82 protein-coding genes, 2 tRNA genes, 1 other RNA gene and 1 riboswitch (1 of these 86 only partly in view) are annotated in these 102,512 nt (G+C 51.5%); of the genes, 38 read left to right on the forward strand and 47 right to left on the reverse strand.

The window, feature by feature from the left end; translation table 11 throughout:
• From ACO0K9_RS17860 to ACO0K9_RS17880, 5 genes are all read right to left on the reverse strand, one after another.
• Positions 1-133, reverse strand: partial view of an ABC transporter ATP-binding protein gene (locus tag ACO0K9_RS17860; protein ID WP_422987362.1) — the 5' portion only. Its footprint begins 581 nt before the window's first position; only the first 133 of its 714 coding nucleotides appear in the window; the start codon lies at positions 131-133; its stop codon lies off the left edge, out of view.
• On the reverse strand, positions 130-1,215 hold the full coding sequence (locus ACO0K9_RS17865) for a branched-chain amino acid ABC transporter permease (RefSeq protein WP_422987364.1): 1,086 nt from the start codon (positions 1,213-1,215) through the stop codon (positions 130-132). The genes ACO0K9_RS17860 and ACO0K9_RS17865 overlap by 4 nt, the downstream gene beginning before the upstream one ends.
• A gap of 21 nt (positions 1,216-1,236) precedes the next feature.
• Positions 1,237-2,103, reverse strand: coding sequence for a branched-chain amino acid ABC transporter permease (locus ACO0K9_RS17870; RefSeq protein WP_422987366.1), 867 nt, complete (start codon positions 2,101-2,103; stop codon positions 1,237-1,239).
• 136 nt (positions 2,104-2,239) lie between these two features.
• Positions 2,240-3,517, reverse strand: a complete 1,278-nt coding sequence (locus ACO0K9_RS17875; RefSeq protein WP_422987368.1) for an ABC transporter substrate-binding protein — start codon at positions 3,515-3,517, stop codon at positions 2,240-2,242.
• 124 nt (positions 3,518-3,641) lie between these two features.
• On the reverse strand, positions 3,642-4,613 hold the full coding sequence (locus ACO0K9_RS17880; protein WP_422987512.1) for a TRAP transporter substrate-binding protein: 972 nt from the start codon (positions 4,611-4,613) through the stop codon (positions 3,642-3,644).
• Positions 4,614-5,107: 494 nt separating this feature from the next.
• Here ACO0K9_RS17880 and ACO0K9_RS17885 point away from each other — a divergent pair, with 494 nt between their 5' ends.
• A complete protein-coding gene (locus ACO0K9_RS17885) occupies positions 5,108-8,749 on the forward strand; it encodes a hydantoinase B/oxoprolinase family protein (protein ID WP_422987370.1) in 3,642 nt (1,213 codons plus the stop codon).
• Between the two features lie 445 nt (positions 8,750-9,194).
• Positions 9,195-10,265 (forward strand): porin, encoded by a 1,071-nt coding sequence (locus ACO0K9_RS17890; protein WP_422987372.1) that lies wholly within the window; start codon positions 9,195-9,197, stop codon positions 10,263-10,265.
• A 111-nt stretch (positions 10,266-10,376) separates the two neighbouring features.
• On the opposite strand, the gene pyrF is transcribed toward ACO0K9_RS17890, so the two are convergent.
• Positions 10,377-11,195 carry an orotidine-5'-phosphate decarboxylase gene (gene pyrF / locus ACO0K9_RS17895; protein WP_422987374.1) on the reverse strand — a complete coding sequence of 273 codons (819 nt, stop codon included), beginning with the start codon at positions 11,193-11,195 and terminating at the stop codon, positions 10,377-10,379.
• Between the two features lie 49 nt (positions 11,196-11,244).
• Positions 11,245-11,403 (reverse strand): hypothetical protein, encoded by a 159-nt coding sequence (locus ACO0K9_RS17900; protein ID WP_422987376.1) that lies wholly within the window; start codon positions 11,401-11,403, stop codon positions 11,245-11,247.
• Here ACO0K9_RS17900 and ACO0K9_RS17905 point away from each other — a divergent pair.
• From ACO0K9_RS17905 to ACO0K9_RS17920, 4 genes are all read left to right on the forward strand, one after another.
• A complete protein-coding gene (locus tag ACO0K9_RS17905) occupies positions 11,402-11,857 on the forward strand; it encodes a MarR family winged helix-turn-helix transcriptional regulator (RefSeq protein WP_422987378.1) in 456 nt (151 codons plus the stop codon). The two genes, ACO0K9_RS17900 and ACO0K9_RS17905, sit on opposite strands and share 2 nt — an antisense overlap.
• A 206-nt stretch (positions 11,858-12,063) precedes the next feature.
• Positions 12,064-12,483, forward strand: coding sequence for an organic hydroperoxide resistance protein (locus tag ACO0K9_RS17910; protein ID WP_422987380.1), 420 nt, complete (start codon positions 12,064-12,066; stop codon positions 12,481-12,483).
• A 296-nt stretch (positions 12,484-12,779) separates the two neighbouring features.
• Positions 12,780-13,172: a hypothetical protein gene (locus ACO0K9_RS17915; protein ID WP_422987382.1), complete on the forward strand. Its 393-nt coding sequence runs from the start codon at positions 12,780-12,782 to the stop codon at positions 13,170-13,172.
• Positions 13,169-13,360 carry a helix-turn-helix transcriptional regulator gene (locus ACO0K9_RS17920; RefSeq protein WP_422987384.1) on the forward strand — a complete coding sequence of 64 codons (192 nt, stop codon included), beginning with the start codon at positions 13,169-13,171 and terminating at the stop codon, positions 13,358-13,360. The genes ACO0K9_RS17915 and ACO0K9_RS17920 overlap by 4 nt, the downstream gene beginning before the upstream one ends.
• Before the next feature lie 228 nt (positions 13,361-13,588).
• On the opposite strand, the gene ACO0K9_RS17925 is transcribed toward ACO0K9_RS17920, so the two are convergent.
• The 3 genes from ACO0K9_RS17925 to ACO0K9_RS17935 all read right to left on the reverse strand — a co-directional run bounded on the left by ACO0K9_RS17925 (position 13,589) and on the right by ACO0K9_RS17935 (position 15,291).
• Positions 13,589-14,110, reverse strand: coding sequence for a YcnI family protein (locus ACO0K9_RS17925; protein ID WP_422987386.1), 522 nt, complete (start codon positions 14,108-14,110; stop codon positions 13,589-13,591).
• A gap of 149 nt (positions 14,111-14,259) precedes the next feature.
• A complete protein-coding gene (locus ACO0K9_RS17930; RefSeq protein ID WP_422987388.1) occupies positions 14,260-14,712 on the reverse strand; it encodes a copper chaperone PCu(A)C in 453 nt (150 codons plus the stop codon).
• Positions 14,713-14,865: 153 nt separating this feature from the next.
• On the reverse strand, positions 14,866-15,291 hold the full coding sequence (locus ACO0K9_RS17935; protein WP_422987390.1) for a DUF2946 domain-containing protein: 426 nt from the start codon (positions 15,289-15,291) through the stop codon (positions 14,866-14,868).
• Positions 15,292-15,503: 212 nt separating this feature from the next.
• Here ACO0K9_RS17935 and ACO0K9_RS17940 point away from each other — a divergent pair, with 212 nt between their 5' ends.
• The 5 genes from ACO0K9_RS17940 to ACO0K9_RS17960 all read left to right on the forward strand — a co-directional run bounded on the left by ACO0K9_RS17940 (position 15,504) and on the right by ACO0K9_RS17960 (position 19,846).
• On the forward strand, positions 15,504-16,253 hold the full coding sequence (locus ACO0K9_RS17940; RefSeq protein WP_422987392.1) for a hypothetical protein: 750 nt from the start codon (positions 15,504-15,506) through the stop codon (positions 16,251-16,253).
• 36 nt (positions 16,254-16,289) lie between these two features.
• Positions 16,290-17,600, forward strand: a complete 1,311-nt coding sequence (locus tag ACO0K9_RS17945) for an acyltransferase family protein (RefSeq protein WP_422987393.1) — start codon at positions 16,290-16,292, stop codon at positions 17,598-17,600.
• Entirely contained in the window at positions 17,593-18,090 is a 498-nt protein-coding gene (locus ACO0K9_RS17950; RefSeq protein ID WP_422987395.1) for an RNA polymerase sigma factor, read from the forward strand. Before ACO0K9_RS17945 ends, ACO0K9_RS17950 begins: the two co-directional genes overlap by 8 nt.
• Before the next feature lies 1 nt (position 18,091).
• Positions 18,092-18,802, forward strand: coding sequence for a hypothetical protein (locus ACO0K9_RS17955; protein ID WP_422987397.1), 711 nt, complete (start codon positions 18,092-18,094; stop codon positions 18,800-18,802).
• 90 nt (positions 18,803-18,892) lie between these two features.
• Positions 18,893-19,846, forward strand: coding sequence for an ornithine cyclodeaminase family protein (locus ACO0K9_RS17960; RefSeq protein ID WP_422987399.1), 954 nt, complete (start codon positions 18,893-18,895; stop codon positions 19,844-19,846).
• Between the two features lie 82 nt (positions 19,847-19,928).
• Here ACO0K9_RS17960 and ACO0K9_RS17965 read toward each other — a convergent pair whose 3' ends face one another.
• The 7 genes from ACO0K9_RS17965 to ACO0K9_RS17995 all read right to left on the reverse strand — a co-directional run bounded on the left by ACO0K9_RS17965 (position 19,929) and on the right by ACO0K9_RS17995 (position 29,365).
• Entirely contained in the window at positions 19,929-21,428 is a 1,500-nt protein-coding gene (locus ACO0K9_RS17965; RefSeq protein ID WP_422987401.1) for a DEAD/DEAH box helicase, read from the reverse strand.
• A 6-nt stretch (positions 21,429-21,434) separates the two neighbouring features.
• A tRNA-Ile gene (locus ACO0K9_RS17970) sits at positions 21,435-21,512 on the reverse strand.
• Positions 21,513-21,693: 181 nt separating this feature from the next.
• Complete coding sequence (gene rpoD / locus ACO0K9_RS17975; RefSeq protein ID WP_422987513.1) at positions 21,694-24,282, reverse strand: RNA polymerase sigma factor RpoD; 2,589 nt, start codon at positions 24,280-24,282, stop codon at positions 21,694-21,696.
• A gap of 806 nt (positions 24,283-25,088) precedes the next feature.
• The gene (gene dnaG / locus ACO0K9_RS17980; protein ID WP_422987403.1) at positions 25,089-26,882 is read right to left on the reverse strand and encodes a DNA primase; all 1,794 of its coding nucleotides are present in this window, start codon (positions 26,880-26,882) and stop codon (positions 25,089-25,091) included.
• Positions 26,883-26,927: 45 nt separating this feature from the next.
• Positions 26,928-27,374: a GatB/YqeY domain-containing protein gene (locus ACO0K9_RS17985; protein WP_422987405.1), complete on the reverse strand. Its 447-nt coding sequence runs from the start codon at positions 27,372-27,374 to the stop codon at positions 26,928-26,930.
• Positions 27,375-27,526: 152 nt separating this feature from the next.
• Complete coding sequence (gene rpsU, locus ACO0K9_RS17990) at positions 27,527-27,739, reverse strand: 30S ribosomal protein S21 (protein WP_005877634.1); 213 nt, start codon at positions 27,737-27,739, stop codon at positions 27,527-27,529.
• A 429-nt stretch (positions 27,740-28,168) separates the two neighbouring features.
• Positions 28,169-29,365, reverse strand: coding sequence for an NAD(P)/FAD-dependent oxidoreductase (locus ACO0K9_RS17995; protein WP_422987407.1), 1,197 nt, complete (start codon positions 29,363-29,365; stop codon positions 28,169-28,171).
• 499 nt (positions 29,366-29,864) lie between these two features.
• Here ACO0K9_RS17995 and ACO0K9_RS18000 point away from each other — a divergent pair, with 499 nt between their 5' ends.
• Positions 29,865-32,135: a TonB-dependent receptor gene (locus ACO0K9_RS18000; protein WP_422987409.1), complete on the forward strand. Its 2,271-nt coding sequence runs from the start codon at positions 29,865-29,867 to the stop codon at positions 32,133-32,135.
• Between the two features lie 899 nt (positions 32,136-33,034).
• On the opposite strand, the gene ACO0K9_RS18005 is transcribed toward ACO0K9_RS18000, so the two are convergent.
• The 8 genes from ACO0K9_RS18005 to ACO0K9_RS18040 form a co-directional block, all read right to left on the reverse strand.
• Positions 33,035-33,571, reverse strand: a complete 537-nt coding sequence (locus ACO0K9_RS18005) for a hypothetical protein (protein WP_422987411.1) — start codon at positions 33,569-33,571, stop codon at positions 33,035-33,037.
• Between the two features lie 25 nt (positions 33,572-33,596).
• The gene (ybiB, locus tag ACO0K9_RS18010) at positions 33,597-34,598 is read right to left on the reverse strand and encodes a DNA-binding protein YbiB (protein ID WP_422987514.1); all 1,002 of its coding nucleotides are present in this window, start codon (positions 34,596-34,598) and stop codon (positions 33,597-33,599) included.
• A 5-nt stretch (positions 34,599-34,603) separates the two neighbouring features.
• Positions 34,604-35,065 (reverse strand): EVE domain-containing protein, encoded by a 462-nt coding sequence (locus tag ACO0K9_RS18015; RefSeq protein WP_422987413.1) that lies wholly within the window; start codon positions 35,063-35,065, stop codon positions 34,604-34,606.
• Positions 35,066-35,416: 351 nt separating this feature from the next.
• Positions 35,417-35,595: non-coding RNA, 6S RNA (gene ssrS / locus ACO0K9_RS18020), on the reverse strand.
• A 67-nt stretch (positions 35,596-35,662) separates the two neighbouring features.
• Entirely contained in the window at positions 35,663-35,974 is a 312-nt protein-coding gene (locus ACO0K9_RS18025; protein WP_422987515.1) for a cell division protein ZapA, read from the reverse strand.
• Between the two features lie 11 nt (positions 35,975-35,985).
• Positions 35,986-36,204, reverse strand: a complete 219-nt coding sequence (locus tag ACO0K9_RS18030) for a DUF904 domain-containing protein (protein ID WP_422987415.1) — start codon at positions 36,202-36,204, stop codon at positions 35,986-35,988.
• Positions 36,205-36,262: 58 nt separating this feature from the next.
• Positions 36,263-39,595: a UvrD-helicase domain-containing protein gene (locus ACO0K9_RS18035; RefSeq protein WP_422987417.1), complete on the reverse strand. Its 3,333-nt coding sequence runs from the start codon at positions 39,593-39,595 to the stop codon at positions 36,263-36,265.
• Positions 39,595-42,405, reverse strand: coding sequence for a PD-(D/E)XK nuclease family protein (locus ACO0K9_RS18040; RefSeq protein ID WP_422987419.1), 2,811 nt, complete (start codon positions 42,403-42,405; stop codon positions 39,595-39,597). The genes ACO0K9_RS18035 and ACO0K9_RS18040 overlap by 1 nt, the downstream gene beginning before the upstream one ends.
• A 321-nt stretch (positions 42,406-42,726) precedes the next feature.
• Between ACO0K9_RS18040 and trxA the strand changes: the two genes are divergently transcribed.
• The 4 genes from trxA to hemN all read left to right on the forward strand — a co-directional run bounded on the left by trxA (position 42,727) and on the right by hemN (position 46,931).
• Positions 42,727-43,053, forward strand: a complete 327-nt coding sequence (trxA, locus tag ACO0K9_RS18045; RefSeq protein ID WP_422987421.1) for a thioredoxin TrxA — start codon at positions 42,727-42,729, stop codon at positions 43,051-43,053.
• Between the two features lie 235 nt (positions 43,054-43,288).
• Positions 43,289-44,551, forward strand: a complete 1,263-nt coding sequence (gene rho / locus ACO0K9_RS18050; protein WP_422987423.1) for a transcription termination factor Rho — start codon at positions 43,289-43,291, stop codon at positions 44,549-44,551.
• A gap of 210 nt (positions 44,552-44,761) precedes the next feature.
• Positions 44,762-45,454: a Crp/Fnr family transcriptional regulator gene (locus ACO0K9_RS18055; protein WP_422987425.1), complete on the forward strand. Its 693-nt coding sequence runs from the start codon at positions 44,762-44,764 to the stop codon at positions 45,452-45,454.
• A gap of 79 nt (positions 45,455-45,533) precedes the next feature.
• Positions 45,534-46,931 (forward strand): oxygen-independent coproporphyrinogen III oxidase, encoded by a 1,398-nt coding sequence (gene hemN / locus ACO0K9_RS18060; protein ID WP_422987427.1) that lies wholly within the window; start codon positions 45,534-45,536, stop codon positions 46,929-46,931.
• Between the two features lie 15 nt (positions 46,932-46,946).
• Here the strand turns inward: hemN and ACO0K9_RS18065 are convergent, their stop codons facing one another.
• From ACO0K9_RS18065 to ACO0K9_RS18075, 3 genes are all read right to left on the reverse strand, one after another.
• Entirely contained in the window at positions 46,947-47,288 is a 342-nt protein-coding gene (locus tag ACO0K9_RS18065; protein WP_422987429.1) for a cupin domain-containing protein, read from the reverse strand.
• A 142-nt stretch (positions 47,289-47,430) separates the two neighbouring features.
• Positions 47,431-47,694 carry a DUF2249 domain-containing protein gene (locus ACO0K9_RS18070; protein ID WP_422987431.1) on the reverse strand — a complete coding sequence of 88 codons (264 nt, stop codon included), beginning with the start codon at positions 47,692-47,694 and terminating at the stop codon, positions 47,431-47,433.
• A 91-nt stretch (positions 47,695-47,785) separates the two neighbouring features.
• Positions 47,786-50,074, reverse strand: coding sequence for a nitric-oxide reductase large subunit (locus tag ACO0K9_RS18075; RefSeq protein ID WP_422987433.1), 2,289 nt, complete (start codon positions 50,072-50,074; stop codon positions 47,786-47,788).
• A gap of 382 nt (positions 50,075-50,456) precedes the next feature.
• On the opposite strand from ACO0K9_RS18075, the gene ACO0K9_RS18080 reads away from it, so the two are divergent.
• The 4 genes from ACO0K9_RS18080 (at position 50,457) to ACO0K9_RS18095 (ending at position 54,116) form a co-directional block, all read left to right on the forward strand.
• A complete protein-coding gene (locus ACO0K9_RS18080; protein ID WP_422987435.1) occupies positions 50,457-50,912 on the forward strand; it encodes an RrF2 family transcriptional regulator in 456 nt (151 codons plus the stop codon).
• Between the two features lie 214 nt (positions 50,913-51,126).
• Complete coding sequence (gene nirK, locus ACO0K9_RS18085) at positions 51,127-52,617, forward strand: copper-containing nitrite reductase (protein WP_422987516.1); 1,491 nt, start codon at positions 51,127-51,129, stop codon at positions 52,615-52,617.
• 93 nt (positions 52,618-52,710) lie between these two features.
• Entirely contained in the window at positions 52,711-53,457 is a 747-nt protein-coding gene (locus tag ACO0K9_RS18090) for a formylglycine-generating enzyme family protein (protein ID WP_422987437.1), read from the forward strand.
• Complete coding sequence (locus ACO0K9_RS18095) at positions 53,454-54,116, forward strand: SCO family protein (RefSeq protein ID WP_422987439.1); 663 nt, start codon at positions 53,454-53,456, stop codon at positions 54,114-54,116. The genes ACO0K9_RS18090 and ACO0K9_RS18095 overlap by 4 nt, the downstream gene beginning before the upstream one ends.
• Before the next feature lie 79 nt (positions 54,117-54,195).
• Here the strand turns inward: ACO0K9_RS18095 and ACO0K9_RS18100 are convergent, their stop codons facing one another.
• From ACO0K9_RS18100 to ACO0K9_RS18115, 4 genes are all read right to left on the reverse strand, one after another.
• The gene (locus tag ACO0K9_RS18100) at positions 54,196-54,780 is read right to left on the reverse strand and encodes a hypothetical protein (protein ID WP_422987441.1); all 585 of its coding nucleotides are present in this window, start codon (positions 54,778-54,780) and stop codon (positions 54,196-54,198) included.
• Positions 54,781-54,997: 217 nt separating this feature from the next.
• Positions 54,998-56,440, reverse strand: coding sequence for an efflux transporter outer membrane subunit (locus ACO0K9_RS18105; protein ID WP_422987443.1), 1,443 nt, complete (start codon positions 56,438-56,440; stop codon positions 54,998-55,000).
• 2 nt (positions 56,441-56,442) lie between these two features.
• Positions 56,443-59,598: an efflux RND transporter permease subunit gene (locus ACO0K9_RS18110; protein ID WP_422987445.1), complete on the reverse strand. Its 3,156-nt coding sequence runs from the start codon at positions 59,596-59,598 to the stop codon at positions 56,443-56,445.
• Positions 59,599-59,684: 86 nt separating this feature from the next.
• Positions 59,685-61,052, reverse strand: coding sequence for an efflux RND transporter periplasmic adaptor subunit (locus tag ACO0K9_RS18115; protein ID WP_422987447.1), 1,368 nt, complete (start codon positions 61,050-61,052; stop codon positions 59,685-59,687).
• A 592-nt stretch (positions 61,053-61,644) separates the two neighbouring features.
• Here ACO0K9_RS18115 and ACO0K9_RS18120 point away from each other — a divergent pair.
• Positions 61,645-62,325, forward strand: a complete 681-nt coding sequence (locus ACO0K9_RS18120) for a TetR family transcriptional regulator (protein ID WP_422987449.1) — start codon at positions 61,645-61,647, stop codon at positions 62,323-62,325.
• Here the strand turns inward: ACO0K9_RS18120 and ACO0K9_RS18125 are convergent.
• Positions 62,322-62,951, reverse strand: coding sequence for a trimeric intracellular cation channel family protein (locus ACO0K9_RS18125; RefSeq protein WP_422987451.1), 630 nt, complete (start codon positions 62,949-62,951; stop codon positions 62,322-62,324). The two genes, ACO0K9_RS18120 and ACO0K9_RS18125, sit on opposite strands and share 4 nt — an antisense overlap.
• Positions 62,952-63,610: 659 nt before the next feature.
• Between ACO0K9_RS18125 and ACO0K9_RS18130 the strand changes: the two genes are divergently transcribed.
• The 7 genes from ACO0K9_RS18130 (at position 63,611) to ACO0K9_RS18160 (ending at position 70,899) form a co-directional block, all read left to right on the forward strand.
• The gene (locus tag ACO0K9_RS18130) at positions 63,611-63,880 is read left to right on the forward strand and encodes a type B 50S ribosomal protein L31 (protein WP_422987453.1); all 270 of its coding nucleotides are present in this window, start codon (positions 63,611-63,613) and stop codon (positions 63,878-63,880) included.
• A gap of 250 nt (positions 63,881-64,130) precedes the next feature.
• Positions 64,131-65,885, forward strand: a complete 1,755-nt coding sequence (locus ACO0K9_RS18135) for an ArnT family glycosyltransferase (protein WP_422987455.1) — start codon at positions 64,131-64,133, stop codon at positions 65,883-65,885.
• 2 nt (positions 65,886-65,887) lie between these two features.
• On the forward strand, positions 65,888-67,312 hold the full coding sequence (locus ACO0K9_RS18140) for an MATE family efflux transporter (RefSeq protein WP_422987457.1): 1,425 nt from the start codon (positions 65,888-65,890) through the stop codon (positions 67,310-67,312).
• A 75-nt stretch (positions 67,313-67,387) separates the two neighbouring features.
• Positions 67,388-67,472: transfer RNA gene (locus tag ACO0K9_RS18145), tRNA-Leu, on the forward strand.
• A gap of 247 nt (positions 67,473-67,719) precedes the next feature.
• A complete protein-coding gene (locus ACO0K9_RS18150) occupies positions 67,720-68,385 on the forward strand; it encodes a hypothetical protein (protein ID WP_422987459.1) in 666 nt (221 codons plus the stop codon).
• Complete coding sequence (locus tag ACO0K9_RS18155) at positions 68,378-69,106, forward strand: Fic family protein (RefSeq protein WP_422987461.1); 729 nt, start codon at positions 68,378-68,380, stop codon at positions 69,104-69,106. The genes ACO0K9_RS18150 and ACO0K9_RS18155 overlap by 8 nt, the downstream gene beginning before the upstream one ends.
• A gap of 356 nt (positions 69,107-69,462) precedes the next feature.
• Positions 69,463-70,899 carry an ATP-binding protein gene (locus ACO0K9_RS18160; RefSeq protein WP_422987463.1) on the forward strand — a complete coding sequence of 479 codons (1,437 nt, stop codon included), beginning with the start codon at positions 69,463-69,465 and terminating at the stop codon, positions 70,897-70,899.
• 278 nt (positions 70,900-71,177) lie between these two features.
• On the opposite strand, the gene ACO0K9_RS18165 is transcribed toward ACO0K9_RS18160, so the two are convergent.
• A complete protein-coding gene (locus tag ACO0K9_RS18165) occupies positions 71,178-71,543 on the reverse strand; it encodes a hypothetical protein (RefSeq protein ID WP_422978290.1) in 366 nt (121 codons plus the stop codon).
• Between the two features lie 238 nt (positions 71,544-71,781).
• Between ACO0K9_RS18165 and ACO0K9_RS18170 the strand changes: the two genes are divergently transcribed.
• The 8 genes from ACO0K9_RS18170 to ACO0K9_RS18205 all read left to right on the forward strand — a co-directional run bounded on the left by ACO0K9_RS18170 (position 71,782) and on the right by ACO0K9_RS18205 (position 82,942).
• Complete coding sequence (locus tag ACO0K9_RS18170) at positions 71,782-73,440, forward strand: VRR-NUC domain-containing protein (protein WP_422987465.1); 1,659 nt, start codon at positions 71,782-71,784, stop codon at positions 73,438-73,440.
• Positions 73,437-75,695, forward strand: a complete 2,259-nt coding sequence (locus ACO0K9_RS18175; RefSeq protein WP_422987467.1) for a helicase C-terminal domain-containing protein — start codon at positions 73,437-73,439, stop codon at positions 75,693-75,695. The genes ACO0K9_RS18170 and ACO0K9_RS18175 overlap by 4 nt, the downstream gene beginning before the upstream one ends.
• Before the next feature lie 245 nt (positions 75,696-75,940).
• Positions 75,941-76,672 (forward strand): TetR/AcrR family transcriptional regulator, encoded by a 732-nt coding sequence (locus ACO0K9_RS18180; RefSeq protein ID WP_422987469.1) that lies wholly within the window; start codon positions 75,941-75,943, stop codon positions 76,670-76,672.
• Positions 76,669-78,021, forward strand: coding sequence for an ABC1 kinase family protein (locus ACO0K9_RS18185; RefSeq protein WP_422987471.1), 1,353 nt, complete (start codon positions 76,669-76,671; stop codon positions 78,019-78,021). Before ACO0K9_RS18180 ends, ACO0K9_RS18185 begins: the two co-directional genes overlap by 4 nt.
• Positions 78,005-78,394 carry a DUF6463 family protein gene (locus ACO0K9_RS18190; protein WP_422987473.1) on the forward strand — a complete coding sequence of 130 codons (390 nt, stop codon included), beginning with the start codon at positions 78,005-78,007 and terminating at the stop codon, positions 78,392-78,394. The genes ACO0K9_RS18185 and ACO0K9_RS18190 overlap by 17 nt, the downstream gene beginning before the upstream one ends.
• On the forward strand, positions 78,391-78,900 hold the full coding sequence (locus ACO0K9_RS18195; protein WP_422987475.1) for a DUF2867 domain-containing protein: 510 nt from the start codon (positions 78,391-78,393) through the stop codon (positions 78,898-78,900). The genes ACO0K9_RS18190 and ACO0K9_RS18195 overlap by 4 nt, the downstream gene beginning before the upstream one ends.
• Positions 78,901-79,030: 130 nt before the next feature.
• Positions 79,031-79,846 carry a hypothetical protein gene (locus tag ACO0K9_RS18200; RefSeq protein WP_422987477.1) on the forward strand — a complete coding sequence of 272 codons (816 nt, stop codon included), beginning with the start codon at positions 79,031-79,033 and terminating at the stop codon, positions 79,844-79,846.
• Between the two features lie 144 nt (positions 79,847-79,990).
• Positions 79,991-82,942, forward strand: a complete 2,952-nt coding sequence (locus ACO0K9_RS18205; RefSeq protein ID WP_422987479.1) for a M16 family metallopeptidase — start codon at positions 79,991-79,993, stop codon at positions 82,940-82,942.
• Positions 82,943-83,030: 88 nt separating this feature from the next.
• Here the strand turns inward: ACO0K9_RS18205 and ACO0K9_RS18210 are convergent, their stop codons facing one another.
• The 6 genes from ACO0K9_RS18210 to ACO0K9_RS18235 all read right to left on the reverse strand — a co-directional run bounded on the left by ACO0K9_RS18210 (position 83,031) and on the right by ACO0K9_RS18235 (position 91,740).
• A complete protein-coding gene (locus ACO0K9_RS18210; RefSeq protein ID WP_422987481.1) occupies positions 83,031-87,209 on the reverse strand; it encodes a translocation/assembly module TamB domain-containing protein in 4,179 nt (1,392 codons plus the stop codon).
• 1 nt (position 87,210) lies between these two features.
• Positions 87,211-89,121: an autotransporter assembly complex protein TamA gene (locus ACO0K9_RS18215; protein WP_422987483.1), complete on the reverse strand. Its 1,911-nt coding sequence runs from the start codon at positions 89,119-89,121 to the stop codon at positions 87,211-87,213.
• Between the two features lie 10 nt (positions 89,122-89,131).
• Positions 89,132-89,575 carry an ExbD/TolR family protein gene (locus ACO0K9_RS18220; protein ID WP_422987485.1) on the reverse strand — a complete coding sequence of 148 codons (444 nt, stop codon included), beginning with the start codon at positions 89,573-89,575 and terminating at the stop codon, positions 89,132-89,134.
• Positions 89,576-89,591: 16 nt separating this feature from the next.
• On the reverse strand, positions 89,592-90,287 hold the full coding sequence (gene tolQ, locus ACO0K9_RS18225) for a protein TolQ (RefSeq protein WP_422987487.1): 696 nt from the start codon (positions 90,285-90,287) through the stop codon (positions 89,592-89,594).
• Between the two features lie 144 nt (positions 90,288-90,431).
• Positions 90,432-90,830, reverse strand: a complete 399-nt coding sequence (gene ybgC / locus ACO0K9_RS18230) for a tol-pal system-associated acyl-CoA thioesterase (RefSeq protein ID WP_422987489.1) — start codon at positions 90,828-90,830, stop codon at positions 90,432-90,434.
• Between the two features lie 157 nt (positions 90,831-90,987).
• Positions 90,988-91,740: an SDR family NAD(P)-dependent oxidoreductase gene (locus ACO0K9_RS18235; RefSeq protein WP_422987491.1), complete on the reverse strand. Its 753-nt coding sequence runs from the start codon at positions 91,738-91,740 to the stop codon at positions 90,988-90,990.
• A gap of 132 nt (positions 91,741-91,872) precedes the next feature.
• Positions 91,873-92,018: riboswitch (ZMP/ZTP riboswitch) on the forward strand.
• A 113-nt stretch (positions 92,019-92,131) separates the two neighbouring features.
• On the opposite strand from ACO0K9_RS18235, the gene glyA reads away from it, so the two are divergent.
• Together glyA and nrdR are read left to right on the forward strand one after the other, a co-directional pair.
• The gene (glyA, locus tag ACO0K9_RS18240) at positions 92,132-93,382 is read left to right on the forward strand and encodes a serine hydroxymethyltransferase (RefSeq protein WP_422987493.1); all 1,251 of its coding nucleotides are present in this window, start codon (positions 92,132-92,134) and stop codon (positions 93,380-93,382) included.
• A gap of 58 nt (positions 93,383-93,440) precedes the next feature.
• On the forward strand, positions 93,441-93,893 hold the full coding sequence (gene nrdR, locus ACO0K9_RS18245; protein WP_422987495.1) for a transcriptional regulator NrdR: 453 nt from the start codon (positions 93,441-93,443) through the stop codon (positions 93,891-93,893).
• Positions 93,894-93,948: 55 nt separating this feature from the next.
• Here the strand turns inward: nrdR and ACO0K9_RS18250 are convergent, their stop codons facing one another.
• The 7 genes from ACO0K9_RS18250 to ACO0K9_RS18280 are packed head-to-tail and all read right to left on the reverse strand — an operon-like array spanning position 93,949 to position 101,943.
• Positions 93,949-94,644 (reverse strand): energy transducer TonB, encoded by a 696-nt coding sequence (locus ACO0K9_RS18250; protein WP_422987497.1) that lies wholly within the window; start codon positions 94,642-94,644, stop codon positions 93,949-93,951.
• A 53-nt stretch (positions 94,645-94,697) separates the two neighbouring features.
• Complete coding sequence (locus ACO0K9_RS18255) at positions 94,698-95,138, reverse strand: type IV pilin protein (protein WP_422987499.1); 441 nt, start codon at positions 95,136-95,138, stop codon at positions 94,698-94,700.
• Positions 95,139-95,198: 60 nt separating this feature from the next.
• Entirely contained in the window at positions 95,199-98,996 is a 3,798-nt protein-coding gene (locus tag ACO0K9_RS18260) for a pilus assembly protein (RefSeq protein ID WP_422987501.1), read from the reverse strand.
• Positions 98,997-99,019: 23 nt separating this feature from the next.
• Positions 99,020-99,733, reverse strand: a complete 714-nt coding sequence (locus ACO0K9_RS18265; protein ID WP_422987503.1) for a pilus assembly PilX family protein — start codon at positions 99,731-99,733, stop codon at positions 99,020-99,022.
• Entirely contained in the window at positions 99,730-100,773 is a 1,044-nt protein-coding gene (locus ACO0K9_RS18270; RefSeq protein WP_422987505.1) for a PilW family protein, read from the reverse strand. Before ACO0K9_RS18270 ends, ACO0K9_RS18265 begins: the two co-directional genes overlap by 4 nt.
• A gap of 15 nt (positions 100,774-100,788) precedes the next feature.
• On the reverse strand, positions 100,789-101,307 hold the full coding sequence (pilV, locus tag ACO0K9_RS18275; protein WP_422987507.1) for a type IV pilus modification protein PilV: 519 nt from the start codon (positions 101,305-101,307) through the stop codon (positions 100,789-100,791).
• 42 nt (positions 101,308-101,349) lie between these two features.
• Positions 101,350-101,943, reverse strand: a complete 594-nt coding sequence (locus ACO0K9_RS18280; protein ID WP_422987509.1) for a GspH/FimT family pseudopilin — start codon at positions 101,941-101,943, stop codon at positions 101,350-101,352.
• Positions 101,944-102,512: the final 569 nt, after the last annotated feature.

A 102,512-nucleotide genomic window follows, 5' to 3' on the forward strand; every position in this document is an offset into this window, starting at 1 on the left:
TGGTGGTCTTGCCAGCACCGTTCGGGCCTATCAGGCCAACGATCTTGCCGGCCCCTACCTCAAATGACACATCCTGATTGGCGGTGATACCGCCGAAGCGTTTGCTGACGCTTTCTACCCGCAATAAGCTCATGCTGCCTCCTTGCTGACTTGTGCATCCGTGGTGTCTTGTGCATCCAGTGATTTCTGCGCCTTGACCGCTTTTCTGCGGGCAAAAAATTGCTTGATCCAGCCCATCACACCTGTCGGATAGTAGACCGCAATCAGCACAATCAATGCTGCATAAATCACCAGATCCGTACCACGGCCAGAACCACCAAACAAAGCCCGTGTTCCCTCTTCAATGAAGGTCAATACACCTGCACCGATGACTGGTCCCAGCAAAGTGCCGACTCCACCCAATATGGATACCAGGGCCATCTTGATCGACAGGCCGGTATGCAGCACTGAACCCGGATCGATATACAATTCTTTCTGCGCATACAGGCTGCCACCGATGGCGGTAAAAAAACTGCTGACGGCAAAGGCGATCTGTTTGTAGCGACTCAGATTGATACCCAGGCTGCGTGCCGCATCCGGTTCATCCTTGATAGCGCGAAAGTAATAGCCAAGGTAGCTGTGTTCTATCCAGTAATTCACTGCCAGTGTCAGCAGCAAGAGCCCAAGGGCGATGTAGTAATACGGTGCCTTGTCGGTAAAAATCATGTTGCTCCAGCCCTGCTGATCCATGGGCAGGGTCAGGCCAACAGCGCCACCGGCATATTCCCAGTTGGTGAATATGATCTGGATGATTTCAGCCACGGCAATGGTTGCCATGCCAAAGTAATGGCCGTTGAGGCGAAAGCATGACCAGCCTATGATCAGGCTAATCAGTGCCGCCAATATGCCGCCACATAACATCGCCAGCCAGGCGTTCATGCCCCATTGCGTCAGCAGCAGTGTTGAGGTGTAGGCGCCCAGTCCGTAAAAGGCAACGTGCCCTAGCGACACCTGACCGGCATAGCCACCGACGATATTCCAGGCCACGCCCAGTTGTGCCGCCATCAGTATCAATATCGCCAGGTTCTGGTGTGACGGGTCTTTGACCACGACAGGTACCAGCAAAGCACAAATCACACATAGGGATAACAGTATGTATTTAACCGAGGATTTTCCATGAGAATCGGGTGCCAGCAATTCATGCGCCGATGTCAGGGTTTTTTCTTGTATGTTCATAGTTCCACCTTATTTTTCACCTTATTGCTTACCCATCAGTCCTTGCGGACGGAACATCAACACCGCCAGGAACAATCCAAGCACCAGTGCCAGCTTGTATTGCGGTCCGATCAGGAAACCACCCATGACTTCGATGACGCCGACAATAATTCCGGCAAACAAGGCCCCGATCACACTGCCAAAACCACCCAGGTTCACCACTACAAAAGCAATCAGGATAAAGTTCGCCCCCACTTCAGGAAAGATGGGAAAGAAAGTCGACAACAAAGCGCCAGCCACACCAGCACAAGCCGCACCGATGCCCCAGGCCATGGCAAACATTTTCTGCGAATCGATGCCCATCAGTTGGGCCGCCTCTTTATCTGCAGCAGTCGCTTCCAGTGCTGCCCCGGCACGGGTTTTGGTCAGGAACAGGTAAATCCCCATAGTCACCAGAATGGCACCGGCACCTGCCGTCACCTGCGGCATGCCCACCTGTATGCCGAATAGCTGCACAGCCCCGGATACAACCGAATGATCAACCGTCCTGAAATCGGGTTTCCAGAAAAATTGCGCCAGACCGCGGAACAACATCATCAGGCCGAAGGTGGTAAAAATCTGCGACAACATGGGCGCATTGGTGATCTTTCTGATGATGAGTTTGTACAGAATCACCCCAAGCGCAAACAAAAACAATGCCGTTAATGGCAGGGTAAACATGGGGTCCAATGCAAACAGCGAGTACATCCAGAAACTGGAATACATGCCAAACATCAAAAATTCACCATGAGAAAAATTGACGATATCCATGACGCCAAAGATCAAGGTCAAGCCAATCGCCACCAGCGCATAGATCAATCCGATCAAGATCCCTGACGCCAGGGTTTGAATAATAATTTCAAGGGACATATTTCTCCTCGCACTTCCTATATGTAAAACCGACGTCAGGTATCGCCAGGTAGTATTTACTGAATGCTTTTTTTACCCGGCTGGCTAGCCGGGCAAGCGTGCTTCTTTTTACTGAGCTTCTTTTTTACTGTGCTTGCTACTTGCGTTGATCCCATTTAGGCATAGGCCAAACCACATCTTTGGTGGCCAGGTCAAAAGGCCATACCGTGTTGTATTTGCCATCGATGATCTGTACCAGGATGCCGGAACCCAAGACGTTTTGACCATGCTCATCAAACTTAATGCCCTTCCACGGCATGATCAGTTTATTGGCTGGAATATTGGTTTCAGTCAGGGCTTTGCGTATGGCTTCTGGTTCAGTAGAGCCGGCGCGGTTGATCGCATCCACCAATGTCATCAAACCCGTGAAGGTGCGGGAAGAATTACCGGTAAAGTCAATTTTGTATTTACTGTTGAACAAATCATTGACCTGTTTGATCAGCGGATTGTTCTTCGCCAGATCAGGCGACCAGACTTCACGGGTGATGACGAAATCAGCATCCTTGCCCAGGGTGCGGCGGAATTCTGTATCGGTAAATCCGGCATTGTTAGCCAGGATCATGTCGGGAGAAAAACCGAGTTCCTTATAGGTTTTCATCGCCATGATGGCGTCACCCAGATAAGAAGATTGCATGACGACTTGCGGATTCGATGATTTCAGTTGCTGCACTTCAGAAGTCAGTTGTGTACTTTTCGCCGGATAGACAATGGTCTTCACCAGGTTATAGCCTTTTTCTGCTGCCAGTTTGGTTTCTAGCTTGGTGGTTTCATTGCCCCACAAGGTGTTTTCATTGAAGGTTGCCAGTTGCTTGACCTTGATGCCTTTTTTGGCTTCCAACTCTTTGAAGAACTCAAAGAAATTATGGACGAACAAATCATCATGCGCCGTAGTGCGGAAAAACCATTTGAAACCACGCTGTGTCAACGTGGATGAAGAAGATTCCGGGTTGACATAAGGGATCTTGTATTTTTCAGCCACCTGGCTGGACGTCGCCGTCACATTACTGAAGTAGGCACCGACAATGGCAACCACTTTTTCCTGGGTAATCAGTCTTTCGGTTTCGCTTGCGCCGATTTGCGGATTGCCCTGGTGATCAGCAAACACCAGCTTGATCTTGGCACCTTTCAAGTTAGGCAAGCCACCACCAGCGGAAAATGGCAGATTGGGTGCACTTTTAGCACCGTTGTTAACGATATCGGCAGCCAGTTCCAGCGCGTTTTTCATTTCACTGCCGGATGATGCCGCAGCGCCGGACAAAGGATAGATCACGCCTATCTTGATTTCTTGCTGCGCATAGGCAGAGTAGCAAAAACTCAATCCCAGGGCGGCCAGAAGACCTGCGCGGGCAATTCTCTTGATGGTATTTGTAAACATTATTAAACGCTCCAATTTAATTAAATGTAAGCTCTCTGCTACCTTGATGAGAGCCGCTTCCTATGCTGCAACGCCTGTCCTTGCCTGCATTTTTCCGTATTTGCCGGACCTGTCAGCCAAAGATTTACTTCATCGACCTTTCGGTCGTGTATTTCAATAATATGGATACTTCTTCACTGCTTGCTGTTTTCAACCATTCCCTGACAAACTGCTCGCCCAGCCTGTCAAGGTTATTTCTTAACAGTGCGTCGACCTGGTCCACCTTGACCTTGTTGTTACGCAACTGGTTTTCAAAACCGGCATCGCTGTCCCTGCTCATATCCCAGCCACGTTTTTCGGCATGCTGGGCGGCATCCATGATTTTCTTTTGCGTATCCGGGTCAAATCGGGCAAACACTTTTTGACTGATGAAGACCATATTTTTGGGTATCCATGCATTTGCCCGGTAGTAATACTGCATCTTGCTCCATGCCCTGGTTTCCACCCCGGTCCAGCTTGAGGTGATCATCAGGTCCAGCTTGTCAGCGGCAATCGCCTTTTCCAGATCGATCACCTGTACCGGCACTGCTGTTGCCAGGGCCAACTCGGCTATCCTTTCACTGGCCGGGTTATAACTGCGCATGCGCATACCCTTGAAATCTGCCAGTGAACTCAAAGGTTTTTTTGAGTATAGGTTCTGGGGCGGCCACGGCACTGAATAAAGCAACTTCAAACCGCGCTTGTTAAGCGCCTTTTCCACTTCCGGTTTTGACGCCATCCACAAGTGATAAGCATCTTCATAATCCCTGACAGTAAATGGCAGGGAATCCACACCAAATACCGGTATATCTTTTGCCAGGCTGGACATGATGATTTCACCTGCCTCGGCTTTTTCACTGATAACGCCGGCAAAAATTTCTGCCGGTTTCAACAAGCTACCTGCGGCAAAGACACTCATCTTCACCCGTCCACCCGTGCCTGCCATGACATCCCTGGCAAATTGTTGCAGATTCAAGGTTTGAAAATTGTCTGCGGCATAGGCAGTGGCGAAACGTACTTCCATTTCATCTGCCTGGCAGGGCAAGGCCGTCATTGCCATCAGCACGACGCTTGACATTGCCACTGACACTGCCATCGCCGCTGCCACGCTTGCCCCTGCAAAGCCTTTTACAAACGATCGAAAGCGCTTACATGACGAGGAGAAGATCAGCTTATTTTGCTTCAAGTCAGACATCATTTACCCTTTCGATGTTTTATATCGTAAACGTTTTATCGATAAAACGTCAATAAAATATATTACATTTAATCTCAATAAACACTACAATATCATTAAAGGAAAAATCTACAAGATGTTTATAAAGTTTTTTTCCTTCTGTAAATCTGTTTTAAAAAACTGCACCACGCTGTAGCGGAGATGCACAAGAACAGTGATGTTTTTTGTTTTTTAGTACTGGAAATCCAATCCATCTGCTGTCTTCCGGCAATAGTTGAATGCGGGAACTGTCTGATTTTTGACACAAGGACGATAGCCCCGGATATGGATGGCGGATCAAACCGAGATTAGACTTTGCCGGTGGACGGCAACATCTCTTTATGAAAGGTGGTTGCAATATGAACGGACAGAAACAAGCGCACGAAGATCTCCCCGAAGATCAACGCTGGCAATTCTGGATAGATCGCGGTGGTACGTTTACCGATATCGTGGCACGCCGCCCGGATGGAAAATTACTGACACATAAATTGTTGTCAGAAAACCCGGAACAATATAAAGACGCCGCCGTCGCCGGCATACAAGGTTTGCTGGGCTTGCGCTCGGACCAGAATATTTCACCCACGCTGGTATCTGCCGTCAAGATGGGAACCACGGTTGCCACCAACGCACTGCTGGAACGCAAGGGCGATCCAACGGCGCTAATGATTACCAAAGGTTTTCGTGATGCCTTGCGTATCGCCTACCAGAACCGGCCACGCCTGTTTGACCGCCATATCGTATTGCCAGAGTTGTTGTATGAAAGAGTGGTGGAAGTCGATGAACGCATCGATGCCCAGGGCAAGGTGCTGCAGGCACTGGATGAAGCCGCGGTCAAAACAGCGCTGGCTACCTTATACAAGGATGGTTATCGCGCACTGGCAATTGTGCTCATGCATGGCTATCGTCATACCCAGCATGAAGATCGCATAGGCAAGCTGGCGGCTGAAGCAGGTTTCACCCAGATTTCCATTTCCAACAAAGTCAGCCCGATGATGAAGCTGATTTCGCGTGGTGATACCACGGTGGTGGATGCCTACCTGTCGCCCATATTGCGACGCTATGTGGATCAGGTCGCCAGCAAGATGGACGGTGTGCGTTTGTTCTTCATGCAAAGCAACGGTGGCCTGACGGACGCACATCGCTTCCAGGGCAAGGATTCCATCCTGTCCGGCCCGGCTGGTGGTATCGTCGGCATGGTACGCACGGCGCAGACTGCGGGCTTCGATAAAATCATCGGCTTTGACATGGGTGGCACGTCGACGGATGTATCCCACTACGCCGGTGAATTTGAACGCGAATTTGAAACCCAGGTTGCCGGTGTAAGGATGCGGGCACCGATGATGAGCATACATACGGTCGCCGCTGGTGGCGGCTCCATCCTGCATTTCGACGGCACCCGTTACCGTGTCGGCCCTGACAGTGCCGGTGCCAACCCTGGCCCCACCAGCTATCGGCGCGGCGGCCAACTGGCTGTGACCGATTGCAATGTCATGCTGGGAAAAATCCAGCCAGCTTATTTCCCCAAAGTGTTTGGCCCGAAGGCTGACATGTCATTGGACCGCGACGCCGTTGTGGAAAAATTCACGGTTATGGCAGCAGCAATAGAAAAAGCCACCGGCATACGTAAATCACCGGAAGAAGTGGCCGAAGGCTTCATCGAAATTGCTGTCGGCAATATGGCCAATGCCATCAAATTCATCTCGGTACAGCGCGGCCATGATGTGACTGACTATACCCTGACCACTTTCGGTGGCGCCGGTGGCCAGCATGCCTGCCTGGTAGCGGATGCACTGGGGATGACGAAGGTATTTGCCCACCCATTCTCGGGTGTGTTGTCGGCATATGGGATGGGCCTGGCGGACCAGACCGCCATGCGTGAGCAAGCCATGGAATTGCCACTGGCACCAACTTCCCTCCCCGCGCTGGAAAAACAACTGGCGCGCCTGTCTGCATCAGCAAAAAATGATTTGCTTGAGCAAGGTGTGTTAATAGAAAACCTGAGTGTCAAACAGCGTGCACATTTGCGCTACGAGGGGACGGATTCGGTTATCGTGGTAGGCATGCAGGATATCGCCGGCATGATTTACCAGTTTGAATCTGCATATAAAAAGCGCTATTCCTTCCTGATGCCGAACAAGCCGCTGGTGATCGAAGCAATTTCGGTAGAAGCCATAGGCAATTCGGGTGAAGGCAATGAAAGCGTCGACTATCTGCCACCCCGGGAAAATATTCAGGCGTTGAAGCCGGTGGAAATCGTCCAGCTTTTTTCTGGTGGAAAATGGCACGATACTGGCCTATATGCACGTGAAGACATGCGCCCGGGTGATCATATCAAGGGGCCGGCCATCATTGCCGAAAAAAATGCTACCAACATCATAGAACCAGGCTGGGGTGCTGAAGTCACGGCATTGAATCACCTGGTGTTTACCCGTCTGGAGGCACGTCCGAAACGCCAGGCCATAGGCACCAGGGCAGACCCTGTCATGCTGGAAGTGTTCAACAACCTGTTCATGAGTATCGCCGAACAGATGGGCTTGCGCCTGCAAAATACAGCCTTCTCGGTCAACATCAAAGAGCGCCTGGATTTTTCTTGTGCACTGTTTGATGCCGAAGGCAACCTGATTGCAAATGCGCCGCATATTCCTGTGCATCTGGGTTCCATGGGCGACAGTATCAAGACCATCATCCGTGCCAACGCTGGCAGCATGCGGCCCGGTGATGTCTACATGCTCAACGACCCGTATAACGGCGGCACGCACTTGCCCGACGTCACAGTCATCACACCCGCCTTCAATGTCGAAGGAAGCGAGGTGCTGTTCTATGTCGGTTCACGCGGTCATCATGCCGACATCGGCGGTATCACACCGGGCTCAATGCCGGCAGACAGCACGGTAGTGGAAGAAGAAGGTGTGCTGATCAATAATTTCAAACTGGTCAGTGCCGGCAAGTTCCTGGAAAAAGAAACCATCACCCTGCTCTCTTCCGGCAAATACCCTTGCCGCAATATCCATCAAAACCTGGCCGACTTACAGGCCCAGATTGCTGCCAACCAGAAAGGCGTCGATGAGCTGCTGAAAATGGTACAGCACTATGGCCTGGACGTGGTGCAGGCGTATATGGGCCATGTGCAAGACAATGCCGAAGAAGCCGTCAGGCGCGTCATCACGGCACTGCAAGACAGCAGTTATGAATACAAGCTCGATAACGGTGCCATCATCAAGGTTGCTATCCGGGTTGACCATGCTTCACGTTCTGCCGAAGTAGATTTCACCGGCACCTCACCACAACTGAATAATAATTTCAATGCGCCCAGCGCGATTTGCATGGCTGCCGTGTTGTACGTATTCCGGACATTGATCGATGACGATATCCCACTCAACGCCGGTTGCCTGAAACCCTTGAAGGTCATCATTCCTGAAGGTTCCATGCTGAATCCGCGCTACCCTGCAGCGGTAGTATCGGGCAATGTGGAAACCTCAAGTTGCATTACCAATGCCTTGTATGGTGCGCTGGGGGTAGTCGCATCGTCACCCGGCACCATGAACAATTTCACCTTCGGCAACGATGATTATCAATACTATGAAACCATCTCTGGCGGATCAGGTGCGGGCGAAGGTTTCAATGGTACGGACGTGGTACAGACGCATATGACGAATTCACGCCTGACCGATCCAGAAATTCTTGAATGGCGTTACCCGGTCCGACTGGAAAGCTACGAGATCAAACCGGGATCAGGTGGTGCAGGTCGCTGGCATGGTGGCAATGGCGGCGTCAGAAAGATACGCTTCCTGGAAAACATGACGGCTTCCATTCTGTCGAATAATCGCGTGTATGCGCCGTTTGGCACAGCAGGTGGTGCCGATGGCGCTTGCGGTAAAAATTATGTCATCAGACATGACGGTACGACCGAGGCGCTGGGTTTTGTCGCCAGTACCACTATGCAGCCAGGCGATCTTTTCGTGATTGAAACACCGGGCGGTGGCGGTTACGGTAAGGCATGATGCGCGCTGTCGGTCACGCTGCCAGCAACATGGAGCACCATTGACAGCGACTGAGCGTGCCCGCAGAAATGGCCGGTGATGAAGTGATCACCGGCCATTTTTATTTTCACCATGCACAACAAAATAATTCCCGCCCATCGTCGGCATCCATTTATTTCCCCAAATTCAATTTCAACTTTTTAACAACGTTTCATCAATTATTTATAAACGATTTATAAATAATATATATGTAAACATCTTACTTTTCATCGATAATAAATTACCGACCGCATTGACAGGCAATCCGACCGGTAATTAGCCTTACATCAGCCTTATCGTTTTTATCGTTCCTTATCGTTTTTATTGCCCGCATAGCCAGCAGGTCACAGCATGTGGTACTGCATCCCGGCAATAGGCGATTGTTTTGACTGTGAATTATTTCCTTACCTATTTTTGAGAGAACTAAATGAAAAAGACGTTTCTTGCACTGGCCATACTTGGCGCTTTTGCCGGCACTGCTTCGGCCCAATCTTCCGTCACCATTTACGGTATCGTGGATACCGGCATTGCGATAGAAAACGGCGGCAGCGCCGGTTCTGTCAGTAAACTGACCAGCGGTATTGGTTCCGGTTCGCGTCTGGGTTTCAAGGGCACTGAAGACCTCGGTGGTGGCCTGTCTGCCTTCTTCCTGCTGGAAAGTGGTATCAACGTCGATGCAGGTTCATCGGGCCAGGGTGGCTTGATGTTTGGACGTCAGGCCTATCTCGGCATCAAGGGGGATTTTGGTACATTGACTGCAGGTCGTCAGTACACACCTGAATACCTGACACTGGCTTTTGCAGATCCCTTCGGTACCGGCTTTGCTGGTGATGCCGCCAATATCATGCCTAACTCTGGCGCTGGTTCCAGCCGCATGGACAACACCTTGAAATACGTCACGCCTTCCTTTGATGGCCTGACTGCTGAACTCGCCTATGGCTTTGGCGAGACAGCCGGTGATACTTCTGCCGGTCGCCAGCTTGGTGCAGCCATTGCCTATACATCCGGCCCATTTGCAGTACGCCTGGGTTACCACAACCGTAACAATGACACTGCCACGCTGAAGAATACAGATGACGGCAAAACCACCCTGCTGGCAGCAACCTATGATTTTGGTGTAGCAAAAGCGCATCTGGCGTATGGCGTCAACAAGGGCCTGAACAGTTCACCCTTGCGCAATACTGCCAACCCCTTCGGTAGCCTGGTGGCACCGACGGCATCCACAGACTCCACTGATTTTTTGCTGGGTGTGACTGTACCATTCGGTAACAACAAGATACTGGCTTCGTATATCCGCAAAGACGACAAGACAGTGAAAAATCAGGATGCCAGCCAGTTGGCTGTGGCTTATCTGTATTCCCTGTCCAAGCGTACCGACCTGTATGCGGCTTACGCCAGGATAGATAACAAGAATGGTGCTGGCTACACCGTAGGTAGTGCCATTGAAGCCGGCTCAGGTGACAAAGCCCTGCATGTGGGTATACGTCACAGTTTCTAAAAGAACGCCAGGCCGTGATGCACGCTCTGCAAAAATTCCACGAGGATGTACGTGGAAGGATTGCATGCGTGCTGATCTGCCTTGGATGGGCTTTTGTATTTTCCGTGCAGCTTAACGGTAAGTATTGATCGTGTCGCGGGTTTCCAGGGCAACCCGGCGAATCGCCGCGACATTGCTTTCACCCGCCAGAGCTGTCGGATACAAAATGGCGCGTGAAGAATTGATCATCATGCCGGTACCGTTGGCAGTCTTGCCGGCCTGCACCGTCGCCGCAATATCACCGCCCTGCGCACCAATGCCTGGCACCAGCAAAGGCATATCCCTTGTAAGGGCACGCACCTGCGCCAGTTCATTCGGGAAAGTCGCACCTACCACCAGGGCACACTGGCCATTGGCATTCCATTTATCAGCCACCAGTTGCGCCACATGCTGGTACAAAGGCTTGCCACCGACATCCAGGAATTGCAGATCAGAGCCACCGGCATTCGATGTACGACACAGTATGATGACGCCACGGTCTTTCCATTCCAGATACGGGGCGACAGAATCAAAACCCATGTAGGGGTTGACGGTCACGGCATCGGCTGCATAACGTTCAAATGCCTCGCGTGCATATTGACCGGCAGTGGCACCGATATCACCACGCTTGGCATCCAGAATGACGGGAATATGTGGATACGTGGTTTTGATATAACGACAAATTGCTTCCAACTGATCTTCTGCCCGCAGCGCTGCAAAATAGGCGATCTGCGGCTTGAATGAACAGGCCAGGTCGGCCGTTGCATCAATCACGGTTTTACAAAATGTAAATATGGCATCCGGTTTGCCTGCCAATTCTGCTGGAAAGCGGCTGACATCCGGGTCCAGGCCCACACACAGCAGGGAATTGTTTGCCGTCCAGGCGGCAGAAAGTTTCTCGATAAAGCGCACATTGTCCTCTTACGGTAAGCGGCGGCCAGGCCACACGCAATGGCTGACATTATACCTTGCCACCCATGGTCGACTTCAAACCGAGCGAGCGCTCCTGACAAAGATCACGCAGCAAGTTTGCAACAGGTTCAAAAAACTGTTTATCATGACCAGCGACGAAGATATTTTGCAGCCCGTTCTGTAGCTGCCCTACCACCAAGAGTGCCATGATGAAAAAACCTGCTACCCCCCCCATCAATATGCTGGCACTGGAAAACCAATTCTGCTTCGCCCTGTATTCTTCATCCCTGGCCCTGACCAAGGCCTATAAGCCGCTGCTGGATGAATTGGGACTTACCTATCCGCAATATCTGGTCATGCTGGTCTTGTGGGAGCAGGACAAGGTACTGGTCAAGGATATCGGCAATGCCCTGTTCCTGGATTCAGGCACCCTGACCCCCTTGCTGAAGCGCCTGGAAACAAATGGCCTGTTGCAACGCCATCGGGATGAGGCCGATGAGCGTCAGGTCAGAATCACCCTGACGGCTGCCGGCAGGGAACTGAAGAAAGCCGCCATGGACATACCGCATAAAATACTCTGCGCCAGCGGCCAAAGCAAAGAAACCCTGATCGACCTACGCACCAGCTTGACCGCCTTGCGCGCGGAATTACTCAAACCCTGAAGCACTTGCAGACACGACATACATTCAACATGCACCTTTATATTGATTTTGTAACAAGTCCTTGAATAAACGCGCATGACACCTATGATGTTCATAGAAAAAAATGATGAGAAATTAGATTGCGCGCAATTTAATTGCGCGATATAGTTCACCCATGGCATCAACAACTGCCACTCAATCAACCAAGCCCAACAAGGAGCAAGACGATGCAAGTACTCTACACAGCAAATGCAACAGCAACTGGTGGTCGTGATGGCCGTGCCGTTTCCAGCGACAATCAACTGGAAGTCAAGCTGACGACCCCAAAAGAACTGGGTGGCGCAGGCGGTGCAGGCACCAATCCTGAACAAATGTTTGCTGCCGGCTATTCAGCCTGCTTCATTGGCGCCATGAAATTTGTCGCAGCAGCCCAGAAGACCGCGCTGCCAGCAGAGACTTCCGTGAATGGCCTGGTGGGCATAGGCCCGAACGGCAAAGGCGGTTTTGGCCTGGCCGTGACACTGAATGTCAAGCTGCCTGGCCTGGACCGTGCAGCAGCTGAAGCATTGGTCCACAAGGCACATGAAGTCTGCCCTTATTCCAACGCCACCCGCGGCAATATCGAAGTGACTTTGAACATCCTGTAAATGCCAGGGCTGTCAGCCCACATGAAATCAGGAATCGGAAATCAGGCTTGCAGAATCATTCTTCTGCAAGCCTTTTTAATTTCTACCGTTCCTTCATTCTTCTCTATTCAAACAAAATTCCACTATCTATGTAAAGTGTACTTGACATACTTGTTCTTTGATATATGATGACAAGTATGCTTTACATCACTTGAATAAAAATGCTGAAGCTAAAGCGTGCAGGCAAAGTCCTGGCGCTAATTTTTTGACTTGGGGTGTAAAGCAAACTTTACTTACTTTTAAAGAAGGAGACGATGATGCGTGAGAAACAAGCCAGGGCTCTTTATTTCCGTGAGCTTTTTGCGGCACTGGCAATGTATTGCCTGTTCGTATTCGGCAGCAATTTATTTGCCGGGCCGATGCCTGCAGGATCACTGCGCAGCCTGCTGATTGCCAGTCCCATCTTACCCGCCTTGCTGACGGTCTGGACCATAGTCAGGCAATTTCAGCGCATGGATGAATATCTGCGCATCTGGTCACTGGAAAATCTGGGTATGGCAGCAGCAGTGACCGCTGCTTCCGGACTTAGCTATGGCTTCATGGAAAGCGCAGGCTTCCCCAAGCTCAGCATGTTTGTGACCTGGTCTCTGGTGATGGGCAGTTGGGGCTTGATCACTTGTCTGCGCAGGTGGAAAGAGAGGTCGCAATGAAGAACATCGTCAGGGAATTACGTACCCAGCGTGAATGGAGCCAGGCCCATTTGGCAGACCTGCTGGAAGTATCTCGCCAGACGGTGAATGCGATAGAAACAGGACGTTATGACCCCAGCCTGCCATTGGCTTTCAGCATAGCCAAACTGTTTCAACTGCCTATCGAAAAAATATTCCAGGCCCAGTAAAACAACTCTTTAAAACAACTATTACAAACAAGCCGGATGCATTCTGAAAAAAAGATCATAGCCAGTATGTAGTCACCCTTGCCGGATTTAATGGCCAGCCCGCCAATGAAGGCCCATTGCAGGCCCATTGATGGAAAAAACCAAGGCATTTGTGTGATTCTTGTTAATAAAAAAATCCCCCGTGCTTTCATCAAAGCGCGGGGGGTTTTATTTATACACACAATTGCATCAATGCTGATGTGTTGCTTCTGTTTTTTCCAATATCTCCAACACCGGTGCTGGTGTCTTCAAGCCCTTGGCAGCCTGGTCACCTGTCGGGATTTCCACCCAATCCAGCCTGCCCTTCTCACATAATTGCACCACCTTGAAAGCCAGCTTGCCGGCAGTCTCAGGCAATTTCACCTGCACAGAAAATTCATCATAGTAAGCATCAGGCAAAGGGCCACCAGTCCAGCTGATTTCGCGTACATCACGGCTGATGGTCTTGCCATGCGAGGTATAAGGTGTGCTGAGATTTTCAATCACCGTGTCAATTTTCCAGCCTGCTTTGGGCATGGGCTTGGCACCGCTCACAGTTTCCGGCAAGATGACTTTCAGCGTGTGCGTGGCACTGCCATCACAACCATGCCCGACCTTGAATGTCAGTTTCTGATAGCTGCCGGCAACTGCTTTTGTCTGGTCCAGAGTAATGTGTGCAGAAGCAGCCTGGGCACACAAGGCGGCAAGTAAAATGAAAATCTGTTTTTTCATACTGTTCTCCTGAAATCTGTAGGTGTTGCCTGCTCAGGCAACGAATGCAACTCGTGTGGTAACCCATGTACTGGCGATATAGCCTGATGCGAATAAAATGCATAGGCATGCCAGACAGCCAGGGTGGATTTGTGCATGCTAATCGCCAATCAATGATGAACTGCCTGGTTCAAAGGCTTGGCTATTGCCTTGACCTCTACGGTTTCACGTTTCTTGTCTTTGTTTTCAAGCACTAGCGTCAAAGGCACGATGTCGCCATCCTTGATCTGGGATTTCAAATCCATCAGCATGACATGATATGCACCTGGTTTCAGATCCACAATTTTACCGGCAGGCAAATCCATGCTGTCTACCGGGCGCATTTTCATGATGTTGTTATTCATCTCCATTTTATGCAGTTCGGCAATACCGGCGACTGGTGAACGTACTTCCACCAATTTTACATCTTTGACAGAACTGATCTGCATGAATGCCCCGCTGGCTTTTTGCTGGGGCACCGTTGCCCGCACCCAGGCTTCTTTCACCGTTACCTGCGCCTGCGCCGCGGTGGAAAAACCAGAAAACAAAACAGCTGACATGAGCAGTTTGTTGAAGTTTTTCATGTATGTATTCCTTTTCAATTATTCCAAAATTCCTGCAATATCCAGCCCTGCATACTTGCTCAAAAAAAGCATGCCCCATGGCTGTGAAATTGCATTATTATTACTTTAACAAACACAAGCTATGCACATGCCATCGGCATGCGCCTAGGAAAATCAGCGATGAAAAGTGGATTGCGGCGGGGCGCGGGCTTGCACATGCGTCCAGGCGGCAAGCGTGACAGGTGCATGATAAAACAGGGGCGGGAAAAATTCGCTGAGTTGACTGTCAGTAGGCTCAGGAAAAGAAGCTGGCAGGAACACGGAATGATCATTGAACGGCACACACAACGCGCAGTGACTAACAGCATGTCCGTTTGGCTGGCCAGTTTTTCCTTCAGCAAGCTGGACGATTTTACCGGTAGCCGTATCCAGCAGCTTCTTACCACTGGCACTGCACAGTTCCACCAGGCCAGATACCTGTCCGGCAACGACAGGTTTTGACTCCATAGCCGTTGCCAGGGATGGCAACAGCCCACTGAACAGCAATGCAAAACATGCAAGCCAGATGGTGTAGTGCCGGAATCGGTGAGAAATACGCATAGCAGGATTATAACCAAGCTGGCAGATTAGGGTGGCTTGGCCTGAAAGATCAAACAAATATTTTCAAGCAGTTGTGAATTTTTCTGTCGACTAGCGAATAAAAGTATATGGGTTCAGCGATTGCAGCTATTGCAGTTATTACGTCAGCCGCTGAACATTTATTTTCTTATTTGATACGCATTTGATCACGATCAAATGCGGCGGGAGATGTCATGTCTGCTATATGCCGTATTTTATTTTTCACCCTTCTTTGCCTGCATGCCGTCCATACCTACGGACAAGCTGCCAATACTGTCCCAGCAAACCTGAACTATATCCTGCAACAGCACTATGCAGCGATCGGCGATTTTTCCAGAATACAGTCCAGACGTGTCAAATTGCGCATCGTCGGTATGGCACCGTTTGAAATACCAACCACGGTAGAATCGAAACGCCCCAATCTGTTACGCCGGGATGTCTTTCTGCAAGGGCAGGTGCAAAGCAGTAGCTATGATGGCAAGGATGCCTGGAAAATAGACCCTTTCCTTTCCAGCGGCAAACAAGCCGTAGACATCAGCGCGGATGAGCTGCCTGCCCTGATCGAAGAAGCTTATTTTGACGGTATCCTGGTAGCGGCGCAAAAATTCGGTTTCCCGCTGCACTATCAGGGGCAAGAAAAACTCGATGGCCGGCCTGTCCATGTCATTAAAGTCAGCGTGCCGGGGACGGGGGAATCAAGCATTTATCTGGATGCCGATAATTTTCTCGAAGTAAAACGCCTGCAAAGACGACGGATAATGGGGCAGCTGACCGACCTGGAAATTTTCAGCATGGACTACCGCAAACAAGATGGCCTGCAACTACCGTTTCGCATAGAAATCGGCAGCAGGGGTGCCAGCCAGCGCATGCGCATGATCATCGACCAGCTAGAGAGCAATCCTGTGATTGCCACTTCCCGTTTTCAACGTCCGGCGGGTAATTGATTTGCCACAGAGCTTACTTCAACTTTGGAAACTGTCATGCACACTGCCACCGATCCGCACACACTGAATGCCCCATTAGCTGGCAGGCGCGAAGACCGCTTGCACGGGCTGGATGCCCTGCGTGCATTTGCCCTATTGCTGGGTGTGCTCTTGCATGCCAGCATGTCTTTCCTGCCCGGCGCACGATTTTTCTGGGTAGTCAATGATCATGAAAAAAGCATACTGCTGGGGCCAGTGTTTTTCATGATTCATGTTTTCAGGATGCCTTTGTTTTTCATGCTTGCCGGTTTCTTTGCGCATATGGGCTTACAGAAAAAAGGTGTGTCCGGTTTCATCAGGGACAGGGCACGGCGCATCGCCCTGCCCTTGCTTATCGGTTGGCCATTGATCTTCGGCATCATCGTTGCGGCAGTGGTACTGGCGACCCGGATAAGACTGGGTGGTAACTTGCCCAAGCAATCGCCACCGATACCCAGTTTCACGCCGGGCGACTTCCCGCTGGCCCATCTGTGGTTTCTGTATATGCTCTTGCTTTTGTACATACCGTCTGTGGCACTGTGGGCACTGTGGACCAGCGCGCAGGCCAGCGGCCTGGCCAATCGCTTGAGTATGCAACTGAATAAGCAGTTGAGCAAGCAACTGAGTAAGCAGTTAAGCAAGCAACTGGACCAGGTCGGCAAGCTGATCACGGCCAGCCTGACTGGCTGGGCTGCCCCCTTCTTGCTGGCGGTGCCGGTTGCCCTGGCTTTGTTTTATATCCCCTACTGGACCAACTGGTTTGGCGTGCCCACACCAGATCAGTCACTGTACCCAAGTCTGGCTGCCTGGGTCAGTTTTGGCATGGCGTTCGGCTTCGGCTGGTTACTACAGTCTTGCCAGGATGTTTTTGACAGATGGAAAAAACGCTGGCCATGGCATCTGCTGATGGCATTCGCCCTGAGCAGTTATTGTCTGCTGCTTGTGGGTATGGTGCCGCGACTGATGCCAGCTCCCCACGACGCAGACAAGTTGCTATACGCCTTCCTGTATGCCGCTGCCGCATGGCATTTCTGCTTTGGCTTGACAGGTCTGGGCTTGCGCTATATGAACCAGGCCAGTCCGACGCTGCGCTATGTTGCTGACGCATCCTACTGGATTTACCTGATCCATCTGCCGCTGATCATGGCGGCCCAGGCAGGCGTATCACGCAGCGATTGGCACTGGCTGCTCAAGCTGATGGTGGTCCTGTGCAGCACCTTATTGCTGACCCTGCTCAGCTATCACTGGCTGGTAAGATACACCTGGCTGGGTGCAGTGTTGAATGGCAAACGCGCCCAGCGACAAACCCGGGCCCGACAACATGGATGAAGCACTCTTCCTGCAGCAACTGGCGGCGCACAAGCGCCTGTTGTACAAGATTGCCTATAGCTATTGCCGCCATGCAGAAGACCGGCGCGATCTGGTGCAGGACATGGTGATGCAGTTGTGGCGTTCATTTCGCAGTTTTGATCAGCGCGTCCTGTTTTCTACCTGGATGTACCGCATCGCCATGAATGTCGCCATCTCGCACTACCGCAGTGAAACCCGGCAATTGCGCGATACCTTGCCGCTGGAAGAATTTGGACTGGACATTGCCGAAGCAGATCAGCTCTTTAGCACGCAAAGCGACAATATGCGCACCCTGGATAAGCTCATCAGCGAACTCGATGAACTCAATCGCGCCCTTATCCTGCTCTTCATGGATGGTTACAACAATGATGAAATTGCCGCCATCATGGGGCTGACTGCCAGCAATGTCGCTACCCGCATGAGCCGTATCAAACAAAAATTGCAAACCCGTTTTGCAGAAGGAAATTAAGATGAATCTCGACCTTTTAAAGACCGAATGGCAAGCCAGGGATCAGGGCCTGGAACAGGCTGTCAGGCTGAATACGCAGATGCTAAGATTATCCGTACTGGAACAGCACAGACGCGAAATCAGCAAATGGGGCTGGGCGGACAAATACGAAATCATTGCCGGCACCCCGGTGTTCATTTACCTGATCTGGTTCCTGTCGCATTACATCATGGATATCAAATTTGCCCTGCCTGCGCTGGCCATACTGGCATGGACCATCGCCTTGCCCCTGCTCAACCACAGACAGCGGCATGCCTTGCAAGACCTGGATTTTTCTCAACCCGTCACTACCGTGCAAAGACAACTGGCAGAACTGAAAGCCCGGCGGCTAAACTTGTTCAAATGGGCATTCTTGCTGGGACAAATTATCTGGTTCATCCCCTTTTTGCTGGTGCTGTTCAAGGGCGTGTTTGGTGTGGACTTGTATCAAAAAACCCAGAACTTCATCTTCCCCAGCCTGATGGTCAGTGTGCTATTCATCCCGGTGGCGATAGGCATTTCCAAACTGCTGTCAGGGCGGCTGAATCGCTCGGCGAGCTTCCAGGCGATGACTGATTCATTGGCGGGTGAAGACTATAAGCAGACGCAGCGTTTTTTAAAGAAACTGAATCAGTTTGAAGAAGTGCCTGTGGAAAGCAAGGATGTGGAAGCCGACACAGCATCCAGCAAGTAAGTCACTTGCTGCTGGCTCACCTGATAGACCTGATAGACCCGATAGACCCGATAGACCTGATAGACCTGATAGACCTGATAGACTACGACAATGATCCCTCATTTCAATCAAGCACAAGTTCGTGCCGCTTTGCAATATGCCAGGCTGATTCCTGCCTTGCGCGGGGCCTTCACCGAAGACATGATCGCCCCCAGGCGACATGCGCATACCCTGTCGGAAGCAGACAGTTCCAGCCTCTTGCTGATGCCGGTCTGGCAAAGCCATGGACACCTGGGGGTCAAGCTGGTGACGGTTGCCCCGCACAATACCGACCTGCCCTCGGTGCATGCGATTTTTGTTTTGTTTGATACGCAAACCGGTGTACCACTGACCCTGATGGACGGTGAAGAACTGACTTTGCGGCGCACCGCTGCGGCGTCGGCACTGGCATCGTCATTTGTCTCAAGAACTGATAGCCAGCGCCTGCTGCTGGTCGGCAATGGCAACCTGGCACCCCATATTGCGGTTGCCCATTGCCACACGCGGCCCATCAGGCATATCAGCATCTGGGGGCGATCAGGCGACAAATCTGCACTGGCCGCGAGGACGCTGCGTGAACATGCCGAACTGCCTGCATCTGTGGATATTGAAGTGGTCACCGATCTGGTTGCCGCCTGCGCCCAGGCAGACATCATCAGTTGTGTAACCACCAGCAAGACCCCTATCGTGCTGGGAGAACATGTGCGAGCAGGTACCCATCTGGATCTGGTTGGTGGATTCCGGCCCGATATGCGCGAAGTGGACGATGCCCTGATGCGCAAGGCCACTGTCTACGTGGACACTTATGCGGGTGCACTGGTAGAGGCGGGGGACCTGACGCAAACCCTGGCGAATGGCAGCCTGGTCAGATCAGCCATCGTTGCTGAACTGGCCGAGCTATGCGCAGGCCAGCATCCGGGACGGACGCAAGCAGCAGACATCAGTGTGTTTAAATCGGTGGGAACGGCAATAGAAGATTTATGTGCTGCCAACCTGGCCTGGGAAAGTCTGGCTGCCAACGCCTGATGCGTCATGCAGCCATTTTCCTGTCAAGCCAGCCGGCATGGTTGCAGGCTCGCGCTGAGTCTTAACCCTTAAGCCTTAACCCTTAACCCTTGGAAAAGCCACCCAGCAAAGCTGCTTTTCTTTGTGGCTTGGCACTTGTGCCAGCCTTGCTATCGCTTGCAGATGTCAATGGTGTGACGGCAGATGCGCTAGGTTCGTAAGGCTTCAGGAACCAGGGATCAATTTTTTCTCTTGGAGGCTGAAAACTGCGCGTTGGCCGCTCGCTTCTGTCGGCACGATCAGGCCGTTCCGTGCGTTCAGTCCGCTCATTGGTACGATCGGCCGTTCTTTCGCTACCGCGGTCAGTACGTTCACGCGGCGCACGGTGTTCTGCCTTATGCACGGAGGTAGCAACAAAACCTGCCAGGTTCAGGCGCACGATCTTTTGCTTGATCATTTTTTCGATATCGATCAGCAGACGCTCATCCTGATCAGTGTGCAGGGAAATCGCATCCCCTTTGGCACCGGCACGACCAGTACGGCCTATGCGATGTACATAATCTTCGGCGTTATACGGCAAATCGAAATTAATAACGCACGGCAGCTCAGCGATATCCAGCCCACGCGCAGCCACGTCAGTCGCCACCAGCACTTCGACTTCACCCTGCTTGAAGGCTTCCAGTGCAGCCATGCGTTCTTGCTGTGACTTGTCACCATGAATCGCCGATGCCTTGACGCCTTGCTTGACCAGATGCACGGCCAGGCGCGACGCCCCTATCTTGGTATTGGAAAAGACGATCACCTGTTTCAAACCGCGCTCGCGGATGATGAAGGAAACAGCATCGCGTTTTTCTTCGGTGGACACCTTGTACAGAATCTGCGTGACATTGTCAGCCGTGGCATTGCTGCGCGCCACTTCTATGGTCAGCGGATTGGTCAAAAAGCTGGCTGCGAGTTTCTTGATTTCTTGCGAGAAGGTGGCAGAGAACATCAGGTTCTGGCGCTGTTTAGGCAGCAGATTGATGATGCGTTGCAGGTCAGGCAAAAAGCCCATGTCCAGCATGCGATCAGCCTCATCCATGACCAGAATCTGGGTCTGCGACAGGTTGATGGTTTTTTGCTGTACGTGATCCAGCAAACGCCCTGGGGTAGCGATCACGATTTCAACGCCGGAACGCAGGGCCGCAACTTGCGGCGCCATGTCCATGCCGCCAAACACCACGGTAGAACGCAGCGGCGTGTGACGTGAATAGGCTTTCACATTGTCAGCCACCTGATCAGCCAGCTCACGGGTAGGTGTCAGTATCAGCGCACGCACGGGGTGACGTGCCGGTGAAGCACTGGTACTCGCATGGGCCAGCAGCAACTGGATAATGGGTAAGGAAAAGCCAGCGGTCTTGCCAGTGCCGGTTTGTGCCGCACCCATGACATCACGCCCTTGCAGAACAACCGGAATTGCCTGTTCTTGTATGGGTGTGGGATGGACATAACCCTGATCAGTCAGGGCACGCAAGATTTCCGGCGACAGGCCGAAATCAGCAAACTTCACGTCTGGTGTAGTTTGCTCGGGGACAGGTATAGCTGGGGACTTGATATCAGTCATGGTATTTGGTGGGCCTCCCGTGAGTCGAACACGGTACCAACGGATTATGAGTCCGCTGCTCTAACCAACATGAGCTAGAGGCCCAATTCTTTCTGCAAGCTCTGCCTGCTTTAATCTGAGGATAATCCAGGATTGGAAAAATACTTCAGGTTTGCAGGAAAAGCCCGATGCTGCCACCTGCAAAAATACTGTGCCGACAAACTACGCAACTCTGCACAATATCAATTGAATGGGCACCGAAAAAACCGACGCCCATTGTACAACATTAATTACCTTCTAGGAAGCTCTTCAGTTTATCAGAACGCGAAGGATGGCGTAATTTACGCAAAGCCTTGGCTTCTATCTGGCGAATACGCTCCCTGGTCACGTCAAATTGCTTACCTACTTCTTCCAGGGTATGGTCGGTAGACATCTCCACACCAAAGCGCATGCGCAGTACTTTTGCTTCACGCGGCGTCAGCGAATCCAGTACATCCTTGACGACATTACGCATGGATGCATGCAGGGCTGCATCGGCCGGTGCCAGTGTGTGATTATCTTCAATGAAATCACCCAGGTGCGAATCATCATCGTCACCGATAGGTGTTTCCATGGAAATCGGTTCTTTCGCAATCTTCATGATCTTGCGAATCTTATCTTCCGGCATTTCCATCTTGATCGCCAGGGTAGCCGGATCAGGCTCTACACCAGTTTCCTGCAAAATCTGACGCGAGATACGATTCATTTTATTGATCGTCTCTATCATGTGCACAGGGATACGGATAGTACGTGCCTGATCAGCGATGGAACGGGTAATCGCCTGACGTATCCACCAGGTGGCATAGGTCGAAAACTTGTAACCACGGCGATATTCAAACTTGTCCACAGCCTTCATCAAGCCGATATTGCCTTCCTGGATCAGGTCCAGGAATTGCAAGCCGCGGTTCGTGTATTTCTTGGCGATGGAAATTACCAGGCGCAAGTTGGCCTCGGTCATTTCACGCTTGGCCTTGCGGGCCTTCATTTCACCGGCAGACATCTTTTTATTGATGTTGCGCAGATCAGGCAAAGGCAATACAACACGGGCCTGCAAGTCGATCAGTTTTTGCTGCAATTGCTGGACCGAAGGAATATTACGACCCAACACGGCACTATACGAATGACCTGAATTCACTTCGCCTTCAACCCAGCTCAGATTGGTTTCATTGCCAGGGAAGACCTTGATGAAATGCGAACGCGGCATGCCGCAACGGTTGACGACCACTTCCAGTATCTGTTTTTCCACGTGGCGTACTTCATCTACCTGACCACGCAAGGTATCGCACAGCTTTTCAACCACTTTGGCAGTAAAGCGTATGCCCAGCAATTCGCCGGAAATCGCTTCCTGTGCCTTGATGTAAGACTTGGAGTTATAGCCTTCTTTTTCGAAGGACCTGCGCATCTTTTCAAAATTCGTCGCAATGATTTCGAATTTTGCCAAGGAATCACGTTTCAATTGTTCCAGCTGTTCGGCAGAGATGGCAGCAGCACCAGCGGCACCGCCATCATCATCTTCCTCGTCTTCTTCTTCGTCTTCTTCTTCGTCTTCTTCTGACTCTTCTTCGACGACTACCGCAGCGGCAACAGCCGCAGACTCTTCACTCGCATTCGGATCAACCAGGCCATCGACGATTTCGTCAATCTTGATTTCATCGGCAGCAATACGGTCAGCCGCCGCCAGGATTTCAGCAATCGTGGTGGGACAGGCAGAAATCGCCTGTATCATGTCTTTCAGACCTTCTTCGATTTTCTTCGCGATGACGATCTCGCCTTCACGCGTCAGCAACTCGACCGAACCCATTTCACGCATATACATGCGCACAGGATCAGTGGTGCGACCAAAATCGGAATCCACGGTAGACAACGCCGCTTCAGCAGCAGCTTCCACTTCATCATCATCAGTCGTGACGGTGACGACGTTATCCGACAACAGCAGGGTTTCTGCATCGGGGGCCTGTTCGTACACAGCCACACCCATGTCATTGAAGGTACCGATGATGCCTTCGATCGCTTCCGGATCAACCACGTTTTCCGGCAAGTGATCGTTGATTTCAGCAAACGTCAGGTAGCCACGGTCCTTACCCAGTTTGATCAGGGTTTTCAGTTTCTGACGACGACGCTCGAGTTCTTCTTCTGTGGCTTCCGGATCAGATGAGAACGCATCTTTCAACAAGGCTTTTTCCTTGGCTTTGCGATCTTTTGCCTTGGCCTTGTCTATCGCTTTCATCTCGGCGCGTTCTACCGCGTTCAATGCAGCAATTTCTTCATTCTCAGGCTGATATTCCTTAGGCTTGCGACCACGACGACCAGGCACCTTCACTCCCGGCAATACATAGCCTGAAGTGTCAATGGCGGCAAGCACCGCAGCATCGGTAGTCTGGCTTACGGTAGGCGCAGAACCGGTCTTGATTTCCTGCACCTCTGGTGCAGCTTTTGCTGAATTCTTGGTTGGCTTAGTCACTGTCTTTGAATCGGTTTTGTTAATTGTCACAGAAGCTTTCGATGATACGGATACTGGTTCTGGCTGAGGCCTGGCTAGTGCTGCACTCTTGGCTTTTCCACTTGCCTGAGAACTGGCCGCCTCTGCAGGCAAATTCTCTTTTTTTGCCGGGGGTTTCGCATTCTTGCCGCTCACGTCCTTACCAGCCGTTTTTGTCGCAGACCTGGACGTTTCAACATCCACGTCTTTGGCTTTTGTTGCCGCCTTCAATACTGCTTTACTTGCTACCTGTTTCGTTGCCAGCGGTTTCGCTGCAACAGCATTCTTTATTACTTTAGGCGCTTTAACGTCTTTCGCAACCCCTTTTTTCTCAGGCGCTTTTCCTGCAGTCTTCACCGGTTTGCTACCGGACTTTGATGCTGATGGTGTGGCAGCAGCGGTTTTACCCGGCTTGCCGACAACCACCTTCACAGATGCCTTCGCAGCAGCATTACTGCCTGCACTTGCCGCTTTCGCGGTGCTGGCAACGGTCTTGACCGTTTTTGTTACGGCCGTGGCCTGCGCTTTTTTCGGCGCGGTCGTCACGGTTTTTTTAACCGTAGTGGATGTCAGGGTTTTCGCGGGTTTCTTCATTGCGTTAGCCATTGAATCAAACCATCCGGAACTGAGGAAGTCGCCTGTGTGGATTTCACAAAAAAGAAAATGCGCTGCCATCAGATCTTGCGACCTGCATTGCAGAGCAAACTCTTGTTTGTTTCAGACTTCCCGAGTCTCAGCGCCAGTGTTTTGGGTTACTCGGAGGAGCATTACACTCACCTAAACAACACATTCCACGCAAATGCCAAGAGCTTTGCCCAGAATGAAACAACCTAAGACCTTGAATCGAAAGCCTTTAATTATAACACGCGAGCGTACTTTACTCCAGCCCAAGACTATGCCCTATAGCTGTTTCCTGAACAAAATTTAGGCAATATCAAGGCAATTACAGGCATTTCCATACAATCTTGCCCACCAAAAATTGCCAAATGATTTAGCAAAATGGGCAATCAACGCGACAATTCTTCAAGTATGTACAGCAATTGATGGCAAAAGCCGCAATAACAAGGGTCAAGTTAAGCAATCATCAGGCCAGCAACGAAAAATCTCTGGCGCTTACCTTAAAGACAATACAAAGGCAGGATAAACGCGTTTAAAACGCCACATCATCGATTGGCCGCTTCAGCCTCTGCTTCTTTGCGTAATTGTGCTTGCAACAACATAATTTCGCGATAACGCACAATATCCGCCTCTTCACGCAAGCCGCGTGCCGCCAGCGCATCCAGTTCCGAACGCAACACCTGAAAGCGCACCTGGCGTATGGCACCCAACAACTCCTGCCTGACCATGTCGATATCGGTTTCGGTCTGCTCTGCCACTTCTGCAATCAAGCCATCAAAATCCGATCCACTTGCGCGCAACTGTTCCGCCAGGGCGGCAAACTGGGCATGCTCGCCCATGCTTTGTGCAATTGCCACCAATTGCCCCAGCATGGCGGCACCATCCGGTGCCAGCATGGCTGCATCGGACAACATGCTGTCGTCCAACATCATCGCCAGTGAAGGATGCGCCACCAGAATGCGGATAATTTGTCGCTCCAGCCCCACCGGCGCGCTGCGCTTGGATCTGGCAGGTGCCAGCTTCTGGCGTGCCACCGGCTGGCTCAATTCAAACATGGTTTCAATTTCTGCCGGGCTGGTCTGTGTCACCTGCGCCAGATTACGCACCAGTTGCAAACGCAGGCCGGAAGGCTGCATCGCCTGCAACAAAGGCTTGGCATCAAACTGCGTCCTGGCCCGCCCTTCCGCCGTCGTCAGGTCATTGTCGCTTATGGTTTCACGCATGAAGAATTGCGACAGTGGCATGGCATCATGCACTTCCTGCTCAAAGGCTTCAGCGCCAAATTCACGAATGAAACTGTCCGGATCATGCTCAGTGGGCAAAAACAAAAACTTGATGATCTTGTCGTCATTCGCATGTGGCAGACAGGCATCCAGCGCCCGTCTTGCGGCACGCCGCCCGGCACTGTCACCATCAAAACTGAAAATCACGTGATCCGTCTGACGCAAGAGTTTTTGCACATGGGTCGGCGTACACGCCGTTCCCAAGGTAGCCACGGCTTGCGGAAAACCCATTTGCGCCAATGCCACCACATCCATATAACCTTCTGTCACCAGCACATAACCGGCTTCACGTATCGGTTGACGCGCCTCAAACAGGCCATACAGTTCAAAGCCTTTTTGAAATAAAGGGGTTTCTGGCGAGTTCAGGTATTTAGGCTCGCCCTGCTCCATGATGCGTCCACCAAAACCGATCACCTGGCCCTTGGTATTGCGAATTGGGAACATGACGCGATCACGAAAACGGTCATAGCGTTTGCGTCCGCCACCTTCTTCTTCGCTCTTGTCTATGACCAGACCGGCCTCGACCAGCGAGGGATCGCTATAATCATTGAACACAGAACGCAGACCATCCCAGGCATCGGGCGCAAACCCAAGCCCGAAACGCGCCGCCACTTCACCGGTCAAACCACGTTTTTTCAGATAGGCAATGGCTTGTGGCGCGGTACGCAATTGCTGCTTGTAATATTCACCGGCCTTGGTCATGACCTCGGACAAGGCCAGGCTTTTTGCCTGCACCTCAGCCCTTTGCGCCGGCAACATACGATCTTCTTCCGGCACGATCATGCCATTGCTTTGCGCCAGATCGCGAATCGCATCAACATAGCTGAGGCCGGAATATTCCATCAAAAACCCGATGGAACTACCATGCGCACCACAACCAAAACAGTGATAAAACTGTTTGGTCGGACTTACTGTAAAACTGGGGGATTTTTCATTATGAAAGGGGCACAAACCCATGTAGTTTGCGCCACCTTTTTTCAACTGTACGTATTTACCCACCACGTCAACAATGTCAACGCGGGCCAGTAAATCCTGAATAAAACTTTGAGGTATCAAAGCAGGATGCCAGCAAATGAATTCAACACGCGCAGCGCAGGCAAATTATTTCGCCAGTGCTGCCTTGACCAGACCAGACACCTTGCCCATATCGGCACGACCAGCCAGCTTAGCTTTCAATACATCGATGACTTTGCGCATGTCTTGCGGACCAGCGGCACCGGTTTCAGCCACAGCGGCAACCACGGCGGCCTGCACTTCTTCATCCGACAGCGAAGCAGGCATGTACTTCGACAAAATTTCCAGCTCGGCTTTTTCTATGTCAGCCAGATCCTGGCGACCACCAGCTTCAAACTGGGTGATGGAATCTTTGCGCTGCTTGAGCATTTTATCTATGATCACCAATACCATGGCATCGTCCAGCTCTATGCGCTCATCCACTTCTTTTTGCTTCATGGCGGCGGTCAACAGGCGAATAGTACCCAGCTTGACTGTTTCTTTGGCGCGCATCGCAGCCTTCATGTCGTCGGTGATCTGTTCTTTTAAAGTCATGGCCAACCCCTGATGTTAATTAATCAAATAGCAGTCAAAAATAATTCGACAAAAACAACAAAGCCCGCTGCGGCTGACCGGAGCGGGCATGCAAACCTAAGCAGATAACCGCGATGCACCCGGCAAACAAACCGCCGAACACAACAGCAGGATTAGTACATCTTCTTAGGCAATTGCTGACTACGAATACGTTTGTAGTGACGCTTAACAGCGGCAGCCAGCTTACGCTTGCGTTCTGCTGTTGGCTTCTCGTAGAACTCGCGAGCGCGCAATTCGGTCAACAGACCGGTCTTTTCGATAGTGCGCTTGAAGCGGCGCATGGCGACTTCGAACGGCTCGTTTTCTTTAAGGCGAATTGTGGTCATGTAAGTTCAAACCATGGAAAGATTTATAGGAAGACCGAGATATTAACAGGAAAATTAGATTAATGGAAGGAGCTTGATTAAATCTTGTCCAAATACTTGCCGCGCCCTTAAGCAAAAGCCTACACAAGGCCCCGCCGCCATTCTTATTTTCCCAAAACTCACGGGAGTATATCGAAATATCCATCAACTCCCCCAGCTACCGCAATAAACTGATATTTATACTCCCCATGAGTATAAATATCATCAAGACCGTAGAACATGTTTACGATCTGTAGCGAGCGAGCGTCAGCGGGAGTGAAGAGCAGCGCAAAAAGCGGAATGTACTTCAGTACATGAGCATTTTGAGCAGCGCATGAGCCCCGATCACGCTCGCGCAGTAAGATCGTAAGCAGGTTCTTATGCAAAAACACAACGCCAGACTGGCCCTCATTAAACAGAGAGGCCAGCAGCTGTTCCCGATGCCCAGGCCCACTGGAAGTTGTATCCCCCCAGCCAGCCGGTCACATCGACCGCCTCCCCAATAAAATACAGGCCAGGCACTTTATTGCTCATCATGCTTTGCTGTGACAGCTCACGGGTATCAACGCCACCCCGCGTTACTTCGGCCTTGCGATAACCTTCAGAGCCATTCGGCACAAGTTCCCAGCGATTCAGCTTTTCACCTATCAGGCGCAGGCGCTTGTCTGGCATATCGGCCACCCTTGCATCGCCGGCAAACCCGTGCGCCAGCAGCAAGCCATCCACCAGCCGGGCTGGCAGGTATTGTGACAAATGATTGGCCAGGTTTTTTTTGATCGTGGTTTTGTTGTCCACCAGATCCTGCGCCACATCGACTTCTGGCAAGAGATTGATACGCAAGGCTTTGCCCGGCTCCCAGAAGCTGGATATCTGCAAGACTGCCGGGCCAGACAAACCACGGTGAGTAAACAATAAATCTTCCCTGAATACAGTACGGGCTTTTTTCTCACCGGTTTCTATATCTACTTCCAATGAAATACCAGACAGCGGCACAAACGGTTCCCATGCCTTGGCATCAAAAGTCAGAGGCACCAGAGCAGGACGTGGCTCTATGATTTTCAGGCCAAACTGACGTGCGATTTTATGGGCAAAATCAGTTGCGCCTATTTTGGGTATGGACAAGCCACCAGTCGCCATCACCACTTGCCCGGCCCGCATTTCACCAGCGTCGGTATGCAGGATAAATCCATGGCTATCTTGCTGCACCTGGTCCACCTTGCAGCCCATGCGCCATTCCACTTTGCCAGTATCACATTCGGCTTTCAGCATGCGTATGACATCTTCTGCACTGTCATCACAAAATAACTGGCCTTTGTGCTTTTCATGCCAGGCTATGTGATAACGCTTCATCAGCGCCAGAAAATCTTGCGGCGTATAACGCGAGAGTGCACTTTTACAAAAATGCGGATTCTCGGACAGGAAATTATTCGGCGTCGCATGCAGGTTGGTAAAATTGCAGCGACCACCACCAGAGATACGGATTTTTTCTGCCAGGCGATCCGCGTGATCTATCAATACCACGCGCTTGCCGCGCTGGCCGGCGACTGCTGCACACATCAAACCGGCAGCACCGGCGCCGATAACGGCAAGATCGAACTGTTTGCTCATGGGTTTTTACTTTCACAAAAATCAGGCGAGATTGTAGCCCATGGCCTGATTTTTTCCCGCATCTGCTTCATTCATGTATTCAAAAATAATTTCAAGCGCTGTAACATCTTGATACACAAATGCTGCTCATTTTTCCAATGTCATAATTGGTTTGAAAACTGTCCTATCGTTTTGTCCACACGTCAAATGTGATGCACCAAAGCGCCCGCTTGCCGCACCATAAAAAGGCAACTCAATTTTGTGACAATTCATGCACATCCCTGTTTGAAATACACAACATATTTCAACCAAACAGACTATTTAGTTCTAACCAAATAAGTAATTCTTGACTTGTTTCTGGCCAAGAGAGATAACAGCAACGCGGCCACGCAAACGATTACGCAAACGATTGCGATGGTTCCCGTAGTGAAATTTTGATTTCACCACGCCCCATTTCAGGGATGGTGCATATGCACCATGCCGGAACACCCTCGATCAACATCATTTTGGGAACATACCTATGCGCAAAACTATTTCTCAGCAACTACACAAGGGGGTCGGACTGAGCGTCATCGCTTTGGCCGTTGCCGCCGCCTTCCCTATGCAAGCTGCCTGGGCCCAGGACGCCAAGCCCGACGCAAAAAACGATGGCACGCAGCTCGATACGGTAATCGTGACAGCCAACCGCCGCGCAGAAAACATCAAGGAAGTACCGATGTCCATTTCCGCCATCAAAGGCGAAGCGCTGGATACGTATAATGCCAGTGGTCAGGATATTCGCTTCCTCGCAGCCCGCGTACCAAGCCTGAACGTGGAATCCGATTTCGGCCGTTCTTTCCCGCGTTTCTATATCCGCGGTCTGGGCAATACCGATTTCGATTTGAACGCATCCCAGCCAGTAGGTCTGGTCTATGATGACGTCGTGCAGGAAAGCCCGATGCTGAAAGGCTTCCCGGTATTTGACGTGGATCAGGTTGAAATTCTGCGTGGCCCACAAGGCACACTGTTTGGCCGCAACTCCCCTGCCGGTGTATTGAAGTTTGACTCTACCAAACCAACCCGCCGCTTTGAAGGCTATGCCAACGTCGGCTTTGGTAACTACAAGGCCGTCAATCTTGAAGGTGCAGTCAACGTTCCGCTGAGCCCGGACTGGGCAATGCGCTTCTCTGGTCAGTCACAAACCCGTGATGACCGCGTGACCAATCCACGTCCCACTGGCGAGAAAAACCTCGAAGGCTATCGTGATAACGCAGCCCGCCTGCAATTCGCGTATAAAAATGGTGACTTCAGCGCCCTGGTCAATCTGCATGGTCGCGACATGTCCGGCAACGCCACGCTGTTCCGCGCCAATATCATACAAAAAGGCACGAATGAACTGGTCCCTGGTTTTGACTATGGCAGCTACCCGACTGATGGCCTGAACAACCAGTCCCTGAAATCTTCTGGCGGCAGCCTGCGCCTGCGCTGGGATTTGCCAGGTATCAGCCTGCATTCCATCACCGCCTATGACAAAGCGAAGTTCTACAGCCGCGCCGACGTTGATGGTGGCTATGGCGCATCCTTCATGCCAACCATGGGTCCTGGCTTTATTCCCTTCCCGGCAGAAACAGCTGATGGCTTGCCTAACCTGAAACAGGTCACGCAAGAGTTCCGTGTTGAATCCAATACCAAAGACCCACTGCAATGGATCGCCGGTCTGTACTATTTCAGCGAAGAGCTGCAGGTCGACAGTTTTGACTATAACTCCTTCGCACCAGGCAATCCACAAGATGGTTATGCAGTACAACATCAAAATGCCAAATCCTGGGCAGCCTTCGGTACCTTGAACTATGCGGTGACGGACCAGTTCAAACTGCGCGGTGGCTTGCGTTATACCAGCGATAAGAAGGATTTTGATGCGCAACGTACCTGGACACCAGGCACAGCCTTCGGTACACCGGGCACACCGGTACTCAGAGCCAACCCATCGGCTACCAACATCAGTTGGGACATCGGTGCCAACTACACACTGGACAAGGCCACTTCCGTCTTTGCCCGTATTGCCACCGGCTATCGCGCCCCAAGTATCCAGGGCCGCGTTCTGTTTGGTGACAGCATTTCTGTAGCCAACTCGGAAAAAACCCTGTCTTTCGAAGCCGGTATCAAGAAAGACATCCTGGATAACACTGCACGTGTCAGCGCTACGGTATTCCAGTACACCGCCAAAGATTTGCAGTTGACAGCCGGTAGCGGTGCAGTCAATCAGAACAAGCTGGTGAATGCAGACAAAGCCGTTGGTCAAGGCTTTGAAATGGATTTGCAAGCCAACCTGAACCGCAACTGGAAAACTACCGTTGGTGTCAGCTATAACGACACTGAAATCAAGGATGACAAACTATTCGTCGCCCCGTGCGGTAACGGCTGTACAGTCACCAATCCTGCCGGCCCGGTCAAAGGCACGGTACTGGTCGGCGGCAACCCCCTGCCACGCGCACCTAAGTGGGTAGGTAACTTCTCGCTGCGCTATTCCACACAAATCGGCGAAGGCACGCTGTACGCCAGCACCGACTGGTCTTACAAGGACAGCTACAACATGTTCCTGTATGAAGCCAAGGAATACAAAGCCAAGTCCCTGCTGGAAGGCGGCTTGCGCCTGGGCTATATATGGGCAGACGGCAAATATGAACTGGCAGCCTACGGTCGCAACATCACCAACAAGCAACAGGTCATCGCCGCCATTGACTTCAACAACCTCACAGGTATCCTGAACGAACCACGCAACTACGGCGTGCAATTCAAGGCCAACTTCTGATCGTCTGTTAAGCTGATAAAAACGCCGGAGTGATCCGGCGTTTTTTTATGGGTGACGTGTTTGGGATTACTCAAGAGGGCGTCGCAATATGATCGATGGTCGTGACGGTTTTTGGGGTTGCTGTTGGTTTTGACTTTCTGCAGTTCCGCTGTGATGATGCTGTTTTGCGGCACACAAATGGCTCCGGTGTAGCAGGGAATTGGGATTGCATGCAATCCGCCTGCGTAACGACATCGCCCTGCAAGGCGATGTATCTCCCTTTAGAGACACAGAGCCCAAGCGGATTAGAGTCAACAACAACCCCAACGTCAAAAACAACTACAACCTCATGGTTAATCGATGGCATTCAAATAAATGTGAATGCGGTTGTGTTGACGTTGGTTTTGACTTTGCTGTTGACCTTAATCCGCTTGGGACGATGTAATTTGTGCTTCACAGAAAATGGAATCAGAAGAGCCGATGTTTGAGCGTAGCGAGTTTCGGATCTTCCCATTTTTTGTGATGCACAAATTATGCTGAAGCGCAGCGTAAGCACCCGAAGGGCGAGTCTGCGGTCGCCTTTCTTTGATTCCGTTCTTTGGCGAAGCAAAGAAAGGAATTCGACCGCCGGGCCGAGACCCGGTTTGTATCCACGAAGGGCAATAGTTGTAACCAAAGTACGGCATACAACGAACGTCACTGGGCTCCAGCCTTCGCTGGAGCGACGTCTTTATGATTGCGGTTAATCGACTGGCACTACTCCGTTTTTCTCTGTGTCTCTGTGGTGAGAGGTCTTGGGTTCGACGTTATTTAACAAATACGTTATTCAGAGGTCCGGCCCAACCCACAGCTACTGATTTACATTGAGGCGACAAGTACCTTGACACACGCCGAAGAAAAGAAAAATGAGTAGCCCCGGGCTACTCCCGCATCCACCTCAACATCTTCGGAAACGCCAGCTTCCCCTCCTTCTCCGCCCGCACCGCCCCCAAACTCAAGCCCGCCCATTCCAAAAACGGCAAGCCGATATATGTCCCCGATTCAAACGTCTCTATCAACCAGGCCGAATCATCTTTATAGCCATCGCCGTGAAACACAAAATCCAGCGGCAAATCCAGTTCACGCGCAACGGCAAACGACCACAGAATGGCTGCAATTTCTTCACCCTGTGGCGGCCAGTCCTTGTCCTGCTGCGCACTGCCGATCAAGGCACGCTGGGCTGAAGGTGTCACCGCCAGATGCCCCGCTTCATGCACCATATCACCGGGATATTTCAGCCTGCCATAATCGACATAAATACAGCCAGGCCCCAGATCAAGGCCAAGCAGAAAGGTGGTGTGCAATAACTCGCGTTCTACGACCTCGACACCGATCTGATCCAGGAAACGCAGGACAGTTTTCAGACGTGGGTCATCCCTGACGATATTGCTATTGGTATCTGCCAAATCCAGTTCCATGATGTGTCAGGTCTTCGGTCAAATGCTAAGCATGTTTTTGCAGTGATTGCGCCACCGTCACGCAATGCTCGACCTGGGCCGCGATATTTTCTGGTATGGCGATGTCACCTGCCAGTACCGCCCTGATCCAGGTGGCTGTGGCGGCGGCATCAATGCTATCTGGCACCGCCGGTACTTCAGCCAGGGGTTCTTGCTGCACGGGTACCAGTGTAGTCAGTTGCCTTTGATGGAACCAGTCTATCTGTTGTGCACGTCCGGTACTGGCAACAGTCTCGCCTTCGGTACCGCGCATCAAAAAGACATCGCCCGCTTCGACAGGTGCACAAGCTGAAAAATAATCTTTCAGCATGATCAGGTATTCCGGATGCGTGTAAGAACTCAAGCGCAGGGCGGGCGCAGCAAAAGGCTGCAATATTTTCACCAGCGTATGGGTGGAATTGCGTACCCCCAGAATACGCCGCAGGCTCAGCAAATGCGCCATGGCTGGTGACAAGACATCAACCGGCATGAAGGCAGGCTGCATCTGCTGCATTTGCTGCAGCGCCTGTTCTGCTGTCGTCACCAGGGGCAAACCCAAAGCCTGGAATATTTCAGCCGTGGCCACACGGCCCGCGTCCGTACGGACCCCATGCACCAATACCGGCACCCCGCGCTTTGCCAGCAGCAAGGCCAGCAAAGGCGTCAGATTGGCTTTTTTACGTGCCCCGTTATAGGTGGGAATAATGACCGGCGCATACGCGCTGCCAGCCGGTGCCTGCATGGGCAATATATACGGTTGCGCTGCCTGCAAAAAACCTGCAATTTCTTCTATCGATTCCCCCTTGATGCGCATGGCCAGCAAGATCCCGCCCATTTCCAGGTCAGACACCCGGCCCGCCAGCATGGCACTGTACAAGGTGGCAGCATCGGTCTGCGTCATACTGCGCGCACCATCCTTGCCACGCCCTATCTCTTTGATAAATTTGGCAGCAGCCAGGGGTTCGGTCAGGTTGGTCAGGCCTGCTGTAGCCGTCGTGCTAAATGGCAAGAACTTCAAAGTTTTTTCTCCAAAAGCTTTTGGATGAAACGCCATTCATCCGCCGTCACCGGGGTAATCGACAAACGGCTACCTTTTTGCAGCACCGTCATGTTTTCCAATTGCGGATAAGTCCTGAGTTCAGCCAGGCTCAGCAAACGGGTTTTACGTTTGGCCTTGACATCTACCATCATCCAGCGCGGGGTTTCCTGGGTGGCCTTGGGATCAAAGTATTTGCTGTCTTTTTCAAACTGGGTGTGATCCGGATAAGCCGTGCTGGCCACTTCGGCCAACCCGGCGATACCAGGTTCGGGGCAACTGGAATGATAGAACAGCACGCCGTCACCGACACGCATGCCATCACGCATGAAATTGCGCGCCTGATAATTGCGCACGCCAAACCAGGGAATGCTGGGCAGCGCAAGCACGTCGTCGATGCTGATCTCATCCGGCTCAGACTTCATTAACCAATAGGCCATGGCAGAATAGTTGAAAAATCAAAAGGAAATTGTCGCACATTTCTGAATGATTTTTCATTCAAGGCACCAGGATGGGCAGAAATAAGCCACGGCCATCGCATCACCGGTCAGCTTCTTCATCGTGGATTACTTGCAGCAAGCCGCAACAGCATCATCCATCGCAGGCAAATACATGTATGCATATAGAGAGTGACCATTGTGACGGGATGCATGAATTCTGCCGGTCAAATTCATGCCTGGAACTGACCAGCTTATGTGCTGCCGTGCACATAAGAAGCAGATGACGAATGTCACGCAGCGATGTAACAAGCAAAAAAAAACGGCTGTCTTTAATAGACAACCGTTCTGGTATAAGTCCCCACCGATGCCGCTATGCCGGCATCCTGAACCTGGCGGTTCAAGTTGGCCACAGTCAGTTCAATTTCGGGTTCATCGGACTAGCGACGCTCACACCAATCAAACAATTTCCACGGCCTATGCACATAAATGGTTCAAGGAATATATGGCATTGGCGAACACGGTAGGGATCTAAAGTGTAACCCCAAATGCCTATTCGCTGCCAGCTATTTTGATTAAATTAAATAATAATGGATGCAATCAAAATAGTTTTTCTTGTGGAGTCAGTGCTTGATCCATGGTCTCGTGCATGCCATGAATTTTTTGCTTGACTTCTGCCAATGACATGCCAGAGAGTGGGCCTTCAGGCGACTTGGTCGCCAGCAACTCGGTTGTCATGCTCAGCGCGGCCATGACGGCGATCCTGTCATTACCTTTGACCTTGGCCGCATCGCGCAGAGCCGACATCTTGGCGTCAAGATAGGCTGCGGCTTCACGCAAGGCGCGGTCTTCACCTTCCTTGCAACTCAGCTTATAGCTTTGCCCCATGATGGTGACATCAACGCGTATCAGTTTGGCTTCGCTCATGCCGCTTCCTTGTTATTCAATACCTCGGCCGGCAATTGGCCAAGCAAGGCAGCAACACGATCATGTGCCTGATGCATGCGTTGTTGCAGATCTGCATTCTGCGTCGCCAGGGATGTCACATCATTCCTCAGCCCCGCATTTTCACTGCGTAAAGCATGAGCCAGCTCGGCAAGCCGCGCTACTTTTTCTGCAAGCAATTCGAAATCGGAAATCATCATGTCTCGGTAGTAAGGATCTGGAACTCAGCCTTTAATTATACGAGTAAATTTTCCTTCAGAGCAGCTCTCGCATGCTGCCATCGCTTAAAATAAGTGCAGCGTAGACACTTTTATTGAAAAATACCGGCTTTAAGGCACTGACATAGGCCTGTAACTGGTTACGGTAGGCAGTTTCCTCTAAAGCCAATAACTGACGTTTGTAATCCAGTACCCATACCGTATCAGAAAAAACCACAACGCGGTCCAACCGCATCAATTTTTGGTCCACCAATACGTCCATTTCATTGCGCGCATAGTCAAATCTGGCCGGATCATAAAATTTCTGCAACTGTTCATTCGCAAAAATACGCTCTGCCTGCTGACGTATGGTCTGGGCCACACTGGTCGCACAGGGCAACCAGGCGGCTATCGTCTCCGCTACCGGCAAGACCACTGGCCAGGGCTGGCCCGGATTGCTCAGGCGTTCCATCAGGGTATGCAGGGCAATGCCCTCAATCTGCTCGTCAGTGACCGTTTCCACCTCCATGTCGGCAAGCGGCAGGGCGGGCGGGTCAAACACAGCCAGGCCGAATTCTGTATGAGCCTGCATACCTGAAGTCTGCAGCTTACCAGCAGGAGCTTTCAGTTCTGCACCTTCAAGATACCCATACCAGCTGGGGTTGGCTTGTTTCTTACCACTGACCACGCCACTGATGATCAGCAATTGCCTGGCCCTGGTCATGGCGACATAAAGCAGGTTCCAGTTTTCTTGCATGGCCTGATGCTCTTCCTGCAAAAACAGCTGGTCACGCGCAGCACCGCGCTGGTCTTTCTTGCCAAACACCGAGAAATGACGCTTCTCGCCTGCCTGCAAGGGCCACTGGCATAAGACACCGATCTTGTCTTTCAGCGATTCGCTATGATTGGCATCAAGCATCGCCACGATGTTTGCTTCCAGGCCCTTGGCGCTATGTATGGTCAAAATGCGCAAGGCATCGATCGCGCTGTCCACTGCTGATTCATCCGGCGCATCACTGTCGCCAGCACGGCGCAAGGCATGCAGGGCCGCGATGAATTTCGGCAGGCTGGGGTAACGCCCGCCATCCAGATTCAAGGACAGTTCAGTAAAGCTATGGATATTACCTGTCACCTGTGAACGCTGCGCTGCTGGCACACACTGGGCATAGCGTTGCAGCACGTCGCCCTGATGCAGGATGCGGTCCAGCAAATCATGTACAGGCAGATAGCAGGACGCTTCCATCCATTGTTGCAGCAGACGGCAGGCACGCTGCAAACACGGATTGCCATCGTCTGCATGCCAGGCTTGCAGACGCTTCCACCAGGTGGCACCGCCTGCCTGCGCGATCAGCATCAGGTCAGCGTCACTGGCACCCATGATGGGGGATTTCAAGACATGGGCCAGTGCCCGGTTATCCCCCGGTGTCATCAAAAAGCCCAGCAGGGCAATCAGGTCCAGCACTTCCAGCGCATCAAGCAAACCGCCACGACGGCTCGATACAAACGGGATACCTGCTTCCCGCAATGCTTTTTCATAGGCAGAAAGATGGGTGCGACGCTTGACTAGCAACATCACTTCCGACCACAGAAAAATATCTGCCCCCTGCTGCGCACGCAGGTCCAGCAAGGCTTGCGCAAGTTGCCGCCCTTCTTCATAGCGTTGCTGATTTTCTGCTTCTTCCAATGGCGTCGTCAGCGAATTACGCAAAGGGAAACGTCCTTTGGTCACCGCCACCATATCGGCTTCTGCATCATCGGGGGGCGTGTCTTCAATGGCAGAAGTATCTACCCCTATCAGTGGCAGACGCCAGACACCACCGCTTTGCGCAGACGCCGTGGTCTGCGCTGCAAACAAGGGGTTGCCGCGCATGCTCAGGTTCAGTATGTCGACTATGGCCGGTGCATTCCTGCGGGTCTGGTTGGTGCGCAAGACCCTGGCACCCTGTTGCGCCAGCATAGTGCGGGCCGCTGTAAACACCCGTGGTTCGGCACGGCGAAAGCGATAAATCGATTGCTTGGGGTCACCCACAATAAATACCGTAGGCCGTGATGCATCATCACCATAGGCATACAGCCATGCCTGCACGATATCCCATTGCAGGGGATTGGTATCCTGGAATTCATCCAGCAAGATATGTCTGTAGCGTGAATCCAGGCGGCTATGCAGATAGGCAGCATATTCGTCATTGCTTAATAAGCGATAGGCCTGCCATTCCAGGTCGGCAAAATCAAAAACCCGCTGGTCCGACTTCAAACCCTGATAACAATCCAGATAAGCAGCACCCACTTTGAACAAGGCTTCATTGAGTTGCAACACCATTTTTTCAGCGCTGCGCTTTTGCAGGGAATTCAGCGCCGCCATAATGGCCTGGCATTCATCTTCAAATGCCAACACATGGTCTGGCCCCAGATGTTTGTCTATGGAAGCCAGCAATGCCTTGCCCTTGGTATTATGCGAGCGGGCAGAACCGCGACTATCAAAAAACCCGGTACATAATAATTCAAACGCAGGCAGCGACGGGCCCTCGCTCAGGCCTTGCTCAATCTTGACTGCATTCCCCTGATTCTGTTTTGAGCCTTGCCCCAGGATCAGTGCCAGCGTACGAATGCGGTCATACAGACCGGCATCTTCCCACAGGCTGAGACGGGCATCGCGATACGCATCGGCCCCGCATAAATCCTGCAACCATTGCAGCGGGTCGCCAGCGTCGGATGACTGGTTCGATGCCCACCATTCTGCCCGCTTGTCCAGGAATGCTTCCAGCATTTCACGGGCAGTGAAATCACCGATTTCCTGATACAGGAACAGCAGCGCTTCCCTGATCTCGCCATGCTCTTCCTGCGCGATCATCTGCATCAACTGGCCATAGGCTTCGCGCTGTATGTCACCACTGGCTTCAACCAGGCTGAAGCCATGCGGCACGCCGGACGCCAGCGGTGCCAGTTGCAGCAAACGCCCGAACCAGCTGTGAAAGGTATCCATGGACAGGGATTGCGGGCTGGACAATACCTTTTCATACAGGCTGCGTGCCAGCGGTATCAGTTGCGGCATTTCAGCTTCCTGTACACCGCGCTCGGCCAGCAATTGACGGACCTGGGTGATATCTGCCAATGCCAGTTCATGCAACAGGCTCAGCAGGCGCTCACGCATTTCCTGCGCGGCTTTGCGGGTAAAGGTAATGGCCAGCAGCTCGGCCGGTTCTGCACCCGCCAGTAACAGGCGCAACATGCGCGCTACCAGCAGCCAGGTCTTGCCACTGCCAGCACAGGCTTCTACCACCACGCTATGGCGCGGGTCACAGGCCGCTCCGGTGAACTGCTCATGACTGACCTCAGCGCCATCAATTTCATACGCATGGGTAGCCAGCATGGCAGATGTCATATCCGTCATTACCATGCTCCCTTGCGGCACAAGCCACGCATCTCGCAATACTGGCACGCCTGTTCTATGCCATGGGCAGGCAGGACTGCACCCTGCTGCAGGGCCGCCATGCTGTTCCTGATCGACCGCGCCAGCTCCGACACCCAGCGCTCAAAATCGTCGGCATCGGTCTGCCCGGTTTTACCCTGGCTTAGTTCCAGCGCGACATAGCTGGCAGAACTGACCGGCAATTCCGTCAACAAGCCATAAAATGGTAATTGATGGTCTTCACCATCTTTCAAACGCTTGCGCAAATCATTGACATTCCTGGTTTTGTAATCCAGCACGGCCAATTCACCATCCTGATGTTTGTCGATACGGTCTATGCGCCCTTTCAGGTTCAGACTTCCACCCGGCCATTCCAGTGTTTTTTCAGCCTTGATTTCACCCATATCAAATTGCCAGCCATCGTCTTCACGCGCCTGTACCCAGGCCACGTAGGCGGGGATCACTTTTTCCCAACGCACGCTGTAAGCCAGCGCTGCCGGGCTTTTTTGCAAGACACCAGCAAAGAAGTCAGACGACACCGCTCTTAGCAAGGCTTCCTTGTCCACCGACTCCGGCTCCTGTTTCTGCTCTTGCATGGCGGTTTTAAGTTGTTCATGAAAGCGTTTCAATATCGCATGCAGCCAGTCGCCATAATCCCGTTTTTCAGGCATGTCGGACAGTTCATCCATGGCACTTAGTCCCAGCATGCGCCCGGCAAAAAACTGATAAGGACAAACGATCAGGCTGGTATAGCCACTGGCAGACAGGCTGGCTGGCAATAGCTGGGCGGCGGATGGTGCTGGCATTTGCTGCGGCAAGACCGGCAAGTGCGTGACAGGTAAATCCAGGGGCTGGCGATCCAGTCCAGCCTGCTGGGTTCTTTCCAAAGTCAGGCCCAGTTGTTCCAGCCAGGGGCTGACGGGATTATGTTCACCGTTCAAACTACCCTGCCAGGACAGCACTACCTCGGTATTGCTCAGCAACAGTTCGGCAAAATCACGCAACTGTTGTTGCTGGCGGGATTCGCGGGTTTCCAGTCCACATTCACGCCTGACGGCATTGGCAAAGAACAAGACCTCGCTAGCCTGCGAGGGCAGATGCCGGGCATCGGCACCGACCAGCAATACCGCATCAAAAGAACGCAGGCGGGCACCGTTCAAAGGCAGCATCACCACCCGCTTGTCGGCATGGGCAACCACAAACGGTGTACTCTCCATTTGCAGGCTTATCAATGAACGCCATTCTGCAAACGTAAACCCGGCCTTCATGTCTTCGCAAGACATCTGCATTTTCTGTAGTAGCTGGATAATCTGTGCCCCCGCCGGGTCAGCCTGAAAGGCATTGAACATCGACAGATCAAAAAAAGACTGCAGGCTGAGGGCGCACCATTCCGGCAAACTGCGACGACCAGTAAACTGATTCGCCTGCCTGGCAATCGCCCGCAGCCAGCGCCTTGCTGCCACGGTGTCCTGTGCAGCATCCAGCGCAGATAGCACCGCGTCCCATCCTCCCAGGATATTCGCCCGCCGCAACACGGCTTCTATACGCATGACGATGTCAGCCTTGTCGCGGCTACTGATGCCATCATCTGCTAATTCTGTATCTTGTTCGCTGTCTTTCCAGATGACGTAAGGCGATTTCAAAAAATCCAGCAAGGTCATGGTATCGGCGCGGGTCGCCACCACTTCCAGCCAGGCAGCGATGGCAGCAGCGGCGCGCGTGGTCGACAGCTTCCAGCCAGTTTCATCGGCGACCATGATCTGAGCTCTTTCCAGCAATGCCCGCATGCGACGTGACACCACCCTGTCCTGCGCCACCACGGCCACATTTTGCTTGCCTGCCTGCAGCCAGTTGATGATGGTTTGTGCACCCTGTACGGCTTCATCTTCCAGCGAAGCGGCACAGCACAGGCGTATCGACGAGGTATCCACATATTCAGTCAGGGCTTGCTGATGGCTGGGGCCGCCGGCATCCTGCAAACCCGGCCAGGCATGGTAATACGGTTGCGGCAGGGTTTCGGCGCGCCAGTCCAGCGTGCATTGCATGACCGTCTGTTTTTTTGCCCAGGCTTGTAAAAACGCCGCTTCCATTGCATCCGGTGCGGTCGGGCTGATCCATAACAAGGGTTCTGCGGCCTGCCCGGCCAGTTGCATCAGACGGCCATAGCGTTGCAACATGGGGTCATTGCCATCCAGTTGCCCCTGCCAGACAGACCACACCAGTTGCGACTCTTCCGACAACATGGCCTGCGCCGGTGCCGGTAACTGCGCCAGTGCAGCCTGCCACTCGCGTTCCAGCTTCGCCTGGTTGGCAGTGGTTCTGCCGGTGCCATCTTTATTGCTACCACTACCCTTGACTGCCAGCGGTAACAAGGCGGCGGTCAGTTCATCAGACAGCGTCAACAAAGTCTGCGCCAGCGGCAATAAATCGGTATTACTGCGTGCACCGAATAATTTCTTCAACCATGGGTGTTGCCGCAATTCGGCATATAAGCCCATCAAACGCTCACTGGCATCTGTGCCTGGCTGGCCCTGTGTATCTGGTGCCTGCATTTCCAGCAGGGCAAACAGGGTATGGATGCGCGGCGGGATAAAATTACCCTGCAGACTGGCACCCAGCGCCCGTAGCAGCAAATTGGCATGCTGGTAGGTGGGCACCACCACCCGCACCGCAGAATAGTCGCGCCCCTGCTCCAGCCCCCAGCCCTCGGCCCTGGCCATCCGCAAGAAAGCTTGCGCCAGCCGGGGCCAGAAATCAGGTGAAGCGGGAATCAGTTCGGGTGGACGCAGCATAGGGGGACGATAATAAGAACGTAATAAGGACAGTAATAAGAGCGGTAATAAGCAAAGATGAATTTTGTCTGTAGAGCAAGTATACTATGCGACAGCATCCGCAATTTAGCTATGGGCATCACACTTTATTTAAAAATAGGTTATTATCGCTTCATAGTCAGCCACGCCCGGCTCTGGTTGTAGTCATGCTGATACACTGTTCAATACCATTGAATTCGTGATTATCACCCCCAGATTCATACCAGAATGCGGCGCTGTCCGATCACACCGACATTCAGTGGCGCTGTTACCCCTTAATTTTTCCCTCTCGTTGAGGATTTCATGAGCGAAAACATCAAATATGTAAGCGATGCTTCATTCGAAGCTGACGTAATCAATTCCAATGTACCAGTCCTGGTTGACTTCTGGGCCGAATGGTGTGGCCCTTGCAAGATGATCGCGCCTATCCTGGAAGAAGTTGCCAAAGAATACAATGGCAAAATCGTGATAGCCAAGATGGACGTGGATGCCAACCAGGCTGTCCCAGCCAAGTTCGGTATTCGTGGCATCCCTACCCTGATTTTGTTTAAAAATGGCACTGCTGCAGCGCAAAAAGTTGGCGCGCTGGCAAAAGGGCAATTAATCACTTTCATTGACAGTAATATTTAAGGTATTATCACGGTCTGAAGCAAACTCCGTAAGTAAAAGAACTAAAAGAACTTTACTTACGGCGCTTGCATGTGAAATACGGCTACACGAGAATTACCCATTACCCGGTTGCGACTGATTCAGACCCGAGTTCAAACTAAAATTTAAATCACGACAGAACTTCTTTCTATCCTGTTTATTCTGCAGTTCCTCCGTTCACTCCCCCACCTCATAATCCCATCCCGGGACACTCACCATGCATCTATCTGAATTAAAGGCCTTACACGTATCCGCTTTGCTGGAGATGGCCATCGGACTCGACATCGATAACGCTGCGCGTATGCGCAAGCAGGAATTGATGTTTGCGATCCTGAAAAAACGTGCAAAATCAGGCGAACAAATTTTTGGCGATGGCGCCCTTGAAGTATTGCCCGACGGCTTTGGCTTCCTGCGCTCGCCCGATGCCAGCTATATGGCATCCACTGACGATATCTATATTTCCCCTTCGCAAATCCGCCGTTTCAACCTGCACACTGGCGATTCGATAGAAGGTGAAGTACGCACTCCCAAAGATGGTGAGCGCTATTTTGCATTGGTGAAGGTGGACAAGGTCAACGGCGAATCGCCGGAAGCGTCCAAGCACCGCATCCTGTTTGAAAATCTGACGCCGCTGCACCCGAATAAAGTTCTGACGCTGGAACGCGAAATGCGCGGCGAAGAAAATACCACTGGCCGCATCATCGACATGATTGCCCCCATTGGTCGTGGTCAGCGTGGTTTGCTGGTGGCATCCCCCAAATCCGGTAAATCCGTCATGCTGCAACACGTGGCACACGCGATCACCACCAACCACCCCGACGTTACCCTGATCGTTTTGCTGATCGATGAACGTCCGGAAGAAGTAACAGAAATGCAGCGCTCGGTACGCGGTGAAGTGGTTGCATCGACTTTCGATGAACCTGCTACCCGTCACGTACAAGTTGCTGAAATGGTGCTGGAAAAAGCCAAGCGCCTGGTAGAAATGAAAAAAGACGTGGTCATCCTGCTGGATTCCATCACCCGTCTGGCGCGTGCATACAATACCGTCATCCCTGCTTCCGGCAAGGTACTGACCGGTGGTGTGGACGCCAATGCGCTGCAACGCCCAAAACGCTTCTTCGGTGCAGCACGTAATATCGAAGAAGGTGGCTCCCTGACCATCATCGCCACTGCCCTGATCGAAACCGGCAGCCGCATGGATGACGTCATCTATGAAGAATTCAAAGGCACTGGCAATATGGAAGTCCATCTGGAACGCCGCCTTGCCGAAAAACGCGTCTACCCAGCCATCAACCTCAACAAATCTGGCACCCGTCGTGAAGAATTGCTGATCAAGCCAGATCAGTTGCAGAAGATCTGGATCTTGCGCAAATTACTGTATAGCATGGACGAAATCGAAGCGATGGAGTTCATCCTCGACAAGATGAAAGCCACGAAAAACAACGCAGAGTTCTTTGAAATGATGCGCAGAGGCGGATAAATCTCCTCCTGTTTTCCGGCTTGCAAGCCGCCACTTTTGTGGCGGTTTTTTTTATGGAATTATTTATTTGGCAACGGGCAATCATACACCTTGCCCGTTCTGGCATGGGGACCCCGTCCATTTGCCTTCCAGCACTAGTCCACTTGGCGGATAGGCATCGCCTCTGATCGCTTCTACACTTGATCATAATCAGTTTGTCGGAGATCAGTGATGGCAAAATTAAATGTACTTGGCTTACTGGAAAACCATGCCTTATTCCACAATATTACCGCCATTGAACTAAGCGAGTTGCAAAAAGAGGTTGGCAAGATCGAGCTCGGCAAGGGCCTGACCTTGTTTCGCAAGGGCGATAGCGCCGAAAATACTTATATCGTCGTATTCGGCCTGATCAAACTCAGCATCCCGTCCCCGCAGGGGAACGACAAAGTTCTGGAGCTAATCCGTCCCGGCCAGAGTTTCGGTGAAGCCATGATGTTCCTGGATGAGCCTTATCCGTTCCACGCAGAAGCCCTGGAAAGCACATTGCTACTCAAGATACCAAGAAAAGCACTACTGCAATTGCTGGACAAATCCCCCGCAATTTCGCGCCAGATGATGGCAGGCCTGTCTTTCCGCCTGCTCGGGTTTATCCGCAATGTTGAGCGCTATTCCCTGCAGAATGCATCACAAAGAGTGATCGATTACCTGTTGCAGACATCGGCCATGCAAAGCACGAATGAGGTCCGGCTGGAATTAAAAAAACACCTGGTCGCATCCCTGCTCAACCTGACGCCAGAAACCTTGTCACGCGTCCTGCACCAGCTAAGGGATGAAAACCTGATCCGTGTGTGTGGCTCGACCATACATATAGGCTCGGCAGATGCCTTGAAGTCATACCAGCAAAACGTACCTGCATTGCATTGAATCTTTTCACAAAAGCCCTATGATGCAAGCGGGTGCAAGCGCCCCAAGTAACTGGCTGCCAGCAATAGAAAGAAAAAAGATGACCACACCAGCACCGACCGGCGAGATTGAACTTTCTGAAGAATTGATACGCCGCTTTGACAAAGCAGGCCCACGCTACACCTCGTATCCTACCGCGGACCGTTTCAATAGCAGTTTTAATGAACCGAGCTATATCCACTATCTGGAAGAACGCAAGACAGGTACTGACAATCCACTGCTGTCGTTGTATTTGCATCTGCCGTTCTGTGAGTCGCTCTGCTATTTTTGCGCATGCAATAAAATCATCACCAAAGACCATAGCCGGACCACAGAATATCTGCGTTATCTGGAAAAAGAAATAGAACTGGTAGCCGCCAGAATCGGCCCTGACCGCAAGACCGGGCAATTGCATCTGGGTGGCGGAACCCCTACTTTCTTCAGTGGCGACGAATTGCGTCAATTGATGTCCATCATACGCAAACACTTCCAGTTCACTGATGATGCAGAACTGGGCGTCGAAATTGATCCGCGCACTGTCAAGCCAGCAACCCTGGCATTGTTGGTGGAATTGGGCTTTAACCGGAATAGTTTTGGTGTGCAGGATTTTGACCCGGCTGTGCAACAGGCGGTAAACCGGATACAACCATTCGAAATGGTAGAGGCAGCGATAACAGAAAGCCGGAAAACCCATTTCAAGTCCGTCAACGCGGATCTCATCTATGGTTTGCCCAAGCAAAACCTGGCCAGTTTTGGACGTACCCTGGATAGCCTGATCGCTTTGGCACCAGACCGGATTGCACTCTACAATTATGCCCATCTTCCCAGCCGCTTTAAGGCGCAACGGCAGATCATTGCAAGTGATTTGCCATCGGCTGAAGATCGCCTGCAAATCTTTATGATGTCAACCAGGCGCTTGCTTGATGCAGGTTACGTCTATATCGGCCTGGATCATTTCGCCAAACCGGATGACGAATTAAACAAGGCACAGCTGGACCAAAGTTTGCATAGAAATTTCCAGGGTTATACAACCCGTGCTGATTGTGACCTGATTGGCTTTGGTGTATCCGCGATCAGTAAAGTCGGCAATTCCTATTGCCAGGCAGTGCGTACTATCAAGGAATATTATCACCTGCTGGATCAAGACTGCCTGCCAGTAGACAGAGGCATAGAAGTGGATAAAGATGATCTTTTGCGTCGCGAGATCATCATGCGCCTGATGTGCAGCATGCCCCTGCATATTGCCGATATTGAGCAAAGCCACCAGATTGAATTTCCCGCTTATTTTGCCGAAGAAATCACGCAATTGCGCCAATATGAAGAGGTTGGCTTCCTCACCATCACACCAGCAACGATCAGCGTAACACCCAAAGGTCGCTTATTCGTCCGTGCCATCGCCATGGTATTTGACAAATACCTTAAAAAAGTAACGACGGCAACTTACTCCAAACTGATTTAAGAAACTTCCACCGGCTTACTGCATGGCAGTTTTCAGCAATACCATCGTCACCAGAAAAGAAGTATTGGTGATTGCCAGCACTGCATGCGGTACATCGGCGGCAAGATACAGCAGGTCACCAGCACGCAGTGTCTTTTTCCCCGTTTCCACTGTAATTTGCAGGTCACCGGACAGGCATTGTATGGTGATGGGGCCATTGACATGGTGTGAAGGCAAACTCTTTCCCGCAACCAGATTCATGTGTATCACTTCAAGATGCGCATCTTTAAACAAGGCATGAGCTGGCACCGTCAGGGATTGCTCGTCAGCAGCAATCAAGTTAATCATTTCCCCTGAGCGTAAATGTGGTGTGGCCATTTCATTTCTCCTTGCATTGCATTCAGGCATTGCGACATTGCAGTGCTGGGCAGGTTACATATTGAAAGGGGGCGTCCATTCCACTAGTCATGTCGCCTGCGTTCAACATCAACCTGCCTCTTTTTTTGCAGCTCAATGCAGCTTAAGTTGTCACATGAAAATCAATAATAACTTCTCCTGGCTCATTGGACACATAAGCCATCTTTACGCCATTGCCATAATGATGCTCGATTTGCGCGAGCAATGGCAAAGGATTATGGTCATTGCAAAAACGCATGGTCTCGCCTGGTTTTAACGCAGACAAGGCACCAAAGATTGCCGCATGGCGAAACCGCTTGGCAACGCCACGCGCATCAAATTCATAGACACCTTCGGCAATAACAGGAATGGAACAATCGTGAGCCATGATAGGACTCCTTTCAATATAGATCAATTTGATAAAAAACACAGGGAAGGCTATTCCTGCCCTCACCTGAATAAACTACTAAGATAAACGACTAAGCTTTGTTAGAGGCTTTGGCGTAAGCGATGTCGGCCACACTTGTTTGTGAGCGCTTCTTGCCGGTCAGCAGACGCAATGCAAATACAGCCAGGCAAACGACACCGATCGAGAATACGACATCACCGGGAACCCGCATCCAGACCAGGGTTTCCATGAAATGTGAATGTATTACCTCAGGCGAACGTGCATACCACATGCCTTTGGTGATGCTTGCCACCGCCTGATAAATACCAGCTGGTACCAGCGACATAAACACCATCATTGCCAGGCCTATATTGAGCAGCCAGAACATCGCCTGCAATAATTTGTCTGACCAGACGGCACGATCAGACAAGCCTCGCAAACAGAACAGCAGCAGCCCGATACCAAGCATGCCATAGACGCCAAACAGTGCAGCGTGACCATGTGCAGCAGTCATGTTCAAACCTTGCATGTAATACAGGGCAATCGGCGTATTGATGGAAAAGCCAAGCAGGCCTGCACCAACGGTATTCCAAAACCCGACAGCAATAAAGCACAGTATCGACCACTTGTATGCCTGCACCCAGGGTGCAGCTTTCGAACGTTGATAGTTACGGAAAGCTTCGACACCTATCATTGCCAGTGGTACCACCTCCAGCGCAGAGAACATGGCACCAATCGCGATCACAAAAGTGGGCGTGCCTGTGAAATATAGATGATGCAGCGTCCCCAGAATACCGCCGAACAGGAAGACTATGGTTTCCAGAATAATCGCACTATTTGCCGTTGCCGCACGTATCAAGCCAAGGCGAGTGAACAACAGAGCGATGACTGCCGTAGCGAACACTTCAAAGAAGCCTTCTACCCACAGATGCACCAACCACCAGCGCCAGTACTCAATCATCGAATAATGCGTATGTGGTCCCCAGGTCAGGGATGTGGCATAGAAAGCACCTATACACATCGCGGCCAGAAATACCATCGCAATCAGGCCACGACTCTCAGACGGTTTTTTCAGTGCGGGCAATAAACCACGTCCCAGCAAGGTCACCCAAAACAGCAAACCGATGAATAACAATATTTGCCAGACCCGGCCCATGCTGGTGAATTCCAGTCCCTGATTACCAATCCAGAAGCTGAATTCATTGCCTTTGTGTTGCAGACTACCCAGCCAGCCAAATGCGGTAGAACCCACAACGATAAACAACAAGGCATAAAACAGGACATTCACACCAAGCTTTTGAAATTTCGGCTCATGACCTGAAATTGCAGGTGCTATATACAGGCCAGTCGCCAGCCAGGCAGTGGCAATCCACAACACGGCAAATTGTGTATGTATCGTGCGACTGACCGTGAATGGAAGAATGTCTGCCAGAGGGAAACCAAAGAAACTATGCCCTTCCACGGCATAGTGAGCCGTAATCACCCCCATGCCGACTTGTGCCAGCATCAGGCCGATGACGACATAAAAATATTTCCTGGTTGCCCGCATCGAAGGCGTAGGCTTCAGATCAAACAAAGGATCGGCTTTGGGTGGCACCGGGTCACCCTCTTCCTTGCTGATGGAATGATAAAAGATCATGCCTGCAATGGCAGCGATCATCAGTATGATACTGGCGACAGACCAGATACCTGCGCCGGCAGTCGGCGTATTATCTACCAGCGGTTCATGCGGCCAATTGCTGGTATAACTGAGATCAGCAGCACCAGGTCTGTCGGTGGCAGCAGACCATGCTGACCAAAAGAAGAATGCAGGCAAGGCTTGCAAATCCTTGGGGTCTGGCAAGGTTCCGCTATTCATCGCATATTGTTCGCGCAATTTTTCCAATGAAGGGTCATTACCAAACAGGGCAATATAATGCTGCGCAACCTGCTGTATAGCCTTTGCACGTTCTGCACTGACGATAATCGCATCACTGGCAGCGTTGTATGTATTGCGCCGCATCTCTTCCTTCAGGCGCGCTTTCAGTTCTGCCTGACGTCCCGGGCTAAGTTGCTCAAACGATGTCTGCGATTCTTTTTGCGCCCATATTTCCAGTAAAGCCAGCGATTCGCGATGCAGCCAATCGGCAGACCAGTCAGGAGCGACATAACTGCCGTGCCCCCACACCGTACCCAATTGCTGCCCACCAGCCGATAGCCAGCTTTCCTGACCACGCTGGACCTGACCTTCTGAAAATAAGACAGTACCTTCGGTACTGACGACTTGTTTAGGGATAGGCGGCGCGGTCAGATAAATTTCTGTGCCTACCCAGCCGAGGACGGCAAAAGATAAGACACAGATGACGGCGAGCCAAGTCCAGAGTTTACGCGTGGCATGCATGGCGTGTTTCCTTATTGGTGAATTGAAAAAATTTGCTGAATCAGGTTTTTTTTTGGGCGTTTCATTGACGATGAAACCCCGTATAAAACATTCCTGATGTCATTGAAGATTCATTTTATATAGAGGCATTTAAAGATACAAACAAAATGAATGTTTAATTCCAATCCCTTGATAAAGATCAAGCCTGGGTCTTATTTGGGCCAAAACCCATAAACATCTATACTATATGTATCTTAATAGGCTCTTGCGAAATCAGGCTTGCGTTTTACCTCAACCTATCAAGAGAAATCGAAGAGAAATCGTCTTGATCTCGCAGCAGCGATGAAATGCAATGTCCTTTGCACATGCTTTCTCAATTGCATAATTTGAATTTGGAATCAACATGAGATTAACTGCATTTACCGACTACACATTGCGCACCCTGATTTATCTGGCACAACATAAAGACAGACTGGTGACCATTCAGGAAATTGCTGAGCTGCACAGCATTTCAAAAAGCCATTTGACCAAGGTTGTGCATCAACTGGGAATGTCAAACAAAGTGGAAACCATACGCGGCCGCCATGGCGGTTTGAAACTGAATCTGCCGCCAGAAAAAATCAATATTGGTGAGGTGGTACGCGATACCGAATCTGATTTTTATATGGCAGAGTGCTTTGACCGCGACAGCAACACTTGCACCTATGCTGGTGCATGCAATTTAAAAGGCGTGCTCAGCAAAGCGACCGCCTCCTATCTGGCGGTGCTTGACGCAGTAACGCTGGCAGATTTGGTCACACAAAAAAATGGCGCTGGGAAAATACAGATTTTCCCCACCAATAAGGTAAAACGGAAATAGCCTGCATAGTACTCATTTAGTACTCATTTCATCGTACTCATTTCTTGCTCATACACCAGTGCATGCGAGAAAAATGATCACTTCCGGGGAAAACTGCCTGCTTCTTATTGCATATCAAGGATTTTTGAGAAATACACCAGTATTGTGAGTATCGACGATATTTTGTCCCCCAAAGCTTCCTACTTCACATAAAAAAGGTGCTCATATGAAAGACATGCTCAGAGGATTCTCTGCTTCCGTAGCCTCACGGATACTATTCGCTTCCCTATTCCTGGCTTTGTCAGCGCATGCTGCAGAAACTAAAAGCAGCAAAAGCGCCAGTGATTTTGGCCCTCCACAGGGGCAGCCCATCCACGCAGTACTGACCAGTCCACCCAATGTGCCACCACCGATACACCGTAGCTATCCAGCAAAGGTGATTGTCGAACTGGAAGTCGTGGAAAAGGAAATGGCAATTTCTGAAGGTGTGAAGTACATGTTCTGGACCTTTGGTGGCACTGTTCCCGGTAGCTTCATCCGCGTGCGCCAGGGTGACACGGTTGAATTTCACTTGAAAAACCATCCCAGCAGCAAGATGCCGCATAACATCGACTTGCATGGCGTGACTGGTCCTGGCGGTGGTGCATCATCCAGTTTCACCGCACCTGGCCACGAATCGCAATTTACCTTCAAGGCGCTGAATGAAGGTATCTACGTCTATCACTGCGCCACTGCACCTGTCGGCATGCATGTTGCCAACGGGATGTATGGCCTGATCCTGGTTGAACCGCCACAAGGTTTGACACCTGTAGACCATGAATACTATGTCATGCAAGGCGACTTCTACACCACGGGGAAATACCGTGAAAAAGGTTACCAGCCTTTCGACATGGAAAAAGCCATTGATGAAAAACCGACCTATGTCTTGTTCAACGGTGCCGAAGGTTCCATGACAGGTGACAAGGCATTGACGGCAAAAACGGATGAAAAAATTCGTTTATTCGTCGGCAACGGTGGCCCTAACCTGGTGTCAAGTTTCCACGTGATTGGTGCTATCTTCGATAAAGTACGTTTTGAGGGCGGCAGCAACTTCCAAAAAAATGTACAAACTACACTCATCCCGGCGGGTGGTGCCGCTGTGGTTGAATACCAGACCAAAGTACCCGGTAGTTATGTACTGGTCGATCATTCGATTTTCCGCGCATTCAATAAAGGTGCCCTGGCCATCATGAAAGTGGATGGTCCTGCCAAGAAAGACATCTATTCCGGTAAAGAACTGGATTCAGTCTATCTGGGTGACCGCGCACAAGCCAATCTGGCAGCAGTCAGTACCGCGACCAAGGCGGCAGAAAGTGGCACCCTGACGGTGCAGGATCAGGTGAATGCGGGTGGGCAATTGTTTGCAGGTACTTGTTCTGTCTGCCACCAGGCAAATGGTGCCGGTCTGCCCGGTGTATTCCCTCCCCTGGCCCAGTCTGATTATCTGAATGCTGATCCCCAAAGGGCAATCAGCGTACTGTTACACGGACTGACTGGCAAGGTTAGCGTGAATGGCAAAGAGTTTGATTCTGTCATGCCGGCCATGAACCAATTGAATGACGATGAGGTCGCCAATATCCTGACGTATGTCTTGAACAGCTGGGGCAACAAAGGTGGACGCGTACAAGCCAGTGAAGTCAAGGCAGAACGCGCCAAAGCAGTACCGGTGAAAGCTGCAGCACATTAATCACCTAATCAACCGAGCGATAAATTCATGACGAATTGGTGCAGGTACGATAGCAAATCAAAACACAGGCTGGTTTTGTTAAGTGCAATTTTTTTGCTATTTTCACCTGCCACCAATGCTGCTGATTACCTTTCTATTCCCGGTAATCAGTTGGCCAGCGTATTGTCGGGGCCGGATGCCAAAGACAAGGCAAAGGTCAAACCCTTTTCCATGCGTGCCAGCCCGGTAACGAATGGCGAATACCAGGAATTTCTGCAAACGCATCCAGAATGGCAGAGAGACCAGGTGCCTTCTATTTTTGCTGATGCCAGTTACCTGCATGCATGGACATCGCCAAGTGAAACCGGCGATGTGCAAAAATTGACACAGGCAGTCACCAGTGTCAGCTGGCATGCAGCCCAAGCCTATTGCGAGTCGGAAAATGCGCGATTGCCCAGTTGGTATGAATGGGAACTGGTGGCCGCAGCAGATGAGCAACATGCCGACGCCCGCAGTGACCCGGCTTGGCGTGCGCGCATACTTTCCTGGTATTCAGAATCGTCGGATCAGTCATCAACTAAAATCAGCCATAGGCCCAATTATTATGGCGTCAAAGATATGCACGGCATGATATGGGAATGGGTCAGCGACTTTAATGCCTTGCTGATCAGCCCTGACAGCCGTACTCAGGGTGATCCGGACAAGTTGCAATTCTGTGGTGCCGGGGCCATCAGTCTGCAAAACAAAGACAACTATGCCATCTTGATGCGGGTCGCATTGCTGTCATCACTGACTGGTGCCAGCACCACCGACAATCTTGGATTCCGGTGCGCCCGGGATGGAGTGGAAGAAAGAAAATGAAAATGATACTGAACCTGGCGCTAAAGCTAAGGCTGAATACATGCAAAGCAATTGCTGCAGCTTCTGCCGTCTGCCTGTTTGCGCTAACTGCGCATGCAGGCACAGTCGAACCACTACAACCTGCAAAACCAGCGCAGGCGTTTCCCGGTGATTCGGTTTACCAATTACCGATCACACTTGAAAATCAGCAAGGCAATAAGTTCAAGCTGGCGAGCCAGGCAGGACATATCGTGATCACCAGCATGTTCTATAACTCATGTGAATATGTATGCCCGATGCTGATAGACACCATAAGAATGCTGGAGAAAAAACTGGATGAAAAAGAAAAATCCCATCTATCCATCTTGCTGGTGACACTCGATCCAGCCAGGGATGATATCGCCACCTTGCAATCAATTGCAAAAACCAGGGAGCTGGATACGCAGCACTGGCTGCTGGCACGCACCTCTGAAAAATCCGTGCGGCAATTGGCGGCTGTATTGAATATCCAGTATCGTCAAATGGAAAACGGTGAATTCAACCATACCAGCGCCCTGATTTTACTGGATACAAATGGCCGCATTCTCGCCCGTAGCAGCACCTTGGGAACAGTGGACGATGAATTTTTAAAGACGATAAAATCGGCACTCAAGAACCAGGATGCCAATTCCACTCAGTAAATTGCTACTTCATAAGCACCGAAAAAAAGCCGGGCTACTGATTGGTAGCCAGGCTTTTTAGATGAATAGCACTGAGGTATCAACTACGTACCTGGTCATCCGTTTTTTCTTTGTGAATTATTTTTGACTGGTGATTTTCTGCATGCTGTACGACATGTTGTTCAGCAGCGCTGACGTGCCCATTTTTGGCAACGACCGCCTCTTTATGCTCCACTTTCGCCTGCCCTTTTTCGAGCCTGGCGACTTCGTGATTGGTCAGAGCGCCGCTCTTGACACCGTTTTCTATACGCTGTTGTTGGCTCACATTTCTTTGCACGTCGGCCTGCATGCGTTTGCTTGATACAGAATTTGGGTTGCCAACCTGCCCATCATGTTTTTCGGCATGAATATCGGTGCTGGCCTTGTTTTGCATCCTGTCAATTTTTGCTTTTTCGCCGGCACTTAACTTGCCATCTTTCAGGGCTTTATGTTCTTCCCGCGATATCGCAGCCTGTTCGCGCTCCAGTTTGCCCGCTTCTTTGGTCGTCAACTGACCTGTTTTCAAGCCATCTTCTATCCGTGTTTGCTGACTGACATTGCGCTGTACATCGCTGCTCACGCCTTGTGCAAATACGGGAGCAGTCAGCAAGCCAGCCACTAATAAAGGAATAAATTTCGTTTTCATGATGATGTCCTTGTAAGGTATTGAGAGAATTTTCGTGCTAGTCACAAGCCTATAACGAACAAACAAAAATGGGCGATGACAAGAAACCTGTAAGAGAGCGTAACAAGCGTAAGTTTCAAAATGTAAGTGCATTAAAAATTCAGACGTAAAAAAAGACCGATCTTGCAATCGGTCCTTTCTTTGCTTACTTAGACTAGCAGTTCTTGACCCACATATTTTATTTGCTGGCCAGGCTTTCAGGCTTGGTCCAACCACCACCGACTGCCTTGTAGATACTGACGATGGAAGACAGGTGCGCGCGCTTGGTATCGATCAGGCTGGATTGTGCCTGGAACAAATCCCTTTGTGCGTTCAAGACTTCCAGAAAACTGCTATAGCCGTTCTTGTAGCGCAGATCGGCCAGACGCAGCGAATCCTTCAATGCCACGACACGGCGCTCGCTGGCGGCATTCACCTGCTCGTTAGCCGCTGTATTGTTCAGCGCATCATGGACATCATGGAAAGCGCCCTGCACGGCCTGCACATATTGCGCCAGCGCCTGGGTCTTGCGTGCTTCCGCACCGGCCACTACCGCACCGATGGCACCGGCACGGAACACTGGCTGCGCCAGACTGGCACCCAGGTTCCACAACAGTGAAGCCGGATTCAACAAATCCTGGAACACGCGGGATTCATATCCAGCCGTGGTGGTCAGTTTCACGCTAGGGAAATACTGGGATTTCGCCTGGCCGATATCGGCATTGGCAGCCACCAGGTTCTGCTCTGCCACCAGAATATCCGGACGGCGATTCAGCAGATCAGAAGGCAGGTCAGACGGTACAGTCAATTGCTGGTACAAGCCATCAATCGAATTACCGCGGGCAATCACCGGTTGGGTAATCGCCGTGGCAGAACGTCCCAGCAACACAGCCAGTGCTGATTCGGTATTCGACACAGCCTGTTTGGCCTGGGCGTAACTGATTTCGGCAGCAGCAGTTTCTGATTCAGCCACATGCAAATCCAGCTCACCAACCGCACCTGCGGTATACCGTTTCTGTTGCAGGCGCAAATTCTCTTGCCGGGTTTTCAGTGTCGAATCGGCCAATGCGAGTTGGGCATCACCGGCACGCAGGCTAAAATAAGTCTGGGCTACATTCGCATACAAACTGCTTTGTACCAGACCACGATTGGCTTCCTGCGCCAGCAAACGGGCGCGGGCTGCTTCATCGGCACGTGCCAGCTTGCCCCAGAAATCGACTTCATAGGAAGCTGTCAAACCGATCTGAAAATCCTTGCTGACCGGGTTGGCACCCGCACCCAGCTTGCCAGCATTTTCGCTGGTGCGGCTGCGGGAAGCACTCAAATTCGCATCCACTGAGGGATAGCGGTTGGAATTGGTACCCACCGCCACGGCGCGTGCTTCTTCGATACGGCCTGCTGCCAGCACCAGATCCTGGTTATTGGCAGCGGCTTCATCCAGCAAGCTGTTCAGGGTCGGGTCCTGGAAGCTTTTCCACCAGGAGATATAGTCAGCCGCAGCCAGCTTGTTTTGCGTAGCGATGTTACCCAGGCTGGCCGGGGTGTCCAGGGCCGGACGTTGATAGTTAGGCCCGACCGATGCGCATCCTGCCAGCACCAGGCTGGCAACCAGCGTCGTTAATACTAATTTTGTTCCAGACATCATTATTCCTTCACATCTGCTTGAGGTGCATTGTGCAAAATATGGACAGGGTGTTCAAAATCCTGCTCAGTGGTTTTCAAGCGCCTGTCATTGATCAGCTTGAAGAACAAAGGCACGAAGAAGATCGCCAGGAAAGTCGCTGCCAACATACCGCCCAATACACCAGTACCCAGAGATTGACGCGCAGCAGCACCTGCACCGTGCGAGAAAGCCAGTGGCACCACACCTAAAATAAAGGCCAGCGAAGTCATCAGAATCGGACGGAAGCGCAAGCGGGCCGCTTCCAGCGCCGCCGCCACCGGTGCATAGCCTTCATGCACTTTCATGACCGCGAATTCAACAATCAGAATCGCATTCTTCGCCGACAGCCCCAACAAGGTCACCAGACCAATCTGGAAGTACACGTCATTGTTAAAGTGACGCAAGTACACCGCCAGCAAGGCACCGAAGATACCGAAAGGCATGGCCAGCAAGACCGAGAATGGCAGAGACCATTTTTCATACTGGGCAGCCAGGATCAGGAAAATCATCAGCACGCCGGCACCCAGTGCCAGGCCAGCCGCATTGCTGCTACGTTTTTCCTGGAAGGATGCGCCACCCCAGTCGTACACGACATCGGCTGGCAGGACATTCTTCGCAGCACGTTCCATCGCCGCAATCGCCTGGCCAGAGCTAAAGCCTGGTCCGGCATTGCCCAGCAATTTAATCGCAGGCAAGGCATTAAAGCGCTGTACAGAATCAGGGCCGGTAATGAACTTCACTGTCGTGAAGGCACGCACCGGTATCATCTGGCCAGTGGATGAACGTACATACATGCTGCCGATATCGTCCGGTTTGGCACGATACTGGCCTTCTGCCTGCAACTGCACGGTATAGATACGACCGTTCTTGTTGAAGTCATTGACGTAATAGCTACCCATGGTCGCGGCCAGGGTGTTATACACGTCCGACAAGGCCACGCCCATGGAGCGTGCTTTTTCATTGTCCACGTCTACATACAGTTGTGGTGAATTGGCTTGCCACAAGGTTTTGACACCAGCCAGTTCAGGCTGCTTGTTGGCTTCAGCGATCAGCAAAGGCAACAGTTGTGCCAGGCGCTTGACACCGCCTTCGCCCGCATTTTGCATATAGAACTCAAAGCCACCCGTCTGACCCAAGCCCTGAATCGCAGGCGGGGCAAAGAACAAAGGCAGGCCTTCCTTGATACGGCCAGTTTTCATATAACTTTCGCCCACCATCTGCTGGGCAGACTGGGTGCGCTCTTCCCATGGCTTCAAGGGGAAGAACATGGTTGCAGCAGAAGATTTCAAACCACCACCACCGAGGAAATCCAGACCGACCAGGGCAAAGGTGGTATCGATGTTCTTGTTGGTTTTCATGATGGATTCAACCTGACGCACCATGGCATCGGTACGATCCAGCGACGCACCGTCCGGCATGATGGCTGCACCGATGAAATAACCCTGATCTTCATCCGGCACCAGACCGCCTGGTACGTTTTTCCACAACAGGCCAGTCAATGCGACCATGCCCAGCACCAGTGCCACACCCAGCACAGCACGCTTCATGAAGAAGGTGACGCCATCGGTATAACGCTTGGTCAGACGCAGGAAGGCTGCGTTAAACCAGGTGAAGAAACGGTTGTGATTTTCTGAACCAGGTTTGAGCAAGATCGCGCACAAGGCCGGTGTCAAGGTCAACGCAACGATACCAGACAAAACCACGGCGATGGAAATCGTGACCGAGAACTGACGATACAATTCGCCCGCCAGACCACCAAGGAAAGCGATAGGACCAAACGCCGCTACCAGCACCAGCACAATCGCGATCACCGGGCCAGTCACTTCATGCATCGCTTCAATCGCCGCATCTTTCGGCGTCATACCTTCTTCATTGATCAGACGTTCGACGTTTTCCAGTACCACGATCGCATCATCAACCACAATACCAATCGCCAGCACCATACCGAACAGAGTCAGGGTATTGATGCTGTAACCCAGCAAATGCAGACCGGCCATGGTACCAATCAACGATACCGGCACCGCCAGTGTCGGGATGATGGTCGCACGCCAGCTTTGCAGGAACAGGTACACCACGATAAACACCAGCACCATGGCCTCTGCCAGGGTTTTCAAGACCTCAGAGATGGACTCTGTCACGAAAGGTGTGGTGTCATACGGCGTGGCATATTCCATGCCTTCAGGGAATTTGGCTTTCAGGTCTTTCAGGGTTTGTTCTACTGCCTTGCGGGTTTCCAGCGCATTCGCGCCAGTCTGCAAGAACACACCAATATTCGCGGATGGGTGGCCATTGACGCGACCATACAGGTTGTAATCCTTGGAACCCAGTTCTACCCGCGCCACGTCAGAAATGCGGATGGCAGAACCACCCTTGGCTGACTTGACGATGATATTGGCAAATTCAGACGGTTCCAGCAAACGACCTTTGGCCGTGACTGTCATCGTCAGTTCTTCGGTATTATTTGGTGGTGCACCAACTTTACCGGCTGCGTACTGCGCATTTTGCTCGGTAATCGCAGTGGCAATATCGGCAACCGTCACACCCAGTTGCGCCATGCGGTCAGGACGCATCCAGATACGCATAGCATAATCCTTGGCACCGAAAATCTGGATATTGGTGGTACCCGGCACACGCTTCAATGCATCCAGCACATTCTGGGTTGCATAGTTGGACAGATACAGCGCGTCATAGCGGTTATCTGGCGAGAACAAGGCAGCTACGACCAGGAAGTTGGACGAGCTCTTGGACACCGTCACACCCTGGCGTCTTACCTCTTGCGGCAACTTGGCATCTGCCTGACGTACGCGGTTGTTGACGTTAACCGCAGCAATATCAAGATCGGTACCGACTTCAAATGTGACGTTGATCGATACCCGACCGTCAGCAGAAGAAACCGAATCCATATACAGCATGTGTTCCACACCGTTGATCTGTTCTTCGATAGGGCCGGCGACGGTACGTTCAACCACCTCGGCAGACGCGCCTGGATATACTGCAGTCACATTCACTACCGGCGGAGAAATCTCCGGGTAGCGCGAAATCGGCAGGACGCGCAAGGCGGCCAAACCGGCCAGCACGATGATCAGCGACAAGACTGTCGCGAAGATCGGCCGGTTAATAAAAAATTTTGAGAACATGAATAATTCCTTGTAGCCTTAGCTTCGTTATGCAGCGGATAGATCAGCTTGATGTGAGCATATTGCTGGCTTGTTATAGCTTATTATTACTTGGCAGCGCTGGCAGCCGGTGCAGAAGCCACTGCACTGGATGCAGCACCAGCAGATGCTTCCGGTTTGCCTTCTGGCTTGCCGGCAGGTGCTCCGCCTTGTGCTCCGCCTGGGGCACCCGCTGCAGGCGTCGTCGCTGCCTTGGCAGTAATCGCTATCGGGGTCACCGTCATGCCTGGGTCATGCGCCTTGATGAAACCATCCACCAATACACGGTCACCACCTTGCAAGCCTTTGGTCACTATCCATTCACCATGGGACCAGCCATCCAGTTCAATCGGTTTTGGTACCAGCTTGTTGTCTGGTGACACCGTGAACACAATTTTACCCATGGGGCTATCAATCACCGCACGTTGTGGTATCGCAATGGCAGCGCTGCGCGTAGCACCGCTGAGTATCACGCGCACGAACTGGCCTGGGCGCAACGTACCGTCAGCATTTGGCACCTGGGCGCGCGCATCAAAACCACCGGTGGCAGGATTCACTTTTTCACTGACAAAATTCATTTTGCCTGTGGCCGGGGACATGCTGCCATCAGCCAGTTTCAATTGCACATCAAAAGCCAGGCTACCGTTATTGGTTTTCTTGCCTGGCAAGGCAATCTTGCCGGCGCCGACCTCCTTGCTCAATTTCAGGTAATCCGCTTCTGGCACGCTGAAGTTGACATACACAGGGTCAGTCTGGACGATGGTGGTCAGCAAACTATCTGCTGCGGTTACCAGGCTGCCATTGGATTTGGCAGCAATGCCGGTGACACCATCAATAGGAGCCACTACCCGGGTATAACCCAGATTCAGTTTGGCTTCATTAACTTGTGCCTGCACTTGCTTGTAGCTGGCTTCTGCTGTTTCCAGCGCAGACTTGGCATCGTCAAATTCTTTCTGGCTAATGGCTTTTTCTGCTACCAGCGGTGCCAGGCGCGCAAATTCGCGCTTGGACTGGTTCAGCTTGGCTTCGGCGACACCAGCGGCAGCTTCTGCGGAAGCCAGTTGTGTGCGGTAAGCACCCTGGTCAATCTGGAACAGGACTGTGCCTGCTTTGACGCGGGAACCTTCTTCATACAAACGGTTTTCCAAAATGCCGGCAACACGCGCACGCACTTCCGTTTCGCGTGAACCTGCGGTTTGTGCCGCATATTCAAAATCCAGGCCCAGGTTACGTGGCTGTACGGTCACCACATTCACTTCAGGTGGCGGCATGCCACCGGGTGGCGCTGCATTCGCACCCTGCTTGCCGCAAGCAGCCAATACCAGCAAAGGCAGGCTGACGGCAGCAATACGCAAGGCAGGCAAGGCCTGAGTCATGTGGCTGGTAATCGATGAAAGCTTAAAAAACGGAGTAGATAATTGTGCAGGGGAGCGCATGGGAGATTCTTTCTTCTAAATTGAAAGGCGGTGTGCTATTATATACATTCACGAATGTTTGTAAATAAGGTTTTTTAACAGCCCTACAGGAATACAGGGATTTTGGGAAGATCTGGCTCTAACAAACACCGATAGAGTTCGTCAGAAAATTAGCAAATAGATATTTCTACTGTATTCAGAGCAATTAGCATCACCGGCATGACTGGGAGTGCGATATCTATTTTAGAGACGCAAAATGACAACCTGATCTCATGGGCTGCCACAGGTTTGATACGCTTGATACCGAAGCAATAAAACAAGTATAAAGCAGACAAGAAATTTCTGCTGCAAGACAACAAATTTGATGTAGAACAGAGCCGTTTTTACTATTTGTACCAGTATCAATGCGTAACAAAGCAGGCTTTAAAAGCAGAAAAAAGATATAAGCACTTATTTCACTAATAGTAGTGGGAACTCTCGGACCCAGGCTACCGTAGCAACAGTAAAGTTCACTTACAATAACGAAGAGACGATGTAAAAAAATTGTGCGCAGTGATCATTAATCCACGAATCAATCAGTGAATTAATCCGCGACGCACGCAAAGGAAACAAGATGGCCAGAAAGACCAAAGAAGAAGCGCAGGAAACTTATAATACGCTGATCGACGCTGCTGAAAAAGTATTCGCCGAAAAAGGCGTGACCAGCACAACCCTCAATGATGTTGCCCTGGCAGCAGGCATGACGCGTGGCGCTATTTACTGGCACTTCAAAGACAAAAACGCCCTCTTCCAAGCCATGTGTGACCGCGCCTTCCTGCCCATGGAAGCACTGCTCAATGAAATTGCATCGGCACCGCACCAGGATCCGCTGGCAGGCATCAAACAACTGAATTTGCATTTCCTGCAATTGGTGACTAGCAATGAACGCCAGCAAAAAGTATTCAATATCATTTTTCATCGCTGCGAAAAAAACAGTGAACTGATCTTCTTTTCCGCAGAAAATGAAAAACGCATCGAATGCCTTGCCAAAATCCAGGTACTGATGCAGAAAGCCGTCGACCAGGGCACCCTGCATGCCGATACCGATACCTGGATCGCCATGCAGGCGTTACACGCCTATGTCATGGGCATCGTCAACGAATGGTTGTACGATACGCTTGCCTATTGCCTGATGCAACACGGCGAAGACATGATAGATATGTTCATGGCTGGTCTGGTCGCCCGCCCACCATTAAAAAAACCGCGTCCTGCGGAAAAGACATGCAATATGCGGCTGGTGGTCAATCAAAACTAGACCGGTAACTTCCAGTCAAAACGTACTGCCAGCATACGCAGTACGAAGCATATGCCTACCCCAAACCCCAGCGCCACTGCCTCGCTGACCTGCAACCAGTTCAACAGCAGGTAAGCCCAGCAACCGGCAAAAGCGCAGGTCGCATACAAATGGCTGCGCCGGAACACCAGTGGTATCTCATTACAGATAATATCGCGCAAGACCCCGCCAAAAATACCGGTAATGACCCCCATCATGACGCAGACAAACATCGGCATATCTGCCTCTTGCGCCAGCGAAGCTCCGGTCACACTGAACAAACCCAGTCCCAGCGCATCCGCCAGCACAATCGCGCTTTCTGTCACGGCATTGCGTAAATGCCGCAAAAAGGGAATAGCAATAATCGACATCACAAAGATGAGAATAGGGTATTCCTGATTCTCGACCCAAAACAATGGCCGTCTGTCGAGCAGCAAATCACGCAGTGTGCCCCCGCCAAAGGCAGTAATGAAGGCCACCGTAAACACCCCCACCACATCCATGCGCTTGCGCCTGGCTTCAATAAACCCCGAACTGGCAAAAGCCAGTATCCCGGCGACTTCAATGCTATGCAACATCGAACTCATACCCAGATAGCTCGTCGTCATGGTTATCCTTCAGGACTTGGTTTATAAGGTGGGATTTTAGCAATTAGGCCTAGGTTTGTGCTTGGAATATGTTTATCAACGAAATTCAAGACCGCTCACCACAGAGTCACAGAGACACAGAGTCAGCACAGAGAACGACAAGGAAAATCAAAGGGAATCTGGAAGCTCAAGCAAAGAAAGTAGCTTCAAATTCGTCGCTCCTGCGCAGGCACACTGCTGTCCGGAATAATGTGCCTGACAAAAAATGACCAGAAAATCCCCTCCCTTTCAAGGGGAGGGTTAGGGTGGGGATGGGTTTCGGCCGATTAACGATAGATGAATTTACGTCGGAAACCCATCCCCATCCCAACCTGTCCACTGCGCAGCTTGCAAGCTGTTTCGATTCTGTCGGCGCAAAAGAGAAAAACATGCACAATAAACAACATTGTTTCAGTAAAAACTCACCTATCCAACTCACATTTATCTACGATAAGCCCCTATCCCCCACAACATCCCATCGCAAAATCCCCAAATTTCATTGTATAATCATGGGCTTGGCATTTTGGGCATCCAGAATCCAGACTATTAATTAACCTTTGGCAAGTGATAATGCAATCGGGTCAAGAAGCAGGGCGACCGACGAAGTGCTTATTGGCTACCTAACTTATTTTGAGGCAAACATGAGAGATGGCATCCACCCAAATTATCGCGAAGTGTTGTTCCACGACGTTTCTTGCGATTTCAAATTCATCACACGTTCAACTATCAACACCCGTGACAAAGGTGAGTTTGAAGGTAAAGAATATCCAATGGTAAAGATCGAGGTTTCTGCAGAATCTCACCCTTTCTACACTGGCAAACATAAAATCGTTGATACCGCTGGCCGCGTTGAAAAATTCCGCCAAAAGTTCGGCAAAGTCGGTTCCAAGACTTCTATCGCAGAAGGCTAATCGGCGCAGGGGGAACACCGCGCACTCACGCATACATGGCAGCGCGCCGCCAACATTTTTTGTGGCACAGCATGTCTGCAAGCTTGCGAGCATTACAGTCCCTCATAGGGGCCTGATATGTTCCATACAGTACGTTAATGTGTGCTTAACTGTGTTTCCCCACGATTTAAATTAAAAAAGGCAGCCCTGGCTGCCTTTTTTACTAACGCTTTACCCTACAATAAGCATCCTTTCCTTCCATCATTAAGATATGAAGCCAGTCCGACTTCCTGCTGCCGCAACAGTTGCGCTACCGCGCTGGGGAATCTTCGCCCTGTGTCTCTTGTATATCTTGCCCGGCCTGATAGGCCGCGACCCGTGGAAAGGGGACGATGCCGCCGGCTTTGGCATCATGTGGACCATGGTCCATGGCACCCTGGCCGACTGGCTGTGGCCACACATCGTCGGCCTGCCCATGCCCGAAGAAGGCCCGCTGGCATTCTGGCTGGGTGCCATCTGCATCAAATTATTTGGCTGGCTGGTGGGTGAACCCATGGCTGCCCGCCTTAGTACCGGCTTCTTTTTCCTGCTGGGTTGCCTGTCGGTCTGGTATGCCACCTATTTGCTGGGCCGCAGGCCAGAAGCCCAACCGCTGAAACTGGCGTTTGGTGGCCAGCCCGAACCCAAAGACTTTGGCCGCACCCTGGCTGACGGTGCCCTGCTCATCTATCTGGGCTGCCTGGGCCTGCTGGTGCGCAGCCACGAAACCAGCGCAGAAACCCTGCAAATTTCCCTGATCGCCTGCACCCTGTATTTTTGTGTACGCCTGCTGGATGAACCCGGCAAACGCACCGCCATCAAAATCGGCGTCATCCTCGGTTTGCTGGTACTGACCAGGGGCTGGGTGCTGCCCATCGCTTTATTGATCAGCCTGCTGGCTGCCTGCGCTTACCGTCGGCAACGCCAACCCCTACAATACCTGGCCCTGATCAGTCTGCCAGTTGCCTGCATGGTGGCCGCTATCTGGCTGACGGCCATCAACGTTCTGCATCCGTATGACAGCTCGCCGTACCAGGCCTGGATGTTATGGAATTATCGCCAGTTCAATATACCCAATGCAGACAGTGTCGCTTACCTGTTCCGCAATGGCATCTGGTTTAGCTGGCCCGCCTGGCCTTTTGCTGCATGGGCCATTTATGCCTGGCGCAAACAAGAAAAAGCCCTGCACATTTCACTACCTGTCAGCTTCCTGGTCTGCTTTGTCATACTGACCGTCATCAACACCCAATCAGAAGAAGCCCTGCTGTTACCCATATTGCCACCGCTGGCCATACTGGCTGCATTTGGCTTGCCGACCATGAAGCGCAGCGCGATTAATGCGGTGGACTGGTTTTCCGTCATTGTATTTACCACCGTGGCCGGCTTCATCTGGTTTGCCTGGATAGCCGACCAGACAGGCTGGCCAGCCAACTGGGCTGGCAGAGCCAGCATATTGGCCCCTGGTTACAAGACCAGCTTCAACTTCTTTGTCATGCTGATCGCCATGGTCGCCACCGTGGCCTGGTTCCGCCTGGTGTACTGGCGTATATCACGCCAACCTGCCGTCTTGTGGCGCGCCGTCGTGCTGTCCAGTGGTGGGGTGATTTTGTGCTGGTTGCTGTTGCTGAGCTTATGGCTACCATGGGCCAATCAGAAAATCAGTTATGCGCCGCTGTCGCAAGAACTGGCTAAAAATCTGCCAGCCAACTACGGCTGCATACAGGCGCAGATAGGTCCCTCACAACGCGCTTCATTTGCGTATTTTGGCAAAGTAAAATTTTCCGGCTTCTCTGACACCAACTGCCGCTTGCTGCTGATACAAAACAGTAAACGTGACCATCAGGCTCAGGCCCAAGCCCAGACTCAAGGCCAGGATCAGGAACTGGCGCTGCCAGCCGAATACAAACCCGAAGAATGGACTGCCATCTGGTTCGGTCACCGCGCCGCCGACAACGATGAAGTATTTACCCTGTACCAGCGTAAATAGTCATGAAATTCGAACACCCCAGCACCCTCAGCGGCAATATCAAACGCATCGCCTCACTGTCATGGCCCATGATGGTGGGCCAGATGGCCGTGGTGGGCAACGGGGTGATCGACACCGCCATGACCTCGCGCTTTTCAGCGACTGACCTGGCGGCACTATCCATAGGCATCTCGATTTACGTCAGCATCTTTGTTGGGCTCAACGGCATACTGCAATCCATCTCCCCCGTCGTCGGCCAATTGTTTGGCGCACGCAAGTTCAAACAGATAGGCGCAGAAATCAAACAAGGCGTGTGGCTGGGCCTTTTCCTGGCCTGCATAGGCTGCCTGATACTGCTCTTTCCAAATGGCTTGCTATCCATCGCCAAAGCCTCGCCAACACTGAATGACAAGGCCGCGCAATACCTGCAGATATTGGCCATCGCCCTGCCCGCCACACTGGGTTTTCGCATCTATGGTGCGCTCAATAATGCAGTGGGTCGCCCCAAAATGGTCATGGCGATACAACTGGCAGCACTGGCGATCAAGATTCCGCTCAATACCCTGTTCATTTTTGGTGGCCTCGGCATACCTGCCATGGGCGGCCCCGGCTGTGCCGCAGCCACCGCCGTCAATGCCTGGCTGATGCTGCTGACCGGCTGGCTCATGCTCAAGCACGTTAAATATTACGATGTGTTTGCCCTGTTTGGCAGTGGCTTTGTCAAACCCAACTGGAAAGCCCTGCGCAGCCTGCTTAAGCTTGGCATCCCCATGGGTTTAAGCTACCTGATCGAAGTCACCGCCTTTGCCTTCATGGCCCTGTTTATCGCCAGGCTGGGCGAAGTGGCCGTATCTGGCCACCAATTGACCGCCAACTTCGGCACCATTTTGTACATGCTGCCGCTATCCATCGCCAGCGCCACCGGCACCCTGGTAGCACAAGCCATTGGCGCCAAACAAATGCAGGTAGCCCGCGTCACCGGCAATGCCGGCATCATCCTGGCGGCCATGCTGGCCGTGCCGATAGGTGTCATCATCTGGTTCAGCCGCGACCTGATCCTGCACGCCTATACATCCAACCCACTGATCATTGCCGCCGCCCTGCCCCTGTTCACCTTTATATCGGTGTACCAGATTTTTGATGCGATACAGGTCACCACCGCCTTCATCCTGCGGGCCTATAAAATCGCCATCGTCCCCACTATTTTGTACGCCTTTGCCCTGTGGGGCTGCGGCCTGGGCGGCGGCTTTATCCTCGGTCTGGACCCCTATCACATCAGCCCCGCCTTCCTGCACGGCGCTGCCGGTTTCTGGATGGCCAACAGCACCAGCCTGGCCATCGTCGCCTTCAGCCTGTGGTACTACCTGCGCATCGTACAAAAACGCTTCCCCACACCCGCCATGTGGCGCCGGAACGTCAAATTTGAACGCCCCGACATGACCCCCTGAACAGGAACCTAAAGCAGCAGAATCAGCCGCCGCTTGCAAAAATTTGACAGCTCTGTCATAATTTCGGTCTGCGTTGCCGAGATGGCGGAATAGGTAGACGCACGGGACTCAAAATCCCGCGCCGCAAGGCGTGCCGGTTCGATTCCGGCTCTCGGCACCAAAAGCATTCGTAAGGCTCTCCATGTGAGGGCCTTTTTGCTTTTCAAAGCGCTTTTCTTTCATGCGTATATGCAAAAGATTAGTGTATCTAAACCCTTCAATAAATTCCATTCAAGCATTATCCAAGACCCGCTATTTGACAACAAACAAGCACCCAAAAGCAGCGCTTGAAAACCCGTAAGTGTTTGACTTAAAAGGGCTTTCATGAAAGAATGGACTCACTTGATTGATCAGATTAAGGCCAGAAAATGAAACTATTAGAACGAGTTCAGACATCAATTGATCACAGCTCAAGTCCAATAGTGTTGCGCTCTGAGCTTAGCTCTTTAGGCAGCGCATCTCAATTAAGCAAGTCTCTTAAAACGCTGATAAGCAATGGCCATTTGATACGCATTGGTTCAGGCATGTATGCCAAGTCCAGACAAGACTCTCAGGGCATTCCTCAATTGCTAGATACTATCGAGAAAATTGTAGAAGCAGCATTTAAAAAATTAGGCATAAAAGCCAAAGTTATCCGCATCGAATCCAATGGCGCGCAACAGATTTGCCACGTCAATACCGAGCAGCGTAGCATCTCGCGAAAACTGAACATTGCCCCATACATACTGAAGTATACCAATACCTCACACCATGCCAAGAATGCCTCGCCTACATCCATGCCGAAAGAGCTGGATAAGCTCCCGACAACCGGCGTATCAGAATTTGTCCAACGTTTCGCCAATGCACATAACGTAGCCTATGCTCGTTCAGGACTGGACGATTGGGCAGAAGCAGTGACTCAAGCATCAGGCGACAGCGTTCAATTAGATCAAATCAGCAAACTATTAATCACCCTGAAAAAGCAACATTTGATCGATGGCCAGCAACTGGCCAGGCTAATTACCAATCATCTGAAAGAAACAGCAAATGTTTGATCCCTTCGGCGACTATGAAACAGCCGGATACCTTCGCAACATTGAAAAACTTAAAAATTCAGAGATCATCAAAATTCAAGAGCATGTCTTCTTTGAAGCAAATCTCGAAGACGCAATTGCCTACCTAAAAGCTATCAATGGGCCGATAGCATACGATCACTTCCTCAAGGTCCATCAAATACTCTTCGGCGAGTTTTACCCGTGGTCTGGCCAGGACCGTCACATGCTCGGAGTTGGGCGCTTAATTAGCAAAGGCCAACACATTCAATTTGAAGCAGCCGAGTTATGCCGCCGCGCAGTTGAATGGGGGCTTGAATTGGGAAATGACGCAAAGACCATGCAGACAAAACCCGGTACTGTTATGGGCATGTTCGCTTGGGGCCATCCATTTCTTGATGGTAATGGAAGAACTATGCTGCTTGTTCATACCGAATTGTGTTCTCGCGCCGATTTTTCGATTGACTGGCAATCGTCCGTCAAAGGCAACTACCTGCAATCCCTTACGCGCGAAATCGAAACACCAGACAAAGGCATACTTGATGCATACCTAAAACCATTTGTGCGCACACTCCAAACCACGCAACATTGGGCAGAATCAATAAAGGCAATTCCCGGCCTGGATGGAAATAGCAATGCAATCCCAAATATCGTTTATAAGAACAGCGACGCCGAAGCCAATAAACGCTATGAAGAATTTAAGCGGATGAGACAGAAACAATGAAATCGATATCCAAAACTCCATACATCAAGGCGCGCAGGACGCCGCCGGAGTCATTGCGCAAATGCCCGTGCGTTACCGCATACCAACGAAATTGGCTGTGTACGGTACCTACATCATGCCAACTGGAATTGCTCGGCTGGATGCTGAACGACTCTAACTTTGCGGAACTGTTGTATTAGCTCAACCTTGGTGAAAAGCGACTACAGCCCCGATCAATATCCGAGAGATTTATGAGTCAATTCTAAACCTACGCTAATGCAACTTAATCAATTCATGAACACATTGCTTTATTGCCTAATGAGTAACTCTCGATTACACTACAATCTCCAACGACGGAAAATCAGACAAACCATATCATGGCCATTCCGCTTAAGAAAATCACCCAGGCACAATATTCAGATCTCTTGAGAATAGAAGAATCCCACTTTGTAGATCTGAAAAGCTCAGAAATTTCACCAGCTAGCCTCACAAAGACGATAGCTGCCTTCTGCAACACCAGCGGAGGTGAAATCTATGTCGGTATTGAGGAGGCAGAAAGCGATGAAGGAGCTATTCGCATTTGGTCAGGATTCCCAAATCAAGAGGCGGCTAATGCTGTTTTCCAAGTACTGGAGAAAATGACTCCCCTTGCTAATCATTACGAAGCAGTTTTTCTGGAGGCTGAGGGGGCTAACGGACTAGTGCTGAGTTTGACTACATTCAAAACCCAGGAAATTTTGCAAGCCTCCAACGGGAAAACTTATGTTCGGCGAGGGGCGCAAAACCTTCCAGTAGACGGTGAAGCCGCATTAGAGAGGTTGAAGTATGACAAAGGAATAAAAACATTTGAAGACCAACTAACTCCAGCATCAATCGAAGAAGTCGGCAATTCGATGATAACTCTTGAATTTCTCCTAGAAATTATACCGTCAAGTGAGCCAGACCAGTGGCTTACAAAACAGCGAGTTTACCTGGATGGAAAAGTTACGGTCGCTGGAGTGTTATTGTATTCAGACCAGCCCCAGACAATACTTCCAAAACGATCAGCCATCAAAATTCTCCGTTACCAAACAAAAAATGAGGGGGAACGCGACTTCCTTGCATTTGATCCAATGACAGTGGAGGGCCCAATTTACTCATTAATTTTCGACGCAGTCGATCACTGCAAAAAATTAATTGAGGATATTAAAAAACTTGGCCCTGACGGTATGGAACCCATCGAATATCCGGAAGAGGCGCTTCATGAAGTCGTTACAAACGCGGTTTTGCACCGAGATTACAGCATACCCGCAGATGTGCAAATCAGGATATTTGACAATCGAATTGAAGTTGAAAGCCCGGGTAGATTGCCGGGTCATGTAACAATTGAAAAAATCACAAAGACACAGTTCGCTAGAAACCCTAAGCTGGTTAGGCTGGTAAACAAATTCAAAAATCCACCAAATAAGGATGTAGGCGAAGGCTTGCGTACAACCTTTGAGGCAATGGATAAATTACGTCTTAAAAAACCAATTATTTCCGAGAAAGATGACTCAGTACTTGTAATATTGCGCCATGAGAGCCTCGGCTCACCAGAACAGCTTGTGATGGAATACCTAGAGAAGCACGATGAAATTTCCAATTCCACCGGCAGAGAAATTACCGGCATAAAATCGGAAAATACAATGAAGGAAGTTTTCTATCGTCTTCGCGATAGAAACAAACTGGAACAAGTTCCAAATCGCTTAGGGAATAAGGCTGCCTGGCGCGCCAATCAGGATATACAGGTTCAAACTGAACTTACTCTAGGACCCACAGATCCGAGCGAAAGCTAACGATACCTAAACGCTGGCAAAACTTAATTCGTTAAATAGCCTTTCCTCAAGGTACCCAAACGATACACCGTGTCTTGCCACGTTTCACAAATGATGCGGTTCATGCGGGCCACTAGCTGGCGGTATTGGTCAGACAGAGTTTTTCCAGTTCATCCGGGGTAGTAGAACGTTGCAAAGCCAAACCACCTCAAAATTTAATAATTTATTAACCGAAACCATAAAATCGAACATGTGAATTAGAAAAACAAAAACCCTTTGGGGAATCCGTCACACTAATCTCAGTACCTATGCTCATCCACCAAATGCTTATTAAAGCTGTACTTGCTGCCGCCTTGCAGCACATCGGTCAGGCGTTTGGGGTTGCCGGCTGAGATGAAGATGTCGGCGATGCCGTCCTTGACGCGGAACTTTGTGGCGGGGCTGAGGATGTTGTTGGCTTTGATCATCAGGTGACGGATGATTTTGGCTTTTTCGCTACAGATGAGGAAGTGGTTTTCTTTTCTGAAGTTGGTCAGGGGGATGTTAAGCCACCAGCCTTCGTCATTGCCATAGCGCACGACTTGTGAGAATTGGGTGTTGCCGTCGTTCAGGACGTTGGCTTGCAGGGAATCGTTGGCGATCTGGATGGCTTCAGCTTTGTTCATTTTTGTCTTATGTGGGTGTTTTGGGCGGGGCGATTAGCAGAATGGCTGTTTGGGTGCTCGACGGAAACCCATCCCCATCCTTACCTTCCCCTTGAAGGGGAAGGAGTCATAGCAGCATTTTAACCGCTAGGCCTTCAACACAGACGGAAATGCTCGCGGTTCTCGTTTACCCTTCATAGCAGATTGCGTTAAACTGTATGCATATACAGTTATTTAAACGCTATTTACCCTCCCCCGCATGCTTGCCAATCTGGCCTACCCCTTCTACTACCTTGAAAACTTCCAGACTGTGCTGGATTGGGTGGCTGGGCGCTATGCGGATTTGCTGGTGGCGGATGAGCAGGACTTTATTACTCAGTTTCCCCGCTTGCCGCAGGCTTCACGTGCCTTGTATGTGCGTATGGTGATGCGCAAGGGCTGCGTGTTCAGAGTAAGTAAGCTCAACTATGCCGAGATTGGCGATACCCGTGCGGCCATGCAGGCCCTGGTGGACGTGGGCTGGGTGCAGGCTGATGCTGTGGTTGATATTGCGGGCTTGTTTGATTTACTGCAAAAACCGGAACTGGCGCTGGCTTTTGCCATGTCACCTGCTGAGAAAAAATTGCAAAAGGCAGATCAACTGGCGTTGCTGGGCTTGCAGCATACGGGCAGCAAGGCATTTTCTGGCTGGTGTGCAAGCTTGGATGATGTCGCTTATCAGGTGCTGAACAAGGATTTGTGCGACCGGCTGCGGCTGCTGTTTTTTGGCAATCTGTATCAGGATTGGTCAGAATTTGTGTTGTCTGACCTGGGTATTTTTCAGTATGAAAAGGTGGAATTTTCTGCGGCGTCGCGTGGCTTTGGCAGCCGTGCGGATATTGATGCTTACCTGGCCTTGCATGCCTGCCGCGAAGCCTTTCATGCGGAGCAGCCTGTGCCTGAGGTGTTGGCGCAACTGGCTGCCACTGGCCTGCATGCGCTGGACAATGCCTGGCTGGCCAGCCGTCGCAACCGCTTGCTGTATCAGATTGGTGAACACCTGGAAAAGCAAAAAGACTGGGCGCTGGCGCAGCAGGTGTATGCGGGCTGCACTTACCCTGGTGCGCGTTTGCGTGCCATACGTGTGCTGGAAAAAAGCGGGCAACCCCTGGCGGCTTTTGATTTGCTGGTGCTGGCACAACAGGCACCAGAGAGTGAGGCAGAACACCAGCAGATGTTGCGCATTGCCCCACGCCTTTGTCGCAAGCTGGGCCTGGCTAAAGTGGCTGCGGCGACCAGTACGCCACCCACAGAACTGGCCTTGCGCCTGCCGTTTCCGCAAGAAGATTATGTGGTCGAATATGTGGTACGTGATCATTTAAGCTGTGATGAGGCGCCGGTGTTTTATGTAGAGAATGCGCTCATCAATTCTTTGTTTGGCTTGTTGTGCTGGCCAGCTATTTTTAAGGCGATACCGGGGGCGTTTTTTCATCCCTTTCATCGCGGACCTGCGGATTTATTGAGTGCCGATTTTCAGGCGCGACGGGCAAATGATTTTGCTGCCTGTTTTGCGCAGCTGGAGTCAGGTGCTTATCGCCAGACCATACGCGACACTTATACCGCCAAATTTGGCTTGCAATCGCCCTTTGTGTTTTGGAGTGCCTTGTCTGAAGACTTGCTGGAGATGGCGCTGACATGTATACCCGCGCAACACCTGAAACATAGTTTTGAGCGCATCTTGCTCGACATCAGGGCCAACCGCAATGGCTTCCCTGACCTGATACAGTTTTGGCCGCAAGAACAGCGTTACCAGATGATAGAGGTCAAGGGCCCTGGCGATAAGCTGCAAGACAACCAGAAACGCTGGCTGGATTTTTGCGCCACGCATGGCATGCCGGTCACCGTATGTTATCTGGAATGGCAAGAGGCTGATCAGTGAGTGCTGAAGGTTATACCGTAGCCGTGCGGGCGCTGTGTGAATTCACAGCAAAGCAGGGTGATCTTGATTTGCGCTTCACGCCCTCCCCCACTGCCGAGCAAGGCATGGCCGGGCATACGACGGTGGCCTTGCGCAGAAACGGCAGTTACCAGCGTGAAGTTAAACTCGAAGGCCAACATGGCCGCTTGCAGGTGCGTGGCCGTGCCGACGGCTATGACCCTGATCTGCAACAGGTAGAAGAAATCAAGACCTATCTGGGTGACCTGCACACCATGCCAGACAACCACCGGCATTTGCATTGGGCACAGGCCAAGGTATATGGACATTTGTTATGCCAGCAGCTGGGCTTGCAAAAAATCAGCGTGGCGCTGGTGTATTTCAATATACAAAGCCAGAAAGAAACAGTATTGCAGCAAGAACTTGGTGCTGCTGAGCTGGCAGATTTTTTTGCCTTGCTGTGTGGCCGCTTTATTGCGTGGGCAGAACAGGAAGTGAGTCACCGTGCTGCGCGTGACGTGGCTTTGGCAGACATGGTTTTTCCCCATGCAACATTCAGGCCGGGGCAACGACAACTGGCTGAAGCCATGTACAAGGCCAGCAAGCGCAGTTGTTGTCTGCTGGCGCAGGCGCCCACTGGCATAGGCAAGACCATAGGCAGTTTGTTTCCGTTGTTAAAGGCCACCGCAGAACACAAGCTGAACAAGATTTTTTATCTGGCAGCCAAGACATCAGGCCGGCAACTGGCTTTGCATGCTCTGACCAACATACAAAACAGTACACCATCTTTGAACCTGCGCACGCTGGAACTGGTGGCAAAAACCAAAGCCTGCGAATACCCGGAAGCCGCCTGTCATGGCGATGCCTGCCCGCTGGCCAAAGGCTTTTATGATCGACTTCCTGCGGCCCGTGCCGCCGCCGCTGCCGTTAATCAGCAATTGCTGGATAAGGAAGGCTTGCGCAACGTCGCCCTGGCGCATCAGGTTTGCCCCTATTACCTGGGCATAGAAATGGCACGCTGGGCCGATGTCATCATTGGTGACTATAACTATTATTTTGACATCCACGCTTTGCTATATGGCTTAAGCGTGGTGAATGACTGGCGTGTGGCCGTGCTGGTGGATGAGGCGCACAATATGGTGACGCGCGCACGCCAGATGTACACGGCAGAGTTGCAGCGCGATAGCCTGAAGCAACTGCGCAAGACACCCCCATTAGTACTCAAGAAACCATTGGACAGACTATATCGCGCATGGCTGCAACTGGAAAATGAACAAACGCCAGACTATCAAGCCTATGCAGAGATACCAGAAAAATTGCTGGCTGCATTAACGCGCCTGTGCACTGAAATTGGCCTTTACTTTGCCGACAACCCCAGCCAGCTGGCACCTGATTTGCAGCAATTTTATCTGGATGCCCTGCTGTTCAACCGCCTGGCAGAAAGCTTTGCTGATCATTCGCTGTTTGATATCAGTAAAGAACAGGGCACATCGACGCTGTGCATACGCAATATCGTACCAGCTGCATTTTTAACGCCGCGCTTTGCAGCCAGCCATACGACAGCCTTATTCTCGGCCACGCTCAGCCCCTGGAATTATTATTGCGATACTTTAGGCTTACCCGAAACTACCGCCTGGGTGGATGTGGAATCACCCTTCTCTGCAGATCAACTGACCGTGCATATCGTGGACAAGGTATCCACCCGCTATGCCGACCGCAGCAATTCTGTCGCGCCCATCATGGCATTGATGGCGCAGCAGTACCATGCACAGCCAGGCAATTATCTGGCGTTTTTCAGCAGCTTTGATTATCTGGCCCAGGTCAGCAGCAGCTTCATCCAGCACTACCCCGATATCCCGGTACGCTTGCAAACCCGGCGTATGAATGAGGCAGATCGTGACGATTTTCTGGCGCAATTTACCGAAGACAGCCAGGGCATCGCCTTTGCCGTGCTGGGTGGTTCTTTTGGTGAAGGCATAGACCTGCCCGGCACCCGCCTGATCGGTGCCTTCATCGCCACCCTGGGTCTGCCACAGCTTAACCCCATCAATGAACAAATCAAACTGCGCATGGATAAAATATTTGGGTCGGGGTATGACTATGCCTATCTTTACCCAGGCTTGCAAAAAGTGGTGCAGGCTGCGGGGCGGGTGATACGGCAGACGGATGATAAGGGCGTGGTGTATTTGATTGATGACCGCTTCGGGCGTGGGGATGTACGGGCTTTGTTGCCGGGGTGGTGGTGGGTGAAGCCCTAGTGTTTAAATCCCCTCCCCTTCAAGGGAGAGGGCTAGGGTGGGGATGGGTTTCGGTTGATCAATACCTGCAATCAAATCTCAAAAGAAACCCATCCCAACCTTCCCCTTGAAGGTGAAGGAGTGCAAAACAAGCACCCCTCAATCAATACAAACCCTCATTTAAACAAGTAAACCTTGTTATTTAACGAAACAATGTATATATTAATGGAACTCAAACACCATTTTTATAGAAGTTCGTCTCGATTATGAAAACTTCCAAATCCCAGCAAGAGCAAACCCGGCGTAATCTTATCCGTGCGGCCGTCGACCTGATTACCGAAAAAGGGTATGACGCCACCACCATGAAGCAGATTGCCCGTGATGCCGGCATCGGTGATGCGACGATTTATAAGTACTTTCCCAGCAAGGAGAAAATCCTGCTGGCGTACTATGAATTGTGCATAGACATCACCCTCGAAACAGCGCAAGAAACACCTGGCTGGGAAGAATTTACCCTGCAAGAAAAACTGCAAAGGCTGGTGGATGCTTTGCTGGAACTCTTGCTGGGTGACCGTGAATTTGTAGAAATCACGCGTGATATCTTTGGTAAATCACCCTTGCTGATGATGCGCGACAATATGCCGGGTCAGCAAACCCTGAAGCAAGAAATCGTCAGCCTGCTGGAAGAGGCTGAGCAGCGTGGCGATATTTCACCTTGCGATTTCAAGAACCTGATCGGTGGCTTGTTTGGTGACTATCTGTTCGCCGTCATCGCATATTGGCTCAAGGATGAGTCGGAAGAATTCTCTAACACCACGCAGTTGGTGGATATGACGCTGGCGATACTGGTCATGGCTTTGAAGAGTGGCATCGTCAATAAAGTGTCAGAGCTGGCCAGCTTCATGCTGCGCAACCAGTTGTCACGCATCATGCAAAATGGTTCCGGCTTGCTGGAAATGGTCAAACTCGTGCGTAACGGTTTGGGGGATAGACGATGAACAAGGCGCCACCTGCCAGCAAACTCGGCAGAACTGCCATCACTGGCCTGGCACTGGCGCAGGCTGGTGCCAGCAAGCTGGGTCACAAGGCGCGACAAATGCTGCGTAGCGATGATGACAAACAGGCTGCGCAAGAACAGCATGAAGCAGAACTGGGGCGCATACTTTTTAAGGCCCTCAATCAGTTAAAAGGCAGTGCGCTCAAGGTATCGCAATTGCTGAGCATGGAAGCCGATTTCTTGCCGGAAGGTATACGCCGTGAACTGGCCAAGGGCTGCCACCAGGTCACGCCTTTGAATCGCGCGCTGATCCATAAAGTCTTTCAACGCGAATTCGGGCAGGCCCCAGAACATCTGTATGCACAATTCGATGCGCATGCCTTTGCTGCGGCCAGCCTGGGGCAAGTGCATCATGCGCAATCGGCAGATGGCCAGCAACTGGCCGTCAAGGTGCAATACCCTGGCATAGCATCTGCCATAGGCAGTGATTTGCGTATGTTGCGCGGCATCTTTCAAACCATGGCCATGGGCACCACCATCTTGCCACGCAAAGAAGTCATAGACCGCTTCATGAATGAACTGGAAGTCAAGCTGGGCGAAGAGCTGGATTATGAACATGAAGCGACGCAGCTACACTGGTTTGGCCAGCATGTAAATTTGCCCGGCATTGTCATCCCCAGATGCATAGACGCCATGTCCAGCAAACGCATATTGACCATGGAAAAACTCGACGGCCTGCACCTGGATGCCTGGCTAGCGACGGCACCTGATCAGGCACAGCGCAATCATTTTGGGCAATTGCTGTTTGACTGGTTCTGGTTCAGTGTTTGCCAGCTGGGCCGGGTGCACGCAGACCCGCATCCTGGCAATTTTTTATTCATGCCTGACGGGCGCCTGGCAGTATTGGATTTTGGTTGCACCAACAAAATCTCCAGCACCTGTAGCAATGCCATGGCCAGCAGTTGGCGCGCCTTGCTGATGACGGACGAAACCGAACGCAATCGTGTTTTGCGCCTGGCCTATATTGATCTGGGCTTGTTTTCTGATGCGGTCACACAAGCTGAATTTGATACCGGCGTCATCCCTGCGCTGGCAGAATTACATGCCTGGAAGATAGAAGCCTTTCAAAGTACGCACTTTGATTTCAGCAACAAATCGCCCTACCCCAAAACCATCAACGTCCAGCACAGCAAGGTGCTGGCAAGCATCCTGGCCGGCTGGCATGAAGACGTGCCGTATTTTGACCGTGCCTATCTGGGCCTGATGAATATGCTCAAGAAAATGGGTTCTATAGTCAACACGGATATCGCCTGGACCAAACAAGGAGTGCCCCATGTCAGCACCAATTAAAACCCGGAAAATCTGGATAGGTCGTTATCTGATGGTCATTGCCGCGCTGCATACCATCGTCGCCTTGCTGCTTTACGGCCCCGTCTTTATGGGCATGCTGGAACGCGGCGTATTCAACACCGTCAATCGTGACCCTTTGCGGTCGGCAGCGATCTGGTTCTTGCTGTTTGGTGGGCCACTTTTACTGCTGGGAATGAACATCAACAACATGGAACGCAAACGCGATTTTACAGAAGCCGGCACCATGGGTCTGGGCATATTGATCTGCTGCCTGTTCGGCCTGGTGTTGATGCCAGTGTCAGGCTTTTGGCTGGTCATACCAGCGGCAATTGCATTGATGAACAGGCGTTCAAATCAAAGGCCAGCACTATGAGAAACAAGATCACGGAAACTGCAGTCCCAGGCAACACCAAAATTGCGGAAGACCTGCCCGGTGCCTATTTTTATGATTGCTATCAAATGCCATTCCATCATGCAGAACTGAGCGCCATGCAAATCTACATGAATACCTTTGCCAGGACACCGGCGTGGGTCAATTGCCTGATGGGTGCACGCAATCGCGTCGTCGGCCTGTTTGGCTTGAAGAACCTGGGCGGGATGAAGTCGCTGGATAAAAACAAGCCAGCCCAGGCGTATCAGGTAGGGGACAGGGCGGGGATATTCTCGCTGGTGTACAAGTCAGACGAAGAGGTCATATTCTGCGATTCTGACAAGCATCTGGATGTCAAAGTCTCGGTATCCAAACAAGTCAGGGATGGCCTGCCCAGCATTGCCGTTACCACTATTGTGCATGTACACAATAACCTGGGGCGTGCCTATATGCTGTTTGTCGGCCCGGCGCACAAGGTGATTGCGCCAGCAGTATTATCCAGAGCATAAGCTTCCATCATCTCTGAAACAACGGCTAAATCATATACGTATTTTCCACCATCTGTTTTGTCACGCATTTGTCATAAATCTCTTCTAAGATGAAATCATCAAAACAACAGAGAAGAGGAAAATAAAGACTATGTTAAGTACATTAAAACAAAAATATCAAATGATGCGTGCCAGAAATATCACCGAATTTTCAGGCTACAAGCGTCAGTTGATTGAAGTTCCTAACGCAGTGTTTTTGCAATGGCAGGCAAAAGCAAAATATGAATTCCCCGGCATCCCCAGTGATGCCATTTTTTTTGCCCGCGCCACTGAAGGACTGATGATGTTCTTCGACTATGTCCGCCGCAGCAATCGCCCCTGCGCCCTGCCCTCCAAGGCAGTCGACTCGGTCTGGCATGCCTGGAATAGCTGGTCATCGATCCATCTGGATAACTTCTGTCTCAAGCACTTTGGCCGCACCATACCACACGTTGAAGCAGCACAAATGAGCAACGAGATGGATGCAGCATTGGCCAACTGCCTGGTCACGGCACAGCGGGCAGAAGGCCGCCTACCCGGCAGCTCATCCCTGCCGCGCCTGTTTGCACTGGACCGAACACTACACATGCCGCAAGGGTATTCCTACTTTGCCACATCCTTGCGTATAGGTTTCCGGCACATGAATACGCGTGGTGCCGATACCGGCAAGGCCATCTATCCGGAAAGCTTTGACGCCACCCAACTGCTGGCAAACGGGCTGATTTCCAACCTGGCGTATGAAGAAATGATGAAGAAGCAAGCAAAGGCTGCCAGCACCGGCGCATCTTGCGGTAGTAGCTGTGGCAGCAGCGGTAGTGGTAGCAGCGCAAGCTGCGATGCCAGCAGCGGTGGCTGCGATAGCGGCGGTTCAAGCTGTGGCAGCAGTTGCGGTAGCAGCTGTGGTGGTGGCTGCGGCGGTGGTAGCTAAGTCGTGCAAAGACTGAAACATGCTCCATGTTGATGATGCGGATTGCATGGCTGCGGATGGCGGCCATGCAAAGCAGGTGAGGCTGCGACTACACCACAGGGAATACCAATCAAATCACTGCTCAGTCAAAACACAATCATCTTCATGAGCGAAACAGACGCAGTCGCACAATTTCAAAACGAAATTTCACTTGAAATCATGGCGCAAGGTACACTGGTATTTTTTTGCACTATCGACCACATGCCGTCCTATTTCACTGCTTTATTCCATCGTTCCTCCAGACTGACGGTCTGCCTGATTTTTGGTATTGCCACTCTGCCAGCACTGGCAGCTATCAACCTCAATGACCCGATTCCTGTCAATCCAGCCCTGACCCTGGGCAAACTGGATAATGGCCTGACCTACTATATCCAAAAGAATGACACGCCACGCAAAAAGGTGGAACTGCGCCTGGTCGTGAAAGCAGGTTCGGTGCTGGAAGATGATGATCAGCAGGGTCTTGCGCATTTCACCGAACACATGGCTTTTAATGGGTCCACCCATTTCAAGAAAAACCAGCTTATTTCCTATCTGCAATCTATCGGTGTGAAATTTGGTGCCGACCTGAATGCTTTTACCAGCTTTGATGAAACCGTCTATGTGCTGCCAATACCGACCGACAAAAAAGCCTACCTGAAAACCGGCTTCCAGGTGCTGGCCGACTGGGCCCAGGGTGTCAAGATGAAGGATGCCGATATCGACAAGGAACGCGACATCATCCTGGAAGAAGCCCGCCTGGGTAAAGGTGCCGATGACCGCATGAGCAAGCAATTGCTGCCCGAAGTCTTCAATGGCTCCAAATATGCCGATCGCTTGCCCATAGGCAAGGAAGACATCATCAAAACCTTCAAATACGATGCGCTGCGCCGTTTTTACCGCGACTGGTATCGCCCAGACCTGATGGCGGTCGTCGTGGTGGGTGACATCGATCCGGCAGAAGGCGAACAAATGGTGCGCGAGTATTTCTCCAGGCTGAAAAACCCCTTGCCGTCGCGCCCCCGCCCGACCGTCGCCATCGCTAAAAACCTTGAGTCCAAGGCCCTGGTCATTACCGACAAGGAAGCCACCAACAACTTGCTGATGATACGTTACCCCCTGCAGCCCATCGCCCCGCGCCTGACCATAGGCGATTACCGCCAGGATATTATCAAGAGCGTTTACAAGTCCATGATGAACAAGCGCCTGAGCGCGCTGACAGAACAGGCGCAACCGCCTTTCCTGGGTGCATCTGCCGGTACCGAACAGGTCGTGGAAGGCTATGAATCCTTCATGTCTGCCGCTGTACTGTCACAGTCAGGCATACCAGCAGCGATCAATGCGCTGGTGCAGGAAAAAAACAATATCCGTCGCTTCGGTTTCACCGTTGCCGAATTTGAAAGGGCCAAGAAAATCGAGGCGCGCGAATATGAAACTATGTACAACGAACGCAATAATTCACCGTCCTCCAATTTCGCCGGCGAATACATACGCAATTTTCTGCATGCTGAGCCTATCCCCGGACTGAAAAACGAATATGCCTATTTCAAGGAATTTCATGACGGCATTACGCTGGAAGAACTCGACCAGTACGCAAAAAAAGCGACGCCGGATGACACCAGCAAACTCATATTCTATATGGGCTCCAACAAGGCCGGTGAAGTCGTTCCCGACACGGCTGAGCTGCTGAAATTTGCCAGCCAGGCAGAAAACCGCCCGATACAGGCCTACAAAGAAAAAGAATCCCGCAGCGCGTTGATGAACACCCCGCCCAAGGCGGGCCAGATTGTGTCTGAAAAAGAAAACAAGCTGCTGGGCCTGACTGAGCTGGGCCTGTCGAATGGCGTCAAGGTGATACTGAAGAAAACCGACTTCAAGAGCGACCAGATCTTGATGAGTGCACGACGCTTCGGTGGCATGTCTGTGTATGGTGACCAGGATTTCTACAATGCCTGGTATGCCAATCCCATCGTCTGGGAGATGGGCATGAGCAATTTCAGCGCCAAGGATGTGCAGGAAACCATGGCCGGCAAATATGCCACCGTCAGGACTTCTATCGACAATTATGCTGAAAGTTTCGGTGCCACATCCAGCAATGAAGATATTGAATCCATGTTGCAACTGCTATACCTGCGCATGACCAGCCCGCGCAAGGACAAGGTCTTGTACCAGTCTTTCATCAATACCCAGAAAGAACTGGCACGCAATTCCTCGGCCCGTCCAGAAGCCATTTTTTCAGATCAGATTGTCACTGCACTGTATCAAAACCATCCACGCGTCATGCGCCAGGCCAAGGTCGAGGATTTTGACAAGCTGGACCTGGAACGCAGCATGGAAATTTTCCAGGACAGGTATGGCAGCGCCAAAGATCTGACTTTCATTTTCATCGGCAGTATTGATCTCGATAAAATCAAACCGCTGATCGCCACTTACCTGGCCAGCCTGCCGACCACAGATATCAAGACCGGTTATCAGGACCTGAAAATTTTGCCAGTACGCGGCGTCGTCAAAAAAGATGTCAAGGTCGGCAGCGAGCCGAAAAGCATTATCTCCATCAGCTTTACCGGCCCAACTGTGTATTCGCGGGAAGAAAACACACGCTTTCATGCCATGCTGGATGTATTGGAATTAAAGATCATCGATGTCATACGCGAAAAACAGGGTTTGATTTATAGTGGCGGCATTAATGGTTCCATACAAAGAATCCCGCAGATGCAATATGGAATAGACATCAATTTGCCCTGCAGCCCGGACAATGTGAACAAGGTCATCGCAGCCATGTTTGCCGAGATACAAAAACTGCAAACAGCAGGCCCTTCGGCAGAAGATGTGAACAAGGTCAAACAGGCCTGGCTGCAAGACCATCAGGCCGACCTGCGCAGCAATGAAAGCTGGCTCGATCATCTGCAAACGGCAACCCTGTACCAGACTGATCCCGAATCCATACTATCCACTGAAAAACGCATCAAGGCCGTCACCGCCAGCCAGATCAAGGACGCAGCCAATCGTTATTTCAATATGCAAAATTATGTGCAGGTAGTCTTATATCCAGAAGATAAAAAAGACAAAAAAGATAAATAGACGCGCTTGAAAAATAAAGCCAGGTTGATCATCCAGCCTGGCTTTATTTATCTTGCAGATTGCTGGTCACAGCCACATGCAGGATCAATCAATGGAACGAGAACGTATAGTTCACATCCACCGCCGATTCGGTACCGGTGCGGCCAATAATGCTGACCCTGCGTGTCAGTTGCCAACTGAGCTTGATACCGCCACTGGCGTCTGCCAGGCCACGTTCTATCGACAGGACCAGACCAGGCATCAGGCGCTTGCCGACACTAACCACCTGGTCTGTACTGGTGCTTGTATTGCCGGTAGAACCGGCCACAGTTTGCCCCGGCAAACGGGTCGTATTATTGGCGGAGGATGAACCGATGGAGAATTCATCAAAACCCAGCCCCTGCACGATATCGCGCGGCACATTGCGGCTGCCATCGCCACCGAATATGGCCGACGCTGCCGACATCAGCAAAGATGCATCACTGCCCGCCAGTTGATCAGCGCCGCGACCCAATACCAGCCATGACAGTTTTTCAGCATCCGGCACGGCAGGTTCCGACACCAGCCGGACCTGGGGCGCAGCGACCGTGCCAACAATTTCTACCCCCGCCTCTACCGCCAGGCCACGGCGCAAGGCACGGATATTCAAACCGGGATTAGACGGTGGACCCTGGAAGTTCAAAATACCGCGCTCTATCGCCAGTTGCTGCCCGTATCCTTCATACACGCCTCTGACGGTGCGGATGGAGCCGGTCGCCTGCAAGGGACTGCCATCGATGGAACGCAAGCGCAAACTGCCTTCCAGCCCGGTATCGAGCCCACGCCCGACAAACACAAAGCGAGGCCCCATGTCAAAGCTGACATCGACACGGGTTTTCAAACCTTTTTTCGGTGTTTCACTGTCATTGCTTTTTACTGCCAGCTTGTCGCTTTTGCGGGTCACCACCACATCGCTGGACAAACTCGGCGGTGGCATTTTTGGCAGTTTGAAATAGGCACCGTCGGTATCCACCTTGCCGCTCAGACTCCAGATATTATTGGCTTCGACAATGTCGGCCTTGCCAGAAACCACCAGCCACCTGTCCTTGCGTTGCAATAAAGGAAAATGCTGCCACTGCGCCTGTATGCTGCCGGTTTCCTTGCCCATGTCGATATCACCACTAGCCTTGAATTCCCCTTTCTGTCCCACCAGTTCCATGCCTTGCAACAGCGCATGGCGCGGTACATTGGTGATCGTATTGGAAAACTGCAGATTGCTGACCTTCAGATGGCTATCTTCAATTTGTGCATCCAGGCTGCCATTCGGTAACAACAAACCTTCAGAGGCGAAAGCGACTTCCAGCTCGCGCCCTGTCAGGTCAGCACGGTAACCGGGTTTACCAACCGTGCCCATCAGACGCGCATCGACATTCAGTTTTCCTTTGAGTACCAGGCCAGGATTGATCCATGGCCCCAGCCATTGCAGGTCAGGGATGACAGCGCTGGCCTCGCCATTCAGCATAGCCGTTGGTGCGATGGTCCAGGCACCGCCCTGTTTGCTCAATAAGGTATTGGCCTTGATTTTCCAGCTACCCAGGCGCGCGCCCTCGGCGTTCATGGTCAACGCCAGGTCTTCGCCATCGGTACCTGCGACCAGGCCGCCCACTTTCATCTGCAATTGCAAGTCGCGTATGCCGAGGGCGACAGAATTGCCAGTGCCATCCGGATCATTGAAACGTAAATCACCGCTCTGACGCTGTATTTTTATCTCACCCTGTGCATGCTCATGCAATTGCAGATCCCATTGCGCATTCAGTTTCAGGTTGCCGCTGACGGCATATTGTGGTCGCACCAGGTTGGCAATCTCTATCACCCTGACATCGGTGATACGGCCTTTGGTTTTCAGCGCAGCGGGTGTCCATTCCAATTCTTCCAGCACCAGGCTGCCCAATTCACTATGCAATGTCAACGCCCCCAGACGCACCGACTGCGATGACAATTGCAGAGGGGCACTGCCTTGCAGTTTTACATCCGGCTTGCCATTCAGGTTGAGTGCCTGCAACTGGCCATTCCAGCTCCAGCCTTGCGCATTTTTTGAATCCGCCTGCATGCTGCCATTTGCACCCAGACCAAAAGTCTGGCGATTCGGGAAAGTGCTTTCCAGCGTGATGGTATGGGCGTCACGCCGGCCCTTCAATTGCAGATGCAGTTCACTTAACTTGTCGGCCGCAGCCTGTGCTTTAAGCTGCGCTGGCGTTGGCGCTGATGTTGACGTTGGTGTTAAGTTAGCCCCAGTTGGGTTGACACTAAAATCAGGCAAATCACCGCCGATATGGCTTGCCACTATGTCGCCGTCAAAATTCCCCTTGCTGCCATTGTCCAGGTTCAATCTGGATTTTAGTTGGGCGATAGTCCATTCCCGGTTTCCATATTTAATGCGCAATTGCTGGGCCTGCGCATCCAGGCTACCAGTCGGTTCGGCAAAGCGGCCACGCAGGCTGACATCGGCCTTCAATGCGCCACTCAGTGCCAGTTGCCAGTTACTCAGCAAGGGATTGAGATTATTCAATTCCGGCGCATCCAGATTCAGTTTCAGCACGTCATCTGCGGCACCCCAGTTACCCTGTCCCGTCAGGGTGTTTTTTCCCCAACGCAGATCCATTTGTTTGACGCGTACTTGCTGGTCTTGCAGCCATTGCAGCTCAAGACTGGATTGCACGGTCTGTCCTGCATATTGACCTTGCAGTTGCGGCATGCTGACTTGCAGGTTGAGACGTGGTGAGATTTCGCCCTGCAAGCTGAAGGCAGCTTGCAGATTACCAGCGGGTGTGGCTAGCCACCGCGCCGGGTCAAAATTCGTCAGCCTGGCCTTGAGCTTGAACGCCTGCTTGCCAGAAAAAGCGATATCTCCCGCCCCCTGCAAATGGGCATCTTCTGCCTGCAAATCAAATTTGTCGAGACTGAGCAATTGCGTCACGCCATGGTAGGTGGCATCGGCCTTCAGGCTGGCCTTGGCATCTGTCAGTTGGGCCTGCAATTGAATGATTTTGTCCTTGCCGGTCTGGGCAAAAAGCTTGCCCTTGATCTGGCTGGCATGCAGGCGCTGGTCTATCTGTGCCAGGTCAACATTGGACAAGATCAGTTGCACATCCGCAGCCAGCTCTGCATTAGCCCAACTCAGACGGGCATCCCCCTGCAATTTGCCATTGCCATTCAATTGCACTGCCAGGCCCTGCAAGCTGAGGCGATCCGCTTCCAGTTGCAGCCTGGCTGTCAGCGACTGCACTGGCAAGCCCTGTTTGTTGATGGCTGCTGCCTGCGCATTGCTGGCACTGACATCGCCGGCCAGCACAAAACGGGAAGCATTTTTGTCGCCCGCCGGTTTCAGCGTGGCCAGCAAACGCAAGTCGGCCTGCGGTGCCGCTGCCTGCCAGGCCGCAGGATTAAAATGCTGGATATCCAGATTCAACTGACGTAAATACGGTGCAGTAAAAGGTGTCAGGCTGGCCTGCGCATGCCCCTGCAATTGTGCATTGTGCTGGTTCTGTTCTGCTGCCTGTGCTTGCAATGCCAGTTGCAAATCCTGCAGGCTGCCAGACACGCTCCCTTTCAATGCCAGCGCGGGTATGTCTTGTTGCACCTGGCCTTGCAGGCTGAACTGGCCATTCAGTGTATACGGGCGCAGGCTGGCCAGCGAAGATTGCATTTCTGCCCGTCCCCATGGGCTGGTAACACCCGCCACCAGACGGTATTGCCCGTCTTGAAAATGCAGGCTGCCACTGAGTGCGCTCAGCTCCAGGGTTTCATGCTGGGTGCCATCTGCTGACAAGTTCGCCAAATGCAAATGCCCCAGCGCCAGCTTGTGTGCATCCAGGGTAAATGGCAGGCTGAGGGTAGCCGGCAGTTGTGCCGGGTCTTTGCCAGGCAGGCTGGCAATGCGCAATGAACTGGCTTGCAAGCGCGGAATATCCACCTGCTGACGCCACAAGGCAGCAGGACGCCATTGCAGGCTGACAGCAATCGCCTCAATCACCAGTGTCTTGCTCTTATAACTGAACTTATCGATGGCCAGGTCATCTCCCACCGCACCCTTGACACCTTCAAATTGCAGGCTGCCGCCACTGATTTTTTCTGTGACCGCCAGCAGGGTCCGGGTACCTGATTCGGTCTTGCTGGCCCAGGTAAGCAGGATGGTCAGCGTAACGATTAGCAGCAGCAAAAACAGGCAGGCCGACAACAGCAGACGCGCCAGCACCGAGCGATTTTTTTTGGTCTTTGCTACTAGCGTTTTTACTTCGGGTGTCGTCATGTCAGAAAGCGATCGCGATGGAAAAATCCAGCCTGAATTTTTTGGTCTGACGACCATATGCCAGGTCCAGGGCTATCGGCCCGGCGGGTGTTTTATAACGCGCGCCCACGCCCATACCCTGGCGCAGATTCAATTCACGCCAGTTATCTGCTGCATTGCCTACATCAATAAAAGTAGCCGCGCCCCATTCGGGATACAGCCAATGCACATATTCAGCACTGGCAGTCGCCATGACACGCCCGCCACGGGTACTGGTGGCGTTTTGTATACCCAGGCTTTGATAGGCATAGCCGCGTACGGTCGTGCTGCCACCGGTACGGAACAGATAGTCTTCAGGAATGCCGTCACCGCTGGTGGAAAATACATTACCCACTTCAGCCCGCACGATCACGCTGTCATTCTTGCGTACCGGTATCCAGCGCTGGTATTTGCCATAGACCCGCACGAAACGCTGATCTGACCACAAGGCTTTTTCTGATGCGGCCAGATCCAGTTGATAAATCTCGCCCTTGCGTGGATCAAAGGGTTGATCCACATCACGCCAGGTCCAGCCCACACTGGCCACCAGCGCCCGGTGAAATTCATCCGGGGTATCGGCGACGGTCAGTTTTTCCCTGACGATATTCAAGCCCAGGCGCTGTTCAAGATGGCCGCGTGTGCTGGTGCGCTTGACACCCAAAGACTGGCGATTGGTCAGCACACCGGATATATCTTCGCGTTCTATCAGCACGCCAAAAGAATCCAGGTAATTGTTTTCACGCGGCGGTAAATAGATGTCGGCGTAGCCCAGTTGCCGACGTTGCTCCAGCCTTACCGCAGTACGCAAATCCCAGGCTTTGCCCAGGATATCGCGGTCACGATAAGCAACTTCACTGCGGTAGCCAGTATTGGTGCTGTAACCCAGGCCAAAACTCAGGTCACGTGCCTGCCGCTCAACCACGTTCACGTCCACCGACACGGCAGCGGCTTTTTCCGGGTCCGGGTCTATGCCCACGGTGACAGTGGCAAAATACGGTGAATTCTGCAAGGCGCGTTGAAAATCCAGCAGGCGTGAACGTGAATACGGCTCCCCCTTTTTGGGTGCCTGATAGCGGTCTATCAGCCACGAAGGATAACGCTGCATGCCGGTGACGCGTATCTCACCCAGGGTGAATACCGGACCACTATCGACGTCCACCTGCAAGATGCCACGGTGTTCATCAGCATCGATCCTGGCTTCGCTGGACGTCAGCGTTGCCGCAGCATAGGCATCGGCACGCAGGCTTTCCAGCAATTGGGTTTTGGCGTCGGTCCAGTCGGCGTCGCGAAATGGCTGCCCTACCGCCAGGCCCCAGTCTTCCTGTAAAGCACGTCTGCGCTTGAAGGTCGGTTTGTCCCCGGCATCTATGGCATCGGCCATGGGGCCTAGTATTTTGATTGAGACATTTTCTATCACCGTGCGCACACCGGCATCTACTGTCACGTGTATCAGTTTGGCAGTGCCCGTTGGGGTGTCGGTATTGTCGAGATTGTCAAACTGTATCTGTGGCGAAAAATAACCTTCTGTTGCCAGGATATTGCCAATGTCCTGACGCAATTTGCGTATCAGCGCTGGGGTGATATTTTGCGCATCGGCGCTGGCAGAAAATTCGGGGATATGCTGCCGCAGCAAATCCGCCCAGCTTGCTTTCGGGGTTTGCAATTGCAGGCGTCCACTACTGGCCCTGACCACGGTGTCGGGATCGATATCGGGATTTTCCGGGGCTGGAATGAGCGCCGTGACTGGCGTAGCAGTAGTAGGAGTACTGGCTTCCTTGGCAGGTGGGGTGGGCGCAAGCACCGGTGTTGCCACCTGCTGCGCCCTGACCTGCCCTGTGCCGATCAACCCAAGGGCACACCCTATTGCAAGAGAGGTACGCAGTGTTATCTGCATCAGTAATCGCTCACTTGGTTGCCAGCCCAACACGATTGATGCCAAGTTTTTTCGCTTCCGAAATCACCTGTATGACTTCATCATAAAGCATGCCCTTGTCGGCGGAAACCAGTACCGACAGTTCCGGCTTGGCATCATGGAACTCGCGCAGTTTCTGCATCAGTTGCTTGCGGTCTTTGGCTTCTTCCTTGCTGTCTTGGCGGTTATTGCCGTTGCTGCCTGCCTTGCTGTTGATGCTGATGGTGGAAGGTGCATCCGGACGCAGGGTAATTTCTATATAGTCGGATGGCGGTTGTGTCGATTGTCCCGCCGTCGGCAAGTTGATGACGCTGGGATTGGTCATTGGTGCACACACCATGAAAATCACCAGCAACACCAGCATCACGTCGATATACGGAACGACATTGATTTCTGCCTTGAATTTGCGTTTACGTTCGCCTCGCAGGGTACTCATGCTGACCTCTTTCCTCTTAGCGCGACTGACGCTGGAGGATATTCGAGAATTCCTCGATGAAGGTTTCGAAACGAATCGCCAGCCTGTCTATGTCATGCGAATAACGGTTATACGCCAGCACCGCCGGAATCGCTGCAAACAAGCCAATTGCCGTTGCGATCAAGGCTTCGGCAATACCTGGTGCCACGGCAGCCAGCGTCGCCTGCTGTACATTGGCCAGGCCACGGAAAGAATTCATGATGCCCCAGACCGTACCAAGCAAACCGATATACGGCGACACCGAACCTACCGACGCCAGAAAGGACAGATGGGATTCCAGCAAATCCATTTCACGCTGGTAAGACGCACGCATGGCACGGCGTGCACCGTCCAGCATGGCACCGGCATCCAGCGATGCCTTGTTGGCAGTTTTTACTTTGTGGTATTCGCTCATGCCGGCTTCAAAAATACGCTCCAGCGCACCGGTATGGTCACGGCCATTGCGACGGTTATTGGTGGCAGCGGCATACAAATCCACCAGATTGCCGCCAGACCAGAAATTGCGTTCGAATTCTTCTGTCTGCCCACGTGCTTTTTTAATGGCAAACATTTTACTGAAGATATAAGTCCAACTGGTCAGGGATACGCCCAACAGCAACAACATGACCAGTTGCACCAGGATGGAGGCATTGGTAATCAGGCTTAAGAATGAGAGATCTTGGGTAACAGTCATATTGAATCACATAAAAAACAAAAAACGTAAGCCTGATGACATACTGCATTCAGTCAGGCGAGTATTCAGCGGTATACGATAAATTTGGGCAAAGTCGGACAAATTCAGGCACATCCTGACAAATTTAGGCACTTTTTGACAAATTCAGACAATTTTTGTCAGAACATCGTCAGGAATGGCTGCTGGCCGCACATTCACCTTGTCCACACATCCCACCTTGATTTTGCCGCTGGCCAACAGGCGTTCGCCGCACCAGGCCTGCTGTTCGAACTGTACCGACGCCCTGCCCAGCTTTTCGACTACAACCGTCAGCCTTAGTTCATCATCCAGTCTGGCAGGTGCATGATACTCGACTGCCGTGGCTTTGACGACAAACATCAATCCATGCTGATCGGCCATCTGCTGCTGGTTCACCCCGGCTGCGCGCAACCATTCGGTACGTGCACGCTCAAAAAACTTCAGGTAATTGGCATAAAAAACGATACCACCCGCATCGGTATCTTCATAATAGACCCGCACTTGCCATTCAAACGTTTTGCTCATGGTGTAAAACTTTGCGGGAAACTAATGGACTGGTACAGTTCACTAGAAAAGTTATCATAGAAATCATCATTGTAAACTGCTTCTGCCAGGAATGACTGAAACCATGCCGGTCTGCTATCGAATCAGCATGATCAGCCTTCCCCAGGCCATCCGGCCATCAGGATGTGGTGCGCTTGATGGTCAATGGACCATATCCCTGGCAAGTCGGCATCATTTCTATGTGATTGATGTTGACATGCGGCGGCAAAGTGGCAATCCAGTAGGCAGTTTCAGCAATATCGGTGGCTGTCAGCGGAACCGTGCCCTCATACACCTTGGCTGCCGCATCGTCATTGCCACGATAGCGGACATTCGAAAACTCGGTGCCGCCACACAAGCCTGGGGCAATATTAGTGGCCCTGACCCCGGTGCCGACCAGGTCAGCCCGCAGGTTCTTGGTAAATTGATCCACAAAAGCCTTGGTGGCTCCATACACATTACCACCTGGATACGCCGTGGAACCAGCAACCGAGCCGATATTGATCACCAGGCCACTGCCACGGACCACCATGGCCGGCAAGACGGCACGGGTCACTGTCACCAGACCCTTGGTATTGGTGTCTATCATGGTATCCCATTCATCCTGCGACGCCAGATGTGCAGGTTCGGTGCCCAGGGCAAGACCGGCATTGTTGACCAGCACATCGATTTGCTTCCAGTCCTGTGGCAGGCCTTCCAGGGCCAGGCGGATGGAATCCTTGCTGGTGACATCCAGGGTCACCGGCAACAAGGCCGCACCAAGTTCGGATTGCAATGCGGCAAGTCGTTCTGCACGACGGGCGGCGGCAATCACCTTATGGCCCTGGCTGACAAATTTTCGTGCCATTTCTTCGCCAAAACCTGAGCTTGCGCCTGTAATCAATACGATCATGCTGATTTCCTTCAATGTGATGGATGAATACTGGCATTTTAATGCACATGCAGCATTTCCGATGGTCAGGCATGTATTTGACCGGCTTGCACTTGCCCATTCAAACGCCATCACGTAAAATCCATGCACCATTTCGTCTCACGTGACTGGCGAAACGGCCGAACCTGCATCAGCAGGGTATGCGGAACACGCATCACACCGGCCAAAGATGGATATCCATCGGGAAGCGTGAGATTTCGGAGTCAACCTGACTCCAGCCGTGCGCCTGGGTAGCCTGATGGTAAAAGCAATGAGGCTGCCCCCTATCCGTTTCAGACACCTCATTGACATCAAGCAATTGCTTATTGATTGCTTATTAATTGTTTATTAACAGGAATAATCAGGAACCGCCATGTTTGCAAAAAATCAAACCCTCGCCAACGTAGATCCAGAACTGTTTGCTACGATACAAAAAGAAAACGTCCGTCAACAAGAGCATATCGAGTTGATCGCGTCTGAAAACTATTGCTCCCCGGCCGTCATGGAAGCCCAGGGCTCCCAATTGACCAACAAATATGCCGAAGGCTATCCAGGCAAGCGCTACTACGGTGGTTGCGAGCACGTGGATGTGGTCGAACAACTGGCCATTGATCGCCTGAAGCAATTGTTCAATGCCAATTTTGCCAACGTGCAACCAAATTCTGGCTCCCAAGCCAACCAGGGTGTCTTCTTTGCGCTGTTGAATCCAGGCGATACCATCATGGGCATGAGCCTGGCTGAAGGTGGTCACCTGACCCACGGCATGCCCTTGAACATGTCCGGCAAATGGTTCAATGTTGTCTCTTACGGCCTGAACGCCGTAGAAGACATCGATTACGACGCCATGGAAAAACTGGCACGCGAAACCAAACCAAAACTCATCATCGCCGGGGCCTCTGCTTTTGCGCTGCGCATCGACTTTGAACGTTTCTCGAAAATCGCCAAAGAGGTTGGTGCCTACTTCATGGTCGACATGGCGCACTATGCTGGCCTGGTCGCTGCTGGCGTTTACCCTAACCCGGTACCGTTTGCGGACGTGGTCACCTCCACCACCCATAAGAGCCTGCGCGGCCCACGCGGCGGCATCATCCTAAGTAATGACGAAGCCATTGCCAAAAAGATCAACTCTGCGATCTTCCCTGGTATCCAGGGTGGCCCACTGATGCATGTCATCGCTGGTAAGGCAGTAGCATTCAAGGAAGCGCTGTCGCCAGAATTCAAGGCTTACCAGGAACAAGTCGTAAAAAATGCGGCCGCCCTGGCAAATACCCTGACTGAACGTGGTCTGCGCATTGTTTCTGGCCGTACTGAATCGCACGTCATGCTGGTTGATCTGCGTCCTAAAGGTTTGACTGGCAAGGAAGCAGAAGCCATCCTCGGTTCCGCCCATATTACCTGCAACAAAAACGGTATCCCGAATGATCCGCAAAAACCGATGGTCACTTCCGGTATCCGTCTGGGCAGCCCGGCCATGACGACACGCGGGTTCAAAGAAGCCGAAGCAGTGAAAGTCGGACACCTGATTGCAGACGTACTTGAAAATCCGCATGATGCCGCCACCATTGAACGTGTGAAAGCCGGTGTCAAAACATTAACCGATGCTTTCCCGGTCTACGAAGCATAATTCAGCGACATAAAACGCCACTCCATGAGTGGCGTTTTTTAAACTTTAGGCGAACTCTATGAAATGCCCTTTTTGCCACAATGACGATACCCAGGTTATCGATACCCGTGTTTCAGAAGAGGGCAATGTGATCCGCCGCCGCCGCCGCTGCGCCGATTGCGATAAACGATTTACAACCTATGAACGGGTTGAGCTGGTAATGCCGGTCATCGTCAAGAAAAATGGCAGTCGTACCGAATACGAAACCGCCAAACTGCGCGCCAGCCTGATGCTGGCCCTGCGCAAGCGCCCGGTCTCCGCTGAAGCTGTGGAAACCGCCATCCAGCGTATAGAAGAAAAATTACTGTCCAGTGGCGAACGCGAAGTCATGTCCGGCCACGTCGGCGAACTGGTCATGCGCGAATTGAAACGCCTCGACAAAATCGCCTACATCCGCTTTGCCTCCGTCTACAAAAGCTTTGAAGACGTATCGGAATTTGCTGAAGCAATACAGGAAGTCAGGAAGAATTAAGCTGCAAAACAAGCAAGGCCATTGCACAAATCACATGGAATATCATGCTGCTTTATTAGCGAATCACTTTCTTTGATACTTCAATAAATTCAAGCGGGTGAGCTGCAGCACTCAGTGATACCTCGATCACAAACTGGCTCTTCACGGCAACATCACCAATCATGCCCGGAGCAAACTTCATTTTCAAGAATTGTTCTTTCACCAAGCGGGTGGCTTCTGCTGAAAGTTTGCTCTCTTCAATTTCGATGTCGTCAACGTCGCCATTTTCATTGACCAGCACGCGCAATTGCAGGGGTTTTTCTGGAACCTCATCCATGACCAGGGTGAGGGTTGCGCTGGGCTCAACGTTATTCTGCACCTCTGGTGGTGTAGTCAATTCGTCAACGTGGTAATAATAGCTAAGCGAATCGGCGGTCTGCAACAAAGCCGGGGGACTCTTGTGTTGAACTTGCACTTCCCTGAACTTTTCCGCTTGATTATTATGTCGCAGATTATTTTCGGGTTGCGGGCGGGAGACAGCCTGGCGGGTATCAGGCTGCGTCGTATCAGATGCGACGAAGTGAATTTGCAGGATTTGGGACGTATCAGCATGCTTAACGATGCTATCTACATTTCCATCCTGAGCGTTTTTACATAAGACAAACACCACCAGTAAGCCATGCATCACCAAAGAGAAAGTTAATGCAAAGACGGAGCGGGAAGTATCATTTTTTGTAATAATGTAAAACACGAAATTGAATTGCCGTGACATTTTCCTGCCTCTTGCTTACGTCCTCCAGGCAGAAAAACATCCGTTCGCGCCCTCTATTTATTCCAACAGGCTGCCGCACCGCCAGTACCACTTGCATCACGCACACCGGCGCTGGTCAGTGTCAAGGTAGCACAAGTACCATCGGCGACTTGATCATTTGCTGGCACTGCTTGCAAGGTGTAGGCGGTTGCTGTCGGATTACCAGTAAAAGACAAGTTGTACTTTGTTTTCGATGAACGCGGTGAGGTGTTAAATGGTAGTTGCGCATTCGTCAAAGCGGTTGCCCCATCTGGCATCAATGCGTAACTGTTTGTCAGCGAATAATTACGCTCCATCCATTGCTGCAACTCCATCAAATCGCCTTTGGCTGTATTTCGATTACCAGTCAAGATATAGCTCCGGTAACTGGGGATACCGACAGCAGCAATCACGCCAATAACGACAACCACGACCATCAGCTCTATCAGGGTAAAACCACTTGAGGTTTTGCGCATAATCTATTCCAAATTTAAATGCCCCTGGCAGATCCAGGAGCTCGTCACAATTTATAAGATTTAACGAATTTGCCGCCAGGAAAACCTTACCCCTGTAACCGTATTTTTATTTAAGTCAATTTCTGATTGACTTTGAGGACCGCTAGCACCAGGAGTGAAACCAACCCTCACGCCACCAACTTTTATCACCGCTTTCTTGCCGCTGGATACCACGGAACTGAAATAAGGTATCCCCATTCCCACTGCCCCCCAACTACTGAGTTGGACAGGTGTGCCCGAAGTATTGTCTGTTACCACAGCGCCACTGTAGGCGTTAAAGATATTCACATACCCGGTACCCGGCAAACACGCAGTGGCAGGTGTGAACGAACTGACCAGGACAATACCAGTATCTGCCGGCATGATCGAATTGACGATACTCCGCTCACCGTTAACATTCGGCATATCCATATACCAGCCCTTCTTGGTCGTAAAGTCGACAGCATTGGAAGATGTGGTTCTGGAAAAATCCCCCGCCGCATTTGCTGTAGTTGTTGAGGTGATCGTTTGTGCCACCAGATCCGCCTTGGTAATGGGTGTCGCTGAGAATGTATCCGCGAACCCAAAGATTGTTTGCTGCACGGTGGTATTGTAATCAGCCCTTTCTATATATTTTCCTGTACCAAAAACGACGGCCCATGCACTAGCCACTAAGGCATGCGGCGCTACAGCAGGTGCCGATGTGATCGGTTGCGTTGCACTACCGGCAAAGGCTTTAGTCACTTTCCATGTGCTGGTTGCGGTATCCCATCTGATACGCCACATATTACCCTTCAGGTCACCAGCCCAGACCGTGTCTATCCAGCCATTGCCCTGGGTTGCGACTGGTAAGGGGGTCGCAAGACCATTGTTTCCCAGCGAACCTTCAACTTCGATTTTATTGATCACACTACCGTCATTGGGATCAAGCATATACAAGACTGCTTTGCCGTTGGTACTGCCAAAGCCGTTGCCAACGATAACTGCCCACTTGCCATTCGTTGTTCCATCAGGGATCTTTGTAATCTGTAGTACCTGTCCAGAGATAGGGCTTTGTGCTGGCTGATTATAGCTGTAGCCCATGTCCGTATCATTGGTGTCAGAGAATTCCCATTTGGAAATCGAAGCCGCATTTGTTTCTGTAAATCTGGTCGGATCAGTAACATCAAGCGCAAAGTAGCCTTTGCCACCGGCACCATAACTACCGACCAGCAAGGTCGCCCAACCGCTGGTCAATTTGACGTCACCTATCATCGGTGTCGAATCGACATAGAACTCATGCGAATAGGTGAGTGTCGTCAAGGCAGAAATCTTGGGGGCTGAAGTAGTAGTATCTATCTGCATGAACTTGCCGGGCACATAGGCAAATAATTCCTTGCCTTTGCCCGTATCAGAAGCGTCAAAGGCGTGCAGCATGCCGTCGTTCGCGCCTACGTAGACCACAGGTTTCCTATTTAGATTGTTGGCAATAAATGTAGAGTATCCGGGGAAGGCATCGCCTGCGTACAAGGCATTGGGGGCAGCCACATAAACAGGGCCTGAACCGACGATGTCACCTAACTTGGTTTTCAAACGGGTTCTGAATATACCGCCAGTTCTGGATGTTTCTTTGGAAGAGTCACCACGTATATAGTTGACCCTGTCAACACCTAATAAAGTTGGTGTATCAGTCAAACCGGTCGCTGGGTTGATATCCATTAAAGCTTTATCCGTCGCCGACAGATTAGCATATTTAAAAGCAACGCCTGCGTTTCCGGAACGGGTAATAATCTGACGCGCGGTATCCGTTTGATAGGTCGAATACGTGGTCGATGCAGTCGGGTCCAGCCAGACAGAGGTATCCCAGTCTGGACTCGCATCACAAGTAGCAACAGCGACATTAAAACCGCATGCTTTTATTGCCCCGCGACCGCCATTGGTCAAAGTGTAACTTGCATAGTAAATTCCTTTGGCTGAAGCGATAGACACGCCAGATGTCGCGGGTGCAGCACCATCACCCAGACTACCGGCAGCAACAATTTGTTGAAACACATTACTCAAGCCATTTTTTAAACCGAGAGGATCATTACCTGCATACCAGTTGTCTGGCGTGCCGTTACCATCCTTATCCCAGGACTTGATCAAACTGCCTGTCGCTGTCAGGTTAGGGTCTAGATACGGTGCTTGGGTCAGGGCAGGATTAAAACCACCATATTTGGCAGCGGTGAACATAGGCGTCACTGTCGCACCTGTCTGCACCGGGTTTTGACCGTTAAAAGGCTCCATGACGTCAACAAAGAAGCTGGTGACCGTCTGTTTCTGACCCGTGATGCGCTGTGCCGCCTTGTCTGGTCGTATATCGTTAACGTGCGCCCAATAAGCCAGGCCGCCCAGATACCAACCGGCATTTCGTCCAGGTGATGAGGAGGCAGTAATATTGCTATTATTACTTTCCATCGTAGAAATATTGTTGACCCAGGTAGCAAAATTGACCGAAGTACCCGGGCTCGGTGGACTCTCTGATGGTGGTGAAGCAGAACAGGTGGCACTACCACCCGGAACCCTGGTATCACACCAATTATTAACGTCACCAATGGTAATAATAAAATTCTGCTGGCAAGAACTGGTTATTGGGTCATTGGCGGCAACAGTTGCATCAAAATTGATGACTGGAAAGCCATCTACCATTGCCGTGGTTGGGGTCGCGATGGCCTGTGGCGTCGGGCTTATCTTCCTCAGGTAGCGTAATGACTCATAATACAACTCAGCCATGGGATCATAGCCTTTGTAACCACTGGCATAACCAAACTGGTTCAGGTAATTGATGACCCCGCTGTTGGTGGCACCACTCGTGGCAGCCTGGTCGGTGCTATCTGGATTGAAAGTGAACACCCCGGTAGTCGCGCTCCATTCCAATCGCGGATTGGTGGTTGACAAGGCAATTGGGTCTGCAATCGTAGGGCCGACCGATTTCATGCGGGCGCGCAACACGCCACCTTGCCTTGATTGTGCCGGATCATTCAAATATCCAAATGCAGAAAAGCGCATATTTTGGTTATATTGCTGCATCAAGCCTTCAGGCTTATACGTTCCACCTGTAGTGGAGTAATCGGTACAATTTGATTCCAGTCCGGCTACCTTGTCGCACACTTTGACCCTGACATGGTAACAAGTCCATGAGGGACTACTGTTACCATTCGCTGCCTTATAGTCTGTTACCAATTGAGCGCAGGTATCAGTGCCCATTTGTGCGGTCGTCAGATTGCTGACTGTCACACTTCCGCCCGCCTGCACCAACATTTTGTCACCCATGTTAACGCTGCGATAAGTCTGTTGTGTAGTAACGTTTGCGTCTGTTGTCGTTGCCGAGCGGTTCGGGAAATAACCTGTACCACTCTGCGCATCGTTATAAGCGCGCTGTAATACCGTCGTTCCTGGCAAGTCAATAATGCGGTTACCACCCGTCATAATTTGGCGGAATTGATCCAGATTGGCCATGGACACCCAATTCAGCAAATTGCCTTTGAAGGTTCCAGTTACACAAGCCGTCGGTGAAAAATACAGGTTGGTGGTACTGTATGAATAGCACTTCGCACTATCAAAGTAACCATAGTAGGTCGCTGTAGGATCATACGTTGATGATGATGAGGCCGCATTAGCTGCTGCATAACTGGCAGCATCACCGGTAGGAAATTCCACCGACAGCGCAAACACCACATTGGATAGAGCGCGGTCGATATTTTCCAGCGGCATCTTGGAAGGCGTGACATTCGCTGCACCAGAAGCCGCGGCTAAAGCGCCAATAAAGCAACCGAGTACTAATTTTTTCAGAAATGAACCAGGCAAATAGTGGGTAATCATCATTATTCCAGACAATATTTAAATCAATGAGGAGCAACTACGCTCTGTAACATCACAACTGTATTGGGGTTTTGTCCGACAGCGCGCACGGTAATCCGGACCGCGACACGGGCAGAGCCTGAGGTTCCGGCAAAATCAGCAACCAGGCCGCCTGGGGGGAAAATTTCCATGATATACCTCGGCTGGGCTGCGACTTTTGGTATTGCCGTTGCGCCCGTATAGGTGCCATATGCAATGGTAGGATTGGTACCGGTCGATCCGGTTTGTGGTGCCCAATTCGCAGCGGTATCGTCCCATACCGGTACTGGCGCCGTTGCATTATCCAAGGGCAGGCATTGGCCACGCACACAATCTGGCGTCCAGGTCTGACGCATGGTGCTGGTCCACACCCAAAAGCCGTCTCTGAGTAAAGGATCGTCCGGTCTCGCCGCTGCAGGGCGGCAAGTCACACTGCCAGCGGCGCTTCCGCCTGGGCAAAACGTGACATTGTCTGCAAGCAAACTGGCCAAATCGCGTTCGGCATCGCGCAATGTCAGTTCAGCCGCTTGCAAGGCGATATTACGATCACGCAAGTTATTCGACATGCGTTCTTGCAAAGTACTGTTTTGCATGGCAGATAGCCCAAGCAAAGATAAGGCCATTAACAATACGACTGTCAATATCAGAGAATTGCCACGTTCGCGATGCATCGCGAATTGACTTTGTCGTGTACGTGAGTTGAGGCTAGCGGATCTCATGGTGGCAGCACATCCGGAGAGGTAAGAATATAATTGCGCAAAGAGAAAGTGGCGCGCGTAATCTGACGATAGCGCAAGTCGGCCAAAGACACGCTCGTGCCCCTACAATTAGTGTAATTTGTCCCGCTAAGCGCTACGTTTTTTGCCGTTGCCACTGTTTGCAGGCAAACACGAACGGACAAAACCCGTGACCAATCTGCCACATTATCTGCAGTGACATATTGAGCAACAGCACTATCGCCAGGAACAGTTAAGCTGACAGTTGCAGGGGCAACTCCGTAAAGAATATACATATCCTCCACACCTTCTGCAATCGCCTTGAGTTTGCTTGGATCGCCGTTACCAATACACATTAAACGCTTGCTTGCCACGTCAACATAGAAACGATTGATTGCCAAAGGCCCAGCCGGGCTTGCCGTAGCCCCGTTCACATTATTGCCGCCGCAATCCGATCCCTTACCAGTATTGGCGTCATATGCCGACATGGTATCAATCGCCGCAGCTGCAGGCAGAACCGCTCCTGCATTAGCACCTACATCACTATTGAGCACCTGATACGCCACCGTCAGAGAGCTTGGACTGGTCGCTGTAGCAGACGCACAAGTCCAGTTAGACAATTGCAAAGGATCACCTGACGTAGTAAAAAGCCCCTTGCACCCCATCAAACCGTGTATCTTGTTTGTTCCACTACTATACTCTGGGGACTGTCCGAAATACTGTGTCAGCAAATCTGTATTGGTCCTGTTCGGATCGGTTTTTGACAACCAGCCCTTATTGCCCGGGCTCAACAAATTTTGCCGTGTCGAAGGATTATTCACAGCATCAACAAATCCGGCCAGGCGAATGTGATAACCGAGCACATCCATCGCGGCCCTCATGGTCTCTTGCTGGCGGGCGTCACTGTCCTGATATTTGAATGATTGGGTATTCGCGATATACAGGCTGACCACTGCAGCCGACATCACAAGTCCGATCGACATGGCAATCATCAACTCCAAAATACTGAAACCGTCTTCGCGGCGCATGACAGAACGAGTCATTTCTTCAACCTTTAATCATGGAATGAATGGCGTGCTCAAGCAACGCACACCAACAACTGCCGGCGTTGGACACAAGGAGTCAGTCGAATTTGCATCAATCAAAGCCTTTTCCTTCCACATGACAACAATACTAAAGGCCGCGGCATTATTCGCTGTTGGTATCAGGGCACCGGCACCACCAGGGAGGGTCCTGGCAATGTCATTGGTCCAGTCAGACAGATCAAGCGTGGCCATATTGGCTGGAGTACACTCGGTTGCATTGGTTCCACAGCCAGGGGCAGTCGGTATAGTAGTAGACGCCGTTGCATAGCCATAATTCCTGGTGTACTGCCCCGCCTTCACGGCGGTCATATTCGCGCGCATACGATCTGATAACTCCAGCGAGAGCAAGGTTGCCTTGGACCGTACCGCAGAGTCTTTATTGTATTTCAGGGATGTTATTTGCATGGCAGCCAAGCCCAATGCACCTATGGCAAAGATAACCATGGTGACCAATACTTCCATCATGGCAATACCAGATTGCCGTTTATGCATAGCTTTGTGAGCCAATGTTGCGCTAGTTAACATCTCGATCCTCTAGTTCCCACAATAACTGTCCGCAGCCAATTCTGCCGGTGTATCGACCCGTGGCCTGCCCTGTGAATTGACACAGACGGTCCGACAATTTGACTGATCATCTCCTGACGGTGGGCACATGGTAATTTTGCCGCCAGTAAATGTAGGCAACGGCCGTCCCAAGCCCGTAAAAACCAGGTTTTGTGCACTACCGCCAGAACCTACAGCAGTGGTATTGCCGCTTAAAGCCGGGTAAGCGCGAATCACCGTTTCACCAGTGTTAAGTACACCATCATAATTAGGATCAGCAAAGACTATCCAGCCTGCAGCCCAATTGCTACCTGCAGCCTGACAAGTAGTGCCGTTTGCACTTCTGCAAATGGTTACGCCGCTATTCCTTTTGACCGCTTCAGAACGCGCTAGATTGATTGCGCCAATAACATCACTTGACTGTGTCCTCATGCGCGCACCAATAATGAAGGCCTTCAGACCTGGCACGGCAATCGCCGATAGAACGGCAAATATCACAATAGTGACCATCAGCTCAATAAGAGTAAATCCGCGCTCTTTGTGACTGGAGTGATTGATCTCTGGCTTGCCCATTAGAGCCTTCATAATAATTTTTTATTGAAATAATACATTTCGGCAATACGGATGACGAATAATACTTGATATTCAGCAGTATGAGACACTGCAAAAATCGTGCCTGCAAGTAAAATTTGTAAGCAATTCTGTCAGAGTAACTTCCCGGCGAAAGAAAGTCAAAATGGCATAAAAACAATACGACTCCATGCCACTGGCGACAAGCTGCATATATAATTTTCCTAGTGGCAACAATGTTGCAAGACCGCTCACCACAGAGACACGGAGGCACAGAGGTTCACAGAGCAAAACAAGAGAATCTGCTGATCTTCATTACTGTGCCGCGAATACCCCGAAGGCCGGGCCACAGAGTAAAAGCAGAGAAGTTCTCCTGTTTTTGCTGTTCTTGCCTTTCTCCGTGTCCTCTGTGCATCCTCTGTGTCTCTGTGGTGAGAGGTCTTGATATTGATGTTGATGTTGTTTTTGATCTTGTGTTACGCGTGTATTTTCCGTTCGCGCAAAGCGAAACCCCCGCTAAATTGCTCTAGCGGGGGTTTCTGGATACAAGCCTGACGATAACCTACTTTCACACTGGTTGCAGC

Source organism: Undibacterium sp. Ji50W, from assembly GCF_049340445.1.
In the GTDB taxonomy this organism is placed as follows: domain Bacteria; phylum Pseudomonadota; class Gammaproteobacteria; order Burkholderiales; family Burkholderiaceae_D; genus Undibacterium.

Coding starts and splice junctions, on each gene's coding strand:
- ACO0K9_RS18185 (WP_422987471.1), top strand. CDS start 76,669: ATGAACAAGGCGCCACCTGCCAGCAAACTCGGCAGAACTGCCATCACT.
- ACO0K9_RS18080 (WP_422987435.1), top strand. CDS start 50,457: ATGAGATTAACTGCATTTACCGACTACACATTGCGCACCCTGATTTAT.
- tolQ (WP_422987487.1), bottom strand. CDS start 90,287: ATGACTGTTACCCAAGATCTCTCATTCTTAAGCCTGATTACCAATGCC.
- rpsU (WP_005877634.1), bottom strand. CDS start 27,739: ATGACCACAATTCGCCTTAAAGAAAACGAGCCGTTCGAAGTCGCCATG.
- ACO0K9_RS18195 (WP_422987475.1), top strand. CDS start 78,391: ATGAGAAACAAGATCACGGAAACTGCAGTCCCAGGCAACACCAAAATT.
- ACO0K9_RS18035 (WP_422987417.1), bottom strand. CDS start 39,595: ATGACGGATATGACATCTGCCATGCTGGCTACCCATGCGTATGAAATT.
- ACO0K9_RS17885 (WP_422987370.1), top strand. CDS start 5,108: ATGAACGGACAGAAACAAGCGCACGAAGATCTCCCCGAAGATCAACGC.
- ACO0K9_RS18200 (WP_422987477.1), top strand. CDS start 79,031: ATGTTAAGTACATTAAAACAAAAATATCAAATGATGCGTGCCAGAAAT.
- ACO0K9_RS17960 (WP_422987399.1), top strand. CDS start 18,893: ATGATCCCTCATTTCAATCAAGCACAAGTTCGTGCCGCTTTGCAATAT.
- ACO0K9_RS18075 (WP_422987433.1), bottom strand. CDS start 50,074: ATGCATGCCACGCGTAAACTCTGGACTTGGCTCGCCGTCATCTGTGTC.
- hemN (WP_422987427.1), top strand. CDS start 45,534: ATGACCACACCAGCACCGACCGGCGAGATTGAACTTTCTGAAGAATTG.
- nrdR (WP_422987495.1), top strand. CDS start 93,441: ATGAAATGCCCTTTTTGCCACAATGACGATACCCAGGTTATCGATACC.
- ACO0K9_RS17995 (WP_422987407.1), bottom strand. CDS start 29,365: ATGAGCAAACAGTTCGATCTTGCCGTTATCGGCGCCGGTGCTGCCGGT.
- ACO0K9_RS18180 (WP_422987469.1), top strand. CDS start 75,941: ATGAAAACTTCCAAATCCCAGCAAGAGCAAACCCGGCGTAATCTTATC.
- ACO0K9_RS17985 (WP_422987405.1), bottom strand. CDS start 27,374: ATGACTTTAAAAGAACAGATCACCGACGACATGAAGGCTGCGATGCGC.
- ACO0K9_RS18205 (WP_422987479.1), top strand. CDS start 79,991: ATGAGCGAAACAGACGCAGTCGCACAATTTCAAAACGAAATTTCACTT.
- ACO0K9_RS18140 (WP_422987457.1), top strand. CDS start 65,888: ATGAAATTCGAACACCCCAGCACCCTCAGCGGCAATATCAAACGCATC.
- ACO0K9_RS17890 (WP_422987372.1), top strand. CDS start 9,195: ATGAAAAAGACGTTTCTTGCACTGGCCATACTTGGCGCTTTTGCCGGC.
- ACO0K9_RS18005 (WP_422987411.1), bottom strand. CDS start 33,571: ATGGAACTGGATTTGGCAGATACCAATAGCAATATCGTCAGGGATGAC.
- ACO0K9_RS18120 (WP_422987449.1), top strand. CDS start 61,645: ATGGCCAGAAAGACCAAAGAAGAAGCGCAGGAAACTTATAATACGCTG.
- ACO0K9_RS17865 (WP_422987364.1), bottom strand. CDS start 1,215: ATGAACATACAAGAAAAAACCCTGACATCGGCGCATGAATTGCTGGCA.
- ACO0K9_RS18040 (WP_422987419.1), bottom strand. CDS start 42,405: ATGCTGCGTCCACCCGAACTGATTCCCGCTTCACCTGATTTCTGGCCC.
- ACO0K9_RS17940 (WP_422987392.1), top strand. CDS start 15,504: ATGTCTGCTATATGCCGTATTTTATTTTTCACCCTTCTTTGCCTGCAT.
- ACO0K9_RS18105 (WP_422987443.1), bottom strand. CDS start 56,440: ATGTCTGGAACAAAATTAGTATTAACGACGCTGGTTGCCAGCCTGGTG.
- ACO0K9_RS18070 (WP_422987431.1), bottom strand. CDS start 47,694: ATGGCTCACGATTGTTCCATTCCTGTTATTGCCGAAGGTGTCTATGAA.
- ACO0K9_RS17920 (WP_422987384.1), top strand. CDS start 13,169: ATGAAGAACATCGTCAGGGAATTACGTACCCAGCGTGAATGGAGCCAG.
- ACO0K9_RS18165 (WP_422978290.1), bottom strand. CDS start 71,543: ATGAACAAAGCTGAAGCCATCCAGATCGCCAACGATTCCCTGCAAGCC.
- ACO0K9_RS18000 (WP_422987409.1), top strand. CDS start 29,865: ATGCGCAAAACTATTTCTCAGCAACTACACAAGGGGGTCGGACTGAGC.
- ACO0K9_RS17930 (WP_422987388.1), bottom strand. CDS start 14,712: ATGAAAAACTTCAACAAACTGCTCATGTCAGCTGTTTTGTTTTCTGGT.
- ACO0K9_RS18260 (WP_422987501.1), bottom strand. CDS start 98,996: ATGATTACCCACTATTTGCCTGGTTCATTTCTGAAAAAATTAGTACTC.
- rho (WP_422987423.1), top strand. CDS start 43,289: ATGCATCTATCTGAATTAAAGGCCTTACACGTATCCGCTTTGCTGGAG.
- ACO0K9_RS18100 (WP_422987441.1), bottom strand. CDS start 54,780: ATGAAAACGAAATTTATTCCTTTATTAGTGGCTGGCTTGCTGACTGCT.
- ACO0K9_RS18220 (WP_422987485.1), bottom strand. CDS start 89,575: ATGAGTACCCTGCGAGGCGAACGTAAACGCAAATTCAAGGCAGAAATC.
- ACO0K9_RS17875 (WP_422987368.1), bottom strand. CDS start 3,517: ATGTTTACAAATACCATCAAGAGAATTGCCCGCGCAGGTCTTCTGGCC.
- ACO0K9_RS17955 (WP_422987397.1), top strand. CDS start 18,092: ATGAATCTCGACCTTTTAAAGACCGAATGGCAAGCCAGGGATCAGGGC.
- ACO0K9_RS17965 (WP_422987401.1), bottom strand. CDS start 21,428: ATGACTGATATCAAGTCCCCAGCTATACCTGTCCCCGAGCAAACTACA.
- ACO0K9_RS18270 (WP_422987505.1), bottom strand. CDS start 100,773: ATGACTCGTTCTGTCATGCGCCGCGAAGACGGTTTCAGTATTTTGGAG.
- ACO0K9_RS17915 (WP_422987382.1), top strand. CDS start 12,780: ATGCGTGAGAAACAAGCCAGGGCTCTTTATTTCCGTGAGCTTTTTGCG.
- ACO0K9_RS17910 (WP_422987380.1), top strand. CDS start 12,064: ATGCAAGTACTCTACACAGCAAATGCAACAGCAACTGGTGGTCGTGAT.
- ACO0K9_RS18250 (WP_422987497.1), bottom strand. CDS start 94,644: ATGTCACGGCAATTCAATTTCGTGTTTTACATTATTACAAAAAATGAT.
- ybgC (WP_422987489.1), bottom strand. CDS start 90,830: ATGAGCAAAACGTTTGAATGGCAAGTGCGGGTCTATTATGAAGATACC.
- nirK (WP_422987516.1), top strand. CDS start 51,127: ATGCTCAGAGGATTCTCTGCTTCCGTAGCCTCACGGATACTATTCGCT.
- ACO0K9_RS18160 (WP_422987463.1), top strand. CDS start 69,463: ATGGCCATTCCGCTTAAGAAAATCACCCAGGCACAATATTCAGATCTC.
- ACO0K9_RS18130 (WP_422987453.1), top strand. CDS start 63,611: ATGAGAGATGGCATCCACCCAAATTATCGCGAAGTGTTGTTCCACGAC.
- ACO0K9_RS18110 (WP_422987445.1), bottom strand. CDS start 59,598: ATGTTCTCAAAATTTTTTATTAACCGGCCGATCTTCGCGACAGTCTTG.
- ACO0K9_RS18255 (WP_422987499.1), bottom strand. CDS start 95,138: ATGCGCAAAACCTCAAGTGGTTTTACCCTGATAGAGCTGATGGTCGTG.
- ACO0K9_RS18150 (WP_422987459.1), top strand. CDS start 67,720: ATGAAACTATTAGAACGAGTTCAGACATCAATTGATCACAGCTCAAGT.
- ACO0K9_RS18095 (WP_422987439.1), top strand. CDS start 53,454: ATGAAAATGATACTGAACCTGGCGCTAAAGCTAAGGCTGAATACATGC.
- ACO0K9_RS18135 (WP_422987455.1), top strand. CDS start 64,131: ATGAAGCCAGTCCGACTTCCTGCTGCCGCAACAGTTGCGCTACCGCGC.
- ACO0K9_RS17925 (WP_422987386.1), bottom strand. CDS start 14,110: ATGAAAAAACAGATTTTCATTTTACTTGCCGCCTTGTGTGCCCAGGCT.
- ACO0K9_RS18210 (WP_422987481.1), bottom strand. CDS start 87,209: ATGACGACACCCGAAGTAAAAACGCTAGTAGCAAAGACCAAAAAAAAT.
- pilV (WP_422987507.1), bottom strand. CDS start 101,307: ATGCATAAACGGCAATCTGGTATTGCCATGATGGAAGTATTGGTCACC.
- ACO0K9_RS17950 (WP_422987395.1), top strand. CDS start 17,593: ATGGATGAAGCACTCTTCCTGCAGCAACTGGCGGCGCACAAGCGCCTG.
- ACO0K9_RS17905 (WP_422987378.1), top strand. CDS start 11,402: ATGATGAAAAAACCTGCTACCCCCCCCATCAATATGCTGGCACTGGAA.
- ACO0K9_RS17900 (WP_422987376.1), bottom strand. CDS start 11,403: ATGGCACTCTTGGTGGTAGGGCAGCTACAGAACGGGCTGCAAAATATC.
- ACO0K9_RS18030 (WP_422987415.1), bottom strand. CDS start 36,204: ATGATTTCCGATTTCGAATTGCTTGCAGAAAAAGTAGCGCGGCTTGCC.
- ACO0K9_RS18235 (WP_422987491.1), bottom strand. CDS start 91,740: ATGATCGTATTGATTACAGGCGCAAGCTCAGGTTTTGGCGAAGAAATG.
- ACO0K9_RS18190 (WP_422987473.1), top strand. CDS start 78,005: ATGTCAGCACCAATTAAAACCCGGAAAATCTGGATAGGTCGTTATCTG.
- ACO0K9_RS18015 (WP_422987413.1), bottom strand. CDS start 35,065: ATGGCCTATTGGTTAATGAAGTCTGAGCCGGATGAGATCAGCATCGAC.
- glyA (WP_422987493.1), top strand. CDS start 92,132: ATGTTTGCAAAAAATCAAACCCTCGCCAACGTAGATCCAGAACTGTTT.
- ACO0K9_RS17870 (WP_422987366.1), bottom strand. CDS start 2,103: ATGTCCCTTGAAATTATTATTCAAACCCTGGCGTCAGGGATCTTGATC.
- ACO0K9_RS18065 (WP_422987429.1), bottom strand. CDS start 47,288: ATGGCCACACCACATTTACGCTCAGGGGAAATGATTAACTTGATTGCT.
- ACO0K9_RS18215 (WP_422987483.1), bottom strand. CDS start 89,121: ATGCAGATAACACTGCGTACCTCTCTTGCAATAGGGTGTGCCCTTGGG.
- ACO0K9_RS17935 (WP_422987390.1), bottom strand. CDS start 15,291: ATGCGTATTTCTCACCGATTCCGGCACTACACCATCTGGCTTGCATGT.
- ACO0K9_RS18115 (WP_422987447.1), bottom strand. CDS start 61,052: ATGCGCTCCCCTGCACAATTATCTACTCCGTTTTTTAAGCTTTCATCG.
- ACO0K9_RS17945 (WP_422987393.1), top strand. CDS start 16,290: ATGCACACTGCCACCGATCCGCACACACTGAATGCCCCATTAGCTGGC.
- ACO0K9_RS18265 (WP_422987503.1), bottom strand. CDS start 99,733: ATGAGATCCGCTAGCCTCAACTCACGTACACGACAAAGTCAATTCGCG.
- trxA (WP_422987421.1), top strand. CDS start 42,727: ATGAGCGAAAACATCAAATATGTAAGCGATGCTTCATTCGAAGCTGAC.
- ACO0K9_RS18125 (WP_422987451.1), bottom strand. CDS start 62,951: ATGACGACGAGCTATCTGGGTATGAGTTCGATGTTGCATAGCATTGAA.
- ACO0K9_RS18155 (WP_422987461.1), top strand. CDS start 68,378: ATGTTTGATCCCTTCGGCGACTATGAAACAGCCGGATACCTTCGCAAC.
- ACO0K9_RS18170 (WP_422987465.1), top strand. CDS start 71,782: ATGCTTGCCAATCTGGCCTACCCCTTCTACTACCTTGAAAACTTCCAG.
- ACO0K9_RS18280 (WP_422987509.1), bottom strand. CDS start 101,943: ATGAAGGCTCTAATGGGCAAGCCAGAGATCAATCACTCCAGTCACAAA.
- ACO0K9_RS18055 (WP_422987425.1), top strand. CDS start 44,762: ATGGCAAAATTAAATGTACTTGGCTTACTGGAAAACCATGCCTTATTC.
- ACO0K9_RS17880 (WP_422987512.1), bottom strand. CDS start 4,613: ATGTCAAGCGTCGTGCTGATGGCAATGACGGCCTTGCCCTGCCAGGCA.